The organism is Streptomyces sp. NPDC058000 (assembly GCF_042886435.1).
GTDB lineage: Bacteria > Actinomycetota > Actinomycetes > Streptomycetales > Streptomycetaceae > Streptomyces.
Window position 1 is genome coordinate 385,079 of record NZ_JBHVQS010000001.1, and the last position, 115,343, is coordinate 500,421.

Sequence of the window (115,343 nt, forward strand, 5' to 3'; positions counted from 1 at the left end):
GCCGCGTGCTCCGCCCCGGCGCTCGCCGCCACCTTGCCGCCGAAGCCCTCCGGGTCCTCCCAGAGGGCGGTCCGCACGATGCCCGGCGAGACGGTGTTGATGCGTACGCCCTGCGGCCCGAACTCCTCGGCCAGCGACTTCCCGAGGGCGGCCAGGGCCGCCTTGGCCGCGCTGTAGGCGACCGGGCCGGCGGCGGGCAGCCGGGAGTTGATGGACGACACGTTGACGATCGCGCCGCGGCGCTCGATCAGGCTGGGCAACGCGGCCCGGCTGGCGCGAACCGCGCTCAGCAGGTTGAGGTCGAAGACGGCGCCCCACTGGGCGTCGTCGGTGTCCAGGAATCCGGCGAGCTCCACGGCGTCCCCGGCGCCGACGTTGTTCACCAGCAGGTCGATGCCGCCCAGCTCCGCGAAGGCGCTGTCCATCAGGGCGGCCACGCCGTCGGCGGTGCTCAGGTCGGCGGAGACCGCGAAGGCGCCGGCCTCCTTGAGTTCCGGGGTGATGGTGCGGGCCGCCCCGACGACCCGTACGCCCTCGTCGATCAACGCGCGGACGGTGGCCAGTCCGATCCCGCGGCTGGCGCCGGTGACCACGGCGGTCTTGTCGGTGAGGTTGAGCTGCATGACACTCCGATCCTGAATCCAGTTCTTGAGCTCTAGGTACAAAATTTGGGCAGCAGGCATCCACCGCCCAGTCCGGGAAATCCCAGCAGGTCAGAGGCTGTCGATCGTCGCGTCGATCACCCTGGAGAGCCGCTCCGGCCCCTCGGCAACCCGAGCCAACAGCCGGAGTCCGACGACCGTGGACAGCAACAGGCTCCCCATCGCCCGCGCATCGCGGCCGAGCGCGATCTCGCCGGCCCGCTGGCCCTCCTCGATCAGCGCGCGGAACGCCTCCTCGGTCCGGTCGAACATCCGCCGCACCAGCTCGGTCGCGATCTCGTCCGCCCCCGCGAGCTCCGCCGCGGCATTGACGGCCAGGCAGCCGCGGCGGTCCGGATCGGCGAGGTCCATCTCCACCAGGAGGTGCAACACGTCGCGCAACCGGTCCTTCACCGGCCCGGCGCCCCCCACCATCTCGACCAGGGCCTGCGCCTGACCATCCCGGTAGCGGACCAGTGCCCGCTCGAACAGCCCGTGCTTGCTGCCGAAGGTGTTGTAGAGACTGCCCTTGCCGATGCCGAGCGCATCCACGAGGTCCTGCGGTGTCGTGGCGGCGTACCCCTTCCGCCAGAACACCTGCATGGCCTGCTCGACGGCGACGTCCGGATCGAACTGCTTCGGCCTTCCCATGTCCGAGACTGTAGCACTTTTCTTGACCTATAGGTCAAGAAAAAGCCGCAGCGTCCGCACCCGGCGGCGGAAGTCGATGAGCCCCACCCGAACCGCAGCGGCGGTGACCATGGGTAGGGGTACCCCCCTGCCGAGGCAGGGGGCCCGTCCCAATGCGCCGAGTGGGCCGGAAACGACAGAGTCCAGGCATGAACTCCTCTCGGCTCACTGGAAGATCAGCCAAGCGCGCCGCTCTCGCCCTGGTGTGCGCCGCGACCTTACTGGCGGCGACCGGGTGCGGCGACGAAGAGTCTGCTTCCCCGCCTGTCACCCCCGCCGCCGCCCAGCAGGCGGCACGCGGTTCGGTGGTCTCCGTGACCCCCGTGGCGGACCTGGACGCCAAGGAGGTCGCGGCCCGCCTGACGAAGTCGGGGATCAATGCGGCACAGGTCCGCTACGGCGTTCGGGCCCACCGGATCGTGTACCGCACCGTCGACACCACGGGCAAACCCACCACGGCCAGCGAACTGGTCGCCCTGCCGAAGAACAGCGAACGCGACCTTCGTGTCGTGTCCTGGCTGCACGGCACCGAGGTGTACCGGGGAGAGGTGGCCTCGGTGAACGACGAGTCCCCCGACCGGACCACGGCGTTCCTGTTCGCCTCGACCGGCCGCGCGGTCTCCGCCCCGGACTACCTCGGCATGGGAAAGGGCCCCGGATTCCATCCGTACGGGGACCCGAAGGCGACCGTCACCGCTTCGGTGGACGCGTTGCGGGCGGCTCGAACGTTCGCCCGCCGGGACGGCCGCGGCCTCGACCGGCGCGTACTCATCAGCGGGTTCTCGCAGGGCGGACCCGCCACGATGATGCTCGGGAAGGCCCTGCACCAGCGCGTCGACCCGTACTTCCGAACGGGCGCCCTCGCCCCGATCTCCGGCCCGTTCGACCTGAGCAGTTTCGAGGCCGCCGCGGCAAACGACAAGGTCAACCGGTCATCGCTCTACCTCGCGTATTTCGTGACTGCTTGGCAGCGGATGTACGGCCTGTACAGCACTCCGGACCAGGCGTTCCGCGCCCCTTACGACAAGGAGGTGGAGACGCTCTTCGACGGCAACCACAAGGCGGAGCAGATCGCGGCCGCACTGCCGAAGACCTCGAAGGAACTGTTCACCAAGGAGTTCCTCCAGAAGGTGCGCAACCCCACGGGGAAGCTCCAGCGGCAACTGAAGGTGCTGGACAGCACCTGTGACTGGCGGCCCGAAGTCCCGGTGCACCTCTTTCACGCCAGGGGCGACAAGGACGTCTTCTTTGCGAACGCCCAGCACTGCCGGCGTCAGCTGATTGCCAACGGGGCCGACCAACAGCTCACCGACGTAGGGGAGTTCGACCACTCCACGACAGTCCTCAAGGCCCTGCCCCAGGTGGTGCACGAGTTCGACGCCGCCCGCTGAACCAGTCCGCGACCGAGCGGCACGGCGGCACAAGTGCCACCGCTGCGCCCTCGCGGCCGAGACGGCGCCAGGAAATCTGGGACCTATCAGGTCACCGGCTCAGGTCTGCGCCATGTCCACGAAGCGCGAGTAGTGCCCCTGGAAGGCCACCGTGATCGTCGCGGTGGGACCGTTACGGTGCTTCGCCACGATCAGGTCGGCCTCACCGGCCCGTGGCGATTCCTTCTCGTAGGCGTCCTCGCGGTGCAGCAGGATGACCATGTCGGCGTCCTGCTCGATGGAACCGGATTCACGCAGGTCCGAGACCATCGGCTTCTTATCCGTACGCTGCTCGGGGCCACGGTTCAGCTGCGAGAGCGCGATGACCGGAAGCTCCAGCTCCTTGGCCAGCAGCTTGAGGTTTCGGGACATGTCCGAGACCTCCTGCTGACGGCTCTCGGCCCGCTTGGAACCGCCGGACTGCATCAGCTGGAGATAGTCGATGACCACCAGCTTCAGCTCGTTCCGCTGCTTCAGCCGGCGGCATTTGGCGCGGATCTCCATCATCGAGAGGTTCGGCGAATCATCGATGTAGAGGGGCGCGGCCGAAACGTCCGGCATCCGGCGCGCCAGCCGCGTCCAGTCGTCGTCCGTCATGCTGCCGGAACGCATGTGGTGCAGCGCCACCCGGGCCTCGGCGGACAGCAGGCGCATCGCGATCTCGTTGCGCCCCATTTCCAGCGAGAAGATCACGCTCGGCAGGTTGCTCTTGATCGAACAGGCCCGCGCGAAGTCCAGCGCGAGCGTCGACTTACCCATGGCCGGACGGGCCGCGATCACGATCATCTGGCCCGGGTGCAGGCCGTTGGTCAGCGCGTCGAGATCGGTGAAGCCCGTCGGCACACCGGTCATCTGGCCCTGCCGCGAGCCGATCGCCTCGATCTCGTCGAGCGCGCCCTCCATGATGTCGCCGAGCGGCAGATAGTCCTCACTGGTCCGCTGCTCGGTGACGGCGTAGATCTCCGCCTGGGCCTTGTTGACGATCTCGTCGACGTCGCCGTCCGCTGCGTATCCCATCTGCGTGATCCGGGTGCCGGCCTCGACGAGGCGGCGCAGCACGGCCCGCTCGTGGACGATCTCGGCGTAGTACTCGGCGTTGGCGGCCGTCGGTACCGACTGGACCAGGGTGTGCAGATACGAGGCGCCGCCGACCCGGCCGATCTCACCGCGCTTGGTGAGCTCCGCCGCGATGGTGATCGGGTCGGCCGGCTCGCCCTTGGCGTACAGGTCGAGGATCGCCTGGAAGATCAGCTCGTGGGCGGGGCGGTAGAAGTCGTCGCCCTTGAGGACCTCGACGACGTCCGCGATGGCGTCCTTGGACAGCAGCATGCCGCCGAGCACCGACTGCTCGGCATCGAGGTCCTGCGGCGGGACCCGCTCGAAGCCACCGGACCAGGAACCACCGCCGTCGTCGTCGCGCTCCGGACGGTCGCCCCGCCCCCGGCCCTTGCCGTCGCTCCGGCGGGAGCGGGCGGCCGGCAGCAGGTCGCTGGGACCGGAGTCCGCCCAGGGGTCCTCCATGGGCTCGGGAATACTCACCCCGGCACCTCCTCCCGTCCGCGAGGCGGACCTTGCTGTGCGGTTCTTTCTTACGGCACAGCGCTGACAATCGAGACGCCCGACTCCGGTTACGGCGCGTCGAGTTCGGACGGGTCTCATGGTCGGAACAGGCGGCGGGTGCCGGACCACGGTAGGCCCGCGAGCACCGTCCGCCAATCTGGTTATCCACAGGCCGTGTGGATGACCGCCTCATAGCTGTGGAGAAGTCCCCCGATCCTGTGCACGGGCCGGGGGAAACTTCTGTGGACAAGCACACAATCACGCCATCCACACCCCTCTGACCTGGGCTTTTCTCATCCATAGGCTGTGGGAGAGAAAAACTTCGGCAACCTGTTCATGATCGCCGCAAACAGCACACAGAAGGCACCTCCGCACAGCGGGAAGTAAGGATCACTAAGCAGTTGCATCTCTTACCTGTGGACGATTAGATTGCCCCTCATGACACAGGCCCCCGCGACGCCACGGCGCACCCTCCGCCACCATGACCGCGAGATCATCGCGCTGGCGCTGCCCGCCTTCGGCGCCCTGGTCGCGGAACCGCTGTTCGTCATGGTCGACAGCGCCGTCATCGGCCACCTCGGCACCCGCCAGCTCGCCGGACTCGGCGTCGCCGCCGCCCTCCTCACAACCGCCGTCTCCGTCTTCGTCTTCCTCGCCTACGCCACCACCGCCGCGGTCGCCCGCCGGGTCGGCGCCGGTGACCTCTCCTCCGCGATACGCCAGGGCATGGACGGCATCTGGCTCGCCCTGCTGCTCGGCGCGGCCGTCATCGTCGTCGTCCTTCCCACCGCACCCTGGCTCGTCGAAGTCTTCGGCGCCTCCCCGGCCGCCGCCCCGTACGCGACGACCTACCTGCGCATCAGCGCGCTCGGCATCCCCGCGATGCTGGTCGTCCTGGCCGCCACCGGAGTCCTCCGCGGCCTCCAGGACACCAGAACTCCGCTGTACGTCGCCGTCGGCGGCTTCACCGCCAACGCCGCCCTCAACGCCGGACTGGTCTACCTCGCCGGACTCGGCATCGCCGGCTCCGCCTGGGGCACCGTCATCGCCCAGTGCGGCATGGCCGCGGTCTATCTCACCGTGGTGGTCCGCGGTGCCCGCCGCCATGGTGCCTCACTGCGCCCGGACGCCGCCGGGATCCGCGCCTGCGCCCAGGCCGGCGTCCCGCTGCTGATCCGCACGCTCTCGCTGCGTGCGGTGCTGATGATCGCCACCGCGGTCGCCGCCCGGCTCGGCGACGCCGAGATCGCCGCCCACCAGATCGTCCTGTCCCTCTGGCAGCTCCTGGCCTTCGCCCTGGACGCCATCGCCATCGCCGGCCAGGCCATCATCGGGCGTCACCTCGGCGCCGGAGACCGCGCCGGCGCCGGCGCCGCCTGCCGCCGCATGGTCCAGTGGGGCATCGCTTCCGGCATCGCCCTCGGTGTGCTGGTGGTGCTCGCCCGGCCGCTGTTCATCCCCCTCTTCACCACCGACCCCGCCGTCCGGACCCCACTGCTCACCACTCTCCTGGTCGTCGCGATCACCCAACCGGTCGCCGGCATCGTCTTCATCCTCGACGGGGTCCTCATGGGGGCGGGGGACGGGCCGTATCTCGCCGGAGCGATGGTCGTGACGCTGGCCGTGTTCGCCCCGGCGGCCCTGGCCGTCCCCGCCCTCGGCGGCGGCCTGGTCGCCCTGTGGTGGGCGATGGCCCTGATGATGACCGTCCGGATGCTGACTCTGTGGCTGCGTACCCGCTCCGGCCGGTGGATTGTGACCGGAGCCTCCCGGTGAAGCACCTCCCGAATCCGGGCCCCATGCAGATAATGACCTTGTGCGCTCGCTTGCCAGGAAATCCGTCCTGCCCCTGACGCTCGTCATCGTGGGGGCAGCCGCAGTGGTGGGCTACGCAGCGGAGGAGACCCACCCGACCAGAGCCACCGGCGGCCACACCGGTTACGGCAAGTCCGGCGCGCCCGGCGAGGCGCCCCAGGACCAGGACCCCTCGGCCACCGCCCCGCCCCAGAACGGCAACGCCTACACCCCGCGCAGGACCGAGGAGAACGGCCGGATCGGCACGGTCTTCGAGAAGGACGACCACGGCGCCCACTTCTGCACCGCCAGCGTTGTGCAGAGCCCGGGCCGGAACATGCTGATCACCGCAGCCCACTGCGCCTTCGATGCCGACGCCGGGAAGCCGGTGGACGACCTGGTCTTCGCCCCCGACTACCGCAACGGCGACGAGCCCACCGGCCTGTGGAAGGTCAACAAGGTCGTGGTCGACGACCGCTGGGCCAAGTCGCAGGACGAGGACCTCGACGTCGCCTTCCTCACCCTTGACACCAAGGACGGCAAGGAGATCCAGGACGTCCTCGGCGGCAACACCCTCGGCATCGACCGCGGCTTCGACAACGAAGTCAAGATCACCGGCTATCCCACCAGCCGGGACACCCCGATCTCCTGCCAGAACCGCACCACGAAGTTCAGCGACACCCAGATGCGCATCCAGTGCACCGACTTCGAGGGCGGCACCAGCGGCAGCCCGTGGCTGGCCGACTACGACCCCAAGAGCCACACCGGCACGGTCATCGGCGTCCTCGGCGGCCACGAGGGCGGCGGCGACCAGGACGACGTCTCCTACGCCGCGTACTTCGACGAGGACATCGCCAATCTCTACGAGCGTGCCCAGGACGAGGACTGACCCCCGCACCGCACCGCCCACTCAACGCGAAGGGCCGTACCCCATGGTGGGGTACGGCCCTTCAGTGCTCTGCTGCGAACTGCGCTCAGGCGGCGATGACCTCGACGCCGAGCTTCGCAACGACCTCGGCGTGCAGACGCACCGAGACCTGGTGCGCGCCCAGGGTCTTGATCGGCGAACCGATCTCAACGCGGCGCTTGTCGACGTCCGGACCACCGGCAGCCTTGATCGCCGAGGCGACGTCGGCCGGGGTGACGGAGCCGAACAGGCGGCCCGCGTCGCCGGCACGAACGGCCAGCTTCACGTTGACGCCCTCAAGCCGGCCCTTGACCTCGTTGGCCTGCTCGATCGTGGCGATCTCGCGGATCTTGCGACCGCGGCGGATCTGCGCGACGTCCTTCTCGCCACCCTTGGTCCAGCGGATCGCGAAACCACGCGGAACCAGGTAGTTACGGGCGTACCCGTCCTTGACGTCCACGACGTCACCAGCGGTACCGAGGCCGGAGACCTCGTGGGTGAGGATGATCTTCATTAGTCGGTCACCCTTCCCTATCGCGCGGTGGACGTGTAGGGCAGCAGCGCCATCTCACGGCTGTTCTTCACGGCCGTGGCGACGTCACGCTGGTGCTGAGTGCAGTTGCCGGTGACCCGGCGGGCACGGATCTTGCCGCGGTCGGAAATGAACTTCCGCAGCAGGTTCGTGTCCTTGTAGTCGACGTAGGAGATCTTCTCCTTGCAGAACACGCAAACCTTCTTCTTAGGCTTGCGCGGAGGCGGCTTCGCCATTGTCTCTCTCCAGTTGAGTTCAAGAAGTATGTGCTGACGCCCTCAGGCCCCAGGCCGTTCTCCGACCTCGTTTCACGTGAAACGGCGTGTTTCACGTGAAACGCCGACGGATGAACGCGTCGCCCGGACCTAGAAGGGCGGCTCGTCCGAATAGCCGCCGCCGGAGCCGCCGCCCCAGCCACCGCCGCCACCTTGGCCACCCTGGCCGCCCTGGCCACCGCCAGAAGGACCACCGGTCGCCCACGGGTCGTCGGCCGGAGCGCCGCCGCCCTGCTGACCGCCGCCGGAGCCACCGCTCCAGCCGCCGCCACCCTGGCCACCGCCCTGACCGCCGCCCTGGCCGCCGCCGAAGCCGCCGCCCTGGCCACCACGACCGCTGGTCTTGGCGACCTTCGCCGTGGCGTTGCGCAGGCTCGCGCCCACTTCCTCGACGTCGAGCTCGTAGACCGTGCGCTTCACACCCTCGCGATCCTCGTAGGACCGCTGCTTGAGACGGCCCTGGACGATCACGCGGGTACCCCGCGTAAGGGACTCGGCGACGTTCTCCGCCGCCTGACGCCACACCGAGCAGGTCAGGAACAGGCTCTCGCCGTCCTTCCACTCATTGGTCTGGCGGTCGAAGGTGCGGGGAGTGGACGCGACGCGGAACTTCGCGACCGCCGCACCGGACGGGGTGAAGCGCAGCTCGGGGTCGTCGACAAGATTGCCGACAACCGTGATGACGGTCTCGCCTGCCATTAGGGGAACCTCTCGGCGGGTGTGCTGCTGGCTGCTGGTGTTGCTGCTACTCGAACCCGGTTACCGCTGGACGCGTACGCGCTCAGTGGGTCTCGGGACGGAGGACCTTGGTCCGAAGAACCGACTCGTTCAGGTTCATCTGACGGTCGAGCTCCTTGACGACCGCAGGCTCGGCCTGCAGGTCGATGACCGAGTAGATACCCTCGGGCTTCTTGTTGATCTCGTACGAGAGACGACGACGGCCCCAGGTGTCGACCTTCTCAACCTTCCCGTTGCCCTCGCGGACGACGGAGAGGAAGTTCTCGATCAGGGGGGCGACTGCGCGCTCCTCAAGATCGGGGTCGAGGATGACCATCACCTCGTAGTGACGCATGTAGAACCCACCTCCTTTGGACTCAGCGGCCACGGTCGTTCCGTGGCAGGAGGGTCGTGATGCGTTCCGCGCCCGGCCCGCCCGGAGTATCCGGGCAGACATGTGCGCAGACCGTACAGAGTACCTGCCTCCGCGCTTCCGGTTGAAATCCGCCCGCCGGACCCCCCAATCTGGAACACAACGGGTGTGAGCGGCGTTACAGTGCGCCGCCCTGTCAGTGGAGGTGCCGTATGGCACAGGCAGCACGGACCCAACGGAATCTGCTCGCGCTTCTCAACAGCGACGGCCAATCCCATCCCGTAGAGAACACTCTCGCGGTCGTGACCTTGGTGCTCGGCGCGATTGCCGCCCTCACCGCGCTCTCGCCCACCCTGCACCTGGTCAGTTCCTGGGCGGGCCTGATCGGAATCGGAACGGGCCTGTGGGGCCAGTACATCTCCTCGACAACGGCTGAACGCTTCCTGTTGATCATCGGGCTCGGTGCGTCGGGCGTCGGCTTCTACATCGGCCTGGCGCACGGCGGCCTCTTCGGCGGCGTGATCGGCTAGCCCACCGCGCTGCGGCATACGGGGCCCGGCCCCGTACGGCCCAGACGGGGTGCTCCCCGGTCACAGTAGGCTTCGGCGCGAGAGCCGGAGCCCCGACCATGGGGACACACCAGCCGAGGAGCGCCCCGCATGAGCCTGACCCTGAGGACCATCAGTCGAGAGCAGCATCTGGCATACATCCAGAGCCTGCCCGCGGCGAGCCACATGCAGGTCCCGGCCTGGGCTGACGTGAAGGCCGAGTGGCGGTCCGAGAGCCTGGGCTGGTTCGACGCGTCCGGCGAGCTGGTCGGCGCCGGGTTGGTCCTGTACCGCCAGCTGCCCAAGATCAAGCGGTACCTGGCGTACCTCCCCGAGGGCCCGGTCATCAACTGGTACGCGCCGAACCTCGAAGAGTGGCTGCGGCCGATGCTCAGCCACCTCAAGCAGCAGGGTGCCTTCTCCGTGAAGATGGGCCCGCCGGTCATCATCCGCCGCTGGGACTCCACCGCGATCAAGGCGGGCATCCAGAGCCCCGACGTCAAGCGGCTGCGGGACGTCGAGGCCAGCCACATCGAACCGCGCGCCTTCGAGGTCGCCGACCGGCTGCGCCGCATGGGCTGGCAGCAGGGCGAGGACGGCGGCGCCGGCTTCGGCGATGTGCAGCCCCGCTACGTCTTCCAGGTGCCGCTGGCCAACCGTCCGCTGGAGGACGTCCACAAGGGCTTCAACCAGCTGTGGCGCCGCAACATCAAGAAGGCCGAGAAGGCCGGCGTCGAGGTCGTCCAGGGCGGTTACGAGGACCTGGCCGAATGGCAGCGGCTCTACGAGATCACCGCGAAGCGCGACCAGTTCCGGCCGCGTCCGCTCGGCTACTTCCAGCGCATGTGGTCCGCCCTCAACTCCGAGGACCCCAACCGCATGCGGCTCTACTTCGCCCGCCACAACGGGGTGAACCTCTCCGCGGCGACCATGCTCGTCGTCGGTGGGCACGTCTGGTACTCGTACGGCGCCTCGGACAACATCGGCCGCGAGGTCCGGCCCTCCAACGCGATGCAGTGGCGGATGCTGCAGGACTCCTACGCGCTCGGCGCCTCCGTCTACGACCTCCGCGGCATCAGCGACTCGCTGGACGAGAACGACCACCTCTTCGGCCTGATCCAGTTCAAGGTCGGCACCGGCGGGCAGGCGGCGGAGTACCTCGGTGAGTGGGACTTCCCGCTCAACAAGTTCCTGCACAAGGCGCTCGACATCTACATGTCGCGCCGCTGACCGCTCCACCGCACCGTCCGTACTCCTACACACCCCAGCCACGAGAAAGGTTCCGGGCCGGCCATGGCGCTCACCCTCTACGTCGACACCCCGCGCTGGCGGGCGCATCAACAGAGCGTTCTCCAGCAGTTCCCCGGGCTGGTCCCGGTCTGCAAAGGCAACGGCTACGGCTTCGGCCACGAGCGCCTCGCCGAGGAGGCCACCCGGCTCGGTTCCGACATCCTCGCGGTCGGCACCACCTACGAAGCGGCCCAGATCAAGGACTACTTCAGCGGCGATCTGCTGGTCCTGACCCCGTTCCGGCACGGCGAGGAGCCGGTGCCGCTGCCCGACCGGGCGATCCGCTCGGTCTCCTCGGTGGAGGGCGTGGGCGGGCTGGTCGGCGCCCGGGTCGTCATCGAGGTCATGAGCAGCATGAAGCGGCACGGCGTCAAGCCGGAGGACCTGCCGAAGCTGGCCGCGGCCATCGAGGACATCCGGCTGGAGGGGTTCGCGATCCACCTGCCGCTGGACCGCGCAGACGGCTCCGACTCGGTCGACGAGGTCATCCGGTGGATGGACCAGCTGCGCGCCGCCCGTCTCCCGCTGCACACCATGTTCGTCAGCCACCTCAAGCCCAACGAATTCGCCCGCCTCCAGCAGCAGTTCCCGCAGACCCGCTTCCGCGCACGGATCGGGACGCGGCTCTGGCTCGGCGACCACGACGCCACCGAGTACCGCGGCTCGGTGCTCGACGTGACCCGCGTCGCCAAGGGCGACCGGTTCGGCTACCGCCAACAGAAGGCGGCCTCCGACGGTTACCTCGTCGTAGTGGCCGGCGGCACCTCGCACGGCGTCGGCCTGGAGTCCCCCAAGGCGCTGCACGGGGTGATGCCGCGCGCCAAGGGCGTGGCCCGCGCCGGTCTGGCGAGCGTCAACCGCAATCTCGCGCCGTACGTCTGGTCCGGTAAGCAGCGCTGGTTCGCCGAGCCTCCGCACATGCAGGTGTCGATCCTGTTCGTCCCGGCGGACGCCCCCGAGCCCAAGGTGGGCGAGGAACTGGTGGCCCACCTGCGGCACACCACCACGCAGTACGACCGCCTCGTGGACCGCTGAGCCACCCGGCCCGGCACTCACCAACGCCAGGGCCCGGTGCTGCGGGAGGTTCCGCGGCACCGGGCCCTGGCGCGTTTCCGCCGCGTCGCTCAGTCCTGTACGACGCCCCAGCGCACCCGCGGCGCCCCCTCGAAGTGCACCGCGTGCCGCGGCTCGTGGTGCGCCCGCCCGAGCACGAACACATCGGGACTCCGGTCCAGGACGCCCCCCGAGGGATCGTCGTCGCCGTCCTTGCGGACAACATCGCGCTCCGGCATCAGGATGTCCCGGACGACCACGGCACACAGATACAGCGTGCCGAGGAGGTGCAGTGCGATGGCCAGTTGGTAGCCCTCGGGCGGCAGCCCCTGATGCTTGTCGCCGTTGCCGGTGTAGGCCAGGTACATCCAGATCCCCAGGAAATACATCACCTCGCACGCCTGCCAGATCAGGAAGTCCCGCCAGCGCGGCCGTGCCAACGCCGCCAGCGGGATCAGCCACAGGACGTACTGCGGCGAGTAGACCTTGTTGGTGAGGATGAACAGCGCCACAACGAGGAAGGCGAGCTGTGCGAAGCGCGGTCGGCGCGGTGCGTACAGGGTCAGCAGTGCGAGGGCGCCGCAGCCGAGGATCATCAGGAGCGACGCGTAGAGGTTGGCGTCCTCCAGGGGGTTGCCGGTCCGCTGTGAGATCAGCAGCCAGACCGAACCGAAGTCGATGGGCCGCTCCTGGCTGAAGGTGTAGAACTTCGCCCAGCCCTCCCGGAGATGGAACCCGGACGCATCGTGGGCGATCATCACCGGCAGATTCACCACCAGCCAGGACACCACCGCGCCGAGGACGGCCCGCCCGTACGCGCGCCAGGTGCCCGCCCGCCAGCACAGCACCAGCAGCGGCCCCAGCAGCAGCACCGGGTAGAGCTTCGCCGCGGTCGCCAACCCGATCAGGACACCGGCCGCCAGCGGACGGCTGCGTGACCACAGCAGCATCCCCGCGGCGGTCAGCGCGACCGCCAGCAGGTCCCAGTTGATGGTGGCGGTCAGCGCGAAGGCCGGCGCCAGGGCAACCAGCAGCCCGTCCCAAGGACGCCGCCGGTGGGTACGGGCCACGCACACCGCGATGACCGCCGCGCAGACCATCAGCATGCCGGCGTTGGCCAGCCAGTAGATCTGTTCCCGGTCCTGGATCGGCCCACCGTGCGGCGTCATCCAGGAGGCGACCTCCATGAAGAGCCCGGTCAGCACCGGGTACTCCAGGTACTGCATATCGCCGGGCAGCTTGTCGAAGTACGGGATCAGCCCGTCGGCGAATCCCCGGCCGGAGTAGAGGTGGGGGATGTCCGAGTAGCAGGCGTGCACGTACTGACTGGTGGCGCCGAAGAACCAGCCGCCGTTGTAGCAGGGCAGCTTCTGCACCATGCCGAGCGCGAACATGCCGATGGCGACGAGCGCGATGACCCGCACCGGCGTCAGCCAGTGCGCCCCGAGCAGCGCGCGCCGGCCGAGCGGGCCACCGATCAGCTCGCTGCCGGCCGCGGCCACCTCATCCCGTCGCGTCGGCCGTACGGGCTCGTCCTGTCGCAGGCTCGTCATGGCCCCATCCTGCCGTACGTACCGGGGACGAACGCGACGAAGCCCCCACCCGGTCGCTCCGGGTCGGGGGCTTCGTGGAGCCATGTTTCACGTGAAACAGGCCGACGTTTCACGTGAAACGCTCAGCGGTTCTCAGCCGCCGGTGGGACCGCCGAAGATGCCTCCTCCGCCGTTGCTCCCACCACTGGTCGGGTCGGGCGACGTCGGAGGCGTCCCGCCGGTGTTGCCCCCCGGCCCGCCGGGGCCGCCGTTGCCCCCACCGTTGTTCCCTCCGTGGTTCTTGCAGCGCATGTCCCAGGGGGAGCAGGTCTGGGTCGGGGTCGCGGTCGGGGTCGCCGTCGGGGAGGCCGAGTTGCTGGGCGAATTCGACGGAGTCGGCGGCGCGGAACTCGGCGTGGGCGTCGGCGTGGGGGACGGCATACCGGGCTCGTTGATGACCTGCCCGATCGGCTGGGCCGCCGGGAAAGGCGCCGAGGGGAGACCCTCCATCGCCTGCAGCATGTACTGCGTCCACACCTCGGTCGGCAGCGCACCACCGTGGATCGAGTCGAAACCACCGACACCGTTCATGGACAGCTGGCGGGGGTTCTGCGCGTCCTCACGGAACATGGTGATGGCCGTCGACAGCTGCTTGGTGTAGCCGACGAACCAGGCCGACTTGTTCTCGTCCGTGGTACCGGTCTTGCCCGCGGCCGGCAGCCCCAGCTTCTTGGCCGCCTTGCCCGTGCCGTTCTCGACCACGTTCTCCAGCACGTCGGTGACGTTGTTGGCGATGTTCGGATCGATCGCCGTCTTCGGCTTCGGCTTTTCGAAGCCCTGCAGTTCCTTGCCCTCGGAGGTCACCTTGGTCACCGAGTAGGGCTCCGCCTGCGTGCCGGAGGCGGCGAAGGTGGCATAGGCATCGGCCATGCGGATCGCACTCGGCGTGGACGTGCCCAGCGCGAAGGACGGGTTGAGGTTCCTGTCGAAGCTGGCCGGCGAGATCCCCGCGGCCTGCGCCGTCTCCTTCACCTTGTCCATCCCGACGTCCATGCCGAGCTGGACGAACGGGGTGTTGACCGACTGCTCCATCGCCTTCCGCAAGGAGATGTAGCCCCAGGGGTAGTCGCTCTCGTTCACCTGGTAGAAGGGCGTGTTGTCCTTCTTCAGGACGTATGTACCGTCCGAGTTCCTCACCTTGAGATGGTCGTCGCCGTTGTACTTGCTGTCCGGCGACAGCGGCTGGTTGCTGCCGGCCTTCCCGTACTGCATCGCCGCGGCGAGGACGAACGGCTTCCAGGTCGAGCCGACCGGCACGCCGTAGGTGTCGGCGTTGTTGCTGAAGTGCCCCTTGTCGTAGCCGTCGCCGCCGTACAGCGCCACGATCCTGCCGTCGCCCGGCACGACCGAAGCACCACCGAACTGGACGTACTTGTCCTTTTCCGGCCGCTTCTTCAGGTCGATGTACTGGTCGTTGACCTTCTTCACCGCGGCGGCGAGTTCCTTCGTCTTCTTCTCGTCGAAGGTCGTCTGGATCGTGTAGCCGCCCTTGTCGAAGCGGGCCTCACCGACGTCCGTGTTCTTGAGTACGTACTTCTTGGCGACGTCGATCAGGTAGCCGACCTGCCCGCCCTTGCTCGCCACCGGACGGGGCTTCTGCGGCGTGGGGAAGCCCTTCGCCTTGAACTTGGCCTCCTCCGCCGCCGTCATGTGGTGGTTCTCGACCATGCGGTCGAGGATCCACGCCCAACGCTCCTTGGCGCGTGCGGTGTTCAGCGCCGGGGTGGCGTTCGCACCGATGCCACCCGCCGGGTCGTACAGGTTGGCGCCCTTGAGTGTGGCGGCCAGGAAGGCGCTCTCACTCGGATCCAGCTTGGAGGCGTCCTTGCCGTAATACGCCTGGGCCGCGGCCTGGATCCCGTAGGCACCACGACCGAAGTAGCTGGTGTTCAGGTAGCCCTGGAGGATCTGCTCCTTCGACTGCTTCCAGCCGACCTTGACCGAGATGAACAGTTCCTTGAACTTCCGGTCCAGGGTCTGTTCCTGGCTCAGCATGGCGTTCTTGACGTACTGCTGAGTGATGGTCGAGCCACCCTGGGTGTCGCCGCCCCGGGCCATGTTGACCAAGGCCCGCATGATGCCCATGGGGTCGACGCCGTGGTCGCTCCGGAAGGAGGCGTTCTCCGCGGAAATCACCGCTTCCTGCATGGAAAGCGGGATTTCGCTGATACCGACCACCTGGCGGTTGGTCTCGCCGTCACGGGCCATGACCTTGCCATTGGCCCAGAGGTAGACGTTGTTCTGCGACTTGGAAGCCTTGTTGACATCGGGCACCTGCACCAGCGCGAGACCGACGCCGGCCACGCCGACGACCAGGCCGGCAACCGCGACGCACATGCTGGCCACCTGTTTCCAGGACGGCATCCACCGCCGCCAGCCGGTGTGGTTGGCGCGCGGGTAATCGATGAAACGCTTCTTGGGCGGCTTTCCACCACCCCGACCGCGCCCCCGGCCCCCTTCTCCGCCGCCGCCTCCGCCACGGCGGCCGCCGCCATGCCCGGCGCCACCACCGGACGCCATGGTTGCGGAATCGGATCCCCGCCGGCGGCCGCCTCGTTGGGCGGCCCGGCGGGCCTCGGCACGCCCGCCCGGCCGCGGCTCCGGCGGCTGGGGCGTGGCACCGGCACCCTGCACAGGGGCCGTGCGATGCCCGGAAGGCGGCGCGGCGCGTCTGGCAGCGGCACGCCCGCCACCTTGCGGCTGGGGTGGTTTGCGACGGTGCTCGCTCATGGAACGAATACTCCTCGGGCAGGCGCGCTCTCTCGTCGCCTGAAGGCGGCAGTTGTCTTCAGATCCCCCCGAAGCACGGCCCGTTCCTGACGCGCGGGCCGCACTACACCGAGGTCAGGGACGCCACGTATAGGCCCACGGTTCCCGGCAGTCTGCATGCCGCACAGACTACGCACGGCCAAAACCTGCCCAGTGTTGAAATTCACTCCAAAACAGTCAGGTTGCCTCGCACGAATAAGTGATGTGACGCCGTTCACCGTCCGACTACTTGTTCCGGCCAGGGTGCCGTTCTATCGTCTGGATGTATCGAGTCGATACATCAGCACGAGATAAAGACCCCACAGTGCCTGGGAGGCGGAGGATGAGCAGGCGTTCCGGCATCCTCGAATTCGCCGTCCTCGGCCTGCTCCGGGAATCCCCGATGCACGGTTACGAGTTGCGGAAGCGGCTCAACACCTCGCTCGGGGTCTTCCGAGCGTTCAGCTACGGCACCCTCTACCCCTGCCTCAAGGCGCTGGTCGCGAGCGGCTGGTTGGTGGAGGAAACGGGCGGTGCCCCGGAAGGGGTTCCCGCCACGGCACTGACCGGACGCCGTGCCAAGATCGTCTACCGACTGACCCCGGCGGGCAAAGAGCACTTCGAAGAACTGCTCAGCCACTCCGGACCGGACGCCTGGGAAGACGAGCACTTCGGTGTCCGCTTCGCGTTCTTCGGTCAGACGTCGCGGGATGTGCGGGTGCGCGTGCTGGAAGGCCGCCGCAGCCGGCTGGAGGAGCGTCTGGAGAAGATGCGCACCTCTCTGGCCAGAACCCGCGAGCGGCTGGACGACTACACCCTCGAACTGCAGCGGCACGGCATGGAGTCCGTGGAACGCGAAGTCCGGTGGTTGAACGAGCTCATCGAGAGTGAGCGCGCCGGGCGCGATCAGCGCACACCGGACTCCGCAGCGCAGGACGAGAACAACCAATCAGGAGATACGGACGGCCTGCCCCGGCACCGGGGTGGTTCCCGGCCGGATCCGTCCGAATGACACCACCACATGAGGCCCTGCCCTACAGGCCCTCATCGAGAACACAGGGAGCAACCGGAATGGGTTCGGTTCGCGTAGCCATTGTCGGCGTGGGTAACTGCGCCGCCTCGCTGGTACAGGGCGTTGAGTTTTACAAGGACGCCGACCCGGACAGCCGCGTGCCCGGCCTCATGCACGTGCAGTTCGGCGACTACCACGTCCGTGACGTCGAGTTCGTGGCCGCCTTCGACGTCGACGCCAAGAAGGTCGGTCTGGACCTCTCGGAAGCCATCGACGCCAGCGAGAACAACACCATCAAGATCTGCGAGGTGCCGAACACCGGCGTCCAGGTCCAGCGCGGCCACACCCTCGACGGGCTGGGCAAGTACTACCGCGAGACGATCGAGGAGTCCTCCAAGGCTCCGGTCGACGTCGTCCAGGTCCTCAAGGACCAGCAGGTCGACGTGCTGGTCTGCTACCTCCCCGTCGGCTCCGAGGACGCGGCGAAGTACTACGCGCAGTGCGCCATCGACGCCAAGGTCGCGTTCGTCAACGCCCTCCCGGTCTTCATCGCCGGCACCAAGGAGTGGGCGGACAAGTTCACCGAGGCCGGTGTGCCGATCGTCGGTGACGACATCAAGTCGCAGGTCGGCGCCACCATCACGCACCGCGTGATGGCCAAGCTCTTCGAGGACCGGGGCGTCGTCCTGGACCGCACGATGCAGCTGAACGTCGGCGGCAACATGGACTTCAAGAACATGCTCGAGCGCGAGCGCCTGGAGTCCAAGAAGATCTCCAAGACGCAGGCCGTCACTTCCCAGATCCCCGACCGCGAGCTGGGCGAGAAGAACGTCCACATCGGCCCGTCCGACTACGTGGCCTGGCTGGACGACCGCAAGTGGGCCTACGTCCGCCTCGAAGGCCGCGCCTTCGGCAATGTCCCGCTGAACCTCGAGTACAAGCTTGAGGTCTGGGACTCCCCGAACTCCGCGGGCGTCATCATCGATGCGCTGCGCGCCGCCAAGATCGCCAAGGACCGGGGCGTCGGCGGTCCGATCCTCTCCGCCTCCTCGTACTTCATGAAGTCGCCGCCGGTGCAGTACTTCGACGACGAGGCGCGGGAGAACGTCGAGAAGTTCATCCGTGGCGAGGTCGAGCGCTAAGCGCTCCCCCGCACCCTCCCTTCGCCGGCCTCCGGGTATTCCTCCCGGAGGCCGGCGGGCTGTGTGAGGCTGTGCCTCATGCATGCTGTGCGCGATCTCCGCGTATTACTCCGACTACGCGACTTCCGTTCGCTCCTGGCCGCACGGCTCCTCTCCCAGGCCGCCGACGGGGTGTTCCAGGCCGCGCTAGCCACCTTCGTGATCTTCTCGCCCGAGAAACAGGCCTCACCCGAGGCGATCGCCTCCGCCATGGCGATCCTGCTGCTGCCGTACTCCCTCCTCGGGCCGTTCACCGGTGTCCTGCTGGACCGTTGGCGCCGGCGGCAGGTCCTGCTGTACGGCAATCTGCTGCGCACCCTGCTCGCCATGCTCACCGCGGCCCTGATCGCGGTGCAGGTCCCGGACTGGCTCTTCTACGTCTCCGCGCTGTTCGTGACCGCCGTGAACCGCTTCGTCCTGGCGGGGCTCTCGGCCGCCCTGCCCCGTGTGGTCGACGGCGGACAACAGCTCGTGATGGCCAACTCCCTTGCCCCCACGGCCGGGACGCTCGCCATGACGGTCGGCGGCGGGTTCGCCTTCGCCATCCGGCTGGCCGGCTCGGACGTGGACGCGTTCGTGGTGCTGCTGGCCGCGCTGCTGTACCTCTGCTCCGCCCTCACCGCCCTGCGGATGACGCCACAACTGCTCGGACCCGACCCCTCGGTCCTCCAACCACACCTGAAAGAAGCCTTGTTGAGCACCGTGCGGGGGCTCGTGGAGGGGCTGCGCCATCTCGCCGCACGCCCCACCCCGACTGGTGCGCTCACCGCGATGACGCTGGTCCGCTTCTGCTACGGCGCGCTGACGGTGATGGTGCTGATGCTGTGCCGGTACGCCTGGTCCGGCAGCACGTCGGAGGGTCTGGCCCTGCTCGGGGTGACCGTCGCCGTGTCAGGAGCCGGATTCTTCGCGGCCGCGGTGGTCACCCCCTGGGCGGTCGGGCGGCTCACTCCCTTCCGGTGGATGGCCTGCTGCGCCGCGGCGGGCGCGGTCCTGGCGCCCGCACTCGGGCTGTTCTTCCGCCCGGCACCGATGCTGGCGGCCGCGTTCGTCCTCGGTCTGGGCACTCAGGGCACCAAGATCACCACGGACACGGTGGTCCAGTCCTCGATCGACGATGCCTTCCGCGGCCGCATCTTCGCCATCTACGACGTGCTGTTCAACGTCGCCTTCGTCGGCGCTGCCGCGGTCGCCGCCGTGATGCTGCCGCCTGACGGGCGGTCCGCGGTGCTGATCGTCGTGGTGGCCGCGCTCTACGCCGTGGTCGCCGCGGCCCTGGTCCGCTTCGGACGCCGTTGAGCTTCACGTCCCCGTAGCCGGCGCCCTCGGCTGTGCGGCGCCGCCGCCGGAGCCGATACCTTACGGGCGTTCATTCGCGCGTCCGGACACGTCACTTCCGGACACACCAATATCGGGGGACTCATGACCACGCCGCCGCAGGGGCAAAACCCATACGGCCAGAACCCATACGGGCAGCAGCCGTACGGCCAGGCCCCGTACCCGCAAGCACCTCAGCCACCTCAGGCCCCGTACGGACCGCCCACGGTCGGCCAGCCGCAGGGCGGGCCGCCGCCCCAGGGCGGGTACGCCTACCCCCAGCAGCCGCAGCCCCCGTACGGGCAGCAGCCGCAGCCGGGTTTCCCCCAGGCGCCGCAGTCGCCTTACCTGCAGGGCGGGGCACCCATACCTCCGCAGACCACCCGGCCGTCCCGGTCGCCCAAGGCGGTCCTGAAGGGGGTCCTGGCGGTTGTCGCCGTGATCGTCATCGGCGTGACCTGGGTGAGCTCCTGGAGCGACGCCGACACCGCCGAGGTCGGCAACTGCATGAAGAACGAAGGCAACGAGATCAAACCTGATCTCAAGGTGGTGGACTGCGGTACGGCGGAGGCCAAGTACAAGGTCACGGCCGTCCATGCCAACACCACGGACATGGAGCTCTGCCCCAAGAACACCACGGCCTACGCGGAAAGCCAGCGCAGCCGCCACTCCACCACGCGGTTCGTGCTCTGCCTTGAGCCCCTGAAGTAGAACGGGACCCGCGCAGGAACGCTGTGGGGCGGTGTTTCACGTGAAACGGCCGGTCGCGTGCCGCCATGTTTCACGTGAAACACCGCCCCGTCGCGCTCCGCCCGGTTTCACGTGAAACATCGTCGGTTTCACGGCCACGCGGGCCTCGGCGCCCTCAGCTCTGAGCGGCCCACCACTCCTTGAGCGCGGCCACCGCGGCCTCATGCTCCATCGGGCCGTGCTCCAGCCGCAGCTCCAGCATGTGCTTGTACGCCGTGCCGACCTGCGGGCCGGGACCGATGCCCAGGATCTCCATGATCGCGTTGCCGTCCAGGTCCGGACGGATCGCGTCCAGCTCCTCCTGCTCCTGAAGCAGCCCGATGCGGCCCTCCAGCCCGTCATACGCCCGCGACAGGGCGGTCGCCTTGCGCTTGTTGCGGGTGGTGCAGTCCGAACGGGTCAGCTTGTGCAGACGCCCCAGCTGCGGACCGGCGTCCCGGACGTAGCGGCGGACCGCGGAGTCCGTCCACTCTCCGGTGCCGTAGCCGTGGAAGCGCAGATGCAGCTCCACCAGCCGCGCAACGTCCTTGATCATGTCATTGGAGTACTTCAAGGCGGTCATGCGCTTCTTGGTCATCTTCGCCCCGACCACTTCGTGGTGGTGGAAGGAGACCCGGCCGTCCTGCTCGAAGCGCCGCGTCTTGGGCTTGCCGATGTCGTGCAGCAGCGCCGCCAGTCGCAGCACCAGGTCAGGCCCGTCGTCCTCAAGGTCGATGGCCTGTTCCAGCACCGTCAGCGTGTGCTCGTAGACGTCCTTGTGGCGGTGGTGTTCATCGCTCTCCAGCCGCAGCGCGGGCAGTTCCGGGATCACCCGGTCGGCGAGCCCGGAATCGACCAGCAGCCGCAGCCCCTTGCGCGGGTTCGGGGCCAGGATGAGCTTGTTCAGCTCGTCACGGACCCGCTCCGCGGAGACGATCTCGATGCGCTCCGCCATCGCCGTCATCGCCTCGATGACCTCGGGCGCCACCTCGAAGTCCAGCTGGGCGGCGAAGCGGGCCGCCCGCATCATCCGCAGCGGATCGTCGGAGAACGACTCCTGCGGCGTCCCCGGCGTCCGCAGTACACGGGCCGCCAGGTGTTCCAGACCGTTGTGCGGGTCGACGAACTCCTTCTGCGGGAGCAGAACCGCCATCGCGTTCACGGTGAAGTCCCGGCGGATCAGATCGTCCTCGATCGAGTCGCCGTACGACACCTCGGGCTTGCGCGAGGTGCGGTCGTACGCCTCGGAACGGTAGGTGGTGACCTCGATGTCGAACGAGCTCTTCTTGCAGCCGACGGTGCCGAAGGCGATGCCGACCTCCCAGACCGCGTCCGCCCACGGCCGGACGATCTTCAGTACGTCCTCCGGCCGGGCGTCGGTGGTGAAGTCCAGATCGTTCCCGAGCCGGCCTAGCAGCGCGTCCCGGACCGACCCGCCGACCAGGGCAAGCGTGAAACCGGCCTCCTGGAAGCGACGGGCCAGGTCGTCCGCGACGGGGGACACCCGCAGCAGCTCGCTCACGGCGCGGCGCTGTACGTGGTTCAGCGCGTCCGTCGGCTGCGGGGTCCGCTCGGGCTGCGGGGTGGGGAAGTCATTGTTGGCGTTCGGCACAACAGAAAAGGGTACGTGGCCGCGCAGCACCTGGCGTCACGTTAATAAAGGGGGACAAGCGCACACGGACCTCCGGGCGTAGTGATCATGTGGAGCAGTCCCCGGCACTACGGCACGCCGGGCCTCGTTACCATTCGTGGACGCACATTCCGACGACCACTGACGACGACGAGGGACGGGCGAGCGCGTGGCCGATGCGGCAGGGTTCCAGGCGACTGAACGGCCGCGTGGCCGGTGGCTGCGAAGGACCGTGACGCTGCTCACCGGAGTGCCCCTGCTCGTGGCAACGTTGCAGGTCCCGCACGCCCCCACCGCCCGGGCGGACTCGACGGGCCCCCACCCGGTCAGCGTCACGATCAACGCGATGTCCCCGGCCGCTCCCGGCAAGGACGACACCGTCACCGTCTCCGGCACGCTGACCAACGACAGCAAGAGCCCGATCACCGACGCCCACGTCGGACTGCACCGCGGCGCCGCGCTCAACGACCGCAGCTCCATCGAGGCTGTGACCAAGCGCACCGGCTATCTGTCGGGCGCCGACGGCCAGGAGATCGGCGACCACACCGAGAAGGTCGACAAGCTGGACCCTGGCACCAGCCGGACCTTCACCGTCAGCGTCCCGGTCAAGGACCTCGGCCTCAGCGACGACGGCGTCTACCCGCTCGGGGTCACCCTGTCCGGCCACACCACGAGCTCCTCGTACGACCAGGTCCTCGGCATCGACCGGACCTTCCTGCCCTGGCAGGACGCCGCCCCGGCGAAGAAGACCCAGCTCACCTACCTGTGGCCGCTGGTCTCCACCACCCATCTGACGGCCGAGACCGGTGCCGACGCCCAGCAGACGCCGGTGTTCCGCAACGACGACCTCGCGGCGGAGATCGCCCCCGGCGGCCGGCTCCAGAAGATGGTCGAGCTCGGCAAGAACCTCCCCGTGACCTTCGTCATCGATCCGGACCTGCTCGCGTCCGTCGAAGCGATGACCAAGACGTACCGCGTGCACGGCCCGGACGGCCCGTTGGGCAAGAACCAGACCGTCGCCATGCAGTGGCTCAACGATCTCGGGAACGCCGTGAAGGGGCACGAGGTCGTCGCCCTGCCGTTCGGCGACCCGGACCTGGCCGCGCTCGCGCACCACGGCAAGAGCGTGCCGAGTTCCCTCGGCCACCTCGGCCCGGCCACCGAACTCGCCTCCAAGACGGTGGACACCATCCTCGGTGTGAAGCCACGCACCGACTTCACCTGGCCGGTGAACGGCGCCATCGACTCCTCGATCGTCGACGTCGCCACCTCGGCCGGCGCCCACAACGTCATCACGCGTAGCGACAGCCTGCGGGACAACGGCCTGTCGTACACCCCGACCGCTGCCCGGCCCATCGGCGGCGGCAACACCGCCATCGTCACCGACATCCAGCTCTCCCGGGCCTTCGAAGGCGATATGTCGAAGTCCGGGAACGCCAGCCTCGCCATCCAGGAATTCCTCGCCGAGGCCCAGATGATCGGCCTGGAGAACCCGGAGCAGCAGCGCAGCATCGTCGTCGCGCCGCAGCGCATGCCCTCGGCGCCCCAGGCCCAGGCAATGGCCGGCGCGCTGCGGAACCTGGAGCAGGCCAACTGGACCCAGCCGACGAAGCTCGGTGACGCGGCCAAGGCCAAGCCCGATCCGAACGCCAATCGCCAGATCCCCGGCCGCTCCGCGTACCCGTCGTTCCTGCGCCAGCAGGAGCTCCCCGCCGAAGCCTTCCGGCAGATCGAGGAAACCCAGACCTCACTGGACGACTTCCAGGTGGTGCTGGCCCAGCCGGAACGCGTGGTCACCCCGTTCGGCAACGCCATAATGCGCGAGATGTCCACGTCGTGGCGGGGCGACGACAAGGGTGCCGCCGCGTTCCGCACCTCGGTCCGCAACTACCTCGACGGTCTGACCAAGAAGGTCCGCCTGATCCCCAAGTCGGAGGCGACGCTCTCCGGGCGCAGCGCCACGATTCCGGTGACGGTCCAGAACAACCTCCTACAGGGCGTCCAGGGTCTGACCCTGCGACTGACCTCGTCGCAGCCCAACCGCCTGGACGTGGGGAAGTCCCAGCAGATCAAGGTGGACGGCGGGCACAGCCAGTCGTTCAAATTCGAGACCACGGCGAACGCCAACGGTCTCGCCTGGGTGACCGCACAGCTCTACACCACGGACGGCAAGCCATACGGTGAGCCCATGACGTTCCGGGTGAACGTCACCGAGATCACCCTCACTGTGATGCTCGTCATCGCGGGCGGGGTGCTGCTGCTGGTGCTCGCCGGTCTCCGGATCTACCTCCAGCGCAAGCGGAGGGCGGCCGAGGACACCGAGGACGAGGAAAACGGCGAGGACAACGGCGGTTCCTCCACCGAGGACAAGGACGGCGACGACGACGGCACGGGCAGTGACGGCCCCGAGCAGCCGAGTGAGCCCACACCGGACACCGGTTCGGAAAAGTCCGGGCCGTCCGGCTCAGGTGAGAAAGTGGACCGTTGATAGGCGACCGGGCCGGATGGCCGGCGACAGATGAGGTGGGGCAGCGATGAATGCGCCGTACGACGGTGGCCGCGGCCGGGGCGCCCATGGCGATCCCTCGGGGGCGGTCCCTCCGACGCCGCCGTTGCCCGGGGACCAGGACCAGCACGTCCAGGACGCCTACCGCAACGACCTGTACCCGTCACCAGCCCCCACCGGTCAGGCTCCGACCACCGAGCCTCGCTACGACCAGGCCGCGCCCCCGCCACCCCCGGGACAACCCGCGCACCCCCTCTACCAGCAGCCCCCCGGCCCGCACACCCCCGCCCCGCAGCAGTGGCCCACGCCCGCACCCGCCGGACCGCAGAGCCCGACCCACGATCTTTCGTACGGCGATCCCGAATCGACGGTGCAGTTCGCCGGCGGCGACGCGCTGATGGCCCAGGGTGCCGACGAGCGCCCCGAACGGGATGCGTTCGCCCACCTCTTCCGGGACCAGCAGCAGCCCTACCAGCCGCCGCACCCCGCACCGGCCCCCGTGGCCCCGCAGGCACCGGTGGCGGCCCCCGGCCCGGAGCCGGTGGCACAGCAGCTCACCGAGGAGCCCGAGCCCGAGCCGGAGCTCGCCCCGGTGGCGGCGGCCGGCAAGCAGTCCGGGGGCCGCGCCTCAGGACTGCTGAAGTCCAGCGCCGTGATGGCCGCCGGCACGATGGTGTCCCGGCTCACCGGCTTCGTCCGCTCGGCGCTGATCGTCGCGGCGCTCGGCGGCGCGGTGCTCGGTGACTCCTGGCAGGTCGCCTACCAGCTGCCGACGATGATCTTCATCCTGACCATCGGCGGCGGTCTGAACTCCGTCTTCGTCCCTCAGCTCGTCCGCGCGATGAAGGAGGACGACGACGGCGGCGAGGCCTACGCCAACCGGCTGCTCACCCTGGTCGTCGTCGTCCTGGGCGTCCTGACGGTACTGGCGGTGTTCGCCGCCCCGGTCTTGGTGAAACTGGTCTCGTTCGACATCTCCCGCGATCCCGCGGCCAACGAGGTCGCGGTCGCCTTCACCCGCTACTGCGTGCCCACGATCTTCTTCATGGGCCTGCACGTCGTCATGGGCCAGATCCTCAACGCCCGCGGCCGCTTCGGCGCGATGATGTGGACCCCGGTCCTCAACAACATCGTCATGATCGCCACCTTCGGCCTGTTCATCTGGGTCTACGGCACGGCGAAGACCTCCCACATCGGCGTCACCACGATCCCCGACCAGGGCATCCGGCTGCTCGGCATCGGCACCCTCCTGGGCCTGGTGGTCCAGGCGCTGGCGATGATCCCGTATCTGCGTGACGCCGACTTCAAGCTGCGGCTCCGGTTCGACTGGCGCGGCCACGGCCTGGGCAAGGCCGCCAAGCTCGCCAAATGGACGGTGCTGTTCGTCCTCGCCAACCAGGCGGGTGTCCTGGTCGTCACCCAGCTCTCCACCTGGGCCGGAAACACCGCGGACCGGCAGGGCCACCCAGGCACCGGCTTCATCTCCTACGCCAGCGCCCAGCTGATCTGGAACATGCCGCAGGCGATCATCACCGTCTCCGTCATGGCCGCACTGCTGCCCCGGCTCGCGCGCTCCGCCCACGACGGCGACACCGGAGCGGTCCGGGACGACATCTCCCAGGGCCTGCGCACCTCGGCCGTGGCCATCGTCCCGATCTCGTTCGGGTTCCTCTCCCTCGGCATTCCGCTGTGCACGCTGGTCTACGGCTCGTCCGGCGCCGGTATCCCGATGGGCTACATGCTGATGGCCTTCGGCGTGGGCCTGATCCCGTTCTCGGTGCAGTACGTCGTCCTGCGCGCCTTCTACGCGTACGAGGACACCCGGACGCCCTTCTACAACACGGTGATCGTCGCCGGCGTCAACGCCGCGGCCTCCGCCCTCTGCTTCCTGCTCCTGCCCGCCCGCTGGGCCGTGGTGGGCATGGCGGCGTCCTACGGCCTCGCCTACGTCATCGGCGTCGGCGTCGCCTGGCGCCGCCTGAGCAAGCGGATGGACGGCGACCTGGACACCTCACACGTGGTGCGGACCTACGCCCGGCTCGCCGGCGCCAGCATCCCCGCCACGATCATTTCCGGCGCCCTGGTGTACGTCCTGATGCAGGCACTCGGCACCGGGCTCGTCGGATCGCTCGCCGCGCTCGTCGGCGGCGCCGCCGCACTTCTGGCCGTCTTCTACCTCGCCGCCCGAAAAATGCGGATCGAGGAGCTGAACGCCCTGGTCGGCATGGTCAGATCCAAGCTGGGACGCTGACCGGGCACAACCATCGACTGCCACCGTGTGTCGTGCATAGTGGCGGACTGTGGGCACAATTGTCTTGGCTCATTGAGCCTGCAACGGATGGGGAGGCAGGAACGACGGTGGCGGAACGGAGCACGGCTGCCGTCGACGTGGCCGACACGAGCGGCGAGGAGCCGCTGACCGCCAAGGCGGGTCAGGCCACGGACGACGGTGCGGAGGCCGAGAAGGTATCCAGCAAGGAAAAGGACACCGCACGCACTGAAGAAGAGCGTGCCGAGGCGACCGATTCCAAGCCGCCGGAACTCCACAGCGGCCACAAACTCGCCAGACGTTATCGACTTGAGGAGTGCGTCACCCGTCTGGACGGATTCAGCAGCTGGCGCGCCGTCGATGAAAAGCTGCGGCGGGCCGTCGGCGTGCACATCCTCCCCTCGGACCACCCCAGGGCCCGTCCGGTGCTCTCGGCCGCCCGAGCCTCCGCGCTCCTCGGCGACCCCCGGTTCGTCCAGGTCCTCGACGCCGTCGAGGACAACGACCTGGTCTACGTCGTCCACGAGTGGCTGCCGGACGCCACCGAGCTGGCCACGGTCCTCGCCAACGGTCCGCTCGAACCCCACGACGCCTACCAGCTGGTCAGCCAGGTCTCCCAGGCCATGGCCGCCGCCCACCGCGAGGGCTTGTCCCATCTGCGGCTCACCCCCGGCTCGGTGCTGCGCACGGAATCCGGGCAGTACCGCATCCGCGGCCTCGCCGTCATGGCGGCGCTGCGCGGCATCACCTGCGAGCACCCGCAGCGCACGGACACCGAGGCGATCGGCGCACTGCTGTACGCCGCCCTCACCCAGCGCTGGCCGTACGAGAACGACGCCTACGGCCTCGCCGGCCTGCCCAAGGGCGTCGGCCTGATCGCGCCGGACCAGGTGCGCGCGGGCGTGCACCGGGGGCTGTCCGAGCTCGCCATGCGGGCACTGGTCAACGACGGGGCCACCGCGTCCCGCCAGGAGCCGCCGTGCACCACGCCGGAGGAACTGGCCAAGGCGGTCGCCGCGATGCCGCGCATCCGTCCTCCGGAGACCGCGTTCTCGACCCCGCCGCCGTACCAGCGCACGGGTTTCCAGCAGGGCTCCTACGGCCAGCCTGGGGCCCGCAACGGCCAGTCGGTGCAGGCGACGCAGCCCGTCGTCACACCGCCGCCCCCGCTCCAGAGCCGCACCGGCAAGGCGCTGAAGTGGTCGGTTTCCGCACTGCTGATCGCGGCGCTGGGCCTGGGCAGCTGGCAGCTGGCGGACACCCTGCTCAAGCGGGAGGGCGACCAGGACACCCAGGGGAACTCGCAGACCACCGGCGGGGGCGCCAAGAGGCCCGACGGCAAGACGATCAAGATCGTGGACGGCGCGGAGTACTACCCGGACGGCCAACCGCAGCACCCCGACGAGGCGCGGAACACCTACGACGGGGACCCCGCGACGTACTGGCGCAGCAAGAGCTATCACGAGGGCCCCGATCTCAATCCGGCCTTCAAGAAGGGTGTCGGGCTGGTCTACGACCTCGGCTCGAAGCAGCAGATAAGCACCGCTTCCATCGGGCTGCACTACACCGGTGACCACACGACGGTGACGCTCTACGCCGCCGATTCCCTCTCACCGTCCGAGCCGCTGAGCTCCATGCAGGAACTCGGTACGGCCAAGACCTCGGGAAGCACCGCCAAGGTCACGCTCAAAACACCGGCGAAGGCGCGCTACGTCGTCGTGTGGATCACCGCGATGCCCTATTCACCGCAGGACACCTACAGCGGCCCCGGCTACAAGCAGGGCGTAACCGAGGTTTCCTTCACCAGCTGAGGCTGAGCACGCGCTCCATCCGAGAAGGGCGTGGGCACGGAGATCGATCGGCCGAGAGGCCGGCGCCCGTACCTACGCCCTTCGGTTCGCAGAGATCGTTTCCGGTCGGCGAGGTGCCTTTCCCAGCATTTACATTCGTCACCCGGCGGGCTTCAATGGGACCGAGATCAGGCAGCTACGGCCGGGGGGCCCGTGTCCACCGACAGCGACAAGGCTTCGACACCAACCGACGCTGATCTCCTCGCGCTGCACGTGAAAGGCGACCCCGATGCGTTCGGGGAGATCGTCCGGCGGCACCGTGACCGGCTCTGGGCCGTGGCTTTACGCACCCTCGGCGATCGCGAAGAAGCCGCTGATGCCGTGCAGGACGCGCTGGTCTCCGCCTATCGCGCCGCGCACTCCTTCCGAGGCCAGTCGGCCGTGACGACCTGGCTGCACCGCATCACGGTCAACGCCTGTCTGGACCGGGCCCGCAAGGCCGCCTCGCGACGCACCTCCCCGGTCGCCGAGACCGAGCGCTTGGAGCAGCTCCTCGAACCCGAAGAATCCGCGGCGCTCCCGGCCGAACGCCAGGACCTGCACCGTGAACTCCTCATCGCGCTGCGCACCCTCCCCGAGGAGCAGCGTGCCGCTCTCGTGCTCGTCGACATGCAGGGATATTCCGTCGCGGAGGCCGCTGAGATTCTCGATGTACCGACCGGAACGGTGAAAAGCCGCTGCTCACGAGGGCGAGCTCGGCTATTGCCCTTGGTCACCCATCTGCGCGGCGACGGCGGGGGTAGCAATCCCGCGAGCGGGGGAAGGAACCGGGCGCAGGGGACATCCGTCCCACCGACGGCAGGACCGAAGGGCACAGGTGCCGTGAAGGGCGGAGGTGGGCGAGCGTGACGTCGACGACCGGCGCAGGCGAGCACCCGGAGGTCTCCGAGATCTCCGATCTCACGGACGGGCTGCTCTCCCCCTCACACACCGCGGATCTGCGGGATCATCTCGCCGGCTGCGCACTGTGCGAGGACGTCTTTGCCTCTTTGGAGGAGATCCGAGGGCTCCTCGGTACGCTCCCCGGCCCGACGCGGATGCCGGCCGACGTCGCCGAGCGCATCGATGCGGCTCTTGCCGCTGAGGCACTGCTGGACTCCACCACCGCCGAGGGCGAGCCTCTCGTTTCACGTGAAACATCGCCCTCCCTCGGCTCGGTTTCACGTGAAACATCGCCAAGCCCCGCGTCTGTTTCACGTGAAACATCGACCAGCCCGGCTTTGGTTTCACGTGAAACATCGGCCGCGGATGCCGCCGTTTCACGTGAAACCAGCGTGCAGACGCCGCTCCGAGCAGCTGCGTCCGCGCCGTCGATCGGACGGGGCCGCGGCGCTTGCGGGCCGGGCCGGCAGACGCCGGGGCGCCGTTCGTCGCGCTCCCGACGGTGGCCTCGGGTCCTGCTCGGCACGGCAGCCGCGGCGGCGGTACTCGGAGTGGGCGGGCTGCTCATCCAGAGCGCCGGCACCAGCGGCTTCCAGGCCACCAAGCAGGACGGCTCCTCGACTGTGAGTGGGAGAACCCCAGCGGGTCTGACCGCCGCGACGCTCGGGTCGGACGTCCACAAGCTGCTCGCCACGAAGAAGGCGCAGAAGACGCCGGAGATCGGTACCCGCAGCTCCCCCGAGACTCCACTGCGGGGCGAGGCGGACACCGTTCCCTCGTGTGTACGGCAGGGCATCGGTCGCACCGAGAAGCCGCTGGCCTCCACCCGCAACATCTATGAGGGCAAGGACGCATTCCTCGTCGTGCTGCCGCACCCGTCGGACCCGAAGAGCGTCTCCGCTTACGTCGTCACTGCCTCCTGCATCTCGACCAGTCCGCCGGCTCCTGGGAAGGTTCTGCTGACCCACTCGTATAAGCGAGACTGAGCGGCGAGATGTGCGCTGTGGCACTCCGGGAATGCTCGCCCCTTAGGATCCGTTGGGTGGGGTGAGAGTTCCGAGACCCCAGCAAGCCGTCGGCAGAGACAAGGAAGACACCCGTGAGCGACGTCCGCAACGTGATCATCATCGGCTCCGGGCCCGCGGGCTATACCGCAGCGCTCTACACCGCCCGCGCGTCCCTGAAGCCGCTCGTCTTCGAAGGCGCCGTCACCGCCGGCGGTGCGCTGATGAACACCACCGACGTGGAGAACTTCCCCGGTTTTCGCGACGGCATCATGGGTCCGGATCTGATGGACAACATGCGCGCCCAGGCGGAACGCTTCGGCGCCGAGCTGGTGCCGGACGACATCGTCTCGGTCGACCTCAGCGAGGAGATCAAGACCGTCACCGACACCGCGGGCACGGTGCACCGCGCCAAGGCGGTCATCGTCACCACCGGTTCTCAGCACCGCAAGCTCGGTCTGCCGCGCGAGGACGAACTGTCCGGCCGTGGCGTCTCCTGGTGCGCGACCTGCGACGGATTCTTCTTCAAGGACCAGGACATCGCCGTTATCGGCGGTGGCGACACGGCGCTGGAAGAGGCGACCTTCCTCTCCCGCTTCGCCAAGTCCGTCACGGTCGTCCACCGCCGCGACACCCTGCGGGCGAGCAAGGCGATGCAGGAGCGTGCCTTCGCCGACCCGAAGATCAAGTTCGTATGGGACAGCGAGGTCGCCGAGATTCACGGCGAGAACAAGCTCTCCGGCCTGACGCTGCGCAACGTCAAGACGGGCGAGAACTCCGAGCTTCCGGTCACCGGCCTCTTCATCGCGATCGGTCACGACCCGCGCACCGAGCTGTTCAAGGGCCAGCTGAACCTCGACGACGAGGGTTACCTCAAGGTCGATGCGCCAAGCACCCGGACGAACCTCGCGGGCGTCTTCGCGGCCGGCGATGTCGTCGACCACACCTACCGCCAGGCGATCACCGCTGCCGGCACGGGCTGCTCCTCCGCCCTCGACGCCGAGCGGTTCCTCGCGGCGCTCTCGGACGGCGAGGCCACGGCCGAGCCGGAGAAGACCGCGTCCGCCTGACCCGCGCACCCCAGCTTTCCCACCACCCACCCAGTAAGGAGATTGCCATGGCCGGCGCCACGGTGACCGTCACGGACGACAACTTCGAAGAGGTCGTCCTCAAGAGCGACAAGCCCGTCCTCGTGGACTTCTGGGCCACCTGGTGCGGCCCGTGCCGTCAGGTTGCCCCGTCCCTGGAGGCCATTGCCGCCGAGCATGACGAGATCGTCATCGCGAAGCTGAACACCGACGAGAACCCGGCGACCACCGCCAAGTACGGCGTCATGTCGATCCCGACCATGAACGTCTACAAGGACGGCGAGGTCGTCAAGACCATCGTGGGCGCCAAGCCGAAGGCCGCCATCGAGCGCGACCTCTCGGACTTCCTCGCCTGAGGCACGCCGTCACGTTTCACGTGAAACAGGCCCGCTCCCTTCGTGGGGGCGGGCCTGTTTCACGTGAAACACATGGCGATGTTTCACGTGAAACATCGCAGCGGGCCGTCTACAACGGTCGGAGTGCGGGCTCCTTCTGCACGGCTCCAAGCAGACGGTCCAGCGCAAGCTCCACGTCTTCCTTCCACGAGATCGTGGTCCGCAGTTCGAGCCGCAACCGCGGAAAACGGGGATGCGGGCGGACGGTCTTGAAGCCCACAGCCAGGAGATGATCGGCGGGCAGCACACACGCCGGCTCAGTCCAGCGAGCATCGCCGAACGCCTCAATGGCCTTGAAGCCACGCTGAATCAGGTCTTTGGCCACCGTCTGCACCATCACCCGACCCAGCCCCTGCCCCTGGTAGCCAGGAGTCAGCCACGCTGTCAGCAACTGCACCGCATCCGGCGACACCGGACTGGTGGGGAAGGCCGTGGAACGCGGGACGTAGGCCGGTGGGGCGTACATGACGAACCCCACCGGCACATCGTCGACATAGACAACGCGCCCGCAGGATCCCCACTCCAACAGCACCGCTGAGATCCAGGCTTCCTTCTCCAGCTCGGGACGCCCCGCCTTTACCGCAGCCTCGCCGCTGACGGGGTCGAGCTCCCAGAAGACGCAGGAGCGACAGCGCTTGGGGAGATCCGGAAGGTTGTCCAGCGTGAGCGGTACGAGCCGACGGCCCATGGAACCGGGTCCTCACTTCCCTCGCCTGCCGCACCACGCAGCGCTGTCAGCGCCGCCTGCTCCCTGAGCAGACCACCAACGAACCCTCCGAGGGCTGCGAGGCCGAACCCCGCCGCCAGCAGTCTGGTGCGGCTCACTGATCGCATGGCCCTCTCCTCGATGTGAGGTCTCTCCACGTGGATGCGTGCCATACCCGATCGCATCGTATCCACCCTTTATGGGCGCGGGTACTGCCAGAAAGCAAAGGGCGAGCCGTGTTCCGGTATCGGTTCCGGAACACGGCTCGCCCACGAGCCACACACGTCAGCTCACTGCTCTTCGCCACTCTCGTCGGCCGAGGCGCTTCCCAGGACAGGGCCCTCGCCCGGAGCAAGGGTACCGAGGATGCGCTCCAGGTCGTCCATGGAGGCGAACTCGACGACGATCTTCCCCTTCTTCTGACCAAGATCGACCTTCACCCGGGTTTCGAAGCGGTCGGACAGCCGGGAGGCAAGACCGGTGAGCGCGGGGGACACCCGAGCCCCTGCCCGGGGCTTCTTCGCCTTGCCGGCACTCTCGGGGCTCGCCCCCATGAGCGTCACGATCTCCTCGACGGAACGGACTGACAGCCCCTCCGCCACGATGCGGCGCGCCAGGTTGTCCTGCTCCTCCGAATCCTCCACCGAGAGCAGAGCCCGAGCATGTCCCGCGGAGAGCACCCCGGCCGCGAGCCGCTTCTGCACCGACGGCGACAGCTTCAGCAGCCGCAGCGTGTTGGTGACCTGCGGACGTGAACGACCGATCCGGTCGGCCAGCTCGTCATGGGTGCACTTGAAGTCCTGCAGCAACTGGTCGTAGGCAGCGGCCTCTTCCAGCGGATTCAGCTGTGCCCGGTGCAGATTCTCCAGCAGTGCGTCGAGCAGCAGCCGCTCGTCTTCCGTGGCCCGCACGATCGCGGGGATCTTCTCCAGCCCGGCTTCCCGGCAGGCCCGCCAGCGCCGCTCGCCCATGATGAGCTCATAGCGCTCCGGTGCCGTCTGGCGGACCACCACCGGCTGGAGCAGGCCCACCTCCTTGATGGAGGTGACCAGTTCGGCGAGAGCGTCCTCGTCGAAGACTTCGCGCGGCTGCCGCGGGTTCGGCCGGATCGCGTCCAGCGGTACCTCGGCGAAGTGCGCGCCGGCCACCTCAGCCGGGAGACCGCGCGTATGCTCCGCGTCCGTCGGAGCTTCTGTTTCACGTGAAACACCGGGCGTCGGCAGCGAGGCCACCTTGGCGGCCGCCACTCCGCGATCCGGAGCCAGAACCGGTACGGACGTCGGTGACGTGGTTCCCCTTCCCACCGCTGGCCCGGACTGGTCCGTGCTCTGCGGTGCGGCGGGGATCAGTGCACCGAGCCCTCGGCCCAGCCCCCTACGTCGTTCACTCACTGAGTCCCCTCCGAGATGCTGTGCTGTGCTTGGTAGTTCACACTCAGGCCCTGCTCCCCGGGCTGTGCGGCCCCCCGCAGCGCAATCTCTCTGGCCGCTTCGAGATACGAGAGTGCGCCACTGGATCCCGGGTCATAGGTGAGCACCGTCTGCCCATAGCTGGGTGCCTCCGAGATGCGTACCGAGCGTGGGATGCTCGTCCGGAGCACCTCACTGCCGAAGTGGCTGCGCACCTCATCGGCAACCTGCGAGGCAAGACGGGTACGTCCGTCGTACATGGTGAGCAGGATCGTCGAGACATGGAGCTTGGGGTTGAGATGCCCCCGTACCAGTTCAACGTTCCGCAGCAACTGCCCCAGACCTTCCAGCGCGTAGTACTCGCACTGGATCGGGATCAGCACCTCGGCACCGGCGACCAACGCATTGACGGTCAGCAGGCCGAGCGAGGGCGGACAGTCGATGAGGATGTAGTCCAGCGGCTGTTCATACGCCTTGATAGCGCGGTCCAGCCGGCTTTCGCGGGCCACCAGCGAGACCAGCTCGATCTCGGCACCGGCCAGATCGATGGTGGCGGGCGCGCAGAAGAGCCCCTCCACCTCGACCACCGGCTGCACGACGTCGGAGAGCGGCTTGCTCTCGACCAGCACGTCGTAGATGGACGGCACATCGGCGTGATGGTCGATCCCCAGGGCCGTCGACGCATTGCCCTGCGGGTCGAGGTCAATCACCAGCACCCGGGCTCCGTGCAGCGCCAGCGACGCCGCGATGTTCACGGTGGTGGTGGTCTTACCGACCCCGCCCTTCTGATTGGCGACCACCATGACGCGGGTCGCTTCGGGACGGGGCAGCCCCTCGCCTGCGCGGCCCATGGCCCCTACCGCCAGCTGCGCTGCGCGACCTACCGGTGTGTTGTCCATCAGGGGCGGCGTTTCACGTGAAACGTCGTCCCCGAACGACTCGTTGCGGGGACCGGGGACCGGATCGGTCATCGGTCCCGCGATGTTGGCGTCGGACCGCAAGGATTCACTCTCCTCGACATCAGGCTCACAATGGTGAGAGCCTGCCATGCTTTCGGTATCGCGAACCAGTGAGGTCCGTTCTCCTGTGGATGAACCCGCTTCTGTGGATACTTTCGTGACCCGTGTGGGTTTCGGGTCGTGCGGCGCGGCAGCCGCACGACCGCGGCCGATGATCCCTTGCAGCAGAGAACGACGTTTCACGTGAAACACGATGCCAGCGCCGCGTCCGATTAAGCCGCGACACTCCGTCTTGTGGCTTTATGTGGCACCTGCGGAATTCGCCCTATCCGCTATTCCGCGGACGGCTGCGCCCACCGCGGAGAGGCCGGCCAGGATTCCTCCCGCATCGCGCCATCAGCGCCGGCGACCCCTCGACACCCGGCTCGTACGAGCCGCCTTCGCCCGCTTCGCAGCGAAGCGCACCCCGCCGGGGCTCTCGCCCACCTCGACACGCACCACGGTCGACAGCGGATCCACCACGCCCTCACCGACGTGCACGATCGACGTATCCACCACGCCGAGCTTGCTCAGCGCAGCACGGGCCGCCTTGAGCTCTTCCTCCGCGGTGTCGCCCTTGAGCGCCAGCATCTCGCCATAGGGACGCAGCAGCGGCACTCCCCAGCCGGCCAGCCGGTCGAGCGGCGCGACGGCCCGCGCGGTCACCACGTGCACCTGCGGAAGCTTGCCCATGACCTCTTCCGCGCGGCCCCGCACGACCGTGACGTGGTCCAGCCCGAGCAGCTCGACGACCTCCTGAAGGAAGTTGGTCCGCCGCAGCAACGGCTCCAGGAGCGTGATCTTGAGGTCCGGGCGCACCAGCGCCAGCGGAATACCGGGCAGCCCGGCCCCCGAACCCACATCACACACCGAGACACCCTCGGGAACCACTTCGGAGAGCACCGCGCAGTTCAACAGATGCCGCTCCCACAGCCGCGGCACCTCGCGCGGACCGATCAGCCCGCGCCTCACGCCCGCATCGGCGAGCAGTTCGCCGTACCGTACGGCCTCCGGAAAGCGCTCGCCGAATACCTCCTGCGCCGTCTTCGGCGCGGGAGGGAGCTCCGCTGATGCCTCGGTCACGGGAACCGCCCCTTCCTCTGGACTGCTTTTCCTGCCGGGAACCCGGCGTTACGACCGGGGATAACACAGAAGGCTGACAAGTTTTGGCCCCGCCTGCGAGCAGACGGGGCCAAAGAAAGACTGAGCGCGAAGCGTCAGGCCGGGAGCACAACCACGCAGCGCTGCGGCTCCTCGCCCTCGGACTCGCTGCGCAGACCGGCCGCGGCCACCGCGTCGTGCACGACCTTGCGCTCGAACGGCGTCATCGGGTCGAGCTTCACCGGCTGACCGGTGCTCTTGGCCTCCTCCGCCGCACTCGCACCGACCTTGGCGAGTTCCTCGCGCTTACGCGCCCGGAAGCCGGCGATGTCCAGCATCAGACGGCTGCGGTCGCCGGTCTCGCGGTGCACCGCGAGGCGCGTCAGCTCCTGCAGCGCCTCCAGCACCTCACCGTCCCGGCCCACCAGCTTCAGCAGGTCACGGCTGGTCGATTCGCCGATGATCGACACTGCGGCGCGATCCGCCTCGACGTCCATGTCGATGTCACCGTCGAGGTCCGCGATGTCCAGCAGACCTTCGAGGTAGTCGGCGGCGATCTCGCCTTCCTGCTCCAGGCGGCTCAGGGTGTCGGCGCCCTTGGTGCCAGGGGTCGTGTCCGTCACGTAAGGACTCCTTCTTACTTCTTGGACGGGTGCTTGGGGCGCTGCTGGCCCTTGCGCTGCCCGGACTTGGTGTTACGGGATCCGGAGGCGCCACCCTTGCCAGGCGTACCGCCCTTCCCCTTGTCGTCCTGCGCGGCCGCACTGTCCTGCGAAGCCTCGGTGTCAGACGCCGACGAACTCGCCCGCGTGCGGTTCTGCGCGGAACCGCTCGGGGCACCGGCAGCCGTGCCGGTCTGACGCTTGGCCTTCGTCTGCCGCTTGGGCTGCTGGCGGTTCTGGCGCGCCTCCTCGGCGGCCTGCTTCGCTGCGACCTCGGCGGGGCTCACGACCAGCTTGCCCTGGGCGCGCAGCCGCTCCTGACGCTCGGTGAACGCCTTGCTGCCCGGGGTGGGGTTGCGGCGGATGACGAACATCTGCTGGCCCATGGTCCACACGTTGGTGGTCAGCCAGTAGACGAGAACACCGACGGGGAAGTTGATGCCGAAGACGGCGAACATGACCGGGAAGACGTACATCAGCATCTTCTGCTGCTGCATGAACGGCGTCTTCACCGTCAGGTCGACGTTCTTCGTCATCAGCTGGCGCTGGGTGTAGAACTGCGACGCCGACATCAGGACGATCATGATGACCGTGACCACGCGGACGTCGGTCACCGATGCGCCGAGGCTCTGGATCTTCGCCGCGCTGTCCATGAACTTCGCCGCGAGCGGCGCACCGAAGATGTGCGCCTTCTGCGCGCTCGCCAGCAGCGTCGGGTCGATGAAGCCGACGGTCTTGTTCTGCGCGATGTGGCTGAGGACCTGGTACAGGGAGATGAAGAACGGAGACTGCGCCAGGATCGGGAGACAGCTCGAGAGCGGGTTGGTGCCCGACTCCTTGTAGAGCTTCATCATCTCTTCGGACTGGCGCTGCTTGTCGCTCTTGTAACGCTCCTGGATCGCCTTCATCTTCGGCTGGAGCGCCTGCATGTTCCGCGTCGACTTGATCTGCTTCACGAAGAGCGGGATCAGGCAGATACGGATCAGCACCACCAGCGAGACGATGGACAGACCCCACGCAGCTCCACTGTTCGGATTGAAGATCAAACTGTAGAACGAGTGGAACTGGACGATGATCCAGGAAACTGCGTAATAAAGAGGACCGAGGATCGTGTCCACGAATCAGGCTCCTTGGGCGTTGGGCTGAGTCTCGGGCTGGGCGACAGGCTCAGGGACGGTGGGCCCGCCCAGGCGGCTCCTCAGCCGCTGATGCCAAACCGGACGCTTCCGGGGAGGGACGTGGTCGACGCCACCGAGCGACCACGGGTTGCACCGCAGAATGCGCCAGGCGGTCAGCGCAGTCCCCTTCACCGCGCCGTGCCGATCGATGGCCGTATAGCCATAGTGCGAACACGACGGGTAGTACTTGCAGACCGGGCCCAACAGCGGGCTGATGGTCCACTGGTAGATCTTGATCAAAAGCAGCAGCGGGTACTTCACTGTGCGCTCCCTCCCGGGTCCCGTCCGGGTTTCCCGGGGCCGGCGGCGCAGCCGCCGTCGGTCACCGCCCCGGTGGGATTGCGGCCTTTCGGCGCCCCTCCCAGCAGCCGCTCCAAGGCGGCGTCCAGGTCGCGGGCCAGCTGGTCGTACTCCGCCGCACCCGCGCCGGGCAGGGCCCGTACGACAACCAGGCTACCGGCGGGCAGCCGGTCCAGCCGGTCGCGCATGAGATGGCGGAGCCGCCGCTTGACCTTGTTGCGGACGACCGCAACGCCAACGGCCTTGCTCACGACGAAACCCGCACGCGTCGGGGGAACATGTTCCCCCGACGCGTGCGGGTCCGTTACACCGCTACGACAATGCACGACAAGGAGCGGGCGCCCGGCCCTGCGTCCCCGGCGTACCGCGGTCGCAAAGTCCTCGCGCCGCCTCAGCCGACTTTCGGTAGGCAGCACGTCATGGACCTAGGTCAGGCTGCTCAGGCCGACAGGCGGGCGCGGCCCTTGCTGCGGCGCGTCGCGAGGATCGCGCGGCCGGCGCGGGTCCGCATGCGCAGACGGAAGCCGTGGGTCTTCGCACGACGGCGGTTGTTCGGCTGGAAGGTGCGCTTGCTCACTCGGGGGCTCCAAGAAACTTGTTTGTCTCAGAGAGACAGATTTGTGGGGCGTCGACTAGCTGTCACCGTGCGCCCACGAGTAGCTCGCCACGCCCGAGTGCACCGCTACACGACCACGAGAACGCGATCTTTGCCCATCGGAGGCAGGCGGCAGCAGCCATCGACAACTCGACCTGGTCACGGTACGCGGGGCTACGCCATCCGGTCAAACCAGCTCCCGAAGGGTGCGGAGAGCCTCCGCCAGGACACACTATGCACAGCCTGTGGACAACAACTTGAATCCCCAGGCCCGCCCTGACTACCGTGGCTGAACTCCAATTCCTTCCCGCCCGTCCTGAGAATCACACATTCGTGGGACTGTGAGAGAGCGTGCCCTGTGGCTGATGTACCTGCCGATCTTGCCGCAGTGTGGCCACGTGTACTCGATCACCTCCTGCGGGCGGAGACCGACGGCCTGAAGCCCAAGGACCAGGACTGGCTCAAGCGGACCCAACCCCTGGCGCTGGTCGCGGACACCGCACTGCTCGCCGTGCCCAACGAGTTCGCCAAGGGCGTGCTCGAAGGCCGGCTGGCGCCGCTGATCGGGGAAGCCCTCAGCCACGAGTGCGGCCGGCCGATCCGGATCGCGATCACCGTCGACGACTCCTCCGAGGAGCCGCCGGCCCAGCCGCCCGCGCCGCCGCAGCAGCACGCCCAGCACCCACCGGCCCAACACCAGCCCCCGCAGCACGACGCGTACGACGGCTACGACGGACGGCACGACTCCCGCCAGGGCTACGGGCACCAGGGCGACGACCTGCCCAGCGTCCGCCCCGCGTACCCCGACTACTCACAGCCCCGGCACGAGCCCGGGGCGTGGCCGCAGCACTCCCGCACCGACGCGGTCGGCCCGCGCGAGGAGTACGGCTGGCAGCAGCAGCACCTCAGCGGCTACCCCGACCGCGAGACGTCCACGGAGCAGTGGCGCGAGCCGTACGGCGCCTCGCCGCCCGCCCATCTCCAGCAGCGCCAGAACGACTACCGCGCGCAGGGGCCCGACCGCAGCGGGCCACGGCCCTCGGAGGGTCCGCGCTCCCCGTACGACCAGCAGCGCCGCGACCGCCCCGAGCTTCCGCCCCCCGGTCCCGGTGGTCGGCCGGGCGGTCCCGGATCCCCGCTGCCAGCGCCCAGTGGTGCCCCCGGTCCGCTCGCCGCGCAGCCCGCACCGGCGACCGGCCCCGGCGAACCGACCGCGCGGCTGAACCCGAAGTACCTCTTCGACACCTTCGTCATCGGCGCCTCCAACCGCTTCGCGCACGCCGCGGCGGTCGCGGTCGCCGAGGCACCGGCCAAGGCGTACAACCCGCTCTTCATCTACGGGGAGTCGGGTCTCGGCAAGACCCACCTGCTGCACGCCATCGGGCACTACGCCCGCAGCCTCTATCCCGGCACCCGGGTGCGGTACGTGAGCTCCGAGGAATTCACCAACGAATTCATCAACTCCATCCGCGACGGCAAGGCGGACGCGTTCCGCAAGCGCTACCGCGACATGGACATCCTGCTCGTCGACGACATCCAGTTCCTGGCGAGCAAGGAGTCGACGCAGGAGGAGTTCTTCCACACCTTCAACACCCTGCACAACGCGAACAAGCAGATCGTGCTCTCCAGTGACCGGCCGCCGAAGCAGTTGGTCACCCTGGAGGACCGGCTGCGCAACCGCTTCGAGTGGGGTCTGATCACGGACGTCCAGCCGCCGGAGCTGGAGACCCGGATCGCGATCCTCCGTAAGAAGGCGGTGCAGGAGCAGCTGAACGCGCCGCCGGAGGTGCTGGAGTTCATCGCGTCCCGGATCTCGCGCAACATCCGCGAGTTGGAGGGCGCGCTGATCCGGGTCACCGCGTTCGCGTCGCTCAACCGGCAGCCGGTGGACCTGGGGCTCACCGAGATCGTGCTGAAGGACCTGATCCCCGGGGGCGAGGACGCCGCGCCGGAGATCACCGCGACGGCGATCATGGCGTCGACCGCCGACTACTTCGGGCTGACCGTCGACGACCTGTGCGGTTCCTCGCGCAGCCGGGTGCTGGTGACGGCCCGCCAGATCGCGATGTACCTGTGCCGGGAGCTCACCGATCTCTCGCTGCCGAAGATCGGCGCGCAGTTCGGCGGCCGGGACCACACCACCGTCATGCACGCCGACCGCAAGATCCGCGCGCTGATGGCCGAGCGACGCTCCATCTACAACCAGGTCACCGAGCTGACCAACCGCATCAAGAACGGCTGACGAGCGGCCTGCCGCCGGCCGCCACCGCCACCAGGGCGCCCCGGGATCCGCTCCCGGGGCGCCCTTCGGCGTACGGGGCCGGCGAGGCGCCCGGGGACGCCGTACGGCACGTCCGCGGACCGCGCGGAGCCGTCGCGGAGCGGGTTTCGGGGCGGATCGCCGGCCGGTCGCCGGCTCGTGCGGACCGTCCGCCGTCTTCCCAAACCTGTGGAGCGCGCCGGCTCTGTTCGATTCCTGGCGAGGTCACGGCCTCTCTCCACAGATTGGGCAAGAATCTTCCGTCCACAACCTGGGGAGAGGAAAGTTATCCCTGTGAGATCCACAGGCCGGTCTGCTGACGGACCATCGGACGAGGTCAACCGCATGTGGAATTGTGGCCAACCGTAATCCACAGGCTGTGGACAGAGGATTCATCCACAGGGGTGTTGAGGACTTGTCCACCGGCTGCCCACAGGTGAAGGGCCGTTGTCCCCAGTGATCCTCAGCTTCTCCACACCGCTGTCCACTGTTCGGCAACGCAACACCCGCCCTCACCACGCCGAGTGAAAGCGGTCACACCAAGGTGGTGGGTTGGGCTGTGGGCAACGTGGGTAAACCTGGGGACGGCACTGGGGAGAAGTGCCCTTGCCCTGTGCATGGGGTGTGCAGAACTTCGCGCGGTCCACAGCCAGGCCCACTTATCCACGGCTTCAACCCACAGGGGCGGTGGACAAAAAATCGGCGCTGACCTGCAAAAAGTCAGTTGTCCACGGTTTCCACAGGGCCTACTACTACGACCACGGATATCTACCGGGGAATGTGCTTCGAATCGGGCCCTGTGCACAACTCGGCTCCGGAGCCCGTCGCCCCGGTCGAGTCGACTTGACCCCGAGCCGCACCGACTGTCGGCGGCGTGCGTCAGACTGGTCTCCGGCAACCCAGCCGACGACGAAGAGCCAGCAGGGCGAGAGCCAGCAACAGCAGGAGGCGGTTTCCGGTGAAGATCCGGGTGGAGCGCGATGTACTCGCGGAGGCAGTGGCCTGGGCGGCCAAGAGCCTCCCGGCCCGTCCGCCGGTGCCCGTCCTCGCGGGCCTGCTGCTGAAGGCGGACAACGGCGCACTGAGCCTCTCGGGCTTCGACTACGAGGTCTCGGCCCGGGTTTCGGTGGAAGCCGATGTGGAAGAAGAGGGCACCGTCCTCGTCTCCGGCCGGCTGCTCGCCGACATCTGCCGTGCGCTCCCCAACCGCCCGGTGGAGATTTCCACCGACGGTGTACGGGTGACCGTGGTCTGCGGCTCCTCCCGCTTCACCCTCCACACCCTGCCTGTGGAGGAGTACCCGTCCCTGCCGGCGATGCCCACCGCCACCGGCACCGTCTCCGCCGAGGTCTTCGCGGCCGCTGCCGCCCAGGTGGCCATCGCCGCCGGCCGTGACGACACGCTCCCGGTGCTCACCGGTGTGCGGATCGAGATCGAGGGCGACACCGTCACCCTGGCCTCCACCGACCGCTACCGCTTCGCGGTCCGCGAGTTCCTGTGGAAGCCGGAGAGCCCCGACACCTCCGCGGTCGCCCTGGTCCCGGCCAAGACGCTGCTGGACACCGCCAAGTCCCTGAGCAGCGGCGACACCGTCACGCTGGCGCTGTCCGGCTCTGGGCAGGGCGAGGGCCTGATCGGTTTCGAGGGCGCCGGCCGGCGGACCACGACCCGTCTGCTCGAGGGCGACCTGCCGAAGTACCGGACGCTCTTCCCGACCGAGTTCAACTCCGTCGCCGTGATCGAGACCGCCCCCTTCGTCGAGGCCGTCAAGCGTGTGGCGCTGGTCGCCGAGCGGAACACCCCGGTGCGGCTGAGCTTCGAGCAGGGCGTGCTGATCCTGGAGGCCGGCTCCAGCGACGATGCACAGGCTGTGGAAAGGGTCGACGCCGACCTGGACGGCGACGACATCTCGATCGCCTTCAACCCGGGCTTCCTGCTGGAGGGCCTGTCGGCCATCGACTCCCCGGTGGCGCAGCTGTCGTTCACCACGTCGACCAAGCCGGCGCTGCTCAGCGGCCGCCCGGCCAAGGACGCCGAGGCCGACGACGCCTACAAGTACCTGATCATGCCGGTCCGCCTCTCGGGCTGACGGGGCCGGACGGCTTTCGTACCGAGCGGGCCCCGGCCGTGTGCCGGGGCCCTTGCGGCGACTGGCTGACAGGCCCTGATGAGCGGCTGAGCCCACAGCTGTGCACGGGGTCTCGGGCGTAGGCTCGGGCTCGGGTACGAACAGCAACGACTATGTGCAAAGAGGGTCTGTGATGGAGCTCGGTCTCGTCGGTCTCGGCAAGATGGGCGGCAACATGCGCGAGCGCATTCGCCGCGCCGGCCACACCGTCATCGGATACGACCGCAACCCCGACCTGGCCGATGTGGACAGCCTCAAGGGGCTTGTGGACAGCCTCAAGGGGCCGCGGGTGGTCTGGGTCATGGTCCCGGCCGGCGCCGCCACCCAGTCGACGATCGACGAGCTGGCCGAGCTGCTCTCGCCCGGCGACCTCGTCGTGGACGGCGGTAACTCCCGCTGGACCGAGGACGAGAAGCACGGCGAGGAGCTGGCCGCCAAGGGCATCGGCTTCGTGGACTGCGGTGTCTCCGGCGGCGTCTGGGGCCTGGAGAACGGCTACGCGCTGATGTACGGCGGTGACGCGGAGAACGTCGCCAAGGTGCAGCCGATCTTCGACGCCCTCAAGCCGGAGGGCGAATTCGGCTCCGTGCACGCCGGCAAGGTGGGCGCGGGCCACTTCGCGAAGATGGTCCACAACGGCATCGAGTACGCGATGATGCAGGCCTACGCCGAGGGCTGGGAGCTGCTGGAGAAGGTCGACTCGGTCACCGACGTGCGCGAGGTCTTCCGGTCCTGGCAGGAGGGCACGGTCATCCGTTCCTGGCTGCTGGACCTGGCGGTCAACGCCCTCGACGAGGACGAGCACCTGGACAAGCTGCGGGGTTACGCCGAGGACTCCGGCGAGGGCCGCTGGACGGTCGAGGCCGCGATCGACAACGCCGTGCCGCTGCCGGCGATCACGGCGTCGCTCTTCGCGCGCTTCGCGTCCCGCCAGGACGACTCCCCGCAGATGAAGATGATCGCCGCGCTGCGCAACCAGTTCGGTGGCCACGCGGTCGAGAGCAAGAAGTAAGCACAACCAGCTCAGCAGCCGGGGAGGTCGGCGCCCAGCTATGCACGTATCGCATCTGTCGCTCGCCGACTTCCGCTCGTACGCCCGGGTCGAGGTCCCGCTCGACCCGGGCGTCACGGCGTTCGTGGGACCCAACGGGCAGGGCAAGACGAATCTGGTCGAGGCGGTCGGCTACCTCGCCACGCTCGGCAGCCACCGGGTCTCCTCGGACGCGCCGTTGGTGCGGATGGGCGCGGACCGAGCGATCATCCGGGCCGCCGTCATCCAGGGCGAACGACAGCAGCTGGTGGAGTTGGAGCTCAACCCGGGCAAGGCCAACCGCGCCCGGATCAACAGATCTTCGCAGGTCAGACCGCGCGATGTACTGGGAATCGTCCGGACGGTGCTGTTCGCGCCGGAGGATCTGGCACTGGTCAAGGGCGACCCCGGCGAGCGCCGGCGATTCCTCGACGAACTGATCACTGCCCGCTCGCCGCGGATGGCGGCCGTGCGCGCGGACTACGACCGCGTCCTCAAGCAGCGCAACACCCTGCTGAAGACGGCGGCGCTGGCCCGCCGCCACGGCGGACGGCAGATGGACCTGTCGACGCTGGACGTCTGGGACCAGCATCTGGCCCGTGCCGGGGCCGAACTCCTTGCCCAGCGGCTCGACTTGATCTCTGCGCTGCGGCCGCTGGCGGACAAGGCGTACGAGCAGCTGGCGCCGGGCGGCGGGCCGTTGGGGCTGGAGTACCGCGGTTCCGCGGGCGAGGCGATGGCCGCCGCCTCGAACCGCGAGGAGCTGTACGGCGTGCTGCTGGCGGCGCTGGGCGAGGCCCGCAAGAACGAGATCGAGCGCGGGGTGACCCTGGTCGGACCGCACCGCGACGATCTGCTGCTGAAACTGGGGCAGTTGCCGGCGAAGGGCTATGCCAGCCACGGCGAGTCCTGGTCGTACGCGCTGGCGCTGCGGCTGGCGTCGTACGAGCTGCTGCGGACCGAGGGCAATGAGCCGGTGCTCGTTCTCGACGACGTCTTCGCGGAGCTGGACGCGCGGCGCCGGGAGCGGCTGGCGGAGCTGGTGGCACCGGGCGAGCAGGTCCTGGTGACCGCCGCGGTGGCCGACGACGTGCCGGGAGTGCTGGCCGGGGCGCGGTACGCGGTCTCCGGCGGCACCGTAGAGAGGACGGACCGGTGACCGAACCACAGCCGGAGCGGCCCAAGACGCCGGAACTGTCGGGTGTGGACCTGGCCCGCCAGGCGCTGGTCGCCGCCAAGGAGCAGGCGCGCGCCCGGGGCGCGGCCGCGCAGCAGAAGAAGCAGGCCCGTCGTGGTGGTGGGTTGCGCTCGGGCGCGCGGGCAGACGGCCGGGACCCGCTGCCGCTGGGGGCCGCGATCAACCGCCTCATCACGGAGCGCGGCTGGGAGGCCCCGGCGGCGGTCGGCGGGGTGATGGGCCGCTGGCCGCAGATGGTGGGGCCCGAGGTGGCGCAGCACTGCGAGCCGCAGCGGTACGACGAGGACGCCCGCGTCCTGACGGTGCAGTGCGACTCGACGGCCTGGGCGACGCAGCTGCGGCTGCTGGCGCCTCAACTGGTGGCCCGCCTCAATGACGACCTGGGACACGGCACGGTCAAGATGATCAAGGTGCTGGGGCCCGGCGGTCCCGCGCGCCGGTACGGGCAGCTGCGGGCGCCGGGGAGCAAGGGCCCCGGCGACACCTACGGCTGAGCGCGACCGTGCGACGGAGCATTCCGGAGAGGGGCGGTGTTTCACGTGAAACACCGCCCCTCTCGCGCTTTCTCGGCTGGTCGCGGGCCGTTTCACGTGAAACAACGCACTCCCGTACGAAGCTTGTAAACGCGTGTGATGCATGAGACTCCGCTCACGGTAGCCGGCGGTTGACATGCCAAAGCGCTGAGTGCCCGTGTGGGCGTCCTGGGCCCCCATCTCGTATATGGGGAGTCGGCGGACGTCAGTTCAGGGCGGCACATGGCGACTCAGGCGCCTGCAAACCCCCATGAGTGTCGGCGCTACCGGTAGACTGGTGGCAATCCCGCCCACTCGCGGAACAAGTCGAACGACGAGCCGCTCCCACCTGTCCTTCGCGGGGAGATCGCAACAGGTGCGGAAGGGCTCGTGCTGTGCCAGAAAGGGCGCTTCGTGGCCGACTCCGGCGACCTCAACGAGATCAACATGGCTTCTACCGAAGAGGGGGGGTCGGCCGGCGGCGTGGGCGACTCCTCGGTGGAGAAGTCGTACGACGCCAGCGCGATCACCGTCCTTGAGGGCCTGGACGCGGTTCGCAAGCGCCCCGGCATGTACATCGGCTCCACGGGCGAGCGCGGTCTGCACCACCTGGTGCAGGAGGTCGTCGACAACTCCGTCGACGAGGCGCTGGCCGGTCACGCCGACACCATCGAGGTGACGATCCTCGCCGACGGCGGTGTCCGGGTCGTCGACAACGGCCGCGGTATCCCCGTCGGCATCGTGCCGTCCGAGAACAAGCCGGCCGTCGAGGTCGTGCTGACGGTCCTGCACGCCGGCGGCAAGTTCGGCGGCGGCGGCTACGCGGTCTCCGGTGGTCTGCACGGTGTCGGTGTCTCCGTCGTGAACGCCCTGTCGACCCGGGTCGCCGTCGAGATCCGCACCGACGGCTTCCGCTGGACCCAGGAGTACAAGCAGGGCGTGCCGACCGCCCCGCTGGCCAAGCACGAGGCCACCGACGAGCACGGCACCTCGGTCACCTTCTGGGCCGACGGCGAGATCTTCGAGACCACCACGTACAGCTTCGAGACGCTGTCCCGGCGCTTCCAGGAGATGGCGTTCCTCAACAAGGGGCTGACCATCTCGCTCAAGGACGAGCGGCCGGACCACGTGGACGAGGACGGCAAGCCGCTCTCGGTGCGGTACCACTACGAGGGCGGCATCGTCGACTTCGTGAAGTACCTCAACTCCCGCAAGGGCGAGCTGGTGCACCCGACGGTGGTCTCGGTGGAGGCCGAGGACAAGGAGCGGAACCTCTCCGTCGACCTCGCGATGCAGTGGAACACCCAGTACAGCGAGGGTGTCTACAGCTTCGCGAACATCATCCACACGCATGAGGGCGGTACCCACGAGGAGGGCTTCCGCGCTGCGCTGACCGGACTGATCAACCGCTACGCGCGCGACAAGAAGCTGCTGCGCGAGAAGGACGACAACCTCACGGGTGAGGACATCCGCGAGGGTCTGACGGCGATCATCTCGGTCAAGCTCGCCGAGCCGCAGTTCGAGGGCCAGACCAAGACCAAGCTGGGCAACACCGAGGTGAAGACCTTCGTCCAGAAGGTCGTCCACGAGCACCTCAACGACTGGCTGGACCGCAACCCCAACGAGGCCGCGGACATCATCCGCAAGGGCATCCAGGCGGCCACCGCCCGGGTCGCGGCCCGCAAGGCGCGCGATCTGACCCGCCGCAAGGGCCTGCTGGAGACGGCGTCGCTGCCCGGCAAGCTGAGCGACTGCCAGTCCAACGACCCGACCAAGTGCGAGATCTTCATCGTCGAGGGTGACTCCGCCGGCGGCTCGGCCAAGTCCGGCCGTAACCCGCAGTACCAGGCGATCCTCCCGATCCGCGGCAAGATCCTGAACGTCGAGAAGGCCAGGGTCGACAAGATCCTGCAGAACAACGAGGTCCAGGCGCTGATCTCGGCCTTCGGTACCGGGGTCCACGAGGACTTCGACATCGAGAAGCTCCGCTACCACAAGATCATCTTGATGGCGGACGCCGACGTCGACGGTCAGCACATCAACACCCTGCTGCTGACCTTCCTGTTCCGCTTCATGCGGCCGCTGGTCGAGGCCGGGCACGTCTACCTCTCCCGCCCGCCGCTGTACAAGATCAAGTGGGGTCGGGACGACTTCGAGTACGCCTACTCCGACCCGGAGCGGGACACGCTGATCGAGCGCGGCAAGCAGAACGGCAAGCGGATCCGCGAGGACTCCATCCAGCGGTTCAAGGGTCTCGGCGAGATGAACGCCGAGGAGCTGCGCGTGACGACCATGGACGCCGACCACCGGGTGCTCGGCCAGGTCTCGCTGGACGACGCGGCCCGCGCGGACGACCTGTTCTCCGTCCTCATGGGCGAGGACGTCGAGGCGCGCCGTTCGTTCATCCAGCGCAACGCCAAGGACGTCCGTTTCCTCGACATCTGAGCCCTGTCGGCCCGCACACCAGCCGCAGCTCGAAAGGACTTTGAACCACCATGGCCGACGAGAACCCCCCTGTGACCCCGGACGGCGTGACCGCCGAGGGCGCGCCCGCCACCATCGCTGCCGGCGGGATGCGCGTCGAGCCCGTCGGGCTCGAAACGGAGATGCAGCGCTCCTACCTCGACTACGCGATGTCCGTCATCGTCTCGCGTGCGCTGCCCGACGTCCGCGACGGTCTCAAGCCGGTGCACCGCCGCGTGCTCTACGCGATGTACGACGGCGGCTACCGCCCCGAGAAGGGCTTCTACAAGTGCGCCCGCGTCGTCGGCGACGTCATGGGTACGTACCACCCGCACGGTGACACCTCCATCTACGACGCGCTGGTCCGCCTCGCGCAGCCGTGGTCGATGCGGATGCCGCTGGTCGACTCCAACGGCAACTTCGGTTCTCCGGGCAACGACCCGGCCGCGGCCATGCGGTACACCGAGTGCAAGATGAAGCAGCTGTCGATGGAGATGCTCCGGGACATCGACGAGGAGACCGTCGACTTCCAGGACAACTACGACGGCCGCAACCAGGAGCCGACGGTCCTGCCGTCCCGCTTCCCCAACCTCCTGATCAACGGCTCGGCCGGTATCGCCGTCGGTATGGCCACCAACATCCCGCCGCACAACCTGCGGGAGGTCGCGGACGGCGCGCAGTGGGCGCTGGCCCATCCGGAGGCGTCCAACGAGGAACTGCTGGACGCGCTGATCGAGCGGGTCAAGGGCCCGGACTTCCCCACCGGCGCGTTGGTGGTGGGCCGCAAGGGCATCGAGGAGGCGTACCGCACCGGCCGCGGCTCGATCACGATGCGCGCGGTGGTGGCGGTCGAGGAGATCCAGAACCGCCAGTGCCTGGTGGTCACCGAACTCCCCTACCAGGTCAACCCGGACAACCTCGCGCAGAAGATCGCCGACCTGGTCAAGGACGGCAGGATCGGCGGCATCGCGGACGTCCGTGACGAGACCTCCTCGCGCACCGGCCAGCGACTGGTGATCGTCCTCAAGCGGGACGCGGTCGCCAAGGTCGTGCTCAACAACCTCTACAAGCACACCGATCTGCAGACCAACTTCGGCGCGAACATGCTCGCGCTGGTCGACGGCGTGCCGCGCACCCTCTCCCTGGACGCCTTCATCCGGAACTGGGTCACGCACCAGGTCGAGGTCATCGTCCGCCGGACGAAGTTCCGGCTGCGCAAGGCCGAGGAGCGGGCCCACATCCTGCGCGGTCTGCTCAAGGCGCTCGACGCCATCGACGAGGTCATCGCGCTGATCCGGCGCAGCGAGACGGTCGAGGTCGCCCGCGAGGGCCTGATGGGCCTGCTGCAGATCGACGAGATCCAGGCCAACGCGATCCTGGAGATGCAGCTCCGCCGGCTGGCCGCCCTGGAGCACCAGAAGATCACCGCCGAGCACGACGAGCTCCAGCGCAAGATCAGCGAGTACAACGCGATCCTGGCCTCCCCCGAGCGGCAGCGCCAGATCATCAGCGAGGAACTGGCCGCGATCGTCGAGAAGTTCGGCGACGACCGGCGCAGCAAGCTGGTGCCCTTCGAGGGTGACATGTCCATCGAGGACCTGATCGCCGAAGAGGACATCGTCGTCACCATCACCCGTGGCGGCTACGTGAAGCGGACGAAGACCGACGACTACCGCTCGCAGAAGCGCGGCGGCAAGGGCGTGCGGGGCGCCAAGCTCAAGGAAGACGACATCGTCGACCACTTCTTCGTCTCCACCACCCACCACTGGCTGCTGTTCTTCACCAACAAGGGCCGGGTCTACCGCGCCAAGGCCTACGAACTCCCGGACGCCGGACGGGACGCGCGGGGCCAGCACGTGGCCAACCTCCTGGCCTTCCAGCCGGACGAGCAGATCGCGCAGATCCTGGCCATCCGCGACTACGAGGCGGCGCCCTACCTCGTCCTCGCCACCAAGGGCGGTCTGGTGAAGAAGACCCCGCTCAAGGACTACGACTCGCCCCGCTCCGGCGGCGTGATCGCGATCAACCTGCGCGAGCGCGAGGACGGCACGGACGACGAGCTGATCGGCGCCGAGCTGGTCTCGGAGACCGACGACCTGCTGCTGATCAGCAAGAAGGCCCAGTCGATCCGGTTCACCGCGACCGACGAGGCGCTGCGCCCGATGGGCCGTGCCACCTCCGGTGTGAAGGGCATGAGCTTCCGCGAGGGCGATCAACTGCTCTCGCTGAACGTGGTCCGGGAGAACACCTTCGTCTTCACCGCGACCGACGGCGGCTACGCCAAGCGCACTCCGGTCGACGAGTACCGCGTCCAGGGCCGCGGCGGCCTGGGCATCAAGGCTGCCAAGATCGTCGAGGACCGGGGTTCGCTGGTCGGTGCGCTGGTCGTCGAGGAGAGCGATGAGATCCTCGCGATCACGCTCGGCGGTGGCGTGATCCGTACGCGGGTCAGCGAGGTCCGGGAAACCGGCCGTGACACCATGGGCGTCCAACTGATCAACCTGGGCAAGCGGGATGCCGTCGTCGGCATCGCGCGCAACGCAGAGGCCGGCCGTGAGGCCGAGGAGGTCGACGGGCCCGACGTGGCCGAGGAGACCGGCGCGGCCGAGGAGTCCGGGGCCACCGCAGTCGAGGGCGAGCAGCCCGCGGCGGAGTAGCACGAGGAGTAGGTCGTGAGTGGAGCCACGGGCGCTGCGACGGGTGAAGCCGGAGTCACATCGGACTCCGAGGCGGAATCCGCAACCGAGAAGGAACGCAGCGCCCGTGGCTCCGTCGCGTCCGACGGCACCCGGGACGAGGGCGCCCACGAGGGGGGAACCGTGACCAACAGCCGACAGCCGCAACCCCAGCCCCAGCCGCAACCCCAGCCGCAGAGCCGGGGCGGCGACCAGGGACAGCCGCAGGGCGGCGCTCAGCAGCCGTACCAGCCGCCCCAGGCGTACCGCACGGACGGTGGAGAGGCCGGAGCCGGGCAGGCCGTGCGCAAGCCGCGTACGGGCGCCAGCACCGCCCCGCGGACGCGTAAGGCCCGGCTTCGGGTGGCGCGTACCGACCCCTGGTCCGTGATGAAGGTGAGCTTCCTGCTGTCCATCGCGCTGGGTATCTGCACGGTGGTGGCGGTGGCGGTCCTGTGGATGGTGATGGACGCGATGGGCGTCTTCTCCACCGTCGGCAAGACGATCAGCGAGGCGACCGGCTCCGCCGAGGGCGGTGGCTTCGACCTGCAGTCGTTCCTCTCGCTGCCGCGGGTGCTGCTGTTCACCTCGGTCATCGCGGTGATCGACGTGGTGCTGGCGACCGCGCTGGCCACCCTCGGCTCCTTCATCTACAACCTGTCGGCGGGCTTCGTGGGCGGCGTGGAGCTGACGCTCGCGGAGGACGAGTGAGTGCTCCTGGTGGGGCGTGGCGCCGGGCGTTCCCAAGGCTTCGGGAACCGATTTTGGGAACGCCTCTGAAGTGCGCTAATCTTTCGTTGCAGCGAGCGAGCGGCTATAGCTCAGACGGTTAGAGCGCTTCCCTGATAAGGAAGAGGCCCCAGGTTCAAGTCCTGGTAGCCGCACCGCACACACGGCCCGGCCGGAGATTTCTCCGGCCGGGCCGCTGCTTTTGCCGGCCGGTGGTGGCCCGTCGGGGGGCGGGAACGGACGCCGGGCGCGATTCGTTGTGAAGGAGCGGGAGTTGGGGCCCTCCGGCGCCTCCGGACGGGGTGTTGCCGAGTGCGGGCTAGATAACCGATCGGTATCGACCGGTGTGTATCATCGGCCGACATAGGGTCCCTCACGTCAACGAAAGACGAGGTCGCGCGGTGAAGAAGCTTCTCCTGGTCGCACTGGCCGCCATCGGCGGGCTCCTCGTGTACCGCCAGATCCAGGCGGATCGCGCCGAGCAGGATCTGTGGACGGAGGCGACCGACTCCGTGCCCGCAGGTTCGGGTGTGTGAGACCACACGCACAGCACAGTTCGTATGGACCCCGGTTGCCCAAGGGCGGCCGGGGTTTCGTACGTGTCGGGGGCGGGCAGAGGGCTCCTGGGTTTGCTATCGCACATTGATGGGTTGCAGTGGCAAAGTCGCTGGCTGTGAAGTCGATGTCCGGGCTGTGACCGGCAGACGCGAGGGGGACGAGGGCATGGCACGACCACCACGCAGGGGGGCGGTGGCGCTGGAGGTGGGGGTACCCCCTGATCGAACGAAGTTGAGGGCTTGGGGGCGGGCGCTGCTGGCCCTGGCCGCAGCGGTGCTACCGGCCGCGGTGGTGTTGCCGGCCGCGGCGGCCCCGCGGGCGACACCGTCCGCCGAGGGCAGCGGACTGGTGATGGTCCTCGACTCCTCCGGCTCGATGGCCGGCAGCGACGGGGCCGGTGGCACACGCATCGCCGCCGCCCGCAAGGCCGTCGGCACCGTCGTCGACGCCCTGCCCGAGGGCTACCCCACCGGACTGCGGGTCTACGGCGCGGACAAGCCCAAGGGCTGTGACGACACCCGGCTCGCCCGGCCCGTCGCCCCGCTGGACCGGGCCGGCCTCAAGCAGGCCGTCGCGGGCGTGACCCCCAAGGGCGACACCCCCATCGGGCTCTCCCTGGCCAAGGCCGCCCAGGACCTCCCCAAGCCGGCCGCCGGTGCGATCGGCAAGCGCACCATCGTGCTGATCTCCGATGGCGAGGACACCTGCCGGACTCCACAGCCCTGCCAGATCGCCTCCCAACTCGCCGCTTCCGGCGTCGATCTGCACGTCGACGTCGTCGGCTTCCAGGTGGCCGGCACGGCCCGCAACCAGCTGGAGTGCATCGCCAAGTCCGGCAACGGCCAGTACTACGACGCTCCTGACGCCCAGTCGCTCGCCCGTCAGTTGCAGCGCGCGGGTCAACTCTCCGCGGCCGGCTACCGGTTCCAAGGCAACGAGGTCCATGGGACGGGCGACCGGAAGGGCGCGCCGGTCGTCGGCCCCGGGCAGTACCTGGACAGCATCGGCCCCAACGAAAAGCGGTACTACGCCGTCGACCTGGACGCGGCCTCGGTGGCCGACTTCTCCGCCACCGTGGTGCCGCCGTCCGGCTCGGCGATCGGCTCTCTCGACACCCTGCGCACCCAGATCGCGTACGACGCGGACGGCAGCTGCCAGTCCTCCACCGCGATGTTCGGTCAGCGGGAGGGTGCCACGCCGTTGACCTCGGGTGTCAGCCGCATCCCGTCGCAGAGCGGCACCGGGACCTGCGACAAGCCGGGCCGGTACTGGCTGGTCGTCGAGCGCCGCGCGGACACCGGATCGGACGCCGCGGCCTGGCCGGTGGAGCTGATGTTTCACGTGGAACATCCGCTGGCGAAGGGCACCACCCCCGCCCAGTCGGCCCCGGAGTACGGCGCGGGCGGCAAGGGCGCCACGCTGCCCACCACGCCGCCCAAGGACGTCACCGGTGGCACCGGCTTCAACGACGCCCGGTCGCTGGGCCCGGGCGTCTGGCGGGACCGGATCCTGCCCGCGCAGACGATCTGGTACAAGGTGCCGGTCAGCTGGGGCCAACAGCTGCGCTACGACGTGGAGTTCGCCAACGAACCGCGGTCAGGCCAGAGCTCCCACACCTCGTTCGGCAGCACCCAGGTCTATACGCCGTTCCGGGCTCCCGTCGGCAGCGGGACCGGGGTCTTCACGCCGCAGGTGCCGTACAACGGGCGGCCGGCCTCGCTGAGCATGGGGACGGTGCCGGTTTCCTGGACCAACCGCTACGAGACGCACCCCAACGTCATCCCCGTCCACGCCAAGGGCGACTTCTACATCGCGGTCACGCTCGGGGCGAGGACGGCCCAGATCGCGGAGAACCCGCAGATCGGCGTGGTGCTGCGGGTCGCCGTCCTGGGGCAGGCAAAGGCCGGACCGGAGGCCGGTGCGGCGGCCGTCAAGGGCGAGGCGATCGACGACGGTTCGGGTCCGGTGGCCACCGGCACGGCGGGCGGCGGCTGGCCCGCGATCCGGGTCGCCGGGGTCTCCGTCGGCGGGCTGGGCGTCCTGCTGCTGGCCGGCCTCGGCCTGTCGTACGTCTGGGCCCGTCGGAAGCCGGGAACGGGCGGTGCGGGCGGCGGGAGAGGCACGCGATGACGCGCCACATGGCGGGACGCCGGGGGCCGGCCGCTCTGGCGGCGCTGGCCCTGCTGGCGCTCACGACGGGAGCGTCGGCCGCGGCCGACGGCGTGCCGGGTTACCAGATGGCCTCCGACGGCACGCCCGTCAACGGCGCCGCGAGCACGGCGGACGCTCCGCGGCTCGACCGCGGACAGTACGCCGACACCATCCGGCGCGGCGAGACCAGGCACTACGCCGTCGCTCTCGACGGCACCAGCAACGCCTACTTCTCGGCGGTCGCCGCGCCCCGCCCGGGTACCAAGGTCGAGGACTACACCGACCGACTGACCGTCAAGATCGAGGACAGCAGCGGCACCACCTGCGGCCCGGACGGGACCGCGCAGTTCCACAGCGGCGGCACCGCCTACCCGGTCGCCGACTACGCCGCCCGCCTGATCGGCCCGGACGTCCCGAGCTGCCAGCACGCCGGCCCCTACTACGTGGTGGTCAGCCGCGAGGGCCCGGCGACCTCCGGCCCCGAGCCCTGGCCCGTCGAGATCGGCTACCTCACCGAACCCGCGCTCAAGGGCAAGCCCCCGTCCCCGCCGGCCGCCGGCAGTTGGAGCTCCGCCACGCCCGCTCCGCCCACGGACGGCACCACCCGTCAGGCCCTGGGCGGCACCGGCTTCAACGACGCCGCCACGGTCCGCAAGGGCGTCTGGAAGGACCACCTCACCCCCGGCGAGACCCGCTTCTACCGCGTCCCGGTGGACTGGGGCCAGCGGCTGAACCTCAGCGCGGAACTCCCCAACTCCACCGCCCCCTCCACCACGTTCGTCCCCAGCGCCCTCGGCCTCGCCGTCTACAACCCGGCGCGCGGCGTGGTCAGCGCGGGCAGCTTCGTCCCGTACGAGGGGAAACCGGCCGCCGCCAAGGCGTTCACCGCGCCGGTGGCCTACGGCAACCGCTCGGCACCGGACCGCGCAGTCGCGGGGATGCGCTGCGCGGGCTGGTACTACGTGGCGGTCACCCTCAGCTCGCGCACCGCGGTGGCCTTCCCGCAGGGCGCCGCCCTCACCCTCCGGGCGGACGTCCGCGGCACCCCGCAGGCCGGCCCCGGCTACGTGTCACCGGCCGGCGACTTCGGCCTCACGCCCGGCGACGACGCCATGGGACGGCCCGCGCAGGGGGCGGGCGGCCCCCTGACGGTGGTGGCGTACGCCGGGATCGGTGCCGGGGTGGTGCTGCTGGCCGGGCTGGGCGCCTGGACGGTGCTGGCCCGCCGGGGCGACGCCCGACCGGTTCCGGTGCTGCCCATGGACCAGCAGACGACCCAGGCGTCGCCTCGCCGGTCCGCACCGCCGCTGGACGGCTAGCCGGCCGGCCTGTCGGCCGGGCGCCCGCCGCTCAGGCGGCGAACAGCGCCCACACCCCGACCGCGATGCACAGCAGCGCCACGATCAGGACCGGGACCGCGACCTTCGGGGGCGGTCCCGGTTTCCGTACCGGCGCGGCCGGGGGAGGCGCCGCCGGCACCCGGACGCCCCCGGTCGGGGGCTGCCCCGGCAGCGGCGGCTGCCCGGCGGTGTACGGACGGGTCGGGGACGCCTCCGGGTGCGCCGCGGCCGTCGGCTCGTACCGCGGCATCGGCGCCGGGACCGGGGCCGGCGGCGGGGTCCGGGGCGGGGTGGTCGGCGGGGCCGGGACGGTGCCGCGCGGCGGGGTGCCCAGGGACGGCGCGGTGGTCGGCGGGGCCGGTGGCGGCGGGGTGCTCGGCTGCGGCGGAACGGGCAGCTCCGGCGGCGCGAGGTGGAAGCTCCCGGTGTCCGAGAGGGAGGCCGGGCCGGCGGCCGGGCGCCCGCCGCTGTCGGTGGGCTCCGTGCTCCCCGCGGCGGCCACGGTGGTGCTCCCGGTGGCGTCGCCGGCCGGCGCGCCGCGCAGCGGCCCGTCCGGGGCGAACCCGGCCGGCAGCGGCCCGATGTGGTCGAAGACCTCGATGACCTCGTCCTCGATGGTCGCCTCCGGCAGCAGCTCGGCCGCCGCCAGCAGCGCCTTCCGCGCCCCCGTCGCGGTCTTGAACCGGGCCTCCGGATCGGGGTGCAGCAGCGACGCCAGCACCTGCCACAGCGGCTCCGGCACGTCCTCGGGCGCGTTCGGTATGCCGTGCTCCGCGAACCGCCGGACCAGCGCCTCGGTGTCCGGCTTGGCGCCGGTGATCAGGCTGAGCGCGACCAGCCCCGCCGCGAACAGGTCCGCGGGGAAGTCCGGCTCGGCGCCCAACATCTGCTCCGGAGCGAAGTAACCCGGCGTCCCCACCACGTAGTTGGTCTCGGTCAGCCGCGGCTCGCCCTTGCGCATGGCGATGCCGAAGTCGGACAGTCGCAGGTGTGGGCGGCCGGTGCCGGTGGCCTCCAGCAGGATGTTCGCCGGTTTGATGTCCCGGTGCACCACGCCCTCGGCGTGCACGGCGGTCAGCCCGGCCAGCAGCTGGTCCATCAGCGTGCACACCATCCGCGGCGGCAACGGGCCGTAGTCCCCGGTCAGATGGGCCAACGAGCCGCCGTGCACCAGGTCCATGGTGAACAGCACCTTGTCGTCGTCCGCGGCCCAACTCGCCGGGGCCAGCACATGCGGATGATCGATCCGCAGTGCCTGCTCCCGGACGAAGCGCAGCAGGGTGTGCGCGTCGCTCTGCTGCAGCACTTTGGCCGCCACGTAACGGCGGCGCCGGTGGTCCCAGGCGCGCCAGACGGCGCCCACCCCGCCCCGACCGATCGGGTCCACGAGCTCGTACCGACCGGCGAAGATCTCACCCATTGCGCCCCGTCCGCTTCTGGATCACGACTCCCTACGGCCAACTCCCCGGCGGCCGTCCGCGATTGGTCAGCTCTGGTGCGCCTCGTAGTGGGCGACCGCGTCGGCGGTGCGGCCGGCACCGTAGACCCGGAGGAACTCTGCCAGCTCGGGGTGGGTGGCAGCGAGGCTGTTCGCCGCGTCGATGATCTCGCCGGCGTCGGAGACCGACCGCAGCAGCGACTGGATCTCCCGCACCACCCGTCGCACCGTGGTGGCGCCCGTCGACGACGTGGTCTGGGTGGTGTTGTTCAGCACCGACCCGCCCGCCGTCTTCTTGATCTCTTCCATCCGGTCGGTGGCCTCGGCGGCGCTGACGCTGCCGTCCGCGACCTGACCGGCCAGCTCTTGCAGCGCTTGCACCCGCTGCACCACGGCCGGGTTGCCTATCTTCGCGCGCTGCCCGCTCATCAGCTGGGACAACATCGGGGCGGACAGTCCGAGCACCGCGGCCAGCCGGGCCTGGTTCAGCCCGAGATCGTCGATGAGCCGACGGAACAGCGCGCCCAGAGGCTCCCCGTACCAACTGCGCTGGAGCTCCCGGGCCCGCGCGGTGGCTTCCTGCTGTGCTGCATCCATGCCGTCTCCCCTGTATCCCCGATCGCGCTTCGCTGCCGCGAATCTCGCGAAGCATCCTACGGAGAGCGACGGTGCGCGGCGATACCCGGTCGGGAAAGCACCCCGACACCGGGTACCCTGTTCGGCGAAGGGGCCTTAGCTCAGTTGGTAGAGCGCTGTCTTTGCATGGCAGATGTCAGGGGTTCGACTCCCCTAGGCTCCACCCCCAAACCCCTCCGACCTGCGGGAACGCGGTCGGAGGGGTTTTGTGTGCCGCTGCGGCGGGCCGTGGCCGCGCGGCGGCTGCCGTCACCGGCGGGCCGTGGCGCCCGAGCGGAAGATCAGTACGACCGCGGCGAGCCCGGCGACGACGAGCACCCCGCCCGCGTCCGGCAGCCCGCCCACGGTGCCCAGGACCGCGACGCCCAGCGCCGAGCCCGCCTGCCGGATCCCGTTGAGGGCGCCCTGCGCGGTGGCGGCCAGTTCGGTCGGTGCGGCGACGGCCATCTCGGCGGCGGCACCCGGGATGGAGAGGGTGCCCGCGGCGGCCAGCGCCAGCTCGGCGACCAGGAGCAGGGGGAGCGGGGGCCGGCCGCCGGCGAGCAGCAGCAGTGCCCCGGCCAGCGCGGTGGCGGTCATCCCGGTCAGCAGCACCGGCCGGGCGCCGTGCCGGGCCACCAGTCGCCCGGTGAAGAACGGCATCACGCACACCGGGAAGGTGAGGGGGAGCGAGGCCAGCCCGGCGGCGAACGGCGAGAGCGCGTAGGTGCGCTGTAGCCACAGGGCGAGCAGGTACATCCCGCCGAAGTAGGCGAAGCAGGACACCGCGGCGGCCAGCATGGCGGCCCGTACCCGGGGCAGTGCCAGCAGCGCGGGCGGCAGTACGGGCGCCGGGACCCGGCGTTCCACGACGGTCAGCGCGGCGAAGGCGAGCACCGCCGCCGCGATCGGCACCCAGGCGGTCGGCGCGGACCAGCCCTCGATGCCGGCCTCGACCAGGCCGAAGGTGAGCGCGCCGAGCGCACCGGTGGACAGCAGCAGCCCGGCTCGGTCCAGGGCGCGCCCGGTCGCGCCGGCGGCCGGTGCGGGGGGCGTCGGGAGCCGGCGGGCGAGCAGCAGCGCGGCCAGCGCGATCGGCGGGTTCACCAGGAACACCAGCCGCCAGCCGCCGAGTTCGACGAGTCCGCCGCCCAGTACGGGCCCGGCCGCCGCGCCCAGTCCGCTCAGCGCCGCCCAGGCGCCGATCGCGCGGGTGCGCCGCGCGGGATCCGGGTAGAGCGCGATGAGCAGCGCCAGCGAGGCCGGCACCAGCCCGGCGCCGGCCGCCCCCAGCAGCGCCCGCCCGGCGATCAGCGAACCGGCGCCGGGCGCCACGGCGCAGAGCGCGGACAGGCCCGCGAAGCCGATCAGCGCCCCGACGTACATCCGGCGTGCGCCCCAGCGGTCGGCGAAGACGCCCGCGGCGAGCAGCAGCCCGGCGAAGACGACGGTGTAGGCGTCGACCGTCCAGGGCAGCGCGGCGGCGGCCGGGCGCAGTGAACCCCGCAGGTCGGGGAGGGCGACGTTGAGGATCGTGGTGTCGAGGAGGACGAGCAGGTTGCCGGTGGCGATGCCGGCGAACGCGAGCCGGGACCGGACGGGTGCCGGTGCGGTGGCGCCGGTGGCCGGCGCGCGGGTGTCGGTGGTCATGGGGGCACGGTGGCCCGGAGGCGGGCCGGCCGGCGACGCCGTACTTCCGATATCCCCATCGGAAAGTTCGATGGCCGGTGGCATCCTTGCGAGGTGGACTCACGCTACCTCCGCGCCTTCGTCGCCGTCGCCGACCACGGCGGAATCTCCGCCGCCGCCCAGGAGTTGGGCTACGCCCAGTCCAGTGTGAGCGCCCAACTCAAGCGCCTGGAGACGGAGTTGGACGCCACCGTCCTGGTGCGCGCGGGCAGCGGCGCCACGCTCACCGACGCCGGCCGCCGGCTGCTGCCGCACGCCCGCGAGGCGCTGGAACTGGAAGAGCGGATGCGCCGGGCCGCCCGCGGCGAACGCCCCCGGCTGCGGATCGGCGCCCAGGAGTCGCTGGCGCACGCCTGGATGCCGGAGGTGCTGGCGGCCCTGGAGTACGGCGCGGCCGGGCCCGGTACGAGCGCCGAGGTGGAGCTGACGGTGGGCAACCGCGGCCGGGTGCACCGGGCCTTCGTCGCGGGCGAATCGGACGTGGCGTTCCAGTACGACAACGGGCGGCGGGCGGTCGGCCCGCACGCCGTCGTCGGCCACGACCGCACGGTGCTGGTGGCCGGCCCCGCCCATCCGCTGGCCCAGCAGGAGCGGGTGCTGCCGGAGCAGCTGCTGGACTGCGCGTTCCTGGTCGCCGAGCCGGGCTGCACCTCCGAGATGCTGGTCGACTGCCTGGGCCGGGACCTGCTGGCCGGGGCGCAGTTGGCGACGGTCACCGGCTCGCTGTCCGCGCTGCTCCGGCTGACCGCCCACGGTCAGGGCATCTCGCTGTTGCCGGCGCTGGCGGTCGCCCGGGAGCTGGAGCAGGGCGAGCTGGTCACCCTCCGGCTCGTCGAACCGCTCCGCCCGGTCAGCATCATCGCCCAGTGGCACCCCCGCCTCGGCGTCGCCGAACGGCCCCTGCGCGCCCTCCTGGACCTGGCCCGACGGGCCGATCCGCTGGCCGCGGAGGGGACCGGGTCCGCGGCGTCCTGACCGGCCCGCCGTCGTTCCGGGCCGGCGCGCCACCGGGCCGCGCCCTGGTGCGGGGCGCGGCCCGGTGGTGGTGCGGCCGGGGATCAGGCGGTGGAGCCGTCACCCCGTCGTTTGTCGGAGTCGGTCTCGGCCTGCTTGGCCTGGACATCGGGGTCGGGCGGGGTGCCCTGGCTGCCGTCGACGGCGCTCAGGTGGCCGCGGTCGCCGACCTCGGTGGGCGCCGGCGGCTCGACCAGCCAGTCCGGGTTGGCCTGCTTGTCCCACCACTTCCAGGCGGCGACCGCGCCGGCCACCACGATGCCCAGCAGTGCCAGCCGCTTGGCGGCCTTGCCGCAGGCCGCCCGGCGGCACTGCTTCTTCTGGAGCTTCTCGATCTCCGCGGCCGTCACCTGCCCGCGGAGTGCGGCCAGCGCGGCGGCGCCCCGGGCCAGCGCCTCCTCACGTACCGGCTCGGCCGCCGCCCGGGCGTTGACCACGGCGCTCTCCAGCCGCGGGGTGGTGTAGTCGGCGGCCTGGCGGGCGGCCTGGCGGGTGCGGAGGGCGGCCCGGGTCGCCACCGCGTCCACCTTGGGCGGCAGGGCGCCGCGGGCGTGCTCGATCCGCGGGTACAGATGGGTGTCGTACTGGGTCCGGGCCTGATGGGCCGCCTCGGCAACCTTGGGAGCAAGCCGGGTGCGGGCCTCGTGTGAGTAGTGGACAGCGGCCTCCTTGGCCGTACCGGCATAGGGAGCCACCACCTCCGCTGCGTGCCGCACGCCGTCCTTGGCCGTATGGGTCGCGGCGCGCACGCTGTCCTTGCGGGTCACGGGGATCCTCCTCCTCGGTGGGGTCCGGGTCTGGGGGCTGCTCCCCCGCCTCTGCTGTGTCGCCTGTCCACCCGATTGACGAGCATGCCCGCTCCCTGCCCGCACGGCACGTGCGAGCGGGCATCCGGGTCATTGGGGGCCTTTCCTGGACTTGTGATGACAATGCCACGCGATACCGCGCCATGCGCGAGAAATCAGTGCGAAACCCATCAAGAGGTGGCGGCCCGGCGCCCGGCGGGTGGTTCATGACAGGATCGGGGACCGTCAGTGAAGACTTATGGAAGGTAGATCGTGGCTGAGCAGCTCTACGCCACCCTGAAGACGAACCAGGGCGACATCGAACTCCGGCTTCTGCCGAACCACGCCCCCAAGACGGTCAAGAACTTCGTCGAGCTCGCCAACGGCGAGCGGGAGTGGATCGACCCGAACACCGGTCAGAAGACCACCGCCCGTCTCTACGACGGCACCGTCTTCCACCGCGTGATCAGTGGCTTCATGCTGCAGGGCGGTGACCCGCTGGGCAACGGCACCGGCGGCCCCGGCTACAAGTTCGCCGACGAGTTCCACCCCGACCTGGCGTTCACCAAGCCGTACCTGCTGGCGATGGCCAACGCCGGCCCGGGCACCAACGGCTCGCAGTTCTTCATCACGGTGTCCCCGACGGCCTGGCTGACCGGCAAGCACACCATCTTCGGTGAGGTCACCAACGAGGCCAGCAAGAAGGTCGTGGACACCATCGCCGAGATCCAGACCAACCCGCGCACCGACCGTCCGGTGCAGGACGTCGTCATCGAGTCGGTGGTCATCGAGACCCGCTGACCCGGGTCCGGTGCCCCGGTGCGATCCGGGGAACCATCGCGCCCCGTCCGGTCGTAGATGATGGAGACGGGGCGCGCAGCTCGTTGTGGGGCGGTCGCCGCGCCGGGTGCCCGCGCCCCGACGGGAACGAGGACTTAGGGGACCGATGGACCAGCCAGGCAGCCCGCAGGAGCCGCAGCAGGCGCACGGCCACGACGGCCTGCCCGGTTGCCACCGTCACCCGGACCGGCCGACCGGCATCCGCTGCACCCGCTGCGACCGGCCGATCTGCCCGGAGTGCATGATCAGTGCCTCGGTCGGCTTCCAGTGCCCGGACTGCGTGCGCAACGGCGGTGGCAGCGGCCCGGCGCCGCAGGCCAGTGCGCCGCGCACGATAGCGGGCGGCATGCTCACCGCCGACCCGCGGCTGATCACCAAGATCCTGCTGGGCCTCAACGTCGCCGTCTTCATCGCGGTGTACGCAACCCATGGTGACCTGGTCAACCGGCTCGACATGATCGGGCTGGCCGTCGACCCGAGCCGCTACCAACTGGTCGGGGTCGCCCACGGCGAGTGGTACCGCCTGCTGACCGCGGTCTTCCTGCACCAGCAGATCGCGCACATCGGCTTCAACATGCTCTCGCTGTGGTGGCTGGGCCCGCCGCTGGAGGCGGCGCTCGGCCGACTCCGCTTCACCGCGCTCTACCTGCTCTCCGGCCTGGGCGGCAGTGCCCTGTCCTACTTCCTGGTCGCGCAGAACCAGCCGTCGCTGGGGGCGTCCGGCGCGATCTTCGGGCTGCTGGGTGCCACGGCCGTGCTGATGCGCCGGCTGCGGTACGACATGAAGCCGGTGCTGATCCTGCTCGCCCTGAACCTGGCCTTCACGTTCCTGTGGCCGAACATCGCCTGGCAGGCGCACGTCGGCGGGCTGATCGTGGGCGCCGCGGTGGCGTTCGGGATGGTGCACGCACCGCGGGACCGCCGGACGCCGGTGCACGTCGGGACGTGCGTGCTGGCCCTGCTCGTGATCGTCGCGGTGGTGTGGGTACGGACCCTTCAGCTGGTGGGCTGAGGCCCCGCGGGGGCACGTTGTCCACAGTCCGTGAAGGATCTTGTGCATGCTGTGCAGAAGTCGACTTCCACACCTTGCCGAACGGCGTTTCCGCAGGAAGGAACGGGGGCGGAGGCCGGCGTCGGGAGGTGCCGCCGGTCACACCGGCGTCAACCTCCCGAGGGTTATCCACAGATCTTCTGAAGTTTTCCCCGGTTGTGGATAACTGTGTGGATGGCCTTGGGCAGGGCTTGCGCTATCCCCAGGGCCGAGCCCGCACTACTTCCACTGCGTGGAGACGCCGAACCCCACCGCGATGAAGCCGAAGCCGCACACGATGTTCCAGTTGCCCATCGCCTTGATCGGCAGATCGCCCTCGGAGACGTAGAACAGCACGATCCACGCAAGCCCGATGACGAACATCGCCAGCATCAGTGGCGCGACCCAACCCCGGCCTGAATTCATCTTCAGGTTGGTGGTCTTCGCCGGCGGCGGCGTGAAGTCGTCCTTCTTGCGGATCCGTGACTTCGGCACGAGGAACTCTCCTGTCGATGTGCTGCTCCCCCACTCTCCACGGTGAGTGGGGGGTCCCCCTCCGCGCGGAGCGGTTCGGGAGCCAGGGTACGGACACGAGGGGAACGGAATTCCTTCCCGGGCGTCCGTTAGCGTAGTGCTTCCGCGGCGTCGTAAGGAGTAAGGGTACGTTGAGCACTTCCGCCGGCTCCCCCGGGCGCCCTCTCCGAGCCCGATTGCGGCCCGTTCGGCTCCTCACTCTCCTCGTGTTCGCCCTCGCCGGCCTGATGTTCTGGCTCAGCTTCGACACCGCCCGCGGCACCAACCTCCGCTCGGACGACTCGATGCTGCGGCTGTCCGACCTCATCCAGGAACGCAGCCACAAGAACGGCACCCAGGACGAGCGCAACGCCGGCCTCCGCGCGGAGGTCGATGCCCTCGCCCGCCGTGACACCGCCCCCTCCGCCACGGCGGAGGCCGCACTCCAGAGCCTGGAGAAGAACGCCGGCACCAAGCCGGTGTCCGGCCAGGGCGTGACGGTCACGCTCACCGACGCCCCACCGAACGCCACCGCCAAGATCCCCGGCATCCCCGAGCCCCAGCCCAACGACCTGGTCATCCACCAGCAGGACCTCCAGGCCGTGGTGAACGCTCTCTGGCACGGCGGCGCCAAGGGCATCAAGGTCATGGACCAGCGGCTGATCTCCACCAGCGCGGTCCGCTGCGTCGGCAACACCCTGATCCTCCAGGGCCAGGTCTACTCCCCGCCCTACAAGATCACCGCGGTCGGCGACCACGACGCCCTCAACCGCGCGCTGACCGCGTCCCCCGCCATCCAGAACTACCTCCAGTACGTCAACGCCTACGGCCTCGGCTGGAAAGTCGACCAGCACGAGGTGGTGACTCTTCCCGGCTACTCCGGCACAGTGGATCTCCACTACGCACAGCCTGTGAAGCCGTAGCCCGCACCCCGCGGGCCGGCAGGGAGGGGCGGGTCGGATGACGGTGCGGTGGATCGTACGGACGGCCAGCGAAATCTGCCTCACCGTCGGCGCACTGATCGTTCTCTTCGTCGTCTACCTCCTCTACTGGACCGGGGTCCGGGCGGACAGCGCGATGGACGGCGAGATCGGCAGGCTCCAGGACCAGTGGTCCACCGGCCCGGTCGCCGCCGGCACCCCCGCCCCCGCACCCACCGCCCCGCCCCGCCGCCCCGCACCGGGCCGGTCCTTCGCCGTGATGTACATCCCCCGCCTCGGGCCGGACTGGGCCAAGCCCGTCCTGGAAGGCACCGGGACCGACGTCCTCCAGCGCGGCTTGGGCCACTACGACCACACCGCCGGCCTCGGCGCGACCGGCAACTTCGCCGTGGCCGGCCACCGCCGCACCTACGGCGACCCGTTCAAGGACTTCCCCCAACTACGCCCGGGGGACGCCGTGGTCCTCACCGACGGCACCACGTGGTTCACCTACCGCATCGACAACCGCCCCTACACGACCCTGCCCACCGACATCGGCGTGATCGACCCGGTACCGCGGAAGTCCGGCTTCACCGGCCCCGGCCGCTACCTCACCCTGACCACCTGCGAACCGGAGTGGGGTCACAGCCACCGACTGATCGCCTGGGCACACCTCGATTCCACCCAACCCGTCACGCAGGGAAGGCCATCGGCTTTGACCGGCTGACCCACCTGCGCACAGCCTCTCCGCTTACTCTGGTGTCGCAATCGACATCGTCAACGGCATCGGCAAGGGGACAGCGACAGCATGTACGGCTGGATCTGGCGGCATCTGCCGGGCACCACGTGGGTGAAGGCGCTGCTTTCCGTGGTGCTCGCCCTGGCGGTGGTCTTCGTGCTCTTCCAGTGGGTCTTTCCGTGGGCGGAGCCACTGCTCCCCTTCAATGACGTCACTGTCGACCAAGGGATGGCAGCCACCCGATGACCGCACGGATTCTCGTCGTCGACAACTACGACAGCTTCGTCTTCAACCTCGTCCAGTACCTCTACCAGCTCGGTGCTGAATGCGAGGTGCTGCGCAACGACGAGGTCGCTCCTCGCCACGCGCAGGACGGCTTCGACGGCGTGCTGCTCTCCCCCGGACCCGGTACGCCCGAGCAGGCCGGGGTCTGCGTCGACATGGTCCGTCACTGCGCGGACACCGGCGTCCCGGTGTTCGGCGTGTGCCTGGGCCTCCAGTCGATGGCGGTCGCCTACGGCGGGGTGGTCGACCGGGCCCCCGAACTGCTGCACGGCAAGACCTCGCCCGTCCTCCACGAGGGCGCCGGCGTCTTCGCCGGACTGCCCTCGCCCTTCACCGCCACCCGCTACCACTCCCTGGCCGTCGAACCGGACACCGTCCCCGACGAACTGACCGTCACCGCCTGGACGGAGGCCGACGACGCCCCCGGCGGCCGGATCATCATGGGCCTGCGGCACCGTGAACTCCCCGTGGAGGGCGTGCAGTTCCACCCCGAGTCGGTACTGACGGAATGGGGACACCGGATGCTGGCCAACTGGCTCGTGGAATGCGGCGACAAGGAGGCGGTGGAGCGTTCGGCGGGGCTTGCCCCGGTGGTCGGCAAGGCCGGCGTGTGACCGCGCTGCGCCCCGAACACGAAGGGCGGCCCTACGAGCCGCACGAGGACCCGCCGTACACACCGCACGAGCCGTACGCGCCCACCGACCCGTACGGCCGGTCCGACGCGTTCGAGACGGCGGTGGGGCAGCTCGACGACCCGCTGAACGACCCCCTGCCCGGCCGATCGGCGGCGCCGCACCCGGAACCGTACGCACAGGACGCGCCGTCCGGTGGGGGAGCCGGGGCGGCAGGCTCCCCCTGGTTCCGGCCCCGCCAGGACTCGCCGGCCTCCCCCCAGCCCGAGATGCCGGGCCCGCGACGGTCGGCCCGGCACCGCAAGCCCGGCACCGGAGACACCCCGCCCGCGCCCCGGCCCGCGCCCGCATACGGCCCCGAAACCGAGATCTACGGCCAGGTGAACGGCGGCTTCGGCCGCGGCGGCTACGCGGCACCCGCCGGGCCGATATCCGGCCCGCACGGGGCCGCGGAGGCCCTCACCGCGCCCCTCCCCACGATCCCCCCGCTGCTTCCGTCACGTTCCGGGCGGTCCGGGCGTCCCGCGCCGGTCGACGCCCCGCCGCGGTCGGACGACGAGACCATGGCGCTGCGCCAGGCCGAGCAGTCCGGAAGCGACGCTGTTTCACGTGAAACCAGCGCGTCGGTTTCACGTGAAACCGACGCCGCCACCGCTGTTTCACGTGAAACCACGACCGCCTTGGAGACGGGTGGCCGCGCGGCCCGCCGCAAGGCCGCCCAGGCGTCCGCCAAGCGCGGCGGCCGCCACGGTCGACGCGGCTCCCACGCCACCGCTGCTTCCGCCTCCACCGCAACGGCAGCCGAGGCACCCAAGCCCCCCATGAGCCGGGTCGAGGCCCGCCGGGCCCAGCGCGCCGCCAAGGACAGCCCCGGCCTGATCGCCAGCCGCGCGCTGGGCGAGGTGTTCATCACCCTCGGAGTGCTGATGCTGCTGTTCGTCACCTACCAGCTGTGGTGGACGAACGTGATGGCCGACGAGGAGGCCGGCGGCGCCGCCAACAACCTCCAGCAGCAGTGGGAGAAGGGCGGCGGCGAGAAGAAGAACCTCGCGGTCGGCGAGCGCTTCGGCATCATGTACATCCCCAAACTCGACGTGAAGGCCCCGATCGCCGAAGGCATCGACAAGCACTCCGTCCTCGACCACGGCATGATCGGCCACTACGACGCCGCCAGCGGCATCAAGACCGCAATGCCCTGGGACAAGACCGGCAACTTCGCCGTCGCCGCCCACCGCAACACCCACGGCGAGCCGTTCCGCTACATCAACCGCCTCACCAAGGGCGACAAGATCGTCGTGGAGACGCAGAGCGCCTACTACACCTACGAGATGGAGAGCGTCCTCCCGCAGACCTCTCCCAGCAACACCAGCGTGATCACCCCGGTGCCGCCCGGATCGGGATTCACCGGCCCCGGGCGCTACATCACCCTGACCACCTGCACCCCGGAATTCACCAGTACCTTTCGTTTGATCGTCTGGGGCAAGATGGTTGACGAGCGGCCGCGGAGCAAGGGCAAACCGGAAGCGCTCGCCGGCTGAGCGGACAACTGAAGGGGAGCTACGCGGTGACTGCCAGCGGAATCGACGAGGACCACGACCGGTCCGCGACGTCACCGGAGCCACGCCAGAGGTGGCAGACCTTCGCCACCGTCGTCAGCGTCATCGGTGAACTGCTCATCACGGCCGGCCTGATCCTGGGACTGTTCGTCGTCTACTCGCTGTGGTGGACCAACGTCCTCGCCGACCGCGAATCGCACAAGCAGGGCGACCAGGTCCGCAAGCAGTGGGCGGCGTCACCCCCGGAACGCCCCAAGGGCCCGGGTGAACTGGACACCAAGGACGGCATCGGCTTCCTCCACGTCCCGGCGATGGACAACGGCGACGTGCTGGTCAAGAAGGGCACCGACAGCGAGATCCTCAACGAAGGCGTGGCCGGCTACTACACCAAGCCCGTCAAGTCGGCCCTGCCGCAGGACGAGAAGGGCAACTTCACCCTCGCCGCACACCGCGACGGCCACGGCGCGAAGTTCCACAACATCGACAAGCTCAAGGTCGGCGACCCGATCGTCTTCGAGACCAAGGACACCTGGTACGTCTACAAGGTCTACGCGACGCTGCCGCAGACCTCGAAGTACAACGTGAACGTCCTCGACAAGGTCCCGGCCGAATCCGGCAAGCACAAGGCCGGCCGCTACATCACCCTCACCACCTGCACCCCCGTCTACACCTCGGAGTACCGCTACATCGTCTGGGGCGAACTGGTCCGCACCGAGAAGGTCAACGCGGACCGCACACCCCCCGAGGAACTCCGCTAGTCCTGCGGCGCGACCCGCACACGACGGAGCCCCGGCCGCCCTCCAAGGGCTGCCGGGGCTCCGTCGTACAGGCCGTACCGGTGCTAGTGCTTCTTCCCCCAGCCGAAGGGGCCGCCGAAGATGCCGCCGTCGTTGTTCCCGCCGTTGTTCCCGCCGTTGCCACCCGCGGTGGTCAGGTTCACGGTGGTCGACGCGGGGTCACCCTGGGTCCCCGGCTGCGGGTCCTGGTTGATGACCATGGCGTTGTCGTCCTGCGAACTGCCGTTCGCAAACTGGATGTTGGTGTAGCCCGCCTGCTGCAGGATCTGCTTGGCGTCCTTCACCTTCTTGCCCCGCACCTCCGGCACCTGCGTGGCCTTGCCGACCGTCAGCGTGACCGTCGAGCCCTGGGCCGCCTGCTGGTTCCCGTCCGGGCTCTGGGCAACGACCTTGCCGCTCTGTGCCGGGTCGGTCACGTTCTGGTCGGGTCCCCGCTGGACCTTGAAGCCCTGGTCGCTCAGCTGCTTGCTCGCCGCGTTGTAGTCCTGGCCCTTGACGTCCGGAACGGTCGCCTTCGGTGCCGCCTTGGCCACCGTCAGCGTGATCTGGGTGTCCTTGGTCGACTGGGACTGCGCGTCGGGACTCTGCTTCGTGACGACGCCCGGCGTCCGGTCGGACACCTCTTCCGCCTTGGTGACGTTCTGGAAGCCCTTGCCCTTGAGCTCCTGTTCCGCCTGCTCGAACGGCATGCCCTTCACATCAGGCACGGTCACCTTCACCGCACCCGAGCACATCGTCACCGTGACCGTGGCGCCCTTGTCGATCTTCGTGCCGTCCGCCGGGTCCTGCTCGGTGACCTGGCCCTTCTTGGCGTTGTCGCACTCCTTGCTGCCACCCTTGACGACCGTGAAGGAGCTGTTGTTGCCGAAGGACTTAGCGTCCGCCAGCGACTTGCCGACGAGGTTGGGCACCGAGATGCTGTTGTTCTTGTTGCCGCCGCTGAACATCGCCTTGCCGATGAAGATCGCACCGACCAGCACCAGGATCGCCGCCAGCACCAGCAGGATCGTGGAGAGGTTGCTCTTCTTCTGGCCGCCGCCCCGCCGCCGGTCCCCGCGGTCGTCGTAGCCGTAGCCCCCGTCGTCCGGGTTTATCGGCGGCAGCATCGACGTCTTCGGACCGCCCGGGTCCTGCGCCCGCAGCAGCGTCGTCGGCTGATCCTGCTCGCCGTAACCGACCGCGCCCAGCGCCGTGGTCGCCGCGACCGGCTGACCGTCCAGCGCCGCCTCGATGTCGGCCCGCATCTCGTCCGCCGACTGATAGCGGTAGTCCGGGTCCTTGACCAGCGCCTTCAGGACGATCGCGTCCATCTCCGGGGAGATCTCCGGATCGAAGGTGCTCGGCGGCTGCGGCTCCTCCCGCACGTGCTGGTAGGCCACCGCGACCGGGGAATCCCCGACGAACGGCGGCCGCACCGTCAGCAGCTCGTAGAGCAGGCAGCCCGTCGAATACAGGTCGGAGCGGGCATCGACCTGCTCACCCTTGGCCTGTTCCGGCGAGAGGTACTGCGCGGTACCGATCACCGCCGCGGTCTGCGTCATGGTCATACCGGCATCACCCATGGCCCGGGCGATACCGAAGTCCATCACCTTGACCTGGCCGGTACGGGTCAGCATCACGTTGGCCGGCTTGATGTCGCGGTGCACGATCCCGGCGCGGTGCGAGTACTCCAGCGCCTGCAGCACACCGGTCGTCATCTCCAGCGACCGCTCGGGCAGCAGCTTCCGCCCGGAGTGCAGCAGCTCACGCAGCGTCGACCCGTCCACGTACTCCATGACGATGTACGGGATCGACACCCCGTCGACGTAGTCCTCGCCGGTGTCGTAGACCGCGACGATCGACGGATGGTTCAGCGAGGCGGCCGACTGGGCCTCACGGCGGAACCGGGCCTGGAAGGACGGATCGCGGGCGAGGTCCACCCGCAGCGTCTTCACTGCCACGGTGCGGCCGAGGCGGGTGTCATGCGCGAGGTAGACCTCCGCCATGCCACCACGGCCGAGCACCGAGCCCAGCTCGTACCGGCCGCCGAGGCGACGCGGCTCTTCCATAAGCTTCTCCAGCCCTCTCCGTCAGTCCCGACCGCACCCGTGTGTGGTCCGGCGGTGTGCTGCCCGGGCATACCGTACCCGGCACGCCGTACCGGACCGGACCGGAGCCGCAACCTGATACGTGACCGGTATCGCCATGACCGGCGTCACCGCTCGCCTTCGATGACCGCCTCCATCACGCCCTTCGCGATCGGAGCGGCGAGCTTGCCGCCGGCGATGTCGTCGCGGAGGGTGTCCGACCCCTCGATCACGACCGCCACCGCGACCGGGGTCCCCTTGGCGGTCTTCGCGTACGAGATGAACCAGGCGTACGGATTGTCCTTGTTGTTCGTACCGTGCTGCGCGGTACCCGTCTTGCCACCGACCGTGACCCCGGGGATCTTGGCAGAGGTGCCCGTGCCCTCCTGGACCACGGTCTCCATGATGCTCTGGAGCTTCTGCGCGTTCTCCGGCTTCAGCGGCCGGCTCATTTCCTGCGGCGTGTGCTGCTGCACAACGTTGAGGTTCGGCGCCACCAGCTGCTCGACCATGTACGGCTTCATCAGCTTCCCGCCGTTGGCGACCGCCGACGCGACCATCGCCATCTGCAGCGGCGTGGCCCGGTTCGACGCCTGCCCGATGCCCGCCATCGCGTTCTGCGGCCGGTTGTCCTTCGGGAAGACGCTCTCCGCGGCCCGCACCGGAGTGTCGATCTTCGCGTTGTTGAAGCCGAACTTCTCCGCCTCGGCCTTCATCTTCGCGTTGCCGAGGTCCGCACTGACCTTGCCGAAGACGGTGTTGCAGGAGAGCCGCAGCGCCTCCCGCAGCGACACGTTCTCGCAGGCGATGCTGCCCTCGTTGTTCAGCGGCTGGTGCGCGGTGTCCGGCAGGATGAACGGCACCGGCGAGTCGGTCTTGGCGTCGACATCGGTGTAGAGGCCGTTCTCCAGCGCCGCGGCGGCCGTCACGACCTTGAACGTCGAGCCGGGCGGGTACGTCTGCCGCAGCGCCCGGTTCAGCATCGGCTCGTCCGGGTCGTTCTTCTTCTGCAGCGCGTTGTACGCGTCGGCGTCCTTGTTGCTCATCCCCGCGAAGGTCGACGGGTCGTACGACGGGGTGCTGGCCAGCGCCAGGATCGCCCCGGTCTCCGGGTTGAGCGCCACCACCGCGCCCTTCTTGTCCCCGAGCCCGTCGAAGGCCGCCTTCTGGGCCTTGGCGTCGAGGGTGGTCACCACGTTCCCGCCCTTCTGCTTGCCGCCGGTGAACATGTCGACCGTGCGGCTGAAGAAGAGCCGGTCATCGGTGCCGGTCAGGATCGCGTCGTTCAGCTTCTCCAACTGGTTGGAGTCGAACGCCTGCGACGCGTAGCCGGTCACCGGCGCCCACATCTTGCCGTTCTTGTAGGTGCGCTTGTACTTGAAGTCACCGATGTCCGTGGTCGTCGAACCGGTGACGGCCTTGCCGTCCACGATGATGTTGCCGCGCGGCGTGCTGTAGCGCTCGATCGCCACCCGGCGGTTGTGCGGATCGTTCTTGAGCTGGTCGCTCTGGACGAACTGCACCCAGTTCACGCGGATGAGCAGGGCAAGGACGAGCAGGCCGCAGAAGACCGCGACCCGTCGCAGGGGCTTGTTCACGGGCGGACCACCTGGGTCATCTCGGCGTCGGTGGACGGGGCGGGGGCGGGGGCGGGACGGCGCGCGGTGTCACTGATCCGGAGCAGGATCCCCACCAGCGCCCAGTTGGCGATGACGGACGAACCGCCCTGGGCCAGGAACGGCATCGTCATACCCGTCAGCGGGATCAGGCCCGTCACACCGCCCGCGACGACGAAGACCTGTAGCGCGAAGGCGCCCGACAGGCCGACGGCGAGCAGCTTGCCGAACGGGTCACGGGCTGCCAGCGCCGTACGGATACCGCGCTCGATCAGCAGACCGTACAGCAGCAGGATGCCCATCAGGCCGGCCAGGCCGACCTCCTCGCCGACGGTGGCGAGGATGTAGTCGCTCTTCGGCGCGATGCCCCGGATCAGCCGGGAGTAGCCCTGGCCGAGCCCGGAGCCGAGGATGCCGCCGGACCCGAAGGAGTACATCGCCTGTGCGGTCTCGGTGACACCGCCGTTGAGCAGCTCCAGCGGGTTGAGCCAGTTGTGGACCCGGACCTGGACGTGCGACTCGAACGTCGCGACGGCGACCGCGCCACCGCCGCTGAGCAGCAGACCGAACACGATCCAGCTGGTCCGCTCGGTGGCGACGTACAGCATCACCACGAACAGGCCGAAGAACAGCAGCGACGTTCCCAGGTCGGTCTCGAAGACCAGGATCATCAGGCTCAGCGCCCAGACCACCAGGATCGGACCGAGGTCACGGCCGCGCGGCAGGTACAGCCCCATGAAACGGCGGCTGGCCAGCGCCAGCGCGTCCCGCTTCACCATCAGGTAGCCGGCGAAGAACACCGCGATGATGATCTTCGCGAACTCGCCCGGCTGGAGCGAACCCAGCCCCGGGATCGTGATCCAGATCTTCGCGCCGTTCACACCGGGGAAGAACATCGGCGCAATCAGCAGCACCAGCGCGATCACCATCGAGATGTAGGTGTAGCGCTGGAGGACCCGGTGGTCCTTCAGGAAGATCAGGATGCCGATGAACAGGGCGACACCCAGCGTCGACCACATCAGCTGGTTCGGCGCCATCGCAGGCCCCAGCGACGGCTCCTGGTCGAGCCGCCAGATGAACACCAGCCCCATACCGTTCAGCAGCGTCGCGATGGGCAGCATCAGCGGGTCCGCGTACGGCGCCCACTTGCGGACGACGAGATGCGTCACCCCCGCCAACAGTCCCAGCCCCAGGGCGTAGCCCAGTGCCCCGGCGGGCACCGAACCGTCCTTCGCCAGACCGACGTTGACGTAGGCGAAGACCGGGATCAGCACCGCGAAGACCAGCAGGGCCAGCTCGGTGTTGCGACGGCTCGGGGCGCCGAACGTACCCACGGTCGTCGTGGTCGTTGTGCTGCTCATGAAGTCTCCGGCCCCCTACGCCCTCACTGCTGGGTGCTGCAATTCTTCTCCAGCTTCTGCTGCTCCTCGGAGGGAGTCTGGGTGGGGGTGGGTGTGGGGGTGGTGCCGGCCGTCGCGGACAGGGCGCCGGTCACGCCGTTACCGGCGGCCGTGCCCGTCTTGCCGCCGGGCTTGCCGGGCTTGCCGGTCTGGCCGTCCTTGCCCTTGGCGGCCGCGGCCGCCCGCTCGGCGGCCTCCCGCTGCTCCTTGGCCTGGCAGGCGTTGGCCTGCTTGCTGAGCTCGGTGACCTTCTCGCTGGCCTGGTTGCGGTTGTCGACCGCGATGGTCTCCTTGACCTGGTTGCGCTGGTACACCGGCAGGTACTTGAGTTCGATCTCGGGGTGGTCCTCGTCGACCGCATTCAGCTTGATCCACGCCAGGTCCTGGCTGATGCCGCGGTACAGCGCGACGTGGTCGTCCTTGGCGCCGACGAAGTACTGCGTCTGCGTCCACTGGTAGCCGGCGTACAGCCCGCCGCCGAGCACACCCAGCGCGAGCACCGTGAACAGCGACGCCTTGAGCCACTTGCCGCGTCGTCGCGGCTTGAGGAAGTCCTCGTCCGTGAACGCGCCGAACGAGCCCTGCGGCATCCCGCCGACCTCCGGGCCCCCGCTCCCGGGCGGCCCGAAGGCACCCCCCGGAGCCGGCGGGGTGTCCCGGCGGCCCAGCTCGGCGGCGCGTGCCGCCGGCGTCTGGAGCGTGCTGGGGTCGTTCAGCTGGTTCTGGTTCTCGGCGACCGCACCGACCACCACCGGGGTGTCGTTGAGCTGCCCGGCGGCCGCCTCGTTGCCGTCCACGTCCAGGACGTCGGCGACGATGCAGGTGATGTTGTCCGGCCCACCGCCGCGCAGCGCGAGCTGGATCAGCTCCTGCACCGTCTCGTGCGGCCCCTGGTAGCCGGCCAGGGTCTCTTCCAGCGTCTGGTGGCTGACGACTCCGGACAGCCCGTCCGAGCAGATCAGGTACCGGTCCCCGGCCCGGACCTCGCGGATCGACAGGTCCGGTTCGACGTGGTCGCCACTGCCCAGCGCCCGCATCAGCAGTGACCGCTGCGGGTGGGTGGTGGCCTCCTCCTCGGTGATCCGGCCCTCGTCGACCAGCCGCTGCACCCATGTGTGGTCCTGGGTGATCTGGGTCAGCAACCCGTCCCGCAGCAGGTACGCCCGCGAGTCCCCGACGTGCACCAGGCCGAGCCGCTGGCCCGTCCACAGCAGCGCGGTCAGGGTCGTCCCCATGCCCTCCAGCTGCGGGTCCTCTTCGACCATCACCCGCAGCTGGTCGTTGGCGCGCTGCACGGCGGTGCCCAGCGAGGTGAGGATGTCGGAGCCGGGAACGTCGTCGTCGAGCTGGACGAGTGTGGAGATCACCTCGGACGAGGCGACCTCACCGGCGGCCTGGCCGCCCATGCCGTCCGCGATGGCGAGCAGGCGGGGCCCGGCGTAGCCGGAGTCCTCGTTGCCCTCGCGGATCATGCCCTTGTGCGATCCGGCGGCGAAGCGCAGCGACAGACTCATGCGCACCTCACCCGTCGGCTCGGGGTACAGCCGGTCTCGTCGAGCCACACTGCCCACCCTCCGGTCGGGAGCACGCCCGGGTCCGCCGAGTGGACCGTTACGGCTCGCTCGCTCCGCTCGCTCATGTCGTACTACTTCCGCAGCTCGATGACGGTCTTGCCGATGCGGATCGGGGCTCCCAGAGGAATCGGAGTCGCGGTCGTCAGTCGGGTCCGGTCAAGGTACGTGCCGTTGGTGGATCCGAGGTCCTCGACGATCCACTGGCCGTCACGGTCCGGGTAGATCCTGGCATGCCTGCTGGACGCGTAGTCGTCGTCCAGCACGATGGTGGAGTCGTGGGCCCGCCCCAGCGTGATCGTCTGGCCCTGGAGGGCGACGGTCGTGCCGGCCAGCGTGCCTTCGGAGACCACCAGCTTGGTGGGGGCTCCGCGCCGCTGCCGGCCCGCGCCGCGGCCGCCGCTCTCCTGGCGGCGCTGCTGCTGGGGAGCGGCCTGGCGCTGGGTACGCGGTTCGGGCCCGCCGCGTCGGGCGGCGCCGCGCTGTGTGACGCGCGTGCCGAACAGATCGCTGCGGATGACCTGAACGGCCACGATGACGAACAGCCACAGTACGGCGAGGAAACCCAACCGCATGACCGTGAGGGTCAGCTCTGACATTGGCCCCGCTTCACCCTTCGGCTTGCCGGTAAACGATGGTGGTACTGCCCACGACGATCCGCGAGCCGTCGCGGAGATTAGCGCGAGTGGTGTGTTGTCCGTCCACCACGATCCCGTTGGTGGAACCCAGGTCCTGGACGGTGGGGGGCGGTCCGACCCGGATCTCGCAGTGTCGCCGGGAGACTCCCGGGTCGTCGATCCGCACGTCGGCGTCGGTGCTACGACCCAGCACCAGGGTGCCCCGTGAGATCTGGTGGCGGGTGCCGTTGATCTCGATCCAGCGCCTGGTCTGCGCGTACGGCTGCGGTCCGGCACCGGGCGCTGCCGCCCGGGGCACGGGCGGCGCACCGGGCGGTGGCGACGACGGCATGGGCGGGGCCACATGGCCGCCGGGAGGGTTCGGCGCGCCGGTGGCGCGGGCCGCCGCGGCCTGGCCGGGCCGGTCCTGGGTCGTGCTGGAGGCGAGGGTGCGGCTGCGGACGCGGTACAGGCCGGTGTCGAGATCCTCGGCCTTCTCCAGATGGACCTTGATCGGGCCCATGAAGGTGTACCGCTGCTGCTTGGCGTAGTCGCGGACCATGCCCGCCAACTCGTCGCCGAGCTGGCCGCTGTACGGGCTCAGCCGCTCGTAGTCCGGAGTGCTCAGCTCGACGATGAAGTCGTTGGGGACGACCGTGCGGTCGCGGTTCCAGATGCTGGCGTTGTTGTCGCACTCGCGCTGCAACGCACCGGCGATCTCAACGGGCTGCACTTCGGACTTGAACACCTTGGCGAAGGTGCCGTTGACGAGACCTTCGAGTCGCTGCTCGAAGCGCTTCAGTACTCCCACGGGGCACCTCCTTCCTCAGTCTTCCTCAGGGTCGCCCTGATACTGCTTACTGATCGTATCCACGCGCCGGGAAATCGGCTGGTTCCCCTTTCCTGCCTGGAGGACGAGTGTCGCCCACCACAGGGTTGCCCGGTGCCCGTCGTCGTTCCGCCGCTCTCCTCACGCCGCTTCTTGTGCACTGCGATCGTAGATGTGCCCCGTTACCAGTGTCCCGCAACCGTCGACCCGCCCGAGGGGGCGGGGGCCGACTCCGGCCAGCGCCCCGGGAGCCCTCCGGTCAACGTGCGGCGAGACCCCGGAGTGCCCCGGGCCTCCGCAGGCCCGGGACCGGGGGAAAGGCGTGTGAAGCCACCCCCACCAGCGTGCTAATGTTCTCGATGTCGGAAGGCGCTCCCGCAAGACCCGGACCGAACGGCCCGGATCGCGTGAGAGAATAAACCGGCAGCACCCATGCGCGGGTGGCGGAATAGGCAGACGCGCTGGATTCAGGTTCCAGTGCCCGAAAGGGCGTGGGGGTTCAACTCCCCCCTCGCGCACAGATGAGACCCCCGGTCTCCGGAGAAATCCGGAGACCGGGGGTCTCGCGTTTTCCCCGGAAAACCGCGCGCCCGGCACCGCACGGCACGGCCGCGACGTGAGCCCGGCCACGTGAGCCGCGCGACGTGAGTCCTACGTCACATCCCCTGCTGTGCTTGGTCGTTCACGGCGTTCGGTGGGCGGGCGAGGTGACCGCCGTCACGTCCTGCACGGCGGTGGTGAAGGCACGGACCCGGGCGGTTTCCCGTGCCGCGTGGTGCACCACACCCAGTACCGAGTCCGGAAGTCCGGTGAGCGGAACGAAAACGACGTCACGGCGCCCGTGATAGTCGGCCGTCGGTCGGCACAGCAGCATTCCGCCCCGGCCCGCCGCCGTGAGCGTCAGGCCCTCCTGGAGGGTGCTGACCCTGGGGCCGGCGGGTATGGGGCGGCCCTCAGGGGTGGCGGTGGGCGCCTGTGCGGTGCGCCAGTACACCGGCGCCGGCCCGCTCGGGGAAATCAGGGGCAGCCCGGCCAGTTCCTCGGCGCTCAAGGACGCACGGGACGCCAGGGGATGCCGCACGGACAGCGCCACCGTCTGCGGCTGGGCCGAGAACACCGGGCCCAGTACGAGATCGGGCTCGGCGACCGGGAGCAGCGTCACCGCCACGTCCACCGCACCGCTCCGCAGCGCACCGAACGGGTCGCAGAGTGGGATCTCCATGATTTCCGTGGCACACCGGGGATGCCGGGTGTGGAAGGCGTCGATGGCCCGCATGATCCGGTCGTCCACGGTCCCCTGGAAACCGACGGTGAGCCGGCCCTCGATGCCGCGGGCCGCCGTCCGGGCGCGCTCCACCGTGGCGCGCAGCGCGTCGTAGGCGGGGCGCAGGGAGGTGAGGAACTCCTCTCCCAGTGGGGTGAGGTGGACCCGGCGGCTGGTGCGGTCCACCAGGCGCGCTCCGATCCGGGACTCCAGGGAGCGCAGCAGCTGACTGATCCGGCTCTGCGAGACGTAGAGGCGTTCGCCGGTGCGGCCGAAGTGGAGCTCCTCGGACAGTACGAGGAAGCACTCCAGCTCGCGGAGTTCGAGGCCGGCGTCGCCGGCGGGTCCGGCGGGGGCGGTCGGGCCGCTCATGAGTCCCCTCTCAAGTGCGGTCGATCGATGAGTCCTGCTCATAGAAGGGTGAGGAGTCCGTCCTTGTTCCCCCGTGGCGGCGGGCGTTGGCTGGGGGCTATGGCGAAGAGCGAGAGCGCGGGGGACACCGTGACTGCTGCGGACAAGGCGAGAGACGGGCAACTGGACGCGGTGGAGGGGGAGGTGGGGCGTCTGCGGGGTGGTGGGTGGCCGGCGGTCGGGGCGTTGGCGGCGGCGACGTTCACGGTGGTGACGTCGGAGATGTTGCCGGTGGGACTGCTGACGCCGATCGGTCGGGACCTGGGGGTGTCGGACGGGACGGCTGGGCTGACGGTGACCGTCACCGGTGTGGTCGCCGCGGTCGCCGCACCGGTGTTGACGCTGCTGATCGGACGCCGGGACCGGCGCGCTGTACTGGCCGTCCTGATGGGCACGCTGACCGCGGCGAATCTCCTGGCCGCGTACGCCCCGAACGTCGTGGTGCTGTTGGTGGCTCGGGTGCTGGTGGGGCTTGGGATGGGTGGGGTGTGGGCGATTGCTTCGGGGCTCGCGGTGCGGCTGGTGCCGGAGCGGCGGGTGGCCGCGGCCACGTCCCTGATATTCAGCGGGGTCGCGGCGGCGTCCGTCCTGGGCGTACCGGCCGGTGCGTTGGTGGGTGAACTGGGCGGCTGGCGGGCGGCGTTCGTGGTGATGGCCGGTGTCTGCGCGGCGGTGGTCGTCGCGCTGGCCGTCCTGCTGCCGCCGCTGCCGACGGCCGGTGCGGTACGGCTGGGCGGGGTGTTGGGGCTGCTGCGCCGGCCTCCGGTGCGCACCGGGCTGGTCCTGGTCGCGCTCCTGGTGGCGGGGCATTTCGCGGCGTACACGTATGTGCGGCCGGTGCTGGAGGAGGTGGCCGGTGCGCGGCCCGGGCAGATCAGCACCGTGCTGCTGGTCTTCGGGGTCGCCGGGCTGGTGGGGAACTTCGTGTCCGGCGCAGGCGCGGCGCGCTCCCCGCGGGCCGCGCTGCTGGCGATCTGCGGGGTACTGGCGGCCGCGGTCCTGCTGGTGCCCCCGATGGGGCACGCCGCCGGCGTGCTGGGCGCCGCGGCCCTGGTGGCCGTCTGGGGTCTGGCCTACGGGGGCGTGTCGGTCAGTACCCAGACCTGGCTGATGGCGGCCGCACCGGATGCCCGGGAGGCGGCCTCGGCACTGTTCGTGGCGGTGTTCAACGCGGCCATTGCCCTGGGTGCGCTGGTCGGCGGGCGGGCCGCGGACGGCTGGGGGAGCGACGGCGTGATCTGGCTGGGCGGCGCGCTCGCGGTGGGTGCGCTGTCGACCGTGGCGTTGGGCCGGGGCCCGGCCCGGGGAGCCGTGGCCGCGGGGTGAGGTGAACGGGGCGCAGGCCCGGGGTGCGGAACTACCGGCCGGAGGGCCGCGCAGCCACCGCTCCCGGGCCGTGCTTCTCGGCCCGGGAGCGGTGGTGCCGTGGTTGCCGGACGGGGCTGGACCGACCCGGTCCGGATGAGGCTCCCGTCAGGCGACGCGGTGTCCGCTCAGGCAGACAGGCGCGCGACCAGTTCCTTGGCCTTGGCCTCCGCCTGCTCGTGGGCCTTGGCGCGGGAGGTCTCGAACAGCGGGACCAGCTCGGCCATCGCCGGGTTGCTGGGGGCCATGGTCAGCTCCGGCACGATGAACTCCACGTCGAGGCCGAAGGCGCCGTTCAGGACGGCCTCCAGGTAGTTCTGGACGTACTCGAAGGGCTCGCGCGGGGTGCCCGGCGCGTAGGAGCCGCCGCGGCTGGCGACCACGATGACCGGCTTGCCCTTGACCGACGCGTTCTCGCCGGCGGTGCGGCCCATGATGATCGCCTGGTCGAGCCACGCCTTGAGGGTCGAGGGGATCGTGAAGTTGTACATGGGCGCGCCTATGACGATGGCGTCGGCCTGCTCCAGCTCCTCGGCCAGCTGGGTGCGCAGCGCGAAAGCGGCCTGCTGCTCCGGGGTGTGGGTGGCCGGGTCGGAGAAGCCGGCGGAGGCGGCGACGCCGTCGAGGTGCGGCAGCGGGTCGGCGGCCAGGTCGCGGTGGATGACGGTGCCGTCGGGGTGCTGCTCCTCCCAGGTCTTGCGGAACGCCGCGGTCACAGAACGGGACGCGGAGCCGCCCTCGGGGAAGACGGAGGAGTCGATGAGCAGGAGCGTGGCCATGGGGATCGGTCCTTCGCTAGGTGGCCGGGCGGGACCGACCACTAGTTGAATTCCGTACGTCACTATTCATAGCACAGGAACTTACTTTTCTGCAGTAGCCAACGGGAAGGCGGTACCCTGGGTGCATGGTGGACCACAGCGAGGCGACGTGTAGACGGGTCGACGACGGTATGACGCGCGTCTTCGAGCTGTTCGGGAAGCGCTGGACGGGCCTGATCGTGGCCACCCTCATGCCCGGCCCCGTGCACTTCGCGGACCTGCGGCGCGCCATCCCCGGCATCAGTGAGCGGATGCTCTCCGACCGCCTGATGGAACTGGCGGCGACCGGTCTGGTCGTCCGCGAGGTCGACGCCGGGCCACCGCTGCGGGTCTCCTACCGGCTCACCGAAGCCGGCCGCGCCATGGAGCCCGCGCTCAAGGAGCTGGGCCGCTGGGCCGAGACCTACCTCGCTGACGGGGGGCAGTGCCCGGAGCGCTTCCGGAAGTAGGGGGAGGGCGCTGCGGCGGCGCAGTGCGGGGCGCGCTGCCGCCCCGGCGCGGTCAGCCGAGGCGCTCCTGGGCGGCGTTGTAGCGCACCAGGTACGAGGCGAAGCGGTCGAGATCCTCCCCGTTCCAGTCGGCGAGCCGCTCGTGGAACGCCTGGCGGCGGCTGGCGGTCACGTTGGCGAGCACCTGGGCGCCCTCCTTGGTGGGGTGCAGGACCTGGACGCGGTGGTCGTCCGGATCGATGCGCCGCTCGACGAAACCGAGTTTCTCCAGCGCCGCGATTTGCCGGCTGACCGTGGACTTGTCCAGGTAGTAGTGCGCCGCGAGGTCGGTGGCGCGGCATCCCTGCTGGTCATCGAGGTGTGCGAGCAGGGTGTAGGAGACCAGGGAGAGCTCGGGGTGCATCCGGGCGGCGGTCGCGCGGGCGCGCCGGGCGAACGCGGTCATCTCCTGCTGGATGGTCTCGACGGAGTCGTCGCGGTGGGTCACGGAGTTGCCTTTCGGTGAACTAGTTGTATAGTACAACGTGGCATGAGAGTTGTAATAGCCAACTACTGGTGGGCGGCTGTCCGCCCCAGCCACCGGAGCCACCCCCCTGGCCACAGCTGAACGACGACGACCGGACCGCCGACCCCACCGGCCCCCGGACGACTACTGAGAAGGCTTGCCCATGACCGCGGACCGACGACGTCCCGACCACCACAGCGACCACCGAAGCGACCGGCACCCCGCCCGGCGCGCCGACCTGCGCCACGTGGTGACACACCTGATCACCCCGCTCCTGATGTGCATCGGGATGGGACTCGCCTACCTCGGCGCATTCGCCAACCCCTCACCGCACCACCTGCCCGTCGCCATCGTCGGAACCGGCACGCACGCGCAGGTCCTCGCCCAGACGATCAACGACACCGCACACGGCGCACTCGAAGCACGCACCGTCCCCGACCGGGCCACCGCCGACGACCAACTGAAGAAGCAAGAGATCTTCGGCGCGTACCTGGCCGGCGGGAACAACCCCACGGGCACCGGCAGCAAGGCGACCGCGGCCCCCTCCGGCGGCGCCGGCACACAGCGCACCCCCGAACTCCTGGTGGCCACCGCCGGATCCGACACCAGCGCCACCGTCGTCCAGAAGGTCTTCACCCCGCTCGCCGCCCAACAAGGCGCCCCGCTGAAGGTCACCGACGTCGCCCCGACCGCCGAGAACGACCCCACCGGACAGGGCATCTTCTTCCTCCTGGTCGCCATCAGCATCGGCTCCTACGCCTCGGTCGCCGTGATCGGCGGCGCCGGCGCCGTCCTTCCGATGCGGCTCCGCGCCACCCTGGCGATCGGCACCTCCTTCATGGTCAGCATCATCGGGACACTCTTCGCCGGACCGGTCTTCCACCTCGTCGACCACGGCCTGTGGGCCCTGTGGAGCATGGCCTGGCTGTACTCCGCCGGCATCCTGCTCATCGGCACCGGCCTGCACACCTTCCTCAAGCGCTGGACGACGCTCGGCGTCATGACGCTGTTCGTGATGCTCAACTTCACCTCCTCCGGCGGCATCTTCCGCCCCGAGATGCAAAACGGCTTCTTCGCCGCCCTGCACTCCTTCTGGAACGGCGCCGGCTTCGTGGAAGGCACCCGCAGCCACGTCTACTTCGACGACCACGGCCTCGCCGGACACGTCTGGACCCTCGTGGGATGGCTGCTCGTCGGCCTGCTGATGATCGGCGTAGCCGCACTCGCCGAGAAGCGGCGGCGCACCACCGAAGCCGAAGCGGTCGCCAACGCCGGCGCCGTGGCCGCCGCCGCAGTGGCGGCCACCGTGCCCGAACGCGCCCCCGGACGGGCCGCAGTACAGACAGAAGCGGAAGCGGAGATGGAGGAGGAGATGGAGGAGGCCGTGGGGGTGTAACTGGCGCGGCGGGTGCGGGTGCGGCTTCTTCCCTTTGGCTTCGGCTTCCTTGTGGGGCTTGTTGTGGGGATCGGGGGCTTCGGCGGGACCTTTGCGCTCCTGGTGCCGCCTGGCGTCCGGATCCGCGGCCCTGTTCCGCCTCCGAAAGTTATCCACAGGCCCGGCGGACACCGGACAGATATCGGTAACGTCATTGATCGGCGAGCCGGATCGACCGGTGAGCCGGACGGATGCGGGGGATGCCGGTGTGCCAGCGCACACCCGGGATGCCGCGCGAAACCAGGGTCGTGAAGGGGGAGGTGGCCCGCCGTGTCGCGTGTGCCATACGTACCGGGGTTCGCACGGGCGGACGAGGAAGGACCATCGGCCAAGGACGTGGGCCGGGCACTGCGGGAGCAACTACCCCGCGGCGAGCAGGCGGCTCTGCGGATCGCCGCCGGGCGGCCCGACGCGGTGGCGTCGGTCGAGGAATCCAACGCCGGGCGACTGCCCGAACTGACGCCCATACGGGTCGGACGGATGGCCGCCAGCCCCTTCGCGTTCCTCCGCGGCTCGGCCGGACTCATGGCTCACGACCTGGCGGAAAGCCCCGTCACGGGAATCGGGGCCCAGATCTGCGGCGACGCACACGCCGCGAACTTCGGCCTCTACGCCGACGCCCGCGGCGGCCTGGTCATCGACCTCAACGACTTCGACGAGACCGTCCACGGCCCCTGGGAATGGGACGTCAAACGGCTCGCGACCTCAATAGTCCTGGCCGGCCGGGAAGCGGGCGGCAGCGAAGATGCCTGCCGGGCCGCGGCCCAGGACGCCGCCGGCGCCTACCGACGCACCATGCGGCTGCTCGCCAAGCTCCCCGTGACCGAGGCGTGGAACGCCATCGCCGACGAAGAACTGGTCTCGCACACCGATGCCCGGGACCTACTGGGCACACTGGAGCGGGTCGAGGCCAAGGCACGCAAGAACACCAGCGCGCGCTTCGCGGCGAAATCCACCGAGCGCGGACCGGACGGCGGCCTCCGCTTCGTGGCCGCGCCACCGGTGCTGCGCCGGGTGCCGGACGCGGAGGCGGCGGCAGTCGCCTCGTCACTCGCCGACTACCTGGAAACCCTCCCCGAGGACCGGCTGCCGCTGCTGGCCCGGTACGCCGTGCACGACGTCGCCTTCCGCATAGTCGGGACCGGCAGCGTCGGACTGCGGTCATACGTGGTGCTGCTGCTGGACCACCGTGGCGAGCCCCTGGTCCTCCAGGTGAAGGAGGCCCGCCGCTCCGTACTGGCGCCCTACGTGACCAAGGCCGGCTTCCCCGCACCTCCGGCGGAACACGAGGGACGACGCGTGGTGCTCGGCCAACGCCGCATGCAGGTCGTCAGCGACCTGCTGCTGGGATGGACGACGGTGCGAGCGGGCACGACGGACGGCATACCCGGCAGAACCGGGGACGAACGGCAGGCCGGCACGGAGGCACCGGACGGTCCGGGCACCGGACTGCCCTTCCAGGTACGGCAGTTCCGGAACCGCAAGGGCAGCGTCGACCCGGCCCAGCTGACCGGCGGGCAGCTCGACGACTACGCCCGGATGACCGGCGCGCTCCTGGCCCGCGCCCACGCCCACAGCGCCGACCCACGCATCGTGGCCGGCTACTGCGGCAAGGGCGAGGCGCTCGACGAGGCGATAGCGGCCTTCGCGGTGGCCTACGCGGAGCGCACGGAAACAGATCACGCGGACCTGGTCGCGGCGATCCGCAGTGGACGAATTGCGGCGGAGAGCGGGGTTTGAGGGGAGCTTTTTGGGGGGTGGTGGGTGGGGAGGGGCGGGGGGAGGGGGCCCGAGGAGCGTGTGGAATGCGGGCCCTCCCACCCCACCCAACGGCCACAGCAGGCCGCTCGCCGCACCGCCCAGGCTCCCGGGGCGCTCTGTCCTGCCCCGCCCCCCCGCCCTGCCGTACCCGGGCTCCCACCTCATCCCACCCACATGCCCCAGGTGCGGCCCGGTGCCCAGTTCCCGTAGGGCCGTACGCTGACCGGGTGACGAACTCGCACGCGGAGAACGCGCAGGACGGCCAGGACCGACCGGACGTACCGGGGGCACCCGGCGCCCCGGCCGAACCGGGGGCGGCGGATGCCCGCGGGGAGGTGCCGGGGGCGGAGTGGGGCGGCGGGGGTGCCGCTGCTTCCGGTGGGAGCCCGGAGGGGGCGGGCGGTGACGAGGCGACGCGACGGTTGGCGAAGGCCGTGTTGGCGGCCGAGCAGGCCCTGATCGAGTTCGAGATCGCGGTGGAGACCTTCCGGGTGGAGGTGGAGAACTTCTCCCGGTTGCACCACCAGCGGCTTGGCCCCGTGTACGCGCGGCTGGACGAGCTGGATGCGCAGATCGCGGAGGCCGTGGCGGCGCGTACCGGCGACCCCGAGGACATCCGTAAGGCCCGCGCGGCACGTGCGTCGGTGATGCCGATGCCGGAGGTGGAGGAGCTGTTCCACGGTTGGCTCGGGTCGGAGGGGCTGTTCCCTGAGGCGCAGGCGATGCTCACGGACCAGCCGGTTCAGCCGCCGCCGAAGGTTCGGCCCAGCGAGGAGGCCCGCAAGATCTACCGGGATCTGGTGCGTCGGGCGCATCCGGACCTGGCACGGGACGATGCGGAGCGGGCCCGGCGGGACGGGTTCATCGCGCGGGTCAACGCTGCGTACGGGCGGGGCGACGTGGCGTTGCTGTGGGAGCTGGTGCGGGAGTGGGAGGCCGGTCCGGCGCCTGTCGAGCGGCGGCCGAGTGAGAGCGAGGAGCTCTACGCCCGGCTGGAGTGGCTGGCCGAGCGCAAGGAGCTGCTGGCTTCCGTCGCTGCGGATCTGGAGGGCAGCGCGATCGGCGCGATGATCAAGATGGCGCCGGATGATCCGGACAGCCTGCTGGACGAGATCGCCGAGAAGCTGCTGGCCGATGTCCGGGAGCGCGAGGCGTACCTCGCTCAGCTGGTCGGGTAGCGTCGGGAGTATGCATTTTGGTTCTGTGCCCACGGTCGGTGTCGATGCCCTCACGCCCGAGGACTTTCTCCTGGACGTCCGTGAGGACGACGAGTGGGAGGCTGGGCACGCCCAGGGCGCGCTGCACATCCCGATGAGTGAATTCGTCGCCCGTTATGGGGAGTTGACGGAGGCTGCGCCCGAGGACGGCAAGATCTATGTGCTGTGTCGGGTCGGTGGTCGATCGGCTCAGGTGGCGCAGTATCTGATCCAGCAGGGCGTCGACGCGGTGAATGTCGCGGGCGGTATGCAGGCGTGGGAGGCGGCCGGGCGTCCGGTGGCGGACGGTAAGGGCGGCGTGGGGACGGTCATCTAGGTCAGCGGGGTCGGGGCTTCCCCGTAGGCGCTGCCCTTTGGGGCGTTGCCGTTCCGCTGGTGTGTCAACTGAGCGGGTGTGCGGCGAGGAGTTCGCCGAGTGCTTCTTCGTGGGCGGCTGCGGGGCCCAGGGAGAGTTCGAGTTGCTTGGCCCAGGCGTGGTAGCGGTGCAGCGGGTAGTCGGTGTCGGTGCCGAAGCCGCCGTGGAGGTGCTGGGCGGTCTGGACGACGCGGCGGACGCCTTCGGAGGCCCAGATCTTGGCGACCGCGATGTCCCCGGTGGGCGGTAGGGGGCCCGCTGCTCCGGTGGTGAGGCGCCAGGCTGCCTGCCAGAGGGTGGCCTCCATGGCGCGCAGGTCGATGTAGCGGTCGGCGGCCTGGATGGCGACGGCCTGGAAGGTGGCCAGGGGGAAGCCGAACTGTTCGCGGTTCCCGGTGTAGTCGCTGGTCATGGTCAGGACACGTTCGCCGAGGCCCAGTGCGAGTGCGCAGGTGCCGGTGGTGAGCAGGTCGCGCAGGGTGTCCCAGGCGGCCGGGTCGGTGAGTGTGTCCCGGGCGTCGATGCGTACGGAGTCGAGATGGGCCTCGGCGTAGCGCTCGCCGTTGGTGGATGTCTGTTCGTTGAGGGTGAGGCCGGGGTGGCTCCGGGGGACGAGCGCGAGGAGGGCGCTGCCGTCGGGGGTGTGGGCGGGGAGCAGGATCCGGTCGGCGGTGCGGGCCCAGGGGATGGCGGTATGGGTGCCGTCGAGGGTCCAGGTGGTGCCGTCCTGGCGGGCGGTGACGGCGAGTTCGGCCGGGTCGTGGCCGGTGCGGCCGCTGGAGGCGGCGGTGATGACGAGGTTGCCGGTGGCGATCTGCGGCAGTACGTCGGCTCGTAGGTCGTCGGGTGCGTGTTTCTGGAGGGTGTGCGCGGTGGCGTAGCACTCCAGGAGGGGGACGCGGGCGAGGACCTTGGCGGATTCGCGGAGGACGAGGCAGAGGGCGATCGGGTCGAGGCCCGCGCCGCCGTGCTCGGGTGCGATGGGGAGGCCGAGGAGGTCGGCGTCGGCGAGTGTTCGCCACAGAGGGCGGTCGAAGTCGTCGGCGACGGGGCCGTGGGTGAGTGCCGGGCTGGGGACGCCGTCGGGGGTGACTGCTGAGAAGACGCCTTGTGCCGTTTCGATGGCGGCCTGTTGTTCTTCGGTGAAGGTGAAGTCCACTGGTCCGGCCTCCCGCGTCGCGCCGTCGGAATCCGACGTGTGAGATCTGACGAGGCGTCAAGGTAGAACATGTTGCAGGAATTGGGAATGGCGCGGACGTGGACGGCACCGGGTGGCTGTCAGCGGTCGAAGTCCAGCTCGACCTTTTCCGTGGCCGGGTGGGACTGGCAGGCCAGCACATATCCGGCGTCGACCTCGTCGGCCTCCAGGGCGAAGTTGCGGTCCATCCGGATGTCGCCGGAGACCAGGAAGGCGCGGCAGGTGCCGCAGACGCCGCCCTTGCAGGCGTAGGGGGCGTCCGGGCGGTTGCGGAGTACGGCGTCCAGGAGGGATTCGCCGTCGTGGACCGGCCAGGTGCCGGAGCGGCTGTCGAGGGTGGCGGTCACCGTGCTGTGTGCGGGCGCGGTGGTGGCGGGGGCGGGGGCCGCGGCGCCGTTGTCTATGTGGAAGATCTCTTCGTGGATGCGGGTGCGTGGCACGCCGAGGGTGCGCAGTGCCCGTTCGGCGCCTTGGACGAGGCCGAAGGGGCCGCAGAGGAACCAGCCGTCGACGGTGTCGGTGTGGAGCAGCGCGGGCAGCAGGGTGTGCAGGCGTTCCTGGTCGAGGCGGCCGGAGGGGAGGCCGGTCTGCCGTTCCTCGCGGGAGAGCACGTGTACCAGTTGGAACCGTTGCGGATAGCGGTCCTTGAGGTCGGCCACCTCCTCCAGGAACATCGTGGAGGCCGTGGTGCGGTCGCTGCGGATCAGGCAGAAGCGGGCGTCCGGTTCGCGGGCGAGCAGGGTGGTGACGATGGAGAGCACCGGGGTGATGCCGCTGCCGCCGACGATGCCCACGAACTGGCCGGGGCGGGGGGCGAGGGTGAAGCGACCGGCCGGGGCCATGACGTCGACGGTGTCGCCGACGGCGAGTTCTTTGAGGGCGTAGGTGGAGAAGGCGCCGTTCTCGACCAGGCGGATGCCCACCCGCAGGACGGGGTTGTCGGTGGCGGGGGTGCACAGGGAGTAGGTGCGGCGGATCTCCTGGCCGTCGATCGTTCTGCGCAGTGCGATGTGCTGCCCGGGGGTGTGTCGGAAGGTCGTGCGGAGTGCGGGCGGGACCGTGAAGGTGACGGCCACTGCGTCGTCCGTGAGCCGCTCGATCTCCCGCACCTGGAGCGGGTGGAACATCACAACTCCTTGAAGTGGTCGAAGGGTTCGCGGCAGGACTCGCAGCGGCGCAGCGCCTTGCAGGCCGTGGAGGAGAACCGGCTGAGCAGGGTGGTGTCGGTGGATCCGCAGTGCGGGCAGCGGATGGTGAGGTCGACGGTGACCGGTCCGCTGGTCGGTCCGGTGGGGCGGGGCGGGGCGATGCCGAACGCGGCTAGTTTCCGGCGGCCTTCTTCGGTGATGGCGTCGGTCGTCCATGGTGGGCTGAGGACGGTGCGGACCTCGACCTGGGGTATGCCGTGGTCGTGGAGGACGCGTTCTATGTCGGCGGACATCGCTTCGATGGCGGGGCAGCCGGTGTAGGTGGGGGTGAGGGCCACCTCGACGCGGTCGGGGGCGGCGAGTCGTACCTCGCGCAGGACGCCGAGTTCGGCGAGGGTGAGGACGGGCAGCTCGGGGTCGGGAACGGAGCCGGCGAGGGCGCGGAGCTCCGCTTCCAGGGCGGTCGCGGTCACCATGTCGCCCCCGGGTGGCTGCGGTGGAGGTGCTGCATTTCGGCGAGCAGCCGGCCGAAGGGTTCGGTGTGCAGTCCTTGGCGTCCGCCGCCAGCGGTCCAGGCGCCGTGTTGGGGGCCTTCGGGGACGGTGAGGGTGGCGCGCTCCAGGGTGGTGGTGATGCGGGTGGTCCACTCGGCGCCGAGGGCCTGCCAGGGGACGTTCTCCAGTCCGTCGACGGGGGCGAGGAGTTCGCCGGTGAACCGCCAGAGGGCGTCCAGGGCGCGCTGCATCCGGGTGTGGCTCTCGTCGGTGCCGTCGCCGAGGCGCAGGGTCCATTGTTCGGCGTGGTCGCGGTGGTAGGCGGTCTCCTTGACGGCTTTTCCGGCGAGTGGCGCCAATGCGGTGTCGGTGGTGGCGAGGTGGTCGTAGAGCAGCTCTTGGTAGGTGGAGAAGTAGAGCTGGCGGGCGATGGTGTGGGCGAAGTCGCCGTTGGGTTGCTCGACGAGCTGGAGGTTGCGGAACTGGCGTTCCTCGCGGAGGTAGGCGAGTTCGTCCTCGTCGCCGACGAGGGAGAGCAGGATCCGGGCCTGGCCGAGGAGGTCCAGGGCGATGTTGGCGAGTGCGACTTCCTCTTCCAGGACGGGGGCGTTGCCCGCCCATTCGCCGAGGCGGTGGGAGAGGATCAGCGCGTCGTCTCCGAGGGGGAGGGCGGGGGTGGCGGTGTGCGGCGTCACAGGTGGTGCACCCCCTCCGGGATCTCGTAGAAGGTCGGGTGGCGGTAGGGCTTGTCGCCGGCCGGTTCGAAGAAGGTGTCCTTCTCGTCCGGGGAGGAGGCGGTGATCTGGGTGGAGGGGACTACCCAGAGGGAGACGCCTTCGGAGCGTCGGGTGTAGAGGTCGCGGGCGTTGCGCAGGGCCATCTGGGCGTCGGGGGCGTGCAGGCTGCCGGCGTGGGTGTGGGACAGGCCGCGGCGGCTGCGGACGAAGACCTCCCACAGGGGCCAGTCGGCGGGGCCGGTGGTGGCCGCGGCGTTTGCCGTGCTGCTGGGCTGGGGCGTGCCGGCGGGTGGGGCCGGGACGTGGGTGGGGTGTGGTGTGGTCATCGGGCCGCCTCCTCCTGGTCGGTGCCGGTGTGCGGCGTCGTGCGGGCCGGGTGTTTGGCGGCGTGTGCGGCGGCGGCTTCGCGTACCCAGGTGCCTTCTTCGTGGGCGCGGCGGCGGCGGCCGATCCGTTCGTCGTTGCAGGGGCCGTTGCCCTTGAGGACTGCGCGGAATTCGGTCCAGTCGATGGGGCCGAAGTCCCAGTGGTCCCGTTCCTCGTTCCACCGGAGGTCGGCGTCGGGGAGGGCCAGGCCGAGGGCTTCGGCCTGGGGGACGCAGATGTCCACGAAGCGTTGGCGCAGTTCGTCGTTGGAGTGGCGCTTGATCTTCCAGGCCATGGACTGCGCGGAGTGGGCGGATTCGTCGTCGGGCGGGCCGAACATCATCAGTGAGGGCCACCACCAGCGGTTGACGGCGTCCTGGGCCATGGCGTGCTGGGCCTCGGTGCCGCGGCTGAGGGCGAGCAGGAGCTCGTATCCCTGGCGCTGGTGGAAGGACTCTTCCTTGCAGATGCGGACCATGGCGCGGGCGTACGGGCCGTAGGAGCAGCGGCACAGGGGGACCTGGTTGGTGATCGCGGCGCCGTCCACGAGCCAGCCGATGGCGCCGACGTCGGCCCAGGTCAGGGTGGGGTAGTTGAAGATCGAGGAGTATTTCTGGCGGCCGCTGTGGAGCTTGTCGAGGAGTTCGTCGCGGCCGGTGCCGAGGGTTTCGGCGGCGCTGTAGAGGTACAGGCCGTGTCCGGCTTCGTCCTGGACTTTGGCCATGAGGATCGCTTTGCGGCGCAGGGAAGGCGCTCTGGTGATCCAGTTGGCTTCCGGCTGCATGCCGATGATCTCGGAGTGGGCGTGCTGGGCGATCTGGCGCACCAGTGAGGCGCGGTAGTCGTCCGGCATCCAGTCGCGTGGTTCGATCCGCTCGTCCGCGGCGATGGTGGCGTCGAACAGGGCTTCGTGGCCCGTGTCCTCCGGCGCGATCGTCGTCATGTGATGCCCCCTCCTCCCGACCGACCGATCGTTCGGTTCAATGGTGAGTGGGAGGGCCGCGGGTGTCAAGCCTGTGGATAACCAGCGGAAGGTGTGCCCGGGGCGGCCGCATAGGTACGGTTCCGGGGCGGAGACAGCCGTACGAGGACTGGGAACGGGGCGGGAATGCAGTCATACGGGGACGAATCGCGGCCATTGGCCGCGCTGTCGCTGCCCTCGCGCATCGTCATAGGAACGGCGGCCAGCGTCATCGCGGTCGCCGCCCTGATCCATCTCGCGATGATGTTCCTGCACGTCGCGCCGTCGAACACGCTCAGCAAGCAGCAGTCCGGGCTGATCAGCGACTACGTCTACCCGGAGTACGAACAGAACTGGAAGCTGTTCGCCCCCAACCCCCTCCAGCAGAACACCGACGCCCAGGTCCGCGCGCAGCTGCGCTCCCCGGACGGCACGACGCGGACTACCGGCTGGACGGATCTGACCGCCCGCGACGGGCAGGCCATCCTCCACAACCCGCTGCCCAGCCACACCCAGCAGAACCAGCTGCGCCGCGGCTGGGAGCTGCTCTCCAGCACCCTCGACGCGCAGAACCGCCCGACCGGCGACCGCAGTGAGATGTTCGCGCGCTACCTCCGCCGGATCGCGATGCTCCGGATGTCCGGCGAGTGGACCAAGGACGGCGACCGGGTCGAGCAGATCCAGTTCCGCTCGCAGACCACCGCGGTGCTCCCGCCGCCGTGGAGCGCCGAGAAGGTCAGCGACAAGCCCGTCTACCGCGTACTGCCCTGGTGGCAGATCACCGCGAACGACCTGCCCGAGGGGGCGACGAACAAGTGACGTCACCGACGCCGCCGCGCACCGCCCCGCAGGCCACCGACGCCCCCGCGCAGGCTCCCGCCGTCTATCAGGAGACCCGCGTCGAACGCGTCATCGGTCGCGGTTTCACCCGGGTCACCGCCCGCGCGCTGGCCCCGTACCAGACCGCCGTCATCCGGATCGGCTTCGCCGGCACCTGGCTGCTGTTCCTCCTGCGGGAATGGCCGTACCGGCAGCAGCTCTACGGGCCCGCCGGCCCCTTCGACTTCGGCATGGCGCGCCAACTGCTCAACGGCAACCACGGCTTTTCCGTCCTGGTGTGGTCCGACGGCCGCGGCTGGTTCGAGTGCGTCTACCTCCTGGCCATCGTGGCCAGCGCACTGCTGATGCTCGGCTGGCGCACCCGCACCATGTCGGTGCTGTTCATGGTCGGTGTGCTCTCGCTGCAGAACCGCAGCGTCTTCATCGGGGACGGCGGCGACAACGTCATCCACCTGATGGCGATGTACCTCGTGCTGACCCGGTGCGGGCAGGTGTGGTCGCTGGACGCCCGCCGCGCCGGGCGGGCGGCGGCCACCGGCGGGCCGGAAGACGCCGCGGCCCCACCCCGTGACGTGACCGGCATCGTCCTGTGGGCGGTGCTCGGCCTCGCCCTCGCCGTGGCCCAGTTGCAGGGCGCCGCCGGGCTCACCTGGTTCGGGCACGGGCCGTTCCCGCACTTCGGCTGGAGCCTGGCCCTGTGGGGACTGTGGGCGGCGCACGGCCTGTGGTGGGCGGTGCAGCGGTACGCCCCCGGGGAGCCCCGGACCGTCCTCGACACCCTCGCCAAACTGGCGCACAACGCCGTCCTGTTGGTGATCATGGTCGAGGTCTGCCTGGTCTACGCCACCGCCGGCTGGTACAAGATCCAGGGCTCACGCTGGCAGGACGGCACCGCCGTCTTCTACCCGATGCACCTCGACTACTTCTCCCCCTGGCCGGGCCTGTCGCAGCTGCTCGGCAGCAACGGCCTGATGGTCATGCTGATCACGTACGGGACCGTGATCGTGCAGGTCGCCTTCCCGTTCACCCTCTTCAACCGGCGCCTGAAGAACGTGCTGCTGGTCGCCATGATCTGCGAGCACCTCTCGATCGCGGTCCTGCTGGGCCTGCCGTTCTTCTCCCTGGCGATGATCACCGCCGACGCCGTCTTCCTGCCGACCAACTTCCTGACCTGGCTCGGCGGCCGGCTCTCCCGCCTGCGCCGACGGCTGTTCCCCCGCACCGACGGCCCCGGCCCGGAGGCGGCATCCGGCGACGGTGCGCCCGAGGTCGCTGCCCGTTCCGGCGGCGATGGCCATACACCTGTGGAGTGAGCAGCGAAGCCACCGCCCTCGCCGAGCCCCTCCGGTAAGACGACGGGTGCGGACCCGAGATCGGCGTCGGACCGCACCCGCGGCCCTGGCCGCAGGACGGCCGCCACGCCCCCGAGCTGCTAGCCGACGGCGTACGCCGCAACGTCGTCGACCGCTGCCGAGATGCGCGCCCACGTGTGAGGCTCGTCAGCGTCCATGAGCCGTATCCGGACCGGCGGGTTCCACGAGGATCCGCACGCCTAGTGGATGTCCGACGGGCGGAGCAGGGTCTGTGAGAGGCGGGACTGGGCACGCAGGATGTACGGCCCCGCCCACAAGGAGAGAAGGATCTCCAGCACGCCCATACCGGCCGCGAAGCGCGTGGTGTGGGCGCTCAGCGGGATGAACAGGAACCAGCTGTTGTCGAAGGCGGGGGCCACGGACTCCCAGATGTACGGCAGGGCGATGCCGAACGCGCCGTGGACGAGCAGGGCGAACGGGAGCAGCGCGAGGAACCCGATGAAGGTTGCGGCGAGTTGGGCCCAGCCCAGATCGCGCCAGGTGGCCGGGGACCGGAGCACGGAGAGGACGCGCCGCACGAGCGGCGGGGTGGAGCGTGGGGTGGATCGGGGCGCCGGCCGGGCGGCTTCGGGGCGCTCCGGTGCGGCCGGGGGTATGCCGTACCAGCGACGACCCAGTTCGAGCTGACGGTTCGCCAGGGCGTGCAGGGCGCGGGCCGCGTCGGGTACCAGCGCGAAGCCGAGCCAGATGAACAGCAGGCACATCGAGATCAGCAGCAGCCAGGACATCACCGCGGAGACCAGGCCGAGACCCAGCAGGGCCAGTCCGCGCCACGGTGCCAGCAGGCGACCGCCCAGGGTCGGCCGCCAGCGCTCCGTCTCGGCCCGCGGCGGCAGCGCCCCCGCTCGCGGCTCGGCCTCGTACGCGATGTGGTCTGCCATGTCCGCCGTCCTTACTTCCCCGTTGTGCTGTGCGGGAACGCTCGGTCCGGCGCGCCGCTACGAGATCATTGTCTCGGAAGGGGCATCGGGAATCAGTGGGGCTATCCCTACCTTTTCGGCCCACTGCGCGCGGAGGACGGCATCCTGCCCATCGGCAGCGCGGCGGCCTGATCACCGAACTGGCCTCCTCAGGGGAGTGGTTCCGGGCGAAGGCCCTGGTAGCGGCAGTGAGCCGTAGTCTGAAGTGGTGAGCGAGGACGAGATCACGAGAGCTGTACGACAGTGGCAGGACGCCGCGCTTGAGATGGTGCTGCTGGACGGGTTTCATGCCCTGAAGCACGCTCTCCGCTTCGGGGCGGACGTTCGCGTGGCGATCTCCAGTGACAAGGGCTCCGTTCTGACGCTGGCTGGTGAGTTGGCCGACGACCTCACCGACCGGATCGGCGATCTCGTGATCGAGGTGCCGGCCGAAACCCTCCGGGACCTTGTGCCCAGGGTGCACCCCACGCGAGTGGCCGGCCTGGCGGTTCGCCCGGACCCCCGACGAAATCTGGAGAACCTGTCGCGGGCCCCGCGGCCGGCTCCGGTCGTCGTCCTGGAGAACCCCCGCAACCTGGGGAATGTCGGCGCCGTGGTCCGGCTTGCTGCCGGCTTCGGAGCCGCGGGCGTGGTCACTACCGGTGATCTGGACCCGTGGCACCCCAACGTGGTGCGCGCAGCAGCGGGCCTTCATTACGCGACCGCGGTCGAGAGTCTCCAGCTCGACGACCTACCGCCGGGGCCGGTGTACGCGCTGGACCCGGAGGGGGACGACATCAGATCCGTGGTGCTTCCCGATGACGCGCTGCTGGCGTTCGGTTCCGAACGGCACGGGATTTCGCCGGAACTCCGGAAGCGGGCCGCCAAGCTCGTAGCCCTCCCGATGAGGCCCCAGGTGTCCAGCTACAACCTGGCTACGAGTGTCGCCATGGCGCTGTTCCACTGGGGAGGCACGCACCCGGCGCCGTGAGCAGCCATGACGACAGGCGGCCACTCCACCCCCGTTATGCGGCCGATGCTTCGACATCGGCCCGGTGGTCCGGACCGCCCATGCCTTCCTCGCCACGGAGATCCACTCCGTCGGTCATCGCCGCCGGAACCGTCGCGGCGCGGGGCACGGGCAACTCCCCGGGCCCCGCGCCGCGAACCTCACGCCTCCCGCCGGACCTCCACCGTCCGGAACCGGTTCGCCACGAAGGCGCCGTCGGACAGCGCCGCGTTGGCCGCCGGATTGCCCCCCGAGCCGTGGAAGTCGGAGAACGCCGCGGTCTGGTTCACATATACCCCACCGGTCAGATTCAGCGACAGCTGGGCGCACTCCTCCAGACATGCCTCCTCCACCAGGCGCTCCACCTCGGTCGAGGTGGTGTACGCGCCGACCGTCATGGCGCCCTTCTCGCGGATCGTGCGGCGCAGCAGTGCCACCGCATCGGCGGCGGAATCGACCGCCACCGCGAAGGACACCGGACCGAAGCACTCCGACAGGTACGCCGCCTCGGAGTCCGGCTTGGCGCCGTCCAGCTTGACGATCACCGGCGTGCGGACCGTGGCCCCCGGGAACTCCGGATTCGCCACCTCGCGCGAGGCCAGCGCCACCTCACCGAGCCCGGAAGCCTCCCCGATCCGCTCCTTGACCTGCGGATTGACGATCGCGCCGAGCAGTGCGTTGGCCCGCGCGTCATCGCCCAGCAGGCCGCCGACCGCGCCCGCCAGATCGCTGACGACCTCGTCGTACGACTTCGGGCCCGCGTCCGTGTCGATGCCGTCCCGCGGGATCAGCAGATTCTGCGGCGTGGTGCACATCTGCCCGCTGTAGAGCGACAGCGAGAAGGCGAGGTTGCTGAGCATGCCCTTGTAGTTGTCCGTGGACTCGATGACCACGGAGTTGACGCCGGCCTTCTCTGTGTAGACCTGCGCCTGGCGGGCGTGCGACTCCAGCCAATCGCCGAAGGCGGTCGAGCCGGTGTAGTCGATGATCCGGACCTCGGGCCGGACCGCCAGCGTCTTGGCCAGGCCCTCGCCGGGCCTGTCCACCGCCAGGCACACCAGGTCGGCGGGGAAACCGGCCTCGGCGAGCACCTCCCGGGCCACCCGGACGGTCAGCGCCAGCGGCAGCACGGCGCGCGGATGCGGCTTGACCAGCACCGGATTGCCCGTCGCCAGCGAAGCGAAAAGACCCGGATAGCCGTTCCACGTCGGGAAGGTGTTGCAGCCGATCACCAGGGCCACGCCGCGCGGCACGGCCGTGAAGCTCTTGGTCAGCTCCAGCGGGTCCCGCTTGCCCTGCGGCTTGGTCCACGCCGCCTTCTGCGGGGTGCGGGTCTGCTCCTCATAGGCGTACGCGACCGCCTCCAGGCCGCGGTCCTGGGCGTGCGGCCCGCCCGCCTGGAACGCCATCATGAACGCCTGGCCGCTGGTGTGCATCACGGCCTGCGCGAACTCATGGGTGCGCGCGCTGATCCGTGCCAGGACCTCCAGGCACACCGCGGCGCGGACCTCCGGGCCGGCGTCCCGCCATGCGGGGATCGCGGCCTGCATGGCCGGCAGCAGCACCGAGACGTCCGGGTGCGGATAGGTGACGCCCAACTCCGGTCCGTAGGGCGAGACTTCCTCGCCCGTCCAGTCGTCCGTGCCGGGCTGGTCGAGCGCGAAACGGGTGCCGCGCAGCGCCTCGAAGGCGGCCAGGCCGTCCTGCGCGGCGTTCTCGCCGTAGGCCTTGGGGTGCTCGGGGTGCGGGGACCAGTACGCGCGGGTGCGGATAGTTTCCAGCGCCTTGTCGAGGGTCGGGCGGTGCTTCTCGATCAACTGCGCTGCGGTCATTTCGGCGGCCATCGATGACCAACTCCTCGTCGACTGCGCGGAAAGTGGATAGGGGCTGGGAGTGACACAGCAACAGAGTTAGAGTAACCGAACGATCGGTCGGGGCAAGAGGGCCCGGCCAACCTGGGGAAAACTCGGTCGGGGAGGATCAGCTGCCATGACGGCAATCGGCACCGACACCACCGTGGCAGTGGTGGGCACGGGCACCATGGGACAGGGGATCGCGCAGGTGGCGCTGGTCGCCGGTCACCCCGTACTGCTCTACGACAGCGCCCCGGGCCGGGCCGCGCAGGCAACCGGAGCCATCGTGCGGCGGCTGGACCGACTGGTGGAGAAAGGCCGGATCTCGGCGGCCGAACGGGACGCCGCCCGCGCCCGCCTCTCCCCCGCCGAAGCACTCGCCGAACTCGCCGACGCCGCGCTCGTCGTAGAGGCGATCCTGGAGCAACTCCCAGCCAAACAGGAGCTGTTCCGCTCCCTTGAGGACATCGTCCCGGTGGACTGCCTGCTGGCCACCAACACCTCCTCCCTGTCCGTGACCGCCGTCGCGGGCGGGCTCCGGCACCCCGGCCGCTGCGTGGGCATGCACTTCTTCAACCCCGCACCACTGCTCCCCCTGGTCGAGATCGTCAGCGGCTTCGCCACCGACGAGGCCGCCGCGACCGCCGCCTACGACACCGCCGCGGCCTGGGGAAAGACCCCGGTGCGCAGCGCCGACACCCCCGGCTTCATCGTCAACCGCATCGCCCGCCCCTTCTACGCCGAGGCCCTGCGCGTCCACGAGGAGCGGGCCGCCGACCCCGCCACCATCGACGCCGTCCTCCGCGAGGGCAGCGGCTTCCGGATGGGCCCGTTCGAACTCACCGACCTCATCGGGCAGGACGTGAACGAGGCGGTCACCCACTCGGTGTGGACCGCGTTCTTCCAGGACCCGAAGTTCACGCCTTCCCTGGCGCAGCGCCGCCTGGTGGAGTCCGGTCTGCACGGCCGCAAAACGGGACGTGGCTGGTTCGACTACGCCGAGGGCGCCCGCCGGCCCGAGCCGAACACCGCCGGGCCCTGCCCGGCGCCCTCCTCGGTCACCGTGCACGCGGGGCTCCCCGGACCCGCCGCGGTGGTGCGCGAGCTGATCGAGGAAGCCGGCATCAAGGTCACCCACGACCGCACGCCGGGGGAGTCCGAGGGCTTCATCCGCCTGCCCGGAGGGGCCCGCCTGGCCCTGACCAACGGCTGCCCGGCCACCGGCCGGGGCCCCGGCGCCACCATCCGCTTCGACCTCTCGCTCGACTACCGGGCCGCGACCCGGGTCGCCCTCGCCCCCTCGGCCACCACCTCCGAGGCGGATCTCGCCGAGGCTGTCGGCCTCTTCCAGGCGCTGGGCAAACAGGTCAGCGTCATCGACGACCTTCCCGGCATGATCGTCGCCCGGACGGTCGCGATGATCATCGACTTCGCCGTGGACGCCGCGGCCCGGGGCGTCGCCACCCCCGACGACATCGACACGGCGATGCGGCTCGGGGTGAACTACCCCGGTGGCCCCATGGAGTGGGCCGATGGGCTCGGTGCCCACTGGGTCCGGGGTCTGCTGGACTCCCTGCACCACCAGAATGCCGGGGGACGCTACGTACCGTCCTGGGCGCTGCGGCGCCGTGCGGACCTTGAGGAATTGGTGCTCTAATCATGACCATGGCCAAGCGCGACGCCTACACGCCCGATTCGCTGCTCGCAGTCTCCGTCGAGGTGTTCATCGAGCGCGGCTACGACGGCACCTCCATGGAGCACCTCTCCAAAGCGGCCGGCATTTCCAAGTCGTCGATCTATCACCATGTGCGGAGCAAGGAAGAGCTGCTCCGCCGCGCGATAAGCCGAGCCCTGGACGGGCTCTTCGGCGTTCTGGCGGAACCCGGCGCCCAGGTGGGGCGGGCGATCGAGCGGCTGGAATACGTCACCCGGCGTGAGGCCGAGGTGCTGATGGACGAACTTCCCTACGTGACGCTGCTGTTGCGGGTGCGCGGGAACACCGACACCGAGCGGTGGGCCATGGAGCGCCGCCGCGACTTCGACCACAGGGTCGCCGACCTCCTGAAGGAGGCCGCCGCCGACGGCGACCTACGGGACGACGTGGACGTTCGGCTGGCGGCCCGCCTGCTGTTCGGCATGATCAATTCGGTCGTGGAGTGGTACCGGCCGGGGCGGGGCGACGCGGCGAGCCGCGACGAGGTCGCGGAGGCCGTGGTGCGGACGGCGTTCTCGGGGTTGCGCAAGGTCTGAGGGGGCGCGCGCACGGCTCGGGGTCGGGCGCGGCTGCTGCTCCCCCGCCCCCGTTCCCAAGCCCCTCAGCCCCTCAGCCCCTCGCCCCCGCCCCACCCCTCCTCCAGCCCCAGATCCGTCTCTTCGAACACCAACAGCGTGCGGGTGCTCAGCACCTCCGGTATCGACTGGATCCGGGTCAGGACCAGTTCGCGCAGCTCGCGGTTGTCCTTGGTGTGCACCAGCAACAGCACATCGAAATCACCGCTGACCAGGGCGATGTGGGCGGCCCCGGGCAGCGCGGTGAGCTGCTTGCGCACGGTCCGCCAGGAGTTCTGCACGATCTTCAAGGTTATGTAGGCGGAAGCGCCCTGACCTGCTCTTTCCTGGTCCACGAGAGCGCTGAAGCCACGAATGACGCCGTCGTCGAGCAGCCGGTTGATCCGCGCGTAGGCATTGGCGCGGGAAACGTGCACCTGCTCGGCGACGGAGCGTATCGAGGCCCGGCCGTCGGTCCGTAGCAGGCGCAGGATGGCGCGGTCGATGGTGTCGAGGGGGCGTGCGGCCGGAGGTGAGGGGGCGGCCGCCGTCGACGGCTGCCCGCCCGGACTGGCCATCTGTTCCTCCGGCATATGGTCCCGCCTCCCCTTTGTGGACTCCCTGCCTTCATCACAAGCTGTGGAGAACCGTTTGTCCACAGGCTGAACCCGCCTGTAGCCAAAATGCATCAACGACCGAACAATCGGTAGGGAAGGGCCAACCGGCCCCGACCGTTCGCGTTCTGCCCGGCCTCCCCAGCGACCGCTGGGAGGTACCCCGGCCCGCCCACCACCCCATGAGGCGCATCGCGCCACCCCTTCGATGACGAGGAGGTGCCCGTCATGACGGTCCTTGAGCAGCCCGGCAGCAGCAGGCACACCAGTGGCCTTGCCAGCCCGCCGCCCGCCTGGCGGCCGCGCGTCGATCCCGCGCCCCTCCTGCCCGACGCCGAGCCGTACCGCCTACTGGGCACGGACGCCGCCCGCCGGCTCGACCCCGGACTGCTGAAGCGGCTCTACGTCGAGCTGGTCCGCGGCCGCCGGTACAACACCCAAGCCACCGCCCTCACCCGGCAGGGCCGGCTGGCGGTCTACCCCTCGTCCACGGGCCAGGAAGCCTGCCAGGTAGCCGCGGCACTCGCCCTCCAGGAGCAGGACTGGCTCTTCCCCAGCTACCGCGACACCCTCGCCGCCGTCGCCCGCGGCCTCGATCCCGTACAGGCCCTGACCCTCCTACGGGGCGACTGGCACACCGGTTACGACCCGTACGAGCACCGCATCGCCCCCCTGTGCACCCCGCTCGCCACCCAGCTCCCGCACGCCGTGGGCCTGGCGCACGCCGCCCGCCTCAAGGGCGACGAGGTGGTCGCGCTGGCAATGGTCGGCGACGGCGGCACGAGCGAGGGCGACTTCCACGAGGCACTCAATTTCGCCGCCGTCTGGCAGGCACCGGTCGTCTTCCTCGTGCAGAACAACGGCTTCGCGATCTCCGTGCCGCTCGCCAAGCAGACCGCCGCGCCGACCCTCGCCCACAAGGCGGTCGGCTACGGCATGCCCGGCCGCCTGGTGGACGGCAACGACGCCCCCGCCATGCACGAGGTGCTCAGCGGCGCGGTGCGGCGGGCCCGTGAAGGCGGTGGCCCCACCCTCGTCGAGGCCATCACCTACCGCGTCGACGCCCACACCAACGCCGATGACGCCACCCGCTACCGCACCGAGGCGGAGGTCGAGACCTGGCGGGCCCACGATCCGATAGCCCTGCTGGAGCGCGAGCTGGCCGACCGCGACCTGCTCGGCGACGAGTTCGCCACCGCCGCCCGGGACGGCGCCGAACGACTCGCCGCCGACCTCCGGGAGCGGATGCACACCGACCCGCAGCTGGACCCGATGGACCTGTTCGACCACGTTTTCACCCGGCAGACCAGCCAACTGCGTTCCCAGGCCGCCCAGTTGCGCGCCGAGCTGGACGCCGAGGCCGAAGGACAGCCCGGGACCGCCACGGGCACCGCGACGCCCGCCCAGGAGGCCAGGCCATGACGACCACCGCCGCGCCGACCGCGCGCAAACCGGCCACCATGGCGCAGGCACTCACCCGCGCGCTGCGCGACGCCATGGCCGATGACCCCGCCGTCCACGTGATGGGCGAGGACGTCGGCGCGCTGGGCGGCGTCTTCCGGGTCACCGACGGCCTGACCAAGGAGTTCGGCGAGGACCGCTGCAGCGACACCCCGCTCGCCGAGGCCGGCATCCTGGGCGCCGCCGTCGGCATGGCCATGTACGGGCTGCGGCCGGTTGTGGAGATGCAGTTCGACGCGTTCGCCTACCCGGCGTTCGAGCAACTGGTCAGCCACGTCGCCCGGATGCGCAACCGCACCCGCGGCGCCGTCGCCATGCCGCTGACCATCCGCATCCCCTACGGCGGCGGAATCGGCGGCGTCGAGCACCACAGCGACTCCTCCGAGGCGTACTACCTCGCCACCCCCGGCCTCCAGGTCGTCACCCCCGCGACCGTCGAGGACGCCTACGGACTGCTGCGCGCCTCCATCGCCTCCGACGACCCGGTCGTCTTCCTCGAACCCAAGCGGCTCTACTGGACCAAGGCCGACTGGTCAGCGGAGGCGCCCACCCCGGTCGCCCCCCTGGGCCGCGCCGAGATCCGCCGCCGCGGCAGCAGCGCCACGCTCCTCACGTACGGCCCGTCCCTGCCCGTCTGCCTGGAGGCCGCCGAGGCCGCCCGCGCCGAGGGCTGGGACCTGGAAGTCGTCGATCTGCGCAGCCTGGTGCCGTTCGACGACGACACGGTCTGCGCGTCGGTACGGCGCACCGGTCGTGCCGTGGTCGTCCACGAGTCGGGTGGGTTCGGCGGCCCCGGTGGCGAGATCGCCGCGCGGATCACCGAGCGCTGCTTCCACCACCTGGAGGCGCCGGTGCTGCGCGTCGCCGGCTTCGACATCCCCTATCCGCCGCCCATGATGGAGCGCCATCACCTCCCCGGCGTGGACCGGATCCTGGACACCGTCGCCCGCCTCCAGTGGGAGTCGCGCTGGACCGAAGGACGTGGTGCGTGATGGCCGTGGTGCGCGAGTTCACCCTGCCCGACCTGGGGGAGGGCCTCACCGAGGCGGTGATCGTGCAGTGGCTGGTCGAGGTCGGTGAGGTGGTGGCCGTCGACCAGCCGGTGGTGGAGGTCGAGACCGCCAAGGCGATGGTCGAGGTGCCCTGCCCGTACGGCGGGGTGGTCACCGCCCGCTTCGGTGCGGAGGGCGCCGAAGTCCCGGTGGGCGCACCCCTGGTGACGGTCGCGGTCGGCGCGGTGCCGGACGACCTCGTCGGCGGCGGGTCGGGCCCCGGCGCCGCCGGTGCGCCGGACCCGGTCCCCGTCCCGGCGTCCCCGGCCCCCGAGGCCGAGGGAGCGGAGGCGGCCGACTCCGGTTCGGGAAACGTCCTGGTCGGCTACGGGACGAGCGGCGCCGCGGCCCGGCGACGCCGGATCCTGCCGGGCGCACCGGAGGACTCCGTGCGCCGGCCCGCCGAGCCCGCCCCCACCGTCACCGCGGACGCCGCCACTCCCACGGAGGCCGACGGCACCCGCACGGTGGCCGTCATCTCGCCGCTGGTGCGCCGCATCGCCCGGGAACACTGCCTGGACCTGCGGGACGTACGGGGCACCGGGCGCGACGGCCTGATCCTCCGCACGGACGTCGAGTCCGCGATCCGGTCCCTGAGCGAACGCCGGCCCGCCGCTGCCGGCGCACCGGTCCGACCCGGCGCCGCGGTGGCCGGGCCCGTCCCCGGGGAGGAGCGGATCCCGCTCAAGGGTCTGCGCGGTGCCGCGGCCGAGAAGTTCAGCCGCAGCCGCCGCGAGATCCCGGACGCGACGTGCTGGGTGGACGCCGACGCCACCGAACTCCTCGCCGCCCGCCGGGCGATGAACGCCCCCGGCGCCCCCAAGGTGTCGCTGCTGGCCCTCCTGGCCCGCATCTGCACGGCCGCGCTCGCCCGCTACCCCGAGCTCAACGCCACCGTGGACACCACGGCCCAGGAGATCGTCCGGCTGCCCGGCGTCCATCTGGGCTTCGCGGCGCAGACCGACCGCGGCCTGGTGGTGCCGGTCGTCCGGGACGCCCAGGACCGCACGGTCGAGCAGCTGTCCGCCGAGATCGCCCGGCTCACCGACGCCGCGCGGGCCGGAAAGCTGTCCCCCGCCGAGTTGTCCCACGGCACGTTCACGCTGAACAACTACGGCGTCTTCGGGGTCGACGGCTCCACCCCGATCCTCAACCACCCCGAGGCGGCGATGCTCGGCGTCGGCCGGATAGCCGCCAAGCCCTGGGTGCACGAGGGCGAGTTGGCGGTGCGGCAGGTGGTCCAGCTCTCGTTCACCTTCGACCACCGGGTGTGCGACGGCGGCACCGCGGGCGGTTTCCTGCGCTATGTGGCCGACTGCGTGGAGCAGCCCGCGCTGCTGCTGCGCGCGCTGTGACGGTCGGGCGGCGGCCGGCGGTGTGAGCGCGCCGCCCCCGGCGATACTCAAGGGGTGAGCGACCACACCGACTACGACGCGATCGTGCTGGCCGGAGGGGCGGCCCGACGGCTCGGTGGGGCGGACAAACCCGCCCTGCCGGTCGGCGGCCGGGCCCTCCTGGACCGGGTCCTGGCCACCTGCCCCGACGCCGCGGTCACCGTCGTCGTCGGCCCCGCGCGCCCGACCGCCCGCCCCGTGGCCCAGGCCCTCGAAGACCCACCCGGCGGCGGTCCGCTCGCCGCGCTCGACGCCGGACTGCGCCACACCACCGCCCCCACGGTGCTGGTCCTCTCCGCCGACCTGCCGTTCCTGACGGCCGCGACCGTACGCGCCCTCCTCAAGGCGGCGACGGCCGGTGGCGCTTTCCCCCGGGACGGGGCGCTGCTGCGCGATGCGGAAGGGCGGGACCAGCCGTTGGTGGCGGCCTACCGGTCCGCCCCGCTGCGCCGCGAACTGGACCGACTGCGGACCGACCACGGCACCCTGACCGGTCTGCCGCTGCGCCCCCTGCTCTCCGCGCTGGCCCTCGCCCGGGTCCCGGACACCACGTCCACGGCGTCCTTCGACTGCGACACCTGGGAGGACCTCGGCACGGCACGTGCCCGGATCAGGGAGCATGGACACGTGTTGGACGAATGGATCACCGCAGTCAAGGCCGAACTGGGCATCGACCTCGATGTCGACACGGCGGCACTCCTCGACCTCGCGCGGGACGCGGCACACGGCGTGGCCCGCCCGGCCGCGCCGCTGACCACCTTCCTGGTCGGCTACGCGGCGGGTCAGCAGGGCCGCGACGTGGCGGAACTCGCGCAGCGGGCCGCCGCACTGGCCGACCGCTGGGCGGCGGAATCCGCGGCCGAGGAGGCCACGGTGGCACGGGCGACCGGCGCCGGCGCCCCGGCCGACGAAGCGAAGCCCGCGGAATGACCGACGGGGAGCGCGGCGACCCGTTCGCCGACGAGTTCGCCGACGCGCTCGCACTGGCCAATGACACCGGGTCGGCCCGGCGGCGGTCCGGGATCGCCGACCCACCAGGCGCGCCCGTGGGTGCCGCGACCGGTGCGCACGCCGCCGGCTGCGCGGGGCCGCCCCCGACCGGCGGTGCCCCCGGGCCCGGCCCCGCCGACCCGGACCGCCCCGCCGCCCCCGGTGGCGGGCAGGGCACCGCGTCCGCCCGCCCCGGCAAGCGGTCCTCCGGCCCTCCCGCCACGCCCTGGCGCACCGCCCGGGGCATCGCCGAACACGCGGTGCACGAGCCCCCCGGGCCCGGTACGGCCGGGCTCGCCGACGCGCTCGGCCGCACGCTCGCCGCTCCCCTCACGGCCCTCACCGACCTGCCGTCGTTCGACACTTCGGCGATGGACGGCTGGGCGGTGGCCGGCCCCGGCCCCTGGCGTGTCGACCGTGCCGCGGACGACACCGGGACCGGTCCGGACACCGGCATCCTCGCCGGCCACGCCACCACCGCGGCGCTCCCCGACGGCCATGCGCTCCCCATCGCCACCGGTGGCCGCATCCCGGCCGGTGCCACCGCGGTGCTGCGCAGCGAGCACGGCGAGGTCCTCGAACTCCCCGACGGCCGGGCACGGCTGTACGCGCCGCGACCGGTGCCGCCGGGCCAGGACATCCGCCCGCGCGGCCAGGAGTGCCGGTGCGGTGACCGACTCCTGCCCGCCGGCACGCTGGTGACCCCCGCGGTCCTCGGCCTGGCCGCGGCGGCCGGCTACGACGCGCTCTCCGTCCACCCCCGGCCCCGCGTCGACGTGCTCGTCCTCGGCGACGAGCTGCTGCGCAGCGGACTGCCCGAGGGCGGCCGGATCCGCGATGCGCTCGGCCCGATGCTGGTGCCTTGGCTGTGCGCCCTGGGCGCCGCGGCGGCGCCCCCGCGGCACCTCGGCGATGACGCCGACGCGCTGCACGACGCCCTCGCCGGGTCCACCGCCGACCTGGTCATCACCACCGGCGGCACCGCGTCGGGCCCCGTCGACCACGTGCACCCCACCCTCCGACGGCTCGGCGCGGAGCTCCTGGTGGACGGCGTGGCGGTGCGCCCCGGCCATCCCATGCTGCTGGCCCGCCTCGCACCGGGCCGGCACCTCGTCGGCCTCCCGGGCAATCCGCTGGCCGCGGTGTCCGGTCTGCTCACCCTCGCCGAACCCCTGCTCCGCACGCTCGCCGCCCGCCGTCCCGCCGCGCCGTACCGGGTGCCGCTGGCCGCGGCCGTCCACGGCCATCCGGGGGACACCCGGCTCGTCCCGGTGGCCTACCGCGACGACGACCGGCACGGGCTGGTGGCCGCGCCGCTGCACTTCCACGGGCCCGCGATGCTGCGCGGGATCGCCGCCGCCGACGCGATGGCCGTCGTCCCGCCGGGCGGCGCGGAGCGCGGCACCGAGGTCGAGCTCCTCGAACTGCCCTGGCCGGCGGGCTGGTCGGCGGGTTGGCCGGCACCCGACACCTCCTACGACCCCACGGCCCCCACCGGAGGCGCCGCGTGAAGCTGCCGTCCCATGACGCCGTGGCACGCGAGGTTCCCGAGGCCCGTTCCCACCGGGTGTAGTGCCCCGTCGCACCCCGCAGGCACCGATACGGCAGGTCGCCCGCCGGCTGCTGATGGCCCTGCCGGTGCTCGTCGCGACGGCCTTCATCGCCTGGATCGACCGCGAGCGGTACCACCACAACACCGGGGCCCGCTCGACCTGCTCGACTGCTTCTCCTACGCCACCGTCGCGCCGGAGTCGGCACTTCGCCGAACGGACCACGAGCGTCAGGCTTCCGGTTCGTCGGCCGCTGCTCGCTGAATGGTGATGATCCGGTCCGTGACCTGGAGCTTCGCGGCTTCCGGCTCGGTGTAGTCCAGCATCCTGCCCCCTCGCAGGACGGCCACGACCAGATCACCGCACTCGCGGGGAGACCGCCCCGCCTCGGATTTCGTCACCGGACGTTCGGTGAGGTCCAGGCCGCTGCCGTAGGTCATCAGGCGTTCCAGGACCGCACCCGCGCTGGGGCTGGCCATCGCCACACCGAGCAGCCGGCCCGCAGAGCTGGAACTCGTGATGACGGCGTCGGCTCCGCTCTGCTTCAGCAGGGGAAGGTTCTCGTCCTCCCTGACGGCCACCACGATGGAGGCGTGCTTGTTGAGCTGGCGCGCGGTAAGCGTCACCAAGGCGGCGGTCTCGTCTCGGTGGGTGGCGACGACCACCTTCGAGGCCCGGTGCAGCTCGGCCCTGCGCAGCGCGTCGGAACGAGTCGCGTCCCCGACGACGCCCACCAGGCCGTCATTGCTCGCGGCGTCCACCGTCTGCTTCTTGGGATCGACCACAACGATCCTCTGCTTCGAGACGCCCTGGCCCACCAACGTCCGGACGGCATGCCGGCCCTTCGTGCCGTACCCGATGACAACGACGTGATCCCGCATGCGCGACCGCCAGCGATGAACCCGTACCTGGTGCCGGGTGCGTTCGGTCAGCACCTCCAGCGTGGTGCCGACCAAGATGATCAGGAACAGCACGCGCAGCGGGGTGATGACGAAGATGTTGGCCAGTCGCGCACCATCGCTGACCGGGGTGATGTCCCCGTAACCCGTGGTCGAAAGGGTCACGGTCGCGTAGTACGCCGAGTCGAGGAGCCCAACGGTGCCGCCGGCGTTGTCGTGGTACCCCGCGCGGTCGATCCACACGATGAACGTCGTGAGTGCCAGCACCACGAGGGCCATGACAAGTCGGCGGAGGACTTGTTGAAGCGGCGGCCGCACGCCTTGCACGGGCATGACGATGGACCGGCCGTCTTCGGCGTCCTCCTCGGCCTGGGTGCGTGAACGCGACCAGAGGGAACGGAGGATGGAGACCTTTCCGATGTCCGGACGCGGCGGCTCCTCGTCCTTCATCGGGTCGGCCCCTCGTGTCCGGCTTGCGCTGTGGGTGCGTGCTGCATACCGCAATCCTCGGGGATCCCGGCTGCCTTTGTGCCGGATGGCCGATCACCGCGCCCCTGGTGTCGACTCGTCGTGCTGCCCGTGGGCGTCGTCGTCTTGCTGTCCACCGCGGGCCCCTGGCTCTCCCGGTGGTTCGGGCTTCCCGGCCGGCGAGATTCAGGGGAGTCGGTACCGGCATGCCGTCCGATACCGCACGGGGTGCACGAGCGGGGTCCCGACGGGGCGACCTGTGCCCGCGCAGTCTGTGTCGGTGGTCCGGCGGGTCAGCCGTTCGGCGGATGCCTGATCGCGGGCGGCCTCACGCGTTGTCATTGTGGACGAGGTACCCCGTGGCCGACAGCTCGTCGGTACACACGAGCTGTTCGACTTGGACGGAGGCGCGTAATGGAGATCAGGCTCGTGGACGAGCACTTCATGAAGGCCCGATGGGACGACATCGAGTCGACACTGCGCCATACGTTTCACGACTCGCAGTTCAACGATGACGGGTACACGGTCGACAACCCCGTGGACTTCACACTCTCCGCGATCGAGGGTGGGCTGGGCCACGGCGTCAAGCACCTGGTGGCGCTCGACGACGCAGGGCAGTTGGTGGGCGGTTTCTTCTGCATCCCGACGGAACGGAAAGAAGGCCAGGAGGCCACTGACCTCGGCTGGTTCTTCGTCGTTCCGGAAGTCGATCGCGACACCCGGCGGGAGATAGTCGACACCTTTCTGGAGCGGGTTTTCCGCATGCTGCGCGACGTAGGGTTCAAGCGGATCGAGTCGAACATGGGAACCCCGGCCGGCGGCAAGTCACTCGGCCGACGCTACGGCTTCGTGCACGCCCCCACCCCCGAGTGGTCGAATCGTTGGCTCCGAGAGCTGTGACGCGCCCGGCTCCCTGGGCACCGGAGGCAACCGGCGCCAGCCACAACGTCCCAGCCCTGTAAAGCGGTTGTCCTCTGGGGGTACTCGGTGCGCGTGCTGGTGTGCGGGCACCGTCCGCCAGGCCGCGGCCCGGCCAGGCCCGGGACTCCACGAACGACCGGTTGTCCTTCTCCTGCTCATCGCGGCTCTTGATGTCGCGCCCGGTCACGGGACGGAAGGCGGGCTTGGGCTCGGCGTTCTCGGTACCGTCGTTCTCAGCAGCGGCGGACCCCTCGTCGTTCTCGAACGACAGACGGACCGGACCGGCCTGGTTCTGCCCTTTGAGAGCGCGCCAACCAGCCGGCTGCGCAAGCTCGTTGTCCACGGGCTCAGGTCACTTTCGCCAAAATGCTGGAGAAACGCCTTGCGCGACCACACCGTCATCGTCGGCTTCGGAACGAAGGGCCGGTCCGCCGTCCAGACCCTGTGTGCCACGGGCCTGTCGCGGGACCGGGTCGTCATCGTCGACCCCAGCAGCAAGGTCATCGAATCGGCGGTGTCCGAAGGGTTCGCGGGCGTGGTCGGCGATGCGACGCGCAGCGACGTCCTGCTGCGGGCCGAGATCCAGCGCGCGCACCAGATCGTCATCGCCACCCAGCGCGATGACACCGCAGTCCTGGTCTCGTTGACCGCCCGTCAGCTCAACAAGCGCGCCAACATCGTCGCCGCGGTGCGCGAGGAGGAGAACGCGCCGCTGCTGCGGCAGTCCGGTGCCGACGCGGTGATCACCTCGGCCAGTGCGGCCGGCCGGCTGCTGGGGCTCTCGGTGCACAGCCCCAGCGCGGGCGCCGTCATGGAGGACCTGATCCAGCAGGGCAGCGGCCTGGACCTGGTGGAGCGGCCGGTGGTCAAGGCCGAGGTCGGCAAGTCCGTCCGGGAGACCGGCGACCTGGTGGTTTCCGTCCTGCGCGGGCACCGGCTCCTGGGGTACGACGACCCGGAGGCGAGCCCGCTACAGACCGCGGACCGTCTGATCACCATCGTGCGTGCCGCCCCGGCGGAGGAGCCCGCCGTCCCCGGGAAGCCGTCCGCCAAGCCGACGTTGCCCGGCACCGCGGTCTCCCCCATGCGTCCGGCGGACGAGTGACGGACCGTGGGACGGGGCGCCGGGGACCGGAGCCGGGGCCGTGACCTGTAGCGGGACCGCGCCCCGCCCTTTCGCCCCGTGGCCGGTCGGCGAGTAGCCTCGCGCCCATGCGAGCGATCACTATCCCCGAGCCCGGTGGCCCCGAAGCCCTCGTCTGGGCCGAAGTGCCCGATCCGCAGCCCGCCGAGGGCGAGGTCCTGATCGAGGTCGCGGCCAGCGCCGTGAACCGCGCCGACCTGCTCCAGCGCCAGGGCTTCTACGACCCGCCGCCCGGCGCCTCCCCGTACCCCGGTCTGGAGTGCTCGGGGCGGATCGCGGCGATCGGCCCCGGCGTGCACGGCTGGGCGGTCGGCGACGAGGTGTGCGCGCTGTTGTCGGGCGGCGGGTACGCCGAGAAGGTCGCCGTCCCGGCCGGTCAGGTGCTGCCGCTGCCGCCCGGCGTCGACCTCGTCACGGCCGCCGCGCTCCCCGAAGTCGCCTGCACCGTCTGGTCGAACGTCTTCATGATCGCGCACCTGCGGCCCGGTGAGACCCTGCTGGTCCACGGCGGTGCCAGCGGTATCGGCACCATGGCGATCCAGCTCGCCAAGGCGGTCGGGGCGCGGGTGGCGGTCACCGCGGGTGGTCCCGAAAAGCTGGCCCGCTGCGCCGAGTTGGGCGCCGACATCCTCATCGACTACCGCGAGCAGGACTTCGTCCAGGAGATCCGCAAGGCCACCGACGGCAAGGGTGCGGACGTCATCCTCGACATCATCGGCGCCAAGTACCTCCAGCGGAACGTCAAGGCGCTGGCGGTCGCCGGCCGGCTGGCGATCATCGGGCTGCAGGGCGGGGTGAAGGCAGAGCTCAACCTCGCCGCGCTGATCTCCAAACGCGCCGCGATCACCGGCACGGGTCTGCGGGCCCGTCCGGTCAGCGAGAAGTCGGCCATCGTCGCGGCCGTCCGGGAACACGTCTGGCCGCTGATCGGCAACGGCCAGGTCCGCCCGATCGTCGATCAGGCCCTGCCGATGGCGGAGGCCGCCGAGGCGCACCGCATCCTGGATTCCGGCAGCCACGTGGGCAAGGTCGTCCTGACGGTCTGAGCCGGCCGGCCCATGGCCTTCGGGGCCCCGAGCGCCCCTCGCCCCTCCCCGTGTCGGCAGGTCACCCGGCCGATCTGCCCGAGATGCCGCGGTCTACCCGCTGTGTGACGCTGGGCACGTCACTCGACGGCTCGGCACGGGAGGGGCACCGTGGTCGCTCCAGGATTCCGTACGCGCATTGCCTCAAGTCTTTTGGTGGTCGCCGCCGCCCTGCCCGTCTCCCTGATGACAGCCGGCCCCGCGCTGGCCGCGGACCAGCAGGCCAGCCCGGCCGCCCGTCCCGATGAGCCGCTGGACGACTTCGCGGCGGATCCCCTGCTGACCGGAGAGCGTCTGGGGGAGCTGTACCCCGGCCGCCCCGGCACCCTGGACCTGTCGGACTTTCCCAGCGCCGACGACTTCCGGGACCTCCCGGACACCTTCCTGGGCCTCTCCGGCACCTTGCCGGGCTTCCCGCACCACCTCGGCGGGCCGTTCATCCACGGGCTGCGGCAACACCACCGGCATCACCCGTTCGGCCCCGGCTTCCCCTGGAGCCCGGACCCCGCTCCGGACCTCGGCGACGGTGCCCTGGACGACTCCGCGGACGCGGACGTGGACGTGGATGTGCCCGAGCCGTCCGAGCCGTCCGACCCTCCTAGCGCCCCAGGCCCCGCCCCTGCCCCCGTACAGCGGCCGCCCAGCCGGCCCACGCCGGCGCCGCACCACCGCGCTCCCGCGGCCTCATCGGCCCCCAGCCCCCTCGCGACCGATGAGCCACCGCGGCCCCCTTCGCGTCCACGCGACCTCGCCGGCGCACCCGCCCCGACTCCCGACCGGCCGGCGTCGTCACCTGCCCCGGCCCCGGCACCGGCCCCGGACAACGCCGTGGCCGGTCCGGAACCGGCAGCAAGCCCGTACGCGCTCGATGCCCCGGGGGCCCGGGTCGAACGGGTTCTGCCGATGGGCGCCGGGATGGCGCTCACGGGCTTGGGGCTCGCCTTCCTCGGACTCCGGCTGCGGCGCCGCTGAGGCCCTGTTTCACGTGAAACGACGGAGCGTGTTTCACGTGAAACGGTCCGCGCCTCGTGGTTTCACGCTCCGTGGTTTCACGTGAAACGTACGGTGAAGGGGCGGAGCGAAAGCCGATGCCTACCCGACGGCAATCCGCCGTGGCAGGAAGGGTGGATCACTTTCTGCCAGGGGCACCACCGTTCTACATCTGTCGTACGAGAGAATGGCGGCATGGATATGCCGATGAACGAACGGTCGCAGGAGAACCAGCACGTCTTGGTCGTCGGCCCGGACGGCATGGCGCTCGGCAGCGCCGGCTTCGGTGGCGGGGACGAGGGCCAGGAGCCCCGTGAGATTCCGGTGACGGACATGGTCGAGCAGCCTGCGAAGGTCATGCGCATCGGCAGCATGATCAAGCAGCTGCTGGAAGAGGTGAAGGCCGCTCCCCTCGACGAGGCGAGCCGGGTGCGCCTCAAGGAGATCCACGCCAGCTCGGTCAAGGAGCTGGAGGACGGACTGGCACCCGAGCTGGTCGAGGAGCTGGAGCGGCTCTCGCTGCCCTTCACCGACGAGTCGGTGCCGACCGAGGCCGAGCTGCGGATCGCCCAGGCCCAGCTGGTCGGCTGGTTGGAGGGCCTCTTCCACGGCATTCAGACTGCGCTCTTCGCCCAGCAGATGGCCGCCCGCGCCCAACTTGAGCAGATGCGCCGTGCACTGCCGCCCGGTATCGCGGCGGAAGGCCACCAGGAGCAGCCCGGCAGCGGCGGCGCCCGCTCGGGCCCGTACCTCTGATCCCCGCGCCCGGGGCCCACAACAGCCGGAGGGGCCGGCACGCAGCTCGCGTGCCGGCCCCTCCGCTGTCAGGGTGTCGCTGCCGTCAGCTGCTGCGACCCGTCGAGATGGTCAGCTCGATGGTGTCGTTGCTGCGGGGGTCCCAGTAGCTGATGCCCGCCGGGGTCTGGTCCGTGACGGTGTTCTTGCCCCAGAGCCCGTCGTTCTCTTCCTTGACCACCTTGTACTTCCAGCCGGCGGCCTTGATGCACTCCTCGACCGACTCCAGGTTCTTGTACTTGAACGAGGGGAAGAGGATCTTGCCCTTCTGCGCGTAGCTCGGCGTCGGGTTGGTGCACTCGGTGGTCTGGACCGTCGCCGTCTTGTCCTCGGGGCGGACGCTGCTGGTGGGCGACGGGGAGTACGAGTACGAGTACGCGGACGTCGGGTTGTCCGTGCTGCCGCCGCTGTCACTGGAACCGGCGCTCAGGCCGATGCCGACCGCTATCGCGGTGACCACGACCACGCCCACCACCGCCGAAACAATGATCACCCCACTGTTGTTCTTCCGGGGGCGCGCCGGCGGCATCGAGCCCGTCACCGGCGGGGGCGGACCGGGGAACGGCGGCGGCGGGGCCTGGAAGCCGCCGGCGAACGGTGCGGGCGTCGGGGCCGGTGCGGGCGTCGGGTAGGCGTTGTTCACCGGCGGCGGTGTCGACGGGCCGAAAGCGGCCTGCGTCGGCTGGTACGGCTGCTGGACGCTCGGCGGCACCGGCGTGTGCGGGTTGCCGGCGGCGGTGGGGAACACCGCGGAGGACACCGAAGCGCCGCTGGTGCGGGCCCGCGGTCCCTCGCTGATGATCAGCGGCGTCGCCCCGGACTGCCCGGAGCCGGCGATCCGCAGGCACTCGTCCCGCATCGCCTCGGCGGTGGGGAACCGTTCGTTGGGGTTCTTCTTCAACGCCCGGGCCACCAGCGCGTCCACCGCCGGCGGCAGCGAGCGGTTGATGCTCGACGGGACCGGCGGCTCTTCCTGGACGTGGGCGTAGGCGATGGCCAGCGGCGAGTCCGCGTCGAACGGCAGCTGACCGGTCAGCAGCTCGAAGAGCATGATGCCGACCGAGTACAGGTCGGAGCGGGCGTCCACGGCGCGGCCCAGCGCCTGCTCGGGCGAGAGGTACTGCGGAGTGCCCACGACCATGCCGGTCTGCGTCATCGAGGTCACGCCGGACTGCATGGCGCGGGCGATACCGAAGTCCATGACCTTGACGACATTGCGCTTGGTCATCATGACGTTGCCCGGCTTGATGTCCCGGTGGACCAGGCTCATCTCGTGGCTCGCCTCCAGGGCGGCGAGCACGTCGGCGGTGATTTTCAGCGCCTTTTCCGTCGGCATCGCGCCGTGCTGGGCGATGTCGCCGTCCAGCACGGAACGCAGCGGCTGGCCGGAGACGTACTCCATGATGATGTACGGCACCATGCCGCCGTCGAGCTCGTCCTCGCCGGAGTCGAAGACCGAGACGATGTTGGTGTGCGTGAGCTTCGCCACTGACTGCGCCTCGCGCCGGAAGCGCTCGCGGAACGCCTGCTCGCGGCCGAGTTCGGTGTGCAGGGTCTTGATCGCGACCTCGCGGTCCAGCACGCTGTCGTAGGCGAGGTGTACGGAGGCCATGCCACCGGCGCCGAGAAGATCACGAAGCTGGTAACGTCCACCGCCGACCGAACGGCCCTCGAATTGGCCTTGAGCGCCGTCCTGGCTCATCGTCCTGCTTCCCCCTAGGCGCACTGCCCGTATGTCTAGCGATCAAAATCTGGAATTCCGCAGCCAAGTCTGCCCCAGGCCGCGGACACGTCAAGCTGTGTGCCCGTTCCGTGACCAGATGTGCAAGATCCGGGCACGATCACGAGGGGTTTCAGGCTTCCGGTCATCCCTGGTGAACTTGCCACACTTGGGATGCGAAGGGTTTGATGGCCGGTCCACGACGGACCGGTGGGTGCCGCGGAACCTGTAGCGTGCTCTAGCGAAGACCGAGACCTTACCGCTGTAATGCGGATCGATTCGACGGCGAGGACCGATGGCACCGACGCAGCGCCCCCAAGGGCCGTCCGATCCTGACGCCACCGGCCCCAACGTCTCGGACGCACCGGAGCTGTGGGGTAACGGCGGGCTGGTCGGCGACGGCCGCTACCGGCTGACGCACCGGCTGGGCCGCGGCGGCATGGCGGAGGTGTTCGCGGCCGAGGACGTACGCCTGGGCCGTACCGTCGCCGTGAAGCTGCTGCGTGCCGACCTCGCCGAGGACCCGGTGTCCAAGGCCCGCTTCACGCGCGAGGCACAGTCCGTGGCCGGACTGAA

The 115,343-nt window shown here is 70.0% G+C and carries 101 protein-coding genes, 3 tRNA genes and 3 pseudogenes (2 of these 107 running past the window's edge); 63 read left to right on the top strand and 44 right to left on the bottom strand.

What is annotated here, in order from left to right; translation table 11 throughout:
• Together ACFVT2_RS01840 and ACFVT2_RS01845 are read right to left on the bottom strand one after the other, a co-directional pair.
• Positions 1–623 carry the 5' portion of an oxidoreductase gene (locus ACFVT2_RS01840; protein ID WP_390010882.1) on the bottom strand. It extends 160 nt beyond the left edge of the window, so the window shows 623 of its 783 coding nt (coding positions 1–623); the start codon lies at positions 621–623; its stop codon lies off the left edge, out of view.
• A 90-nt stretch (positions 624–713) separates the two neighbouring features.
• Positions 714–1,292 carry a TetR/AcrR family transcriptional regulator gene (locus tag ACFVT2_RS01845; RefSeq protein ID WP_390010884.1) on the bottom strand — a complete coding sequence of 193 codons (579 nt, stop codon included), beginning with the start codon at positions 1,290–1,292 and terminating at the stop codon, positions 714–716.
• A gap of 188 nt (positions 1,293–1,480) precedes the next feature.
• Between ACFVT2_RS01845 and ACFVT2_RS01850 the strand changes: the two genes are divergently transcribed.
• Positions 1,481–2,722 carry a hypothetical protein gene (locus ACFVT2_RS01850; protein WP_390010885.1) on the top strand — a complete coding sequence of 414 codons (1,242 nt, stop codon included), beginning with the start codon at positions 1,481–1,483 and terminating at the stop codon, positions 2,720–2,722.
• A 99-nt stretch (positions 2,723–2,821) separates the two neighbouring features.
• Here ACFVT2_RS01850 and dnaB read toward each other — a convergent pair whose 3' ends face one another.
• Positions 2,822–4,300, bottom strand: a complete 1,479-nt coding sequence (dnaB, locus tag ACFVT2_RS01855; RefSeq protein ID WP_390010887.1) for a replicative DNA helicase — start codon at positions 4,298–4,300, stop codon at positions 2,822–2,824.
• 459 nt (positions 4,301–4,759) lie between these two features.
• Here dnaB and ACFVT2_RS01860 point away from each other — a divergent pair, with 459 nt between their 5' ends.
• Complete coding sequence (locus ACFVT2_RS01860) at positions 4,760–6,097, top strand: MATE family efflux transporter (protein WP_390010889.1); 1,338 nt, start codon at positions 4,760–4,762, stop codon at positions 6,095–6,097.
• Positions 6,098–6,185: 88 nt separating this feature from the next.
• Positions 6,186–7,004, top strand: coding sequence for a trypsin-like serine peptidase (locus tag ACFVT2_RS01865; RefSeq protein ID WP_390010891.1), 819 nt, complete (start codon positions 6,186–6,188; stop codon positions 7,002–7,004).
• 85 nt (positions 7,005–7,089) lie between these two features.
• Here the strand turns inward: ACFVT2_RS01865 and rplI are convergent, their stop codons facing one another.
• From rplI to rpsF, 4 genes are all read right to left on the bottom strand, one after another.
• Positions 7,090–7,536 carry a 50S ribosomal protein L9 gene (rplI, locus tag ACFVT2_RS01870; RefSeq protein ID WP_390010892.1) on the bottom strand — a complete coding sequence of 149 codons (447 nt, stop codon included), beginning with the start codon at positions 7,534–7,536 and terminating at the stop codon, positions 7,090–7,092.
• Positions 7,537–7,553: 17 nt separating this feature from the next.
• Positions 7,554–7,790 (bottom strand): 30S ribosomal protein S18, encoded by a 237-nt coding sequence (gene rpsR, locus ACFVT2_RS01875; RefSeq protein WP_018838794.1) that lies wholly within the window; start codon positions 7,788–7,790, stop codon positions 7,554–7,556.
• 129 nt (positions 7,791–7,919) lie between these two features.
• Positions 7,920–8,528 carry a single-stranded DNA-binding protein gene (locus tag ACFVT2_RS01880; protein WP_390010894.1) on the bottom strand — a complete coding sequence of 203 codons (609 nt, stop codon included), beginning with the start codon at positions 8,526–8,528 and terminating at the stop codon, positions 7,920–7,922.
• A gap of 82 nt (positions 8,529–8,610) precedes the next feature.
• On the bottom strand, positions 8,611–8,901 hold the full coding sequence (gene rpsF, locus ACFVT2_RS01885; RefSeq protein ID WP_018542659.1) for a 30S ribosomal protein S6: 291 nt from the start codon (positions 8,899–8,901) through the stop codon (positions 8,611–8,613).
• Between the two features lie 230 nt (positions 8,902–9,131).
• Here rpsF and ACFVT2_RS01890 point away from each other — a divergent pair, with 230 nt between their 5' ends.
• From ACFVT2_RS01890 to ACFVT2_RS01900, 3 genes are all read left to right on the top strand, one after another.
• Positions 9,132–9,449, top strand: coding sequence for a hypothetical protein (locus ACFVT2_RS01890; protein ID WP_390010895.1), 318 nt, complete (start codon positions 9,132–9,134; stop codon positions 9,447–9,449).
• Positions 9,450–9,578: 129 nt separating this feature from the next.
• Positions 9,579–10,697: a lipid II:glycine glycyltransferase FemX gene (locus ACFVT2_RS01895; RefSeq protein ID WP_390010896.1), complete on the top strand. Its 1,119-nt coding sequence runs from the start codon at positions 9,579–9,581 to the stop codon at positions 10,695–10,697.
• A 63-nt stretch (positions 10,698–10,760) separates the two neighbouring features.
• Positions 10,761–11,792 carry an alanine racemase gene (locus ACFVT2_RS01900; protein ID WP_390010897.1) on the top strand — a complete coding sequence of 344 codons (1,032 nt, stop codon included), beginning with the start codon at positions 10,761–10,763 and terminating at the stop codon, positions 11,790–11,792.
• An 89-nt stretch (positions 11,793–11,881) separates the two neighbouring features.
• Here the strand turns inward: ACFVT2_RS01900 and ACFVT2_RS01905 are convergent, their stop codons facing one another.
• Together ACFVT2_RS01905 and ACFVT2_RS01910 are read right to left on the bottom strand one after the other, a co-directional pair.
• The gene (locus tag ACFVT2_RS01905; protein WP_390010899.1) at positions 11,882–13,363 is read right to left on the bottom strand and encodes a glycosyltransferase family 87 protein; all 1,482 of its coding nucleotides are present in this window, start codon (positions 13,361–13,363) and stop codon (positions 11,882–11,884) included.
• A 132-nt stretch (positions 13,364–13,495) separates the two neighbouring features.
• A complete protein-coding gene (locus ACFVT2_RS01910; RefSeq protein WP_390010900.1) occupies positions 13,496–16,132 on the bottom strand; it encodes a transglycosylase domain-containing protein in 2,637 nt (878 codons plus the stop codon).
• Positions 16,133–16,493: 361 nt separating this feature from the next.
• Here ACFVT2_RS01910 and ACFVT2_RS01915 point away from each other — a divergent pair, with 361 nt between their 5' ends.
• The 4 genes from ACFVT2_RS01915 (at position 16,494) to ACFVT2_RS01930 (ending at position 20,371) form a co-directional block, all read left to right on the top strand.
• The gene (locus ACFVT2_RS01915) at positions 16,494–17,162 is read left to right on the top strand and encodes a PadR family transcriptional regulator (protein WP_390010902.1); all 669 of its coding nucleotides are present in this window, start codon (positions 16,494–16,496) and stop codon (positions 17,160–17,162) included.
• A 59-nt stretch (positions 17,163–17,221) separates the two neighbouring features.
• The gene (locus ACFVT2_RS01920; protein WP_390010903.1) at positions 17,222–18,304 is read left to right on the top strand and encodes an inositol-3-phosphate synthase; all 1,083 of its coding nucleotides are present in this window, start codon (positions 17,222–17,224) and stop codon (positions 18,302–18,304) included.
• Between the two features lie 78 nt (positions 18,305–18,382).
• Complete coding sequence (locus ACFVT2_RS01925; protein WP_390010905.1) at positions 18,383–19,642, top strand: MFS transporter; 1,260 nt, start codon at positions 18,383–18,385, stop codon at positions 19,640–19,642.
• A 123-nt stretch (positions 19,643–19,765) separates the two neighbouring features.
• The gene (locus tag ACFVT2_RS01930) at positions 19,766–20,371 is read left to right on the top strand and encodes a hypothetical protein (protein WP_390010906.1); all 606 of its coding nucleotides are present in this window, start codon (positions 19,766–19,768) and stop codon (positions 20,369–20,371) included.
• A gap of 154 nt (positions 20,372–20,525) precedes the next feature.
• Here the strand turns inward: ACFVT2_RS01930 and ACFVT2_RS01935 are convergent, their stop codons facing one another.
• The gene (locus tag ACFVT2_RS01935; RefSeq protein WP_390010907.1) at positions 20,526–22,001 is read right to left on the bottom strand and encodes a CCA tRNA nucleotidyltransferase; all 1,476 of its coding nucleotides are present in this window, start codon (positions 21,999–22,001) and stop codon (positions 20,526–20,528) included.
• A 250-nt stretch (positions 22,002–22,251) separates the two neighbouring features.
• Here ACFVT2_RS01935 and ACFVT2_RS01940 point away from each other — a divergent pair, with 250 nt between their 5' ends.
• The 7 genes from ACFVT2_RS01940 to trxA all read left to right on the top strand — a co-directional run bounded on the left by ACFVT2_RS01940 (position 22,252) and on the right by trxA (position 31,974).
• Positions 22,252–24,507: a DUF6049 family protein gene (locus ACFVT2_RS01940; protein WP_390010909.1), complete on the top strand. Its 2,256-nt coding sequence runs from the start codon at positions 22,252–22,254 to the stop codon at positions 24,505–24,507.
• 46 nt (positions 24,508–24,553) lie between these two features.
• On the top strand, positions 24,554–26,776 hold the full coding sequence (gene murJ / locus ACFVT2_RS01945) for a murein biosynthesis integral membrane protein MurJ (protein ID WP_390010910.1): 2,223 nt from the start codon (positions 24,554–24,556) through the stop codon (positions 26,774–26,776).
• Between the two features lie 107 nt (positions 26,777–26,883).
• On the top strand, positions 26,884–28,605 hold the full coding sequence (locus ACFVT2_RS01950) for a protein kinase family protein (protein ID WP_390010912.1): 1,722 nt from the start codon (positions 26,884–26,886) through the stop codon (positions 28,603–28,605).
• A 192-nt stretch (positions 28,606–28,797) separates the two neighbouring features.
• Entirely contained in the window at positions 28,798–29,493 is a 696-nt protein-coding gene (sigM, locus tag ACFVT2_RS01955) for an RNA polymerase sigma factor SigM (protein WP_100600789.1), read from the top strand.
• Positions 29,490–30,512, top strand: coding sequence for an anti-sigma factor family protein (locus tag ACFVT2_RS01960; protein ID WP_390010914.1), 1,023 nt, complete (start codon positions 29,490–29,492; stop codon positions 30,510–30,512). The genes sigM and ACFVT2_RS01960 overlap by 4 nt, the downstream gene beginning before the upstream one ends.
• Positions 30,513–30,625: 113 nt before the next feature.
• Positions 30,626–31,600 carry a thioredoxin-disulfide reductase gene (trxB, locus tag ACFVT2_RS01965; RefSeq protein WP_390010916.1) on the top strand — a complete coding sequence of 325 codons (975 nt, stop codon included), beginning with the start codon at positions 30,626–30,628 and terminating at the stop codon, positions 31,598–31,600.
• Between the two features lie 47 nt (positions 31,601–31,647).
• Positions 31,648–31,974, top strand: coding sequence for a thioredoxin (trxA, locus tag ACFVT2_RS01970; RefSeq protein WP_390010918.1), 327 nt, complete (start codon positions 31,648–31,650; stop codon positions 31,972–31,974).
• Between the two features lie 109 nt (positions 31,975–32,083).
• Here trxA and ACFVT2_RS01975 read toward each other — a convergent pair whose 3' ends face one another.
• From ACFVT2_RS01975 to rpmH, 9 genes and pseudogenes are all read right to left on the bottom strand, one after another.
• Positions 32,084–32,701, bottom strand: a complete 618-nt coding sequence (locus tag ACFVT2_RS01975) for a GNAT family N-acetyltransferase (RefSeq protein ID WP_390010920.1) — start codon at positions 32,699–32,701, stop codon at positions 32,084–32,086.
• A 308-nt stretch (positions 32,702–33,009) separates the two neighbouring features.
• Positions 33,010–34,110 carry a ParB/RepB/Spo0J family partition protein gene (locus ACFVT2_RS01980; RefSeq protein ID WP_390010922.1) on the bottom strand — a complete coding sequence of 367 codons (1,101 nt, stop codon included), beginning with the start codon at positions 34,108–34,110 and terminating at the stop codon, positions 33,010–33,012.
• Positions 34,107–35,177: a ParA family protein gene (locus ACFVT2_RS01985; protein ID WP_390011229.1), complete on the bottom strand. Its 1,071-nt coding sequence runs from the start codon at positions 35,175–35,177 to the stop codon at positions 34,107–34,109. Before ACFVT2_RS01985 ends, ACFVT2_RS01980 begins: the two co-directional genes overlap by 4 nt.
• Before the next feature lie 306 nt (positions 35,178–35,483).
• Positions 35,484–36,209, bottom strand: coding sequence for a 16S rRNA (guanine(527)-N(7))-methyltransferase RsmG (rsmG, locus tag ACFVT2_RS01990; protein WP_390010924.1), 726 nt, complete (start codon positions 36,207–36,209; stop codon positions 35,484–35,486).
• A gap of 134 nt (positions 36,210–36,343) precedes the next feature.
• Positions 36,344–36,850, bottom strand: coding sequence for a protein jag (locus ACFVT2_RS01995; RefSeq protein ID WP_390010926.1), 507 nt, complete (start codon positions 36,848–36,850; stop codon positions 36,344–36,346).
• A gap of 14 nt (positions 36,851–36,864) precedes the next feature.
• Entirely contained in the window at positions 36,865–38,007 is a 1,143-nt protein-coding gene (gene yidC / locus ACFVT2_RS02000; RefSeq protein ID WP_390010928.1) for a membrane protein insertase YidC, read from the bottom strand.
• Between the two features lie 3 nt (positions 38,008–38,010).
• Positions 38,011–38,328, bottom strand: coding sequence for a membrane protein insertion efficiency factor YidD (gene yidD, locus ACFVT2_RS02005; protein ID WP_006604423.1), 318 nt, complete (start codon positions 38,326–38,328; stop codon positions 38,011–38,013).
• Between the two features lie 86 nt (positions 38,329–38,414).
• Positions 38,415–38,783: pseudogene (gene rnpA / locus ACFVT2_RS02010) on the bottom strand (ribonuclease P protein component); the annotation flags it as partial.
• Positions 38,784–38,806: 23 nt separating this feature from the next.
• Positions 38,807–38,944 carry a 50S ribosomal protein L34 gene (rpmH, locus tag ACFVT2_RS02015; protein WP_003975051.1) on the bottom strand — a complete coding sequence of 46 codons (138 nt, stop codon included), beginning with the start codon at positions 38,942–38,944 and terminating at the stop codon, positions 38,807–38,809.
• A gap of 376 nt (positions 38,945–39,320) precedes the next feature.
• Between rpmH and dnaA the strand changes: the two genes are divergently transcribed.
• From dnaA to ACFVT2_RS02075, 12 genes are all read left to right on the top strand, one after another.
• On the top strand, positions 39,321–41,204 hold the full coding sequence (gene dnaA, locus ACFVT2_RS02020) for a chromosomal replication initiator protein DnaA (RefSeq protein ID WP_390010930.1): 1,884 nt from the start codon (positions 39,321–39,323) through the stop codon (positions 41,202–41,204).
• Between the two features lie 976 nt (positions 41,205–42,180).
• The gene (gene dnaN, locus ACFVT2_RS02025) at positions 42,181–43,311 is read left to right on the top strand and encodes a DNA polymerase III subunit beta (protein ID WP_390010932.1); all 1,131 of its coding nucleotides are present in this window, start codon (positions 42,181–42,183) and stop codon (positions 43,309–43,311) included.
• Positions 43,312–43,483: 172 nt separating this feature from the next.
• Positions 43,484–44,362, top strand: coding sequence for a phosphogluconate dehydrogenase (NAD(+)-dependent, decarboxylating) (gene gnd, locus ACFVT2_RS02030; RefSeq protein ID WP_390010934.1), 879 nt, complete (start codon positions 43,484–43,486; stop codon positions 44,360–44,362).
• Positions 44,363–44,402: 40 nt separating this feature from the next.
• Positions 44,403–45,539, top strand: coding sequence for a DNA replication/repair protein RecF (gene recF / locus ACFVT2_RS02035; protein WP_390010935.1), 1,137 nt, complete (start codon positions 44,403–44,405; stop codon positions 45,537–45,539).
• Positions 45,536–46,072 (top strand): DUF721 domain-containing protein, encoded by a 537-nt coding sequence (locus ACFVT2_RS02040; RefSeq protein WP_390010937.1) that lies wholly within the window; start codon positions 45,536–45,538, stop codon positions 46,070–46,072. Before recF ends, ACFVT2_RS02040 begins: the two co-directional genes overlap by 4 nt.
• A gap of 408 nt (positions 46,073–46,480) precedes the next feature.
• Positions 46,481–48,535, top strand: coding sequence for a DNA topoisomerase (ATP-hydrolyzing) subunit B (gene gyrB / locus ACFVT2_RS02045; RefSeq protein ID WP_390010938.1), 2,055 nt, complete (start codon positions 46,481–46,483; stop codon positions 48,533–48,535).
• A gap of 50 nt (positions 48,536–48,585) precedes the next feature.
• A complete protein-coding gene (gene gyrA / locus ACFVT2_RS02050) occupies positions 48,586–51,210 on the top strand; it encodes a DNA gyrase subunit A (protein ID WP_390010940.1) in 2,625 nt (874 codons plus the stop codon).
• 15 nt (positions 51,211–51,225) lie between these two features.
• Positions 51,226–51,939, top strand: a complete 714-nt coding sequence (locus tag ACFVT2_RS02055) for a DUF3566 domain-containing protein (RefSeq protein ID WP_390010941.1) — start codon at positions 51,226–51,228, stop codon at positions 51,937–51,939.
• A 99-nt stretch (positions 51,940–52,038) separates the two neighbouring features.
• Positions 52,039–52,112 (top strand) — tRNA-Ile (locus ACFVT2_RS02060).
• A gap of 246 nt (positions 52,113–52,358) precedes the next feature.
• Positions 52,359–52,493, top strand: a complete 135-nt coding sequence (locus ACFVT2_RS02065; protein WP_003958712.1) for a DLW-39 family protein — start codon at positions 52,359–52,361, stop codon at positions 52,491–52,493.
• A gap of 187 nt (positions 52,494–52,680) precedes the next feature.
• A complete protein-coding gene (locus ACFVT2_RS02070) occupies positions 52,681–54,645 on the top strand; it encodes a VWA domain-containing protein (RefSeq protein WP_390010942.1) in 1,965 nt (654 codons plus the stop codon).
• Entirely contained in the window at positions 54,642–55,985 is a 1,344-nt protein-coding gene (locus tag ACFVT2_RS02075) for a hypothetical protein (protein ID WP_390010944.1), read from the top strand. The genes ACFVT2_RS02070 and ACFVT2_RS02075 overlap by 4 nt, the downstream gene beginning before the upstream one ends.
• A 31-nt stretch (positions 55,986–56,016) precedes the next feature.
• Here the strand turns inward: ACFVT2_RS02075 and ACFVT2_RS02080 are convergent, their stop codons facing one another.
• Positions 56,017–57,426 (bottom strand): serine/threonine-protein kinase, encoded by a 1,410-nt coding sequence (locus ACFVT2_RS02080; RefSeq protein ID WP_390010946.1) that lies wholly within the window; start codon positions 57,424–57,426, stop codon positions 56,017–56,019.
• Positions 57,427–57,492: 66 nt separating this feature from the next.
• Positions 57,493–58,041, bottom strand: coding sequence for a helix-turn-helix domain-containing protein (locus tag ACFVT2_RS02085; protein ID WP_390010948.1), 549 nt, complete (start codon positions 58,039–58,041; stop codon positions 57,493–57,495).
• A 129-nt stretch (positions 58,042–58,170) separates the two neighbouring features.
• Between ACFVT2_RS02085 and ACFVT2_RS02090 the strand changes: the two genes are divergently transcribed.
• Positions 58,171–58,243: transfer RNA gene (locus tag ACFVT2_RS02090), tRNA-Ala, on the top strand.
• Between the two features lie 86 nt (positions 58,244–58,329).
• Here the strand turns inward: ACFVT2_RS02090 and ACFVT2_RS02095 are convergent.
• Positions 58,330–59,709, bottom strand: coding sequence for an MFS transporter (locus ACFVT2_RS02095; RefSeq protein WP_390010950.1), 1,380 nt, complete (start codon positions 59,707–59,709; stop codon positions 58,330–58,332).
• Positions 59,710–59,802: 93 nt separating this feature from the next.
• On the opposite strand from ACFVT2_RS02095, the gene ACFVT2_RS02100 reads away from it, so the two are divergent.
• Entirely contained in the window at positions 59,803–60,723 is a 921-nt protein-coding gene (locus ACFVT2_RS02100) for a LysR family transcriptional regulator (RefSeq protein WP_390010951.1), read from the top strand.
• Positions 60,724–60,806: 83 nt separating this feature from the next.
• Here ACFVT2_RS02100 and ACFVT2_RS02105 read toward each other — a convergent pair whose 3' ends face one another.
• Positions 60,807–61,529, bottom strand: a complete 723-nt coding sequence (locus tag ACFVT2_RS02105) for a DUF5324 family protein (RefSeq protein WP_390010952.1) — start codon at positions 61,527–61,529, stop codon at positions 60,807–60,809.
• Positions 61,530–61,820: 291 nt separating this feature from the next.
• Here ACFVT2_RS02105 and ACFVT2_RS02110 point away from each other — a divergent pair, with 291 nt between their 5' ends.
• A complete protein-coding gene (locus tag ACFVT2_RS02110; RefSeq protein WP_390010954.1) occupies positions 61,821–62,348 on the top strand; it encodes a peptidylprolyl isomerase in 528 nt (175 codons plus the stop codon).
• 145 nt (positions 62,349–62,493) lie between these two features.
• The gene (locus tag ACFVT2_RS02115) at positions 62,494–63,399 is read left to right on the top strand and encodes a rhomboid family intramembrane serine protease (RefSeq protein ID WP_390010956.1); all 906 of its coding nucleotides are present in this window, start codon (positions 62,494–62,496) and stop codon (positions 63,397–63,399) included.
• A gap of 258 nt (positions 63,400–63,657) precedes the next feature.
• Here ACFVT2_RS02115 and crgA read toward each other — a convergent pair whose 3' ends face one another.
• Complete coding sequence (crgA, locus tag ACFVT2_RS02120; RefSeq protein ID WP_390010958.1) at positions 63,658–63,912, bottom strand: cell division protein CrgA; 255 nt, start codon at positions 63,910–63,912, stop codon at positions 63,658–63,660.
• A 170-nt stretch (positions 63,913–64,082) separates the two neighbouring features.
• Between crgA and ACFVT2_RS02125 the strand changes: the two genes are divergently transcribed.
• The 6 genes from ACFVT2_RS02125 to ACFVT2_RS02150 all read left to right on the top strand — a co-directional run bounded on the left by ACFVT2_RS02125 (position 64,083) and on the right by ACFVT2_RS02150 (position 68,820).
• The gene (locus ACFVT2_RS02125) at positions 64,083–64,853 is read left to right on the top strand and encodes a DUF881 domain-containing protein (RefSeq protein WP_390010960.1); all 771 of its coding nucleotides are present in this window, start codon (positions 64,083–64,085) and stop codon (positions 64,851–64,853) included.
• Positions 64,854–64,890: 37 nt separating this feature from the next.
• Positions 64,891–65,577, top strand: a complete 687-nt coding sequence (locus ACFVT2_RS02130) for a class E sortase (protein ID WP_390010962.1) — start codon at positions 64,891–64,893, stop codon at positions 65,575–65,577.
• 81 nt (positions 65,578–65,658) lie between these two features.
• Positions 65,659–65,835: a hypothetical protein gene (locus tag ACFVT2_RS02135; protein ID WP_344574830.1), complete on the top strand. Its 177-nt coding sequence runs from the start codon at positions 65,659–65,661 to the stop codon at positions 65,833–65,835.
• Entirely contained in the window at positions 65,832–66,488 is a 657-nt protein-coding gene (locus ACFVT2_RS02140) for an aminodeoxychorismate/anthranilate synthase component II (protein ID WP_390010965.1), read from the top strand. The genes ACFVT2_RS02135 and ACFVT2_RS02140 overlap by 4 nt, the downstream gene beginning before the upstream one ends.
• Entirely contained in the window at positions 66,485–68,044 is a 1,560-nt protein-coding gene (locus tag ACFVT2_RS02145) for a class E sortase (protein WP_390010967.1), read from the top strand. The genes ACFVT2_RS02140 and ACFVT2_RS02145 overlap by 4 nt, the downstream gene beginning before the upstream one ends.
• 26 nt (positions 68,045–68,070) lie before the next feature.
• Positions 68,071–68,820: a class E sortase gene (locus ACFVT2_RS02150; protein WP_390010969.1), complete on the top strand. Its 750-nt coding sequence runs from the start codon at positions 68,071–68,073 to the stop codon at positions 68,818–68,820.
• An 83-nt stretch (positions 68,821–68,903) separates the two neighbouring features.
• On the opposite strand, the gene pknB is transcribed toward ACFVT2_RS02150, so the two are convergent.
• The 6 genes from pknB to ACFVT2_RS02180 all read right to left on the bottom strand — a co-directional run bounded on the left by pknB (position 68,904) and on the right by ACFVT2_RS02180 (position 76,940).
• Positions 68,904–70,907, bottom strand: a complete 2,004-nt coding sequence (gene pknB, locus ACFVT2_RS02155; RefSeq protein WP_390010970.1) for a Stk1 family PASTA domain-containing Ser/Thr kinase — start codon at positions 70,905–70,907, stop codon at positions 68,904–68,906.
• 146 nt (positions 70,908–71,053) lie between these two features.
• Complete coding sequence (locus ACFVT2_RS02160) at positions 71,054–72,523, bottom strand: peptidoglycan D,D-transpeptidase FtsI family protein (protein ID WP_390010971.1); 1,470 nt, start codon at positions 72,521–72,523, stop codon at positions 71,054–71,056.
• Positions 72,520–73,902: an FtsW/RodA/SpoVE family cell cycle protein gene (locus tag ACFVT2_RS02165; RefSeq protein ID WP_390010973.1), complete on the bottom strand. Its 1,383-nt coding sequence runs from the start codon at positions 73,900–73,902 to the stop codon at positions 72,520–72,522. Before ACFVT2_RS02165 ends, ACFVT2_RS02160 begins: the two co-directional genes overlap by 4 nt.
• Positions 73,903–73,925: 23 nt before the next feature.
• Positions 73,926–75,455: a PP2C family protein-serine/threonine phosphatase gene (locus ACFVT2_RS02170; RefSeq protein ID WP_390010975.1), complete on the bottom strand. Its 1,530-nt coding sequence runs from the start codon at positions 75,453–75,455 to the stop codon at positions 73,926–73,928.
• Between the two features lie 131 nt (positions 75,456–75,586).
• Positions 75,587–76,111 carry an FHA domain-containing protein gene (locus ACFVT2_RS02175; protein ID WP_390010977.1) on the bottom strand — a complete coding sequence of 175 codons (525 nt, stop codon included), beginning with the start codon at positions 76,109–76,111 and terminating at the stop codon, positions 75,587–75,589.
• 10 nt (positions 76,112–76,121) lie between these two features.
• On the bottom strand, positions 76,122–76,940 hold the full coding sequence (locus ACFVT2_RS02180; protein WP_390010978.1) for an FhaA domain-containing protein: 819 nt from the start codon (positions 76,938–76,940) through the stop codon (positions 76,122–76,124).
• A gap of 452 nt (positions 76,941–77,392) precedes the next feature.
• Between ACFVT2_RS02180 and ACFVT2_RS02185 the strand changes: the two genes are divergently transcribed.
• A tRNA-Leu gene (locus tag ACFVT2_RS02185) sits at positions 77,393–77,476 on the top strand.
• Between the two features lie 164 nt (positions 77,477–77,640).
• Here ACFVT2_RS02185 and ACFVT2_RS02190 read toward each other — a convergent pair.
• Entirely contained in the window at positions 77,641–78,594 is a 954-nt protein-coding gene (locus ACFVT2_RS02190; RefSeq protein ID WP_390010980.1) for a LysR substrate-binding domain-containing protein, read from the bottom strand.
• A 99-nt stretch (positions 78,595–78,693) separates the two neighbouring features.
• Here ACFVT2_RS02190 and ACFVT2_RS02195 point away from each other — a divergent pair, with 99 nt between their 5' ends.
• Entirely contained in the window at positions 78,694–79,959 is a 1,266-nt protein-coding gene (locus ACFVT2_RS02195; RefSeq protein ID WP_390010981.1) for an MFS transporter, read from the top strand.
• 167 nt (positions 79,960–80,126) lie between these two features.
• Here the strand turns inward: ACFVT2_RS02195 and ACFVT2_RS02200 are convergent, their stop codons facing one another.
• A complete protein-coding gene (locus ACFVT2_RS02200) occupies positions 80,127–80,777 on the bottom strand; it encodes an FMN-dependent NADH-azoreductase (RefSeq protein ID WP_390010983.1) in 651 nt (216 codons plus the stop codon).
• Between the two features lie 125 nt (positions 80,778–80,902).
• Here ACFVT2_RS02200 and ACFVT2_RS02205 point away from each other — a divergent pair, with 125 nt between their 5' ends.
• Positions 80,903–81,265, top strand: coding sequence for a winged helix-turn-helix transcriptional regulator (locus ACFVT2_RS02205; RefSeq protein ID WP_390010984.1), 363 nt, complete (start codon positions 80,903–80,905; stop codon positions 81,263–81,265).
• A gap of 52 nt (positions 81,266–81,317) precedes the next feature.
• Here the strand turns inward: ACFVT2_RS02205 and ACFVT2_RS02210 are convergent, their stop codons facing one another.
• Positions 81,318–81,752, bottom strand: a complete 435-nt coding sequence (locus ACFVT2_RS02210; protein WP_390010985.1) for a MarR family winged helix-turn-helix transcriptional regulator — start codon at positions 81,750–81,752, stop codon at positions 81,318–81,320.
• A 181-nt stretch (positions 81,753–81,933) separates the two neighbouring features.
• Here ACFVT2_RS02210 and ACFVT2_RS02215 point away from each other — a divergent pair, with 181 nt between their 5' ends.
• From ACFVT2_RS02215 to ACFVT2_RS02230, 4 genes are all read left to right on the top strand, one after another.
• Complete coding sequence (locus tag ACFVT2_RS02215) at positions 81,934–83,166, top strand: ABC transporter permease (RefSeq protein WP_390010987.1); 1,233 nt, start codon at positions 81,934–81,936, stop codon at positions 83,164–83,166.
• A 309-nt stretch (positions 83,167–83,475) separates the two neighbouring features.
• Positions 83,476–84,945, top strand: coding sequence for a DUF2252 domain-containing protein (locus ACFVT2_RS02220; RefSeq protein WP_390010989.1), 1,470 nt, complete (start codon positions 83,476–83,478; stop codon positions 84,943–84,945).
• A 248-nt stretch (positions 84,946–85,193) separates the two neighbouring features.
• Entirely contained in the window at positions 85,194–86,144 is a 951-nt protein-coding gene (locus ACFVT2_RS02225) for a J domain-containing protein (protein WP_390010991.1), read from the top strand.
• Between the two features lie 10 nt (positions 86,145–86,154).
• The gene (locus ACFVT2_RS02230; RefSeq protein WP_390010993.1) at positions 86,155–86,499 is read left to right on the top strand and encodes a rhodanese-like domain-containing protein; all 345 of its coding nucleotides are present in this window, start codon (positions 86,155–86,157) and stop codon (positions 86,497–86,499) included.
• 64 nt (positions 86,500–86,563) lie between these two features.
• Here the strand turns inward: ACFVT2_RS02230 and ACFVT2_RS02235 are convergent, their stop codons facing one another.
• The 6 genes from ACFVT2_RS02235 to paaA all read right to left on the bottom strand — a co-directional run bounded on the left by ACFVT2_RS02235 (position 86,564) and on the right by paaA (position 91,424).
• The gene (locus tag ACFVT2_RS02235; protein WP_390010995.1) at positions 86,564–87,697 is read right to left on the bottom strand and encodes an acyl-CoA dehydrogenase family protein; all 1,134 of its coding nucleotides are present in this window, start codon (positions 87,695–87,697) and stop codon (positions 86,564–86,566) included.
• Positions 87,698–87,816: 119 nt separating this feature from the next.
• Positions 87,817–88,863 (bottom strand): 1,2-phenylacetyl-CoA epoxidase subunit PaaE, encoded by a 1,047-nt coding sequence (gene paaE / locus ACFVT2_RS02240; protein WP_390010996.1) that lies wholly within the window; start codon positions 88,861–88,863, stop codon positions 87,817–87,819.
• Positions 88,863–89,360 (bottom strand): 1,2-phenylacetyl-CoA epoxidase subunit PaaD, encoded by a 498-nt coding sequence (paaD, locus tag ACFVT2_RS02245; protein WP_390010998.1) that lies wholly within the window; start codon positions 89,358–89,360, stop codon positions 88,863–88,865. The genes paaE and paaD overlap by 1 nt, the downstream gene beginning before the upstream one ends.
• Positions 89,354–90,073, bottom strand: a complete 720-nt coding sequence (gene paaC / locus ACFVT2_RS02250; RefSeq protein WP_390011000.1) for a 1,2-phenylacetyl-CoA epoxidase subunit PaaC — start codon at positions 90,071–90,073, stop codon at positions 89,354–89,356. Before paaC ends, paaD begins: the two co-directional genes overlap by 7 nt.
• On the bottom strand, positions 90,070–90,441 hold the full coding sequence (gene paaB / locus ACFVT2_RS02255; RefSeq protein WP_390011001.1) for a 1,2-phenylacetyl-CoA epoxidase subunit PaaB: 372 nt from the start codon (positions 90,439–90,441) through the stop codon (positions 90,070–90,072). Before paaB ends, paaC begins: the two co-directional genes overlap by 4 nt.
• Positions 90,438–91,424, bottom strand: coding sequence for a 1,2-phenylacetyl-CoA epoxidase subunit PaaA (gene paaA, locus ACFVT2_RS02260; protein WP_390011002.1), 987 nt, complete (start codon positions 91,422–91,424; stop codon positions 90,438–90,440). Before paaA ends, paaB begins: the two co-directional genes overlap by 4 nt.
• A gap of 165 nt (positions 91,425–91,589) precedes the next feature.
• Here paaA and ACFVT2_RS02265 point away from each other — a divergent pair, with 165 nt between their 5' ends.
• From ACFVT2_RS02265 to ACFVT2_RS02275, 3 genes and pseudogenes are all read left to right on the top strand, one after another.
• Positions 91,590–92,261, top strand: coding sequence for a DUF5819 family protein (locus tag ACFVT2_RS02265; RefSeq protein ID WP_390011003.1), 672 nt, complete (start codon positions 91,590–91,592; stop codon positions 92,259–92,261).
• Positions 92,258–93,595 carry an HTTM domain-containing protein gene (locus ACFVT2_RS02270; protein WP_390011004.1) on the top strand — a complete coding sequence of 446 codons (1,338 nt, stop codon included), beginning with the start codon at positions 92,258–92,260 and terminating at the stop codon, positions 93,593–93,595. Before ACFVT2_RS02265 ends, ACFVT2_RS02270 begins: the two co-directional genes overlap by 4 nt.
• 59 nt (positions 93,596–93,654) lie before the next feature.
• Positions 93,655–93,756 (top strand): annotated as a pseudogene (locus tag ACFVT2_RS02275) (rRNA methyltransferase); the annotation flags it as partial.
• Positions 93,757–93,834: 78 nt separating this feature from the next.
• Here ACFVT2_RS02275 and ACFVT2_RS02280 read toward each other — a convergent pair.
• Positions 93,835–94,536, bottom strand: coding sequence for a sensor domain-containing protein (locus ACFVT2_RS02280; RefSeq protein ID WP_390011006.1), 702 nt, complete (start codon positions 94,534–94,536; stop codon positions 93,835–93,837).
• Positions 94,537–94,840: 304 nt separating this feature from the next.
• Here ACFVT2_RS02280 and ACFVT2_RS02285 point away from each other — a divergent pair, with 304 nt between their 5' ends.
• The gene (locus tag ACFVT2_RS02285) at positions 94,841–95,545 is read left to right on the top strand and encodes a TrmH family RNA methyltransferase (protein ID WP_390011232.1); all 705 of its coding nucleotides are present in this window, start codon (positions 94,841–94,843) and stop codon (positions 95,543–95,545) included.
• 179 nt (positions 95,546–95,724) lie between these two features.
• On the opposite strand, the gene paaN is transcribed toward ACFVT2_RS02285, so the two are convergent.
• Positions 95,725–97,407: a phenylacetic acid degradation protein PaaN gene (gene paaN / locus ACFVT2_RS02290; protein ID WP_390011008.1), complete on the bottom strand. Its 1,683-nt coding sequence runs from the start codon at positions 97,405–97,407 to the stop codon at positions 95,725–95,727.
• Between the two features lie 145 nt (positions 97,408–97,552).
• Between paaN and ACFVT2_RS02295 the strand changes: the two genes are divergently transcribed.
• Positions 97,553–99,073, top strand: a complete 1,521-nt coding sequence (locus ACFVT2_RS02295; RefSeq protein ID WP_390011010.1) for a 3-hydroxyacyl-CoA dehydrogenase — start codon at positions 97,553–97,555, stop codon at positions 99,071–99,073.
• Between the two features lie 2 nt (positions 99,074–99,075).
• Complete coding sequence (locus tag ACFVT2_RS02300) at positions 99,076–99,666, top strand: TetR/AcrR family transcriptional regulator (RefSeq protein WP_390011011.1); 591 nt, start codon at positions 99,076–99,078, stop codon at positions 99,664–99,666.
• A gap of 65 nt (positions 99,667–99,731) precedes the next feature.
• Here the strand turns inward: ACFVT2_RS02300 and ACFVT2_RS02305 are convergent, their stop codons facing one another.
• Positions 99,732–100,277, bottom strand: a complete 546-nt coding sequence (locus ACFVT2_RS02305; protein WP_390011013.1) for an Lrp/AsnC family transcriptional regulator — start codon at positions 100,275–100,277, stop codon at positions 99,732–99,734.
• A 249-nt stretch (positions 100,278–100,526) separates the two neighbouring features.
• Here ACFVT2_RS02305 and pdhA point away from each other — a divergent pair, with 249 nt between their 5' ends.
• Genes pdhA through ACFVT2_RS02330 form a run of 5 tightly spaced genes read left to right on the top strand, consistent with a single transcriptional unit; the run spans position 100,527 to position 106,706 of the window.
• Positions 100,527–101,720, top strand: a complete 1,194-nt coding sequence (gene pdhA, locus ACFVT2_RS02310; RefSeq protein WP_390011014.1) for a pyruvate dehydrogenase (acetyl-transferring) E1 component subunit alpha — start codon at positions 100,527–100,529, stop codon at positions 101,718–101,720.
• Positions 101,717–102,751 carry an alpha-ketoacid dehydrogenase subunit beta gene (locus ACFVT2_RS02315; RefSeq protein WP_390011016.1) on the top strand — a complete coding sequence of 345 codons (1,035 nt, stop codon included), beginning with the start codon at positions 101,717–101,719 and terminating at the stop codon, positions 102,749–102,751. Before pdhA ends, ACFVT2_RS02315 begins: the two co-directional genes overlap by 4 nt.
• Positions 102,751–104,166: a dihydrolipoamide acetyltransferase family protein gene (locus ACFVT2_RS02320; RefSeq protein ID WP_390011018.1), complete on the top strand. Its 1,416-nt coding sequence runs from the start codon at positions 102,751–102,753 to the stop codon at positions 104,164–104,166. The genes ACFVT2_RS02315 and ACFVT2_RS02320 overlap by 1 nt, the downstream gene beginning before the upstream one ends.
• Before the next feature lie 54 nt (positions 104,167–104,220).
• Complete coding sequence (locus ACFVT2_RS02325) at positions 104,221–105,135, top strand: NTP transferase domain-containing protein (protein WP_390011020.1); 915 nt, start codon at positions 104,221–104,223, stop codon at positions 105,133–105,135.
• The gene (locus ACFVT2_RS02330) at positions 105,132–106,706 is read left to right on the top strand and encodes a molybdopterin molybdotransferase MoeA (protein ID WP_390011022.1); all 1,575 of its coding nucleotides are present in this window, start codon (positions 105,132–105,134) and stop codon (positions 106,704–106,706) included. The genes ACFVT2_RS02325 and ACFVT2_RS02330 overlap by 4 nt, the downstream gene beginning before the upstream one ends.
• Before the next feature lie 269 nt (positions 106,707–106,975).
• On the opposite strand, the gene ACFVT2_RS02335 is transcribed toward ACFVT2_RS02330, so the two are convergent.
• A complete protein-coding gene (locus ACFVT2_RS02335; RefSeq protein ID WP_390011235.1) occupies positions 106,976–107,977 on the bottom strand; it encodes a potassium channel family protein in 1,002 nt (333 codons plus the stop codon).
• Between the two features lie 564 nt (positions 107,978–108,541).
• Here ACFVT2_RS02335 and ACFVT2_RS02340 point away from each other — a divergent pair.
• The 5 genes and pseudogenes from ACFVT2_RS02340 to ACFVT2_RS02360 all read left to right on the top strand — a co-directional run bounded on the left by ACFVT2_RS02340 (position 108,542) and on the right by ACFVT2_RS02360 (position 113,008).
• On the top strand, positions 108,542–109,012 hold the full coding sequence (locus tag ACFVT2_RS02340) for a hypothetical protein (protein ID WP_390011024.1): 471 nt from the start codon (positions 108,542–108,544) through the stop codon (positions 109,010–109,012).
• Between the two features lie 385 nt (positions 109,013–109,397).
• A pseudogene (locus ACFVT2_RS02345) lies at positions 109,398–110,138 on the top strand (potassium channel family protein); the annotation flags it as partial.
• A gap of 107 nt (positions 110,139–110,245) precedes the next feature.
• A complete protein-coding gene (locus ACFVT2_RS02350; protein WP_390011025.1) occupies positions 110,246–111,223 on the top strand; it encodes an NAD(P)H-quinone oxidoreductase in 978 nt (325 codons plus the stop codon).
• A 195-nt stretch (positions 111,224–111,418) separates the two neighbouring features.
• A complete protein-coding gene (locus ACFVT2_RS02355) occupies positions 111,419–112,234 on the top strand; it encodes a hypothetical protein (protein WP_390011026.1) in 816 nt (271 codons plus the stop codon).
• Positions 112,235–112,447: 213 nt separating this feature from the next.
• Entirely contained in the window at positions 112,448–113,008 is a 561-nt protein-coding gene (locus ACFVT2_RS02360) for a bacterial proteasome activator family protein (protein ID WP_390011028.1), read from the top strand.
• Between the two features lie 85 nt (positions 113,009–113,093).
• On the opposite strand, the gene ACFVT2_RS02365 is transcribed toward ACFVT2_RS02360, so the two are convergent.
• Positions 113,094–114,749, bottom strand: a complete 1,656-nt coding sequence (locus ACFVT2_RS02365) for a protein kinase (RefSeq protein WP_390011030.1) — start codon at positions 114,747–114,749, stop codon at positions 113,094–113,096.
• Between the two features lie 313 nt (positions 114,750–115,062).
• On the opposite strand from ACFVT2_RS02365, the gene ACFVT2_RS02370 reads away from it, so the two are divergent.
• On the top strand, positions 115,063–115,343 hold the 5' portion of the coding sequence (locus ACFVT2_RS02370; protein WP_390011032.1) for a protein kinase. Its footprint extends 1,360 nt past the window's final position; only the first 281 of its 1,641 coding nucleotides appear in the window; the start codon lies at positions 115,063–115,065; the stop codon falls past the right edge of the window.

Coding starts and splice junctions, on each gene's coding strand:
- ACFVT2_RS02205 (WP_390010984.1), top strand. CDS start 80,903: ATGGTGGACCACAGCGAGGCGACGTGTAGACGGGTCGACGACGGTATG.
- ACFVT2_RS02365 (WP_390011030.1), bottom strand. CDS start 114,749: ATGAGCCAGGACGGCGCTCAAGGCCAATTCGAGGGCCGTTCGGTCGGC.
- ACFVT2_RS01845 (WP_390010884.1), bottom strand. CDS start 1,292: ATGGGAAGGCCGAAGCAGTTCGATCCGGACGTCGCCGTCGAGCAGGCC.
- ACFVT2_RS02315 (WP_390011016.1), top strand. CDS start 101,717: ATGACGACCACCGCCGCGCCGACCGCGCGCAAACCGGCCACCATGGCG.
- pknB (WP_390010970.1), bottom strand. CDS start 70,907: ATGGAAGAGCCGCGTCGCCTCGGCGGCCGGTACGAGCTGGGCTCGGTG.
- ACFVT2_RS02295 (WP_390011010.1), top strand. CDS start 97,553: ATGACGGCAATCGGCACCGACACCACCGTGGCAGTGGTGGGCACGGGC.
- ACFVT2_RS01930 (WP_390010906.1), top strand. CDS start 19,766: ATGACCACGCCGCCGCAGGGGCAAAACCCATACGGCCAGAACCCATAC.
- ACFVT2_RS01890 (WP_390010895.1), top strand. CDS start 9,132: ATGGCACAGGCAGCACGGACCCAACGGAATCTGCTCGCGCTTCTCAAC.
- ACFVT2_RS02170 (WP_390010975.1), bottom strand. CDS start 75,455: ATGAGTCTGTCGCTGCGCTTCGCCGCCGGATCGCACAAGGGCATGATC.
- ACFVT2_RS02190 (WP_390010980.1), bottom strand. CDS start 78,594: ATGAGCGGCCCGACCGCCCCCGCCGGACCCGCCGGCGACGCCGGCCTC.
- ACFVT2_RS02215 (WP_390010987.1), top strand. CDS start 81,934: ATGACCGCGGACCGACGACGTCCCGACCACCACAGCGACCACCGAAGC.
- ACFVT2_RS02075 (WP_390010944.1), top strand. CDS start 54,642: ATGACGCGCCACATGGCGGGACGCCGGGGGCCGGCCGCTCTGGCGGCG.
- ACFVT2_RS02095 (WP_390010950.1), bottom strand. CDS start 59,709: ATGACCACCGACACCCGCGCGCCGGCCACCGGCGCCACCGCACCGGCA.
- ACFVT2_RS02080 (WP_390010946.1), bottom strand. CDS start 57,426: ATGGGTGAGATCTTCGCCGGTCGGTACGAGCTCGTGGACCCGATCGGT.
- ACFVT2_RS02135 (WP_344574830.1), top strand. CDS start 65,659: ATGTACGGCTGGATCTGGCGGCATCTGCCGGGCACCACGTGGGTGAAG.
- rpsR (WP_018838794.1), bottom strand. CDS start 7,790: ATGGCGAAGCCGCCTCCGCGCAAGCCTAAGAAGAAGGTTTGCGTGTTC.
- ACFVT2_RS02165 (WP_390010973.1), bottom strand. CDS start 73,902: ATGAGCAGCACAACGACCACGACGACCGTGGGTACGTTCGGCGCCCCG.
- trxA (WP_390010918.1), top strand. CDS start 31,648: ATGGCCGGCGCCACGGTGACCGTCACGGACGACAACTTCGAAGAGGTC.
- ACFVT2_RS02200 (WP_390010983.1), bottom strand. CDS start 80,777: ATGGCCACGCTCCTGCTCATCGACTCCTCCGTCTTCCCCGAGGGCGGC.
- ACFVT2_RS01975 (WP_390010920.1), bottom strand. CDS start 32,701: ATGGGCCGTCGGCTCGTACCGCTCACGCTGGACAACCTTCCGGATCTC.
- recF (WP_390010935.1), top strand. CDS start 44,403: ATGCACGTATCGCATCTGTCGCTCGCCGACTTCCGCTCGTACGCCCGG.
- paaD (WP_390010998.1), bottom strand. CDS start 89,360: ATGGTGACCGCGACCGCCCTGGAAGCGGAGCTCCGCGCCCTCGCCGGC.
- ACFVT2_RS02130 (WP_390010962.1), top strand. CDS start 64,891: ATGACGGTGCGGTGGATCGTACGGACGGCCAGCGAAATCTGCCTCACC.
- ACFVT2_RS01920 (WP_390010903.1), top strand. CDS start 17,222: ATGGGTTCGGTTCGCGTAGCCATTGTCGGCGTGGGTAACTGCGCCGCC.
- ACFVT2_RS02070 (WP_390010942.1), top strand. CDS start 52,681: ATGGCACGACCACCACGCAGGGGGGCGGTGGCGCTGGAGGTGGGGGTA.
- ACFVT2_RS02335 (WP_390011235.1), bottom strand. CDS start 107,977: ATGCCCGTGCAAGGCGTGCGGCCGCCGCTTCAACAAGTCCTCCGCCGA.
- ACFVT2_RS02320 (WP_390011018.1), top strand. CDS start 102,751: ATGGCCGTGGTGCGCGAGTTCACCCTGCCCGACCTGGGGGAGGGCCTC.
- ACFVT2_RS01905 (WP_390010899.1), bottom strand. CDS start 13,363: ATGACGAGCCTGCGACAGGACGAGCCCGTACGGCCGACGCGACGGGAT.
- paaN (WP_390011008.1), bottom strand. CDS start 97,407: ATGGCCGCCGAAATGACCGCAGCGCAGTTGATCGAGAAGCACCGCCCG.
- rpsF (WP_018542659.1), bottom strand. CDS start 8,901: ATGCGTCACTACGAGGTGATGGTCATCCTCGACCCCGATCTTGAGGAG.
- ACFVT2_RS02280 (WP_390011006.1), bottom strand. CDS start 94,536: ATGGCAGACCACATCGCGTACGAGGCCGAGCCGCGAGCGGGGGCGCTG.
- paaA (WP_390011002.1), bottom strand. CDS start 91,424: ATGACGACGATCGCGCCGGAGGACACGGGCCACGAAGCCCTGTTCGAC.
- ACFVT2_RS01860 (WP_390010889.1), top strand. CDS start 4,760: ATGACACAGGCCCCCGCGACGCCACGGCGCACCCTCCGCCACCATGAC.
- ACFVT2_RS01900 (WP_390010897.1), top strand. CDS start 10,761: ATGGCGCTCACCCTCTACGTCGACACCCCGCGCTGGCGGGCGCATCAA.
- ACFVT2_RS02360 (WP_390011028.1), top strand. CDS start 112,448: ATGGATATGCCGATGAACGAACGGTCGCAGGAGAACCAGCACGTCTTG.
- ACFVT2_RS02265 (WP_390011003.1), top strand. CDS start 91,590: ATGCAGTCATACGGGGACGAATCGCGGCCATTGGCCGCGCTGTCGCTG.
- ACFVT2_RS02195 (WP_390010981.1), top strand. CDS start 78,694: ATGGCGAAGAGCGAGAGCGCGGGGGACACCGTGACTGCTGCGGACAAG.
- ACFVT2_RS01925 (WP_390010905.1), top strand. CDS start 18,383: ATGCATGCTGTGCGCGATCTCCGCGTATTACTCCGACTACGCGACTTC.
- ACFVT2_RS02300 (WP_390011011.1), top strand. CDS start 99,076: ATGACCATGGCCAAGCGCGACGCCTACACGCCCGATTCGCTGCTCGCA.
- gyrA (WP_390010940.1), top strand. CDS start 48,586: ATGGCCGACGAGAACCCCCCTGTGACCCCGGACGGCGTGACCGCCGAG.
- ACFVT2_RS01850 (WP_390010885.1), top strand. CDS start 1,481: ATGAACTCCTCTCGGCTCACTGGAAGATCAGCCAAGCGCGCCGCTCTC.
- ACFVT2_RS02230 (WP_390010993.1), top strand. CDS start 86,155: ATGCATTTTGGTTCTGTGCCCACGGTCGGTGTCGATGCCCTCACGCCC.
- ACFVT2_RS02285 (WP_390011232.1), top strand. CDS start 94,841: ATGGTGCTGCTGGACGGGTTTCATGCCCTGAAGCACGCTCTCCGCTTC.
- rplI (WP_390010892.1), bottom strand. CDS start 7,536: ATGAAGATCATCCTCACCCACGAGGTCTCCGGCCTCGGTACCGCTGGT.
- murJ (WP_390010910.1), top strand. CDS start 24,554: ATGAATGCGCCGTACGACGGTGGCCGCGGCCGGGGCGCCCATGGCGAT.
- ACFVT2_RS01910 (WP_390010900.1), bottom strand. CDS start 16,132: ATGAGCGAGCACCGTCGCAAACCACCCCAGCCGCAAGGTGGCGGGCGT.
- ACFVT2_RS02140 (WP_390010965.1), top strand. CDS start 65,832: ATGACCGCACGGATTCTCGTCGTCGACAACTACGACAGCTTCGTCTTC.
- paaE (WP_390010996.1), bottom strand. CDS start 88,863: ATGTTCCACCCGCTCCAGGTGCGGGAGATCGAGCGGCTCACGGACGAC.
- ACFVT2_RS01985 (WP_390011229.1), bottom strand. CDS start 35,177: ATGGCAGGCTCTCACCATTGTGAGCCTGATGTCGAGGAGAGTGAATCC.
- ACFVT2_RS02305 (WP_390011013.1), bottom strand. CDS start 100,277: ATGCCGGAGGAACAGATGGCCAGTCCGGGCGGGCAGCCGTCGACGGCG.
- ACFVT2_RS02175 (WP_390010977.1), bottom strand. CDS start 76,111: ATGTCAGAGCTGACCCTCACGGTCATGCGGTTGGGTTTCCTCGCCGTA.
- ACFVT2_RS02085 (WP_390010948.1), bottom strand. CDS start 58,041: ATGGATGCAGCACAGCAGGAAGCCACCGCGCGGGCCCGGGAGCTCCAG.
- ACFVT2_RS02350 (WP_390011025.1), top strand. CDS start 110,246: ATGCGAGCGATCACTATCCCCGAGCCCGGTGGCCCCGAAGCCCTCGTC.
- gnd (WP_390010934.1), top strand. CDS start 43,484: ATGGAGCTCGGTCTCGTCGGTCTCGGCAAGATGGGCGGCAACATGCGC.
- paaB (WP_390011001.1), bottom strand. CDS start 90,441: ATGACCACACCACACCCCACCCACGTCCCGGCCCCACCCGCCGGCACG.
- ACFVT2_RS02115 (WP_390010956.1), top strand. CDS start 62,494: ATGGACCAGCCAGGCAGCCCGCAGGAGCCGCAGCAGGCGCACGGCCAC.
- ACFVT2_RS02330 (WP_390011022.1), top strand. CDS start 105,132: ATGACCGACGGGGAGCGCGGCGACCCGTTCGCCGACGAGTTCGCCGAC.
- ACFVT2_RS01880 (WP_390010894.1), bottom strand. CDS start 8,528: ATGGCAGGCGAGACCGTCATCACGGTTGTCGGCAATCTTGTCGACGAC.
- ACFVT2_RS01915 (WP_390010902.1), top strand. CDS start 16,494: ATGAGCAGGCGTTCCGGCATCCTCGAATTCGCCGTCCTCGGCCTGCTC.
- pdhA (WP_390011014.1), top strand. CDS start 100,527: ATGACGGTCCTTGAGCAGCCCGGCAGCAGCAGGCACACCAGTGGCCTT.
- ACFVT2_RS01895 (WP_390010896.1), top strand. CDS start 9,579: ATGAGCCTGACCCTGAGGACCATCAGTCGAGAGCAGCATCTGGCATAC.